Source organism: Streptomyces spinosisporus, assembly GCF_022698145.1.
Taxonomy (GTDB): Bacteria; Actinomycetota; Actinomycetes; order Streptomycetales; family Streptomycetaceae; genus Streptomyces; species Streptomyces spinosisporus.
Genome location: NZ_JALDAX010000004.1, coordinates 335,713 through 448,406 on the forward strand (window position 1 = coordinate 335,713; position 112,694 = coordinate 448,406).

General features: G+C 70.8%; 107 protein-coding genes, 3 tRNA genes and 1 pseudogene (2 of these 111 only partly in view). 46 read left to right on the plus strand and 65 right to left on the minus strand.

Going from position 1 to position 112,694, the window contains the following annotated elements; genetic code table 11:
* A protein-coding gene (locus MQN93_RS13115; protein WP_242709621.1) for a DUF2382 domain-containing protein crosses the window boundary here: on the minus strand, positions 1-883 show its 5' portion. The gene continues 185 nt to the left of window position 1, outside the view; the window shows 883 of its 1,068 coding nt (coding positions 1-883); it begins with the start codon at positions 881-883; the stop codon falls past the left edge of the window.
* Positions 884-1,133: 250 nt separating this feature from the next.
* Here MQN93_RS13115 and MQN93_RS13120 point away from each other — a divergent pair, with 250 nt between their 5' ends.
* Positions 1,134-2,018, plus strand: coding sequence for an SCO2400 family protein (locus MQN93_RS13120; RefSeq protein ID WP_242709622.1), 885 nt, complete (start codon positions 1,134-1,136; stop codon positions 2,016-2,018).
* Between the two features lie 28 nt (positions 2,019-2,046).
* Here the strand turns inward: MQN93_RS13120 and MQN93_RS13125 are convergent, their stop codons facing one another.
* Positions 2,047-2,766, minus strand: a complete 720-nt coding sequence (locus MQN93_RS13125) for a DUF4328 domain-containing protein (protein ID WP_242709623.1) — start codon at positions 2,764-2,766, stop codon at positions 2,047-2,049.
* 84 nt (positions 2,767-2,850) lie between these two features.
* Entirely contained in the window at positions 2,851-3,537 is a 687-nt protein-coding gene (locus MQN93_RS13130) for a TetR/AcrR family transcriptional regulator (RefSeq protein ID WP_242709624.1), read from the minus strand.
* A gap of 104 nt (positions 3,538-3,641) precedes the next feature.
* Here MQN93_RS13130 and MQN93_RS13135 point away from each other — a divergent pair, with 104 nt between their 5' ends.
* Positions 3,642-4,496, plus strand: coding sequence for a patatin-like phospholipase family protein (locus MQN93_RS13135; protein ID WP_242709625.1), 855 nt, complete (start codon positions 3,642-3,644; stop codon positions 4,494-4,496).
* A 174-nt stretch (positions 4,497-4,670) separates the two neighbouring features.
* Here the strand turns inward: MQN93_RS13135 and MQN93_RS13140 are convergent, their stop codons facing one another.
* Positions 4,671-5,060 (minus strand): luciferase domain-containing protein, encoded by a 390-nt coding sequence (locus MQN93_RS13140; protein WP_242709626.1) that lies wholly within the window; start codon positions 5,058-5,060, stop codon positions 4,671-4,673.
* A gap of 156 nt (positions 5,061-5,216) precedes the next feature.
* Here MQN93_RS13140 and MQN93_RS13145 point away from each other — a divergent pair, with 156 nt between their 5' ends.
* The 3 genes from MQN93_RS13145 to MQN93_RS13155 all read left to right on the plus strand — a co-directional run bounded on the left by MQN93_RS13145 (position 5,217) and on the right by MQN93_RS13155 (position 7,694).
* Positions 5,217-5,582, plus strand: a complete 366-nt coding sequence (locus MQN93_RS13145; RefSeq protein ID WP_016437165.1) for a DUF6479 family protein — start codon at positions 5,217-5,219, stop codon at positions 5,580-5,582.
* A 192-nt stretch (positions 5,583-5,774) separates the two neighbouring features.
* Positions 5,775-6,518 carry a DUF4142 domain-containing protein gene (locus MQN93_RS13150; protein WP_242709627.1) on the plus strand — a complete coding sequence of 248 codons (744 nt, stop codon included), beginning with the start codon at positions 5,775-5,777 and terminating at the stop codon, positions 6,516-6,518.
* A gap of 252 nt (positions 6,519-6,770) precedes the next feature.
* The gene (locus MQN93_RS13155; protein ID WP_242709628.1) at positions 6,771-7,694 is read left to right on the plus strand and encodes an LAETG motif-containing sortase-dependent surface protein; all 924 of its coding nucleotides are present in this window, start codon (positions 6,771-6,773) and stop codon (positions 7,692-7,694) included.
* 68 nt (positions 7,695-7,762) lie between these two features.
* Here MQN93_RS13155 and MQN93_RS13160 read toward each other — a convergent pair whose 3' ends face one another.
* Both MQN93_RS13160 and thrS read right to left on the minus strand, forming a co-directional pair.
* Positions 7,763-8,728 (minus strand): nucleoside hydrolase, encoded by a 966-nt coding sequence (locus MQN93_RS13160; RefSeq protein ID WP_016437162.1) that lies wholly within the window; start codon positions 8,726-8,728, stop codon positions 7,763-7,765.
* A 75-nt stretch (positions 8,729-8,803) separates the two neighbouring features.
* Positions 8,804-10,024 carry a threonine--tRNA ligase gene (thrS, locus tag MQN93_RS13165; RefSeq protein WP_242709629.1) on the minus strand — a complete coding sequence of 407 codons (1,221 nt, stop codon included), beginning with the start codon at positions 10,022-10,024 and terminating at the stop codon, positions 8,804-8,806.
* Between the two features lie 283 nt (positions 10,025-10,307).
* On the opposite strand from thrS, the gene MQN93_RS13170 reads away from it, so the two are divergent.
* Positions 10,308-11,114: a hypothetical protein gene (locus MQN93_RS13170; protein WP_242709630.1), complete on the plus strand. Its 807-nt coding sequence runs from the start codon at positions 10,308-10,310 to the stop codon at positions 11,112-11,114.
* 43 nt (positions 11,115-11,157) lie between these two features.
* Here the strand turns inward: MQN93_RS13170 and MQN93_RS13180 are convergent, their stop codons facing one another.
* The 3 genes from MQN93_RS13180 to MQN93_RS13190 form a co-directional block, all read right to left on the minus strand.
* Entirely contained in the window at positions 11,158-11,436 is a 279-nt protein-coding gene (locus MQN93_RS13180; protein ID WP_016437159.1) for a ribosomal protein L7/L12, read from the minus strand.
* 19 nt (positions 11,437-11,455) lie between these two features.
* On the minus strand, positions 11,456-12,196 hold the full coding sequence (locus tag MQN93_RS13185; protein WP_242709803.1) for a GAF and ANTAR domain-containing protein: 741 nt from the start codon (positions 12,194-12,196) through the stop codon (positions 11,456-11,458).
* A 116-nt stretch (positions 12,197-12,312) separates the two neighbouring features.
* Positions 12,313-13,656, minus strand: a complete 1,344-nt coding sequence (locus MQN93_RS13190) for a helix-turn-helix domain-containing protein (protein ID WP_242709631.1) — start codon at positions 13,654-13,656, stop codon at positions 12,313-12,315.
* A gap of 97 nt (positions 13,657-13,753) precedes the next feature.
* Between MQN93_RS13190 and MQN93_RS13195 the strand changes: the two genes are divergently transcribed.
* The gene (locus tag MQN93_RS13195) at positions 13,754-13,906 is read left to right on the plus strand and encodes a hypothetical protein (RefSeq protein ID WP_016437156.1); all 153 of its coding nucleotides are present in this window, start codon (positions 13,754-13,756) and stop codon (positions 13,904-13,906) included.
* A 3-nt stretch (positions 13,907-13,909) separates the two neighbouring features.
* Here MQN93_RS13195 and MQN93_RS13200 read toward each other — a convergent pair whose 3' ends face one another.
* Complete coding sequence (locus tag MQN93_RS13200; protein ID WP_242709632.1) at positions 13,910-14,104, minus strand: DUF397 domain-containing protein; 195 nt, start codon at positions 14,102-14,104, stop codon at positions 13,910-13,912.
* Complete coding sequence (locus tag MQN93_RS13205; RefSeq protein ID WP_242709633.1) at positions 14,064-14,912, minus strand: helix-turn-helix domain-containing protein; 849 nt, start codon at positions 14,910-14,912, stop codon at positions 14,064-14,066. Before MQN93_RS13205 ends, MQN93_RS13200 begins: the two co-directional genes overlap by 41 nt.
* A gap of 61 nt (positions 14,913-14,973) precedes the next feature.
* On the opposite strand from MQN93_RS13205, the gene MQN93_RS13210 reads away from it, so the two are divergent.
* Positions 14,974-16,215: an amidohydrolase gene (locus MQN93_RS13210; RefSeq protein WP_242709634.1), complete on the plus strand. Its 1,242-nt coding sequence runs from the start codon at positions 14,974-14,976 to the stop codon at positions 16,213-16,215.
* On the opposite strand, the gene MQN93_RS13215 is transcribed toward MQN93_RS13210, so the two are convergent.
* Positions 16,216-17,388, minus strand: a complete 1,173-nt coding sequence (locus MQN93_RS13215; protein ID WP_242709635.1) for a hypothetical protein — start codon at positions 17,386-17,388, stop codon at positions 16,216-16,218.
* A gap of 68 nt (positions 17,389-17,456) precedes the next feature.
* Positions 17,457-18,644: a PP2C family protein-serine/threonine phosphatase gene (locus MQN93_RS13220; protein WP_242709636.1), complete on the minus strand. Its 1,188-nt coding sequence runs from the start codon at positions 18,642-18,644 to the stop codon at positions 17,457-17,459.
* Positions 18,645-18,824: 180 nt separating this feature from the next.
* On the opposite strand from MQN93_RS13220, the gene MQN93_RS13225 reads away from it, so the two are divergent.
* Positions 18,825-19,295 carry a hypothetical protein gene (locus MQN93_RS13225; RefSeq protein WP_242709637.1) on the plus strand — a complete coding sequence of 157 codons (471 nt, stop codon included), beginning with the start codon at positions 18,825-18,827 and terminating at the stop codon, positions 19,293-19,295.
* Positions 19,296-19,373: 78 nt separating this feature from the next.
* Positions 19,374-20,294 (plus strand): hypothetical protein, encoded by a 921-nt coding sequence (locus tag MQN93_RS13230; RefSeq protein WP_242709638.1) that lies wholly within the window; start codon positions 19,374-19,376, stop codon positions 20,292-20,294.
* A gap of 13 nt (positions 20,295-20,307) precedes the next feature.
* Here MQN93_RS13230 and MQN93_RS13235 read toward each other — a convergent pair whose 3' ends face one another.
* Positions 20,308-21,630 (minus strand): aminotransferase-like domain-containing protein, encoded by a 1,323-nt coding sequence (locus tag MQN93_RS13235; RefSeq protein ID WP_242709639.1) that lies wholly within the window; start codon positions 21,628-21,630, stop codon positions 20,308-20,310.
* Positions 21,631-21,718: 88 nt separating this feature from the next.
* On the opposite strand from MQN93_RS13235, the pseudogene MQN93_RS13245 reads away from it, so the two are divergent.
* Both MQN93_RS13245 and MQN93_RS13250 read left to right on the plus strand, forming a co-directional pair.
* A pseudogene (locus MQN93_RS13245) lies at positions 21,719-22,515 on the plus strand (alpha/beta fold hydrolase).
* A 35-nt stretch (positions 22,516-22,550) separates the two neighbouring features.
* Positions 22,551-23,549, plus strand: a complete 999-nt coding sequence (locus MQN93_RS13250; protein ID WP_242709640.1) for an endonuclease/exonuclease/phosphatase family protein — start codon at positions 22,551-22,553, stop codon at positions 23,547-23,549.
* 136 nt (positions 23,550-23,685) lie between these two features.
* On the opposite strand, the gene snpA is transcribed toward MQN93_RS13250, so the two are convergent.
* A complete protein-coding gene (gene snpA, locus MQN93_RS13255; protein WP_242709641.1) occupies positions 23,686-24,366 on the minus strand; it encodes a snapalysin in 681 nt (226 codons plus the stop codon).
* Between the two features lie 188 nt (positions 24,367-24,554).
* Here snpA and MQN93_RS13260 point away from each other — a divergent pair, with 188 nt between their 5' ends.
* The 4 genes from MQN93_RS13260 to MQN93_RS13275 all read left to right on the plus strand — a co-directional run bounded on the left by MQN93_RS13260 (position 24,555) and on the right by MQN93_RS13275 (position 29,470).
* Positions 24,555-25,499: a LysR family transcriptional regulator gene (locus MQN93_RS13260; RefSeq protein WP_016437144.1), complete on the plus strand. Its 945-nt coding sequence runs from the start codon at positions 24,555-24,557 to the stop codon at positions 25,497-25,499.
* Positions 25,500-25,639: 140 nt separating this feature from the next.
* Complete coding sequence (locus MQN93_RS13265; RefSeq protein WP_242709642.1) at positions 25,640-27,037, plus strand: VWA domain-containing protein; 1,398 nt, start codon at positions 25,640-25,642, stop codon at positions 27,035-27,037.
* Between the two features lie 179 nt (positions 27,038-27,216).
* On the plus strand, positions 27,217-28,932 hold the full coding sequence (metG, locus tag MQN93_RS13270; protein WP_016437142.1) for a methionine--tRNA ligase: 1,716 nt from the start codon (positions 27,217-27,219) through the stop codon (positions 28,930-28,932).
* 61 nt (positions 28,933-28,993) lie between these two features.
* Positions 28,994-29,470: a hypothetical protein gene (locus MQN93_RS13275; protein WP_016437141.1), complete on the plus strand. Its 477-nt coding sequence runs from the start codon at positions 28,994-28,996 to the stop codon at positions 29,468-29,470.
* 66 nt (positions 29,471-29,536) lie between these two features.
* Here MQN93_RS13275 and aspS read toward each other — a convergent pair whose 3' ends face one another.
* Complete coding sequence (gene aspS / locus MQN93_RS13280; protein WP_242709643.1) at positions 29,537-31,300, minus strand: aspartate--tRNA ligase; 1,764 nt, start codon at positions 31,298-31,300, stop codon at positions 29,537-29,539.
* A 177-nt stretch (positions 31,301-31,477) separates the two neighbouring features.
* Between aspS and MQN93_RS13285 the strand changes: the two genes are divergently transcribed.
* A complete protein-coding gene (locus MQN93_RS13285) occupies positions 31,478-33,652 on the plus strand; it encodes an ATP-binding SpoIIE family protein phosphatase (protein ID WP_242709644.1) in 2,175 nt (724 codons plus the stop codon).
* Here the strand turns inward: MQN93_RS13285 and MQN93_RS13290 are convergent.
* The 3 genes from MQN93_RS13290 to MQN93_RS13300 all read right to left on the minus strand — a co-directional run bounded on the left by MQN93_RS13290 (position 33,598) and on the right by MQN93_RS13300 (position 36,336).
* Positions 33,598-34,680 (minus strand): AI-2E family transporter, encoded by a 1,083-nt coding sequence (locus tag MQN93_RS13290; protein ID WP_242709645.1) that lies wholly within the window; start codon positions 34,678-34,680, stop codon positions 33,598-33,600. The genes MQN93_RS13285 and MQN93_RS13290 overlap by 55 nt on opposite strands.
* 108 nt (positions 34,681-34,788) lie before the next feature.
* Positions 34,789-35,760, minus strand: a complete 972-nt coding sequence (locus tag MQN93_RS13295) for a pirin family protein (protein ID WP_242709646.1) — start codon at positions 35,758-35,760, stop codon at positions 34,789-34,791.
* Between the two features lie 108 nt (positions 35,761-35,868).
* Complete coding sequence (locus tag MQN93_RS13300; RefSeq protein WP_016437136.1) at positions 35,869-36,336, minus strand: SseB family protein; 468 nt, start codon at positions 36,334-36,336, stop codon at positions 35,869-35,871.
* 149 nt (positions 36,337-36,485) lie between these two features.
* On the opposite strand from MQN93_RS13300, the gene MQN93_RS13305 reads away from it, so the two are divergent.
* The 3 genes from MQN93_RS13305 to MQN93_RS13315 all read left to right on the plus strand — a co-directional run bounded on the left by MQN93_RS13305 (position 36,486) and on the right by MQN93_RS13315 (position 40,141).
* Positions 36,486-38,312, plus strand: a complete 1,827-nt coding sequence (locus tag MQN93_RS13305; protein WP_242709647.1) for an acyl-CoA dehydrogenase — start codon at positions 36,486-36,488, stop codon at positions 38,310-38,312.
* A 131-nt stretch (positions 38,313-38,443) separates the two neighbouring features.
* Entirely contained in the window at positions 38,444-39,784 is a 1,341-nt protein-coding gene (locus MQN93_RS13310) for a M18 family aminopeptidase (RefSeq protein ID WP_242709648.1), read from the plus strand.
* A 105-nt stretch (positions 39,785-39,889) separates the two neighbouring features.
* Positions 39,890-40,141 (plus strand): DUF6458 family protein, encoded by a 252-nt coding sequence (locus MQN93_RS13315; RefSeq protein WP_016437133.1) that lies wholly within the window; start codon positions 39,890-39,892, stop codon positions 40,139-40,141.
* Here the strand turns inward: MQN93_RS13315 and MQN93_RS13320 are convergent.
* The 3 genes from MQN93_RS13320 to MQN93_RS13330 form a co-directional block, all read right to left on the minus strand.
* Entirely contained in the window at positions 40,129-41,955 is a 1,827-nt protein-coding gene (locus tag MQN93_RS13320; RefSeq protein WP_242709649.1) for a thioredoxin-like domain-containing protein, read from the minus strand. The two genes, MQN93_RS13315 and MQN93_RS13320, sit on opposite strands and share 13 nt — an antisense overlap.
* A gap of 110 nt (positions 41,956-42,065) precedes the next feature.
* Positions 42,066-42,926, minus strand: a complete 861-nt coding sequence (locus MQN93_RS13325; RefSeq protein WP_016437131.1) for a calcium-binding protein — start codon at positions 42,924-42,926, stop codon at positions 42,066-42,068.
* Positions 42,927-43,071: 145 nt separating this feature from the next.
* On the minus strand, positions 43,072-43,464 hold the full coding sequence (locus MQN93_RS13330; protein ID WP_037783371.1) for a cupin domain-containing protein: 393 nt from the start codon (positions 43,462-43,464) through the stop codon (positions 43,072-43,074).
* A 53-nt stretch (positions 43,465-43,517) separates the two neighbouring features.
* On the opposite strand from MQN93_RS13330, the gene MQN93_RS13335 reads away from it, so the two are divergent.
* Positions 43,518-44,540: a GlxA family transcriptional regulator gene (locus MQN93_RS13335; protein WP_242709650.1), complete on the plus strand. Its 1,023-nt coding sequence runs from the start codon at positions 43,518-43,520 to the stop codon at positions 44,538-44,540.
* Positions 44,537-45,031 carry an LURP-one-related/scramblase family protein gene (locus MQN93_RS13340; protein ID WP_016437128.1) on the plus strand — a complete coding sequence of 165 codons (495 nt, stop codon included), beginning with the start codon at positions 44,537-44,539 and terminating at the stop codon, positions 45,029-45,031. Before MQN93_RS13335 ends, MQN93_RS13340 begins: the two co-directional genes overlap by 4 nt.
* Before the next feature lie 31 nt (positions 45,032-45,062).
* Here the strand turns inward: MQN93_RS13340 and MQN93_RS13345 are convergent, their stop codons facing one another.
* Positions 45,063-45,863 (minus strand): carbon-nitrogen family hydrolase, encoded by an 801-nt coding sequence (locus tag MQN93_RS13345; RefSeq protein ID WP_242709651.1) that lies wholly within the window; start codon positions 45,861-45,863, stop codon positions 45,063-45,065.
* A gap of 218 nt (positions 45,864-46,081) precedes the next feature.
* On the opposite strand from MQN93_RS13345, the gene MQN93_RS13350 reads away from it, so the two are divergent.
* Positions 46,082-46,906, plus strand: coding sequence for a maleylpyruvate isomerase family mycothiol-dependent enzyme (locus MQN93_RS13350; RefSeq protein ID WP_242709652.1), 825 nt, complete (start codon positions 46,082-46,084; stop codon positions 46,904-46,906).
* Positions 46,907-46,922: 16 nt separating this feature from the next.
* On the opposite strand, the gene MQN93_RS13355 is transcribed toward MQN93_RS13350, so the two are convergent.
* From MQN93_RS13355 to MQN93_RS13365, 3 genes are all read right to left on the minus strand, one after another.
* A complete protein-coding gene (locus MQN93_RS13355; protein WP_242709653.1) occupies positions 46,923-47,720 on the minus strand; it encodes a hypothetical protein in 798 nt (265 codons plus the stop codon).
* 169 nt (positions 47,721-47,889) lie between these two features.
* Complete coding sequence (locus MQN93_RS13360) at positions 47,890-49,203, minus strand: MFS transporter (RefSeq protein WP_016437124.1); 1,314 nt, start codon at positions 49,201-49,203, stop codon at positions 47,890-47,892.
* Complete coding sequence (locus tag MQN93_RS13365) at positions 49,200-49,862, minus strand: GntR family transcriptional regulator (RefSeq protein ID WP_242709654.1); 663 nt, start codon at positions 49,860-49,862, stop codon at positions 49,200-49,202. The genes MQN93_RS13360 and MQN93_RS13365 overlap by 4 nt, the downstream gene beginning before the upstream one ends.
* A 230-nt stretch (positions 49,863-50,092) precedes the next feature.
* On the opposite strand from MQN93_RS13365, the gene MQN93_RS13370 reads away from it, so the two are divergent.
* A complete protein-coding gene (locus tag MQN93_RS13370; protein ID WP_016437122.1) occupies positions 50,093-51,001 on the plus strand; it encodes a D-alanyl-D-alanine carboxypeptidase family protein in 909 nt (302 codons plus the stop codon).
* A 99-nt stretch (positions 51,002-51,100) separates the two neighbouring features.
* On the opposite strand, the gene MQN93_RS13375 is transcribed toward MQN93_RS13370, so the two are convergent.
* The 3 genes from MQN93_RS13375 to pdhA (MQN93_RS13385) are packed head-to-tail and all read right to left on the minus strand — an operon-like array spanning position 51,101 to position 54,702.
* Positions 51,101-52,519, minus strand: a complete 1,419-nt coding sequence (locus MQN93_RS13375) for a dihydrolipoamide acetyltransferase family protein (RefSeq protein WP_242709655.1) — start codon at positions 52,517-52,519, stop codon at positions 51,101-51,103.
* 10 nt (positions 52,520-52,529) lie between these two features.
* Positions 52,530-53,495: an alpha-ketoacid dehydrogenase subunit beta gene (locus tag MQN93_RS13380; protein ID WP_372504348.1), complete on the minus strand. Its 966-nt coding sequence runs from the start codon at positions 53,493-53,495 to the stop codon at positions 52,530-52,532.
* 28 nt (positions 53,496-53,523) lie between these two features.
* Positions 53,524-54,702, minus strand: a complete 1,179-nt coding sequence (gene pdhA, locus MQN93_RS13385; protein WP_016437119.1) for a pyruvate dehydrogenase (acetyl-transferring) E1 component subunit alpha — start codon at positions 54,700-54,702, stop codon at positions 53,524-53,526.
* A gap of 344 nt (positions 54,703-55,046) precedes the next feature.
* On the opposite strand from pdhA (MQN93_RS13385), the gene MQN93_RS13390 reads away from it, so the two are divergent.
* From MQN93_RS13390 to MQN93_RS13400, 3 genes are all read left to right on the plus strand, one after another.
* Positions 55,047-55,712, plus strand: a complete 666-nt coding sequence (locus tag MQN93_RS13390; protein WP_016437118.1) for a response regulator — start codon at positions 55,047-55,049, stop codon at positions 55,710-55,712.
* Positions 55,713-55,761: 49 nt separating this feature from the next.
* The gene (locus MQN93_RS13395) at positions 55,762-56,214 is read left to right on the plus strand and encodes a pyridoxamine 5'-phosphate oxidase family protein (RefSeq protein WP_242709656.1); all 453 of its coding nucleotides are present in this window, start codon (positions 55,762-55,764) and stop codon (positions 56,212-56,214) included.
* Positions 56,215-56,306: 92 nt separating this feature from the next.
* Positions 56,307-57,308 carry a phosphotransferase gene (locus tag MQN93_RS13400; protein ID WP_242709804.1) on the plus strand — a complete coding sequence of 334 codons (1,002 nt, stop codon included), beginning with the start codon at positions 56,307-56,309 and terminating at the stop codon, positions 57,306-57,308.
* Positions 57,309-57,312: 4 nt separating this feature from the next.
* On the opposite strand, the gene MQN93_RS13405 is transcribed toward MQN93_RS13400, so the two are convergent.
* Positions 57,313-58,860: a protein kinase domain-containing protein gene (locus MQN93_RS13405; RefSeq protein ID WP_242709657.1), complete on the minus strand. Its 1,548-nt coding sequence runs from the start codon at positions 58,858-58,860 to the stop codon at positions 57,313-57,315.
* Between the two features lie 334 nt (positions 58,861-59,194).
* Here MQN93_RS13405 and MQN93_RS13410 point away from each other — a divergent pair, with 334 nt between their 5' ends.
* Positions 59,195-60,823, plus strand: coding sequence for a protein kinase domain-containing protein (locus MQN93_RS13410; RefSeq protein ID WP_016437114.1), 1,629 nt, complete (start codon positions 59,195-59,197; stop codon positions 60,821-60,823).
* Between the two features lie 81 nt (positions 60,824-60,904).
* Here the strand turns inward: MQN93_RS13410 and MQN93_RS13415 are convergent, their stop codons facing one another.
* Positions 60,905-61,444 carry a bacterial proteasome activator family protein gene (locus MQN93_RS13415; RefSeq protein WP_016437113.1) on the minus strand — a complete coding sequence of 180 codons (540 nt, stop codon included), beginning with the start codon at positions 61,442-61,444 and terminating at the stop codon, positions 60,905-60,907.
* Positions 61,445-61,550: 106 nt separating this feature from the next.
* A complete protein-coding gene (locus MQN93_RS13420; protein WP_242709658.1) occupies positions 61,551-62,099 on the minus strand; it encodes a PadR family transcriptional regulator in 549 nt (182 codons plus the stop codon).
* 78 nt (positions 62,100-62,177) lie between these two features.
* Here MQN93_RS13420 and MQN93_RS13425 point away from each other — a divergent pair, with 78 nt between their 5' ends.
* Positions 62,178-62,960 carry a hypothetical protein gene (locus tag MQN93_RS13425; RefSeq protein WP_242709659.1) on the plus strand — a complete coding sequence of 261 codons (783 nt, stop codon included), beginning with the start codon at positions 62,178-62,180 and terminating at the stop codon, positions 62,958-62,960.
* A gap of 19 nt (positions 62,961-62,979) precedes the next feature.
* Here the strand turns inward: MQN93_RS13425 and MQN93_RS13430 are convergent, their stop codons facing one another.
* A complete protein-coding gene (locus MQN93_RS13430) occupies positions 62,980-63,960 on the minus strand; it encodes an NAD(P)H-quinone oxidoreductase (protein WP_016437110.1) in 981 nt (326 codons plus the stop codon).
* A gap of 167 nt (positions 63,961-64,127) precedes the next feature.
* On the opposite strand from MQN93_RS13430, the gene MQN93_RS13435 reads away from it, so the two are divergent.
* A complete protein-coding gene (locus MQN93_RS13435) occupies positions 64,128-65,123 on the plus strand; it encodes a daunorubicin resistance protein DrrA family ABC transporter ATP-binding protein (RefSeq protein ID WP_016437109.1) in 996 nt (331 codons plus the stop codon).
* Positions 65,120-65,968 (plus strand): ABC transporter permease, encoded by an 849-nt coding sequence (locus MQN93_RS13440; RefSeq protein ID WP_016437108.1) that lies wholly within the window; start codon positions 65,120-65,122, stop codon positions 65,966-65,968. Before MQN93_RS13435 ends, MQN93_RS13440 begins: the two co-directional genes overlap by 4 nt.
* Here MQN93_RS13440 and MQN93_RS13445 read toward each other — a convergent pair whose 3' ends face one another.
* The 6 genes from MQN93_RS13445 to pdhA (MQN93_RS13470) are packed head-to-tail and all read right to left on the minus strand — an operon-like array spanning position 65,969 to position 72,921.
* A complete protein-coding gene (locus tag MQN93_RS13445) occupies positions 65,969-67,066 on the minus strand; it encodes a potassium channel family protein (protein WP_242709660.1) in 1,098 nt (365 codons plus the stop codon).
* Positions 67,063-68,445, minus strand: coding sequence for a molybdopterin molybdotransferase MoeA (locus tag MQN93_RS13450; protein ID WP_242709661.1), 1,383 nt, complete (start codon positions 68,443-68,445; stop codon positions 67,063-67,065). Before MQN93_RS13450 ends, MQN93_RS13445 begins: the two co-directional genes overlap by 4 nt.
* Positions 68,442-69,368: an NTP transferase domain-containing protein gene (locus tag MQN93_RS13455; protein ID WP_016437105.1), complete on the minus strand. Its 927-nt coding sequence runs from the start codon at positions 69,366-69,368 to the stop codon at positions 68,442-68,444. Before MQN93_RS13455 ends, MQN93_RS13450 begins: the two co-directional genes overlap by 4 nt.
* A gap of 54 nt (positions 69,369-69,422) precedes the next feature.
* On the minus strand, positions 69,423-70,784 hold the full coding sequence (locus MQN93_RS13460) for a dihydrolipoamide acetyltransferase family protein (protein ID WP_242709662.1): 1,362 nt from the start codon (positions 70,782-70,784) through the stop codon (positions 69,423-69,425).
* Positions 70,784-71,788, minus strand: a complete 1,005-nt coding sequence (locus MQN93_RS13465) for an alpha-ketoacid dehydrogenase subunit beta (RefSeq protein WP_016437103.1) — start codon at positions 71,786-71,788, stop codon at positions 70,784-70,786. The genes MQN93_RS13460 and MQN93_RS13465 overlap by 1 nt, the downstream gene beginning before the upstream one ends.
* On the minus strand, positions 71,788-72,921 hold the full coding sequence (gene pdhA / locus MQN93_RS13470) for a pyruvate dehydrogenase (acetyl-transferring) E1 component subunit alpha (protein ID WP_242709663.1): 1,134 nt from the start codon (positions 72,919-72,921) through the stop codon (positions 71,788-71,790). Before pdhA (MQN93_RS13470) ends, MQN93_RS13465 begins: the two co-directional genes overlap by 1 nt.
* 191 nt (positions 72,922-73,112) lie before the next feature.
* Here pdhA (MQN93_RS13470) and MQN93_RS13475 point away from each other — a divergent pair, with 191 nt between their 5' ends.
* Complete coding sequence (locus MQN93_RS13475; RefSeq protein WP_037783365.1) at positions 73,113-73,598, plus strand: Lrp/AsnC family transcriptional regulator; 486 nt, start codon at positions 73,113-73,115, stop codon at positions 73,596-73,598.
* Between the two features lie 12 nt (positions 73,599-73,610).
* Here the strand turns inward: MQN93_RS13475 and MQN93_RS13480 are convergent, their stop codons facing one another.
* Both MQN93_RS13480 and MQN93_RS13485 read right to left on the minus strand, forming a co-directional pair.
* Positions 73,611-74,201, minus strand: a complete 591-nt coding sequence (locus tag MQN93_RS13480; protein WP_016437100.1) for a TetR/AcrR family transcriptional regulator — start codon at positions 74,199-74,201, stop codon at positions 73,611-73,613.
* Complete coding sequence (locus MQN93_RS13485; RefSeq protein ID WP_242709664.1) at positions 74,198-75,715, minus strand: 3-hydroxyacyl-CoA dehydrogenase; 1,518 nt, start codon at positions 75,713-75,715, stop codon at positions 74,198-74,200. Before MQN93_RS13485 ends, MQN93_RS13480 begins: the two co-directional genes overlap by 4 nt.
* A 160-nt stretch (positions 75,716-75,875) precedes the next feature.
* Here MQN93_RS13485 and paaN point away from each other — a divergent pair, with 160 nt between their 5' ends.
* Complete coding sequence (gene paaN, locus MQN93_RS13490) at positions 75,876-77,579, plus strand: phenylacetic acid degradation protein PaaN (protein WP_242709665.1); 1,704 nt, start codon at positions 75,876-75,878, stop codon at positions 77,577-77,579.
* Here paaN and MQN93_RS13495 read toward each other — a convergent pair.
* From MQN93_RS13495 to MQN93_RS13505, 3 genes are all read right to left on the minus strand, one after another.
* The gene (locus MQN93_RS13495; RefSeq protein ID WP_242709666.1) at positions 77,576-78,394 is read right to left on the minus strand and encodes a TrmH family RNA methyltransferase; all 819 of its coding nucleotides are present in this window, start codon (positions 78,392-78,394) and stop codon (positions 77,576-77,578) included. The two genes, paaN and MQN93_RS13495, sit on opposite strands and share 4 nt — an antisense overlap.
* 98 nt (positions 78,395-78,492) lie before the next feature.
* Positions 78,493-79,716 carry an HTTM domain-containing protein gene (locus MQN93_RS13500; RefSeq protein WP_242709667.1) on the minus strand — a complete coding sequence of 408 codons (1,224 nt, stop codon included), beginning with the start codon at positions 79,714-79,716 and terminating at the stop codon, positions 78,493-78,495.
* Positions 79,713-80,648: a DUF5819 family protein gene (locus MQN93_RS13505; protein WP_372504357.1), complete on the minus strand. Its 936-nt coding sequence runs from the start codon at positions 80,646-80,648 to the stop codon at positions 79,713-79,715. The genes MQN93_RS13500 and MQN93_RS13505 overlap by 4 nt, the downstream gene beginning before the upstream one ends.
* 645 nt (positions 80,649-81,293) lie before the next feature.
* On the opposite strand from MQN93_RS13505, the gene MQN93_RS13510 reads away from it, so the two are divergent.
* On the plus strand, positions 81,294-82,427 hold the full coding sequence (locus MQN93_RS13510) for an acyl-CoA dehydrogenase family protein (RefSeq protein ID WP_242709668.1): 1,134 nt from the start codon (positions 81,294-81,296) through the stop codon (positions 82,425-82,427).
* Between the two features lie 77 nt (positions 82,428-82,504).
* Here MQN93_RS13510 and MQN93_RS13515 read toward each other — a convergent pair whose 3' ends face one another.
* From MQN93_RS13515 to MQN93_RS13535, 5 genes are all read right to left on the minus strand, one after another.
* Entirely contained in the window at positions 82,505-82,834 is a 330-nt protein-coding gene (locus MQN93_RS13515) for a rhodanese-like domain-containing protein (protein WP_016437093.1), read from the minus strand.
* Between the two features lie 77 nt (positions 82,835-82,911).
* Positions 82,912-83,766 carry a J domain-containing protein gene (locus MQN93_RS13520; protein WP_242709669.1) on the minus strand — a complete coding sequence of 285 codons (855 nt, stop codon included), beginning with the start codon at positions 83,764-83,766 and terminating at the stop codon, positions 82,912-82,914.
* A gap of 310 nt (positions 83,767-84,076) precedes the next feature.
* Positions 84,077-84,544 (minus strand): hypothetical protein, encoded by a 468-nt coding sequence (locus tag MQN93_RS13525; RefSeq protein ID WP_016437091.1) that lies wholly within the window; start codon positions 84,542-84,544, stop codon positions 84,077-84,079.
* Positions 84,545-84,622: 78 nt separating this feature from the next.
* Positions 84,623-86,047, minus strand: a complete 1,425-nt coding sequence (locus MQN93_RS13530; protein WP_242709670.1) for a DUF2252 domain-containing protein — start codon at positions 86,045-86,047, stop codon at positions 84,623-84,625.
* A 229-nt stretch (positions 86,048-86,276) separates the two neighbouring features.
* Positions 86,277-86,363: transfer RNA gene (locus tag MQN93_RS13535), tRNA-Leu, on the minus strand.
* A 501-nt stretch (positions 86,364-86,864) separates the two neighbouring features.
* Here MQN93_RS13535 and MQN93_RS13540 point away from each other — a divergent pair.
* From MQN93_RS13540 to pknB, 6 genes are all read left to right on the plus strand, one after another.
* Positions 86,865-87,728, plus strand: coding sequence for an FHA domain-containing protein (locus tag MQN93_RS13540; protein ID WP_016437089.1), 864 nt, complete (start codon positions 86,865-86,867; stop codon positions 87,726-87,728).
* A 10-nt stretch (positions 87,729-87,738) separates the two neighbouring features.
* Entirely contained in the window at positions 87,739-88,257 is a 519-nt protein-coding gene (locus MQN93_RS13545) for an FHA domain-containing protein FhaB/FipA (RefSeq protein ID WP_016437088.1), read from the plus strand.
* A gap of 98 nt (positions 88,258-88,355) precedes the next feature.
* Positions 88,356-89,927 (plus strand): Stp1/IreP family PP2C-type Ser/Thr phosphatase, encoded by a 1,572-nt coding sequence (locus tag MQN93_RS13550; RefSeq protein WP_199786610.1) that lies wholly within the window; start codon positions 88,356-88,358, stop codon positions 89,925-89,927.
* A 27-nt stretch (positions 89,928-89,954) separates the two neighbouring features.
* Entirely contained in the window at positions 89,955-91,397 is a 1,443-nt protein-coding gene (locus MQN93_RS13555; protein ID WP_242709671.1) for an FtsW/RodA/SpoVE family cell cycle protein, read from the plus strand.
* Positions 91,394-92,881 carry a peptidoglycan D,D-transpeptidase FtsI family protein gene (locus MQN93_RS13560; protein ID WP_242709672.1) on the plus strand — a complete coding sequence of 496 codons (1,488 nt, stop codon included), beginning with the start codon at positions 91,394-91,396 and terminating at the stop codon, positions 92,879-92,881. Before MQN93_RS13555 ends, MQN93_RS13560 begins: the two co-directional genes overlap by 4 nt.
* A gap of 169 nt (positions 92,882-93,050) precedes the next feature.
* Positions 93,051-95,045, plus strand: coding sequence for a Stk1 family PASTA domain-containing Ser/Thr kinase (gene pknB, locus MQN93_RS13565; RefSeq protein ID WP_242709673.1), 1,995 nt, complete (start codon positions 93,051-93,053; stop codon positions 95,043-95,045).
* A 483-nt stretch (positions 95,046-95,528) separates the two neighbouring features.
* Here pknB and MQN93_RS13570 read toward each other — a convergent pair whose 3' ends face one another.
* The 6 genes from MQN93_RS13570 to MQN93_RS13595 are packed head-to-tail and all read right to left on the minus strand — an operon-like array spanning position 95,529 to position 99,770.
* Positions 95,529-96,281, minus strand: a complete 753-nt coding sequence (locus MQN93_RS13570; RefSeq protein ID WP_242709674.1) for a class E sortase — start codon at positions 96,279-96,281, stop codon at positions 95,529-95,531.
* A 6-nt stretch (positions 96,282-96,287) separates the two neighbouring features.
* Entirely contained in the window at positions 96,288-97,433 is a 1,146-nt protein-coding gene (locus MQN93_RS13575) for a class E sortase (protein ID WP_016437082.1), read from the minus strand.
* Entirely contained in the window at positions 97,430-98,068 is a 639-nt protein-coding gene (locus MQN93_RS13580; protein ID WP_016437081.1) for an aminodeoxychorismate/anthranilate synthase component II, read from the minus strand. Before MQN93_RS13580 ends, MQN93_RS13575 begins: the two co-directional genes overlap by 4 nt.
* Entirely contained in the window at positions 98,065-98,226 is a 162-nt protein-coding gene (locus MQN93_RS13585; protein WP_016437080.1) for a hypothetical protein, read from the minus strand. The genes MQN93_RS13580 and MQN93_RS13585 overlap by 4 nt, the downstream gene beginning before the upstream one ends.
* 53 nt (positions 98,227-98,279) lie before the next feature.
* Positions 98,280-98,966 carry a class E sortase gene (locus MQN93_RS13590; RefSeq protein WP_016437079.1) on the minus strand — a complete coding sequence of 229 codons (687 nt, stop codon included), beginning with the start codon at positions 98,964-98,966 and terminating at the stop codon, positions 98,280-98,282.
* A gap of 24 nt (positions 98,967-98,990) precedes the next feature.
* Positions 98,991-99,770 carry a DUF881 domain-containing protein gene (locus MQN93_RS13595; protein WP_016437078.1) on the minus strand — a complete coding sequence of 260 codons (780 nt, stop codon included), beginning with the start codon at positions 99,768-99,770 and terminating at the stop codon, positions 98,991-98,993.
* Positions 99,771-99,911: 141 nt separating this feature from the next.
* On the opposite strand from MQN93_RS13595, the gene crgA reads away from it, so the two are divergent.
* The gene (gene crgA / locus MQN93_RS13600) at positions 99,912-100,166 is read left to right on the plus strand and encodes a cell division protein CrgA (RefSeq protein ID WP_016437077.1); all 255 of its coding nucleotides are present in this window, start codon (positions 99,912-99,914) and stop codon (positions 100,164-100,166) included.
* Between the two features lie 282 nt (positions 100,167-100,448).
* On the opposite strand, the gene MQN93_RS13605 is transcribed toward crgA, so the two are convergent.
* A complete protein-coding gene (locus tag MQN93_RS13605; protein ID WP_242709675.1) occupies positions 100,449-101,360 on the minus strand; it encodes a rhomboid family intramembrane serine protease in 912 nt (303 codons plus the stop codon).
* 100 nt (positions 101,361-101,460) lie between these two features.
* On the minus strand, positions 101,461-101,994 hold the full coding sequence (locus MQN93_RS13610; RefSeq protein WP_242709676.1) for a peptidylprolyl isomerase: 534 nt from the start codon (positions 101,992-101,994) through the stop codon (positions 101,461-101,463).
* Between the two features lie 375 nt (positions 101,995-102,369).
* Between MQN93_RS13610 and MQN93_RS13615 the strand changes: the two genes are divergently transcribed.
* Positions 102,370-103,071, plus strand: a complete 702-nt coding sequence (locus MQN93_RS13615; RefSeq protein WP_016437074.1) for a DUF5324 family protein — start codon at positions 102,370-102,372, stop codon at positions 103,069-103,071.
* Positions 103,072-103,183: 112 nt separating this feature from the next.
* On the opposite strand, the gene MQN93_RS13620 is transcribed toward MQN93_RS13615, so the two are convergent.
* Positions 103,184-104,272, minus strand: coding sequence for an NAD-dependent epimerase/dehydratase family protein (locus tag MQN93_RS13620; protein WP_308404305.1), 1,089 nt, complete (start codon positions 104,270-104,272; stop codon positions 103,184-103,186).
* A gap of 148 nt (positions 104,273-104,420) precedes the next feature.
* On the opposite strand from MQN93_RS13620, the gene MQN93_RS13625 reads away from it, so the two are divergent.
* Positions 104,421-105,128: a ScbR family autoregulator-binding transcription factor gene (locus tag MQN93_RS13625; RefSeq protein ID WP_242709678.1), complete on the plus strand. Its 708-nt coding sequence runs from the start codon at positions 104,421-104,423 to the stop codon at positions 105,126-105,128.
* Between the two features lie 102 nt (positions 105,129-105,230).
* Here the strand turns inward: MQN93_RS13625 and MQN93_RS13630 are convergent.
* Positions 105,231-105,303 (minus strand) — tRNA-Ala (locus tag MQN93_RS13630).
* A gap of 181 nt (positions 105,304-105,484) precedes the next feature.
* On the opposite strand from MQN93_RS13630, the gene MQN93_RS13635 reads away from it, so the two are divergent.
* Both MQN93_RS13635 and MQN93_RS13640 read left to right on the plus strand, forming a co-directional pair.
* Positions 105,485-106,033: a helix-turn-helix domain-containing protein gene (locus MQN93_RS13635; protein ID WP_016437071.1), complete on the plus strand. Its 549-nt coding sequence runs from the start codon at positions 105,485-105,487 to the stop codon at positions 106,031-106,033.
* Positions 106,034-106,215: 182 nt separating this feature from the next.
* Positions 106,216-107,787 carry a serine/threonine-protein kinase gene (locus MQN93_RS13640; protein ID WP_242709679.1) on the plus strand — a complete coding sequence of 524 codons (1,572 nt, stop codon included), beginning with the start codon at positions 106,216-106,218 and terminating at the stop codon, positions 107,785-107,787.
* Between the two features lie 9 nt (positions 107,788-107,796).
* Here MQN93_RS13640 and MQN93_RS13645 read toward each other — a convergent pair whose 3' ends face one another.
* Together MQN93_RS13645 and MQN93_RS13650 are read right to left on the minus strand one after the other, a co-directional pair.
* Positions 107,797-109,179, minus strand: a complete 1,383-nt coding sequence (locus MQN93_RS13645) for a hypothetical protein (RefSeq protein WP_242709680.1) — start codon at positions 109,177-109,179, stop codon at positions 107,797-107,799.
* A gap of 160 nt (positions 109,180-109,339) precedes the next feature.
* Positions 109,340-109,468, minus strand: a complete 129-nt coding sequence (locus MQN93_RS13650) for a DLW-39 family protein (RefSeq protein WP_003999697.1) — start codon at positions 109,466-109,468, stop codon at positions 109,340-109,342.
* A gap of 326 nt (positions 109,469-109,794) precedes the next feature.
* Here MQN93_RS13650 and MQN93_RS13655 point away from each other — a divergent pair, with 326 nt between their 5' ends.
* Positions 109,795-110,157 carry a DUF6344 domain-containing protein gene (locus tag MQN93_RS13655; RefSeq protein WP_016437068.1) on the plus strand — a complete coding sequence of 121 codons (363 nt, stop codon included), beginning with the start codon at positions 109,795-109,797 and terminating at the stop codon, positions 110,155-110,157.
* Between the two features lie 137 nt (positions 110,158-110,294).
* On the opposite strand, the gene MQN93_RS13660 is transcribed toward MQN93_RS13655, so the two are convergent.
* From MQN93_RS13660 to gyrA, 4 genes are all read right to left on the minus strand, one after another.
* Positions 110,295-111,014 (minus strand): hypothetical protein, encoded by a 720-nt coding sequence (locus tag MQN93_RS13660; protein ID WP_242709681.1) that lies wholly within the window; start codon positions 111,012-111,014, stop codon positions 110,295-110,297.
* Positions 111,015-111,087: 73 nt separating this feature from the next.
* Positions 111,088-111,161, minus strand: a tRNA-Ile gene (locus MQN93_RS13665).
* Between the two features lie 88 nt (positions 111,162-111,249).
* Positions 111,250-112,023 carry a DUF3566 domain-containing protein gene (locus tag MQN93_RS13670; RefSeq protein WP_242709682.1) on the minus strand — a complete coding sequence of 258 codons (774 nt, stop codon included), beginning with the start codon at positions 112,021-112,023 and terminating at the stop codon, positions 111,250-111,252.
* Between the two features lie 18 nt (positions 112,024-112,041).
* Positions 112,042-112,694 carry the end of a DNA gyrase subunit A gene (gyrA, locus tag MQN93_RS13675; protein WP_242709683.1) on the minus strand. Its footprint extends 1,942 nt past the window's final position, so the window shows 653 of its 2,595 coding nt (coding positions 1,943-2,595); the start codon falls outside the window, past its right edge — the gene reads right to left on this strand; its stop codon occupies positions 112,042-112,044.

The window sequence follows — 112,694 nt, forward strand, 5'->3', positions numbered from 1 at the left end:
CCTCGCCGATGCCTTCGCCGGTCAGGTCGCCGACCCGGGCGGTGTCGGTGATCGGCTCGCGCTCCACGCGCAGCTCCTCGTGGCGTACGGGGACGGTGTGCTGCTCCTCCTCCGTGACCACGTACTTGCGCAGCCGTGCGTGCCCGCTCTCGTGGCGCTCGGTGCCGACGTGCATCTCCTCCTCGTAGCGCATCATCGACAGCTCACCGGGGACGTCTCCGGGCCGGCCCTTCCCGGCGTACTGCCCCGCGCCGGCGCTCTTGCCGGTGCCGGCGGCCGTCCCGGTGCCCGCGGCCGTCCCGGTCCCGGCGCCCTTGCCGGTTCCCGCGGCCATCCCGGTCCCGGCGGCCCCACCGGCCCCGGCGCCCTTGCCGGTCCCCGCGCCCATACCGGTTCCGGTTCCCGTGCCCTTGCCGGTCCCGGCGGCCATCCCGGTCCCGGCGGCCATCCCGGTCCCTGCGGCCATGCCGGTCCCCGCGGCCATGCCGGTACCAGCGGCCGTGCCCGTCCCGGTGCTCGTCTCGCCCTGCGGCTTCTGCCCGGCCTGGCGACCGGTCCCGCCACCCGAGTCGATGCCGTAGTAGTCGTACAGGCGGTGCTCCTCCTGCACGGAGAGGTGCCCACCGGCGTCGACGTCCACGTTGGGCGCGCCCTTGACCTCGTCCTTGGCGTACGGGACTTCCAGGTGGTCCTGGACGAACGTGGCGTCGTGGATGGGGATGAAGGACTCGTTGCTGCCGAACAGGCCGGTCTTCACGCTGACCCATTCCGGCTTCCCGGTGACGTCGTCGAAGTAGACGTGCCGGGCGTCGCCGATCTTGTTGCCCCGGGTGTCGTGGACCGGGTGGTTCAGTACGGCGGGTATCTGCTCTCGAGTGATCATTTAAGGTCTCCTTTCCTCCCCTGTTGACCTTCTCCCCTCCAAGCCGACTAACCACGTAAATCACTGCAAAACACCACAAGCATCACAATGTTGTTTAATGCACAACAATGACCTTCGGCATCACGTGTGCAGAGAATCCCCGCAGGAGTGCCACACAGGGCCCACACACTCTTTCGGAACCGTCGTTACCGTTGCTGGCTGTTCGAAATCTGCCCGCCTCTGCCCGTGCGAACGTCAGGAAAACGACGGAATGGACTACTGCTCCTCGTGCCGCCGGCACCTCAACGGCGCCCTGGTGTGCCCAGGTTGCGGTGCCTACGCCCCCGACATCGCACCGGTGACCCAGGACGGCCACGACTTCGCGCCGTTCGCCGCCAAGACGCCGCCCCGGCACGAACCGCGCCCCTTCGACCACGCCCCGTACGAAGAGGTCCCGGCCCCCGAGGTCGTGCTCCCCGCGGGCGAGGGACGGGCCGCGCGGCGCCGGCAGCGGGCGCGGTGGAAGAAGAGCCAGCGTCGTGCGGTCGTCGCGACCGCCGTCGCGCTCGTCGGCGGCGGGCTGACCGTCTCCACGATGGGCGGCGGATCCGACCACCGGGACCAGGCGTCCGCGGCCCCCGACTTCACCAGCACGGGCGCCGAGGACCTGCCCTCGCAGCAGTACGCCGTGCCGACGACCCCGCCGGGCACCGGCAAGCACCGCAAGCCGGACTCCTCGGACGGCCGCACCACCGCGTCCGGCGACACCCAGGGGGGTTCGGCCACCACTCCCGACGCGCCCCGCACCGCGTCGGCGAGCACCCGCGCCTACCGCGCGCCGCACACGACGCCGTCCACGGCGCAGCCGCAGACCGCGACCACGCCCTCGACCGGCACGGCGTCCGGCGGCAGCGGCTCCTCGACGCCGAGCCAGTCGCCCTCCGCGACTCCCGGCGACACGTCGACGTCGGGCTCGTCGGCTTCGGGCTCGTCGAACACGGGCTCGTCCCAGTCGGGTTCGGACCAGTCGGGTTCGTCGCAGTCGGGGTCCTCCGGCTCCAACTCCTCCTCCGGTACGAGCACTTCCCCGTCGGGCGACACCGCGACGACCTCCCCCTCGGGGATCTGCGTGCTCGGCCTGCTCTGCCTGGACTGACCGGCAGGGCGGGGCCGGGCGTCTCCGCCTACGCGCCTGCGGGCCCCGACGCCTCGCCGTGGCGCACATCCCCGTCGATATGACGCTGCTGTACGGCGGTGACGGCGCGGACGACGAAGGTGCCGGCCACGGCGGCGGCGATCACGGCCGCGTCGGAGGCGAGCAGCATCCACGGTTCCGAATAGGCGCGGGCGATGATGTCGTCCGCGTCGTCGGCGTACATCAGACCCACCCCGCTGATCAGACCGATCAGCCACAGGCCCCACCACACGTTCACCGAGCGCGGCAGCCGCTCGCCCGGAGCGCTGTCCTGGTGGGCGTCCGCGACGATGCCGCGCGGTATCCACAGGTTGGCGACGGGGATCACCCAGCCCGCGTAGAGCCAGAAGCCGAGGTAGCGCGGCGGCCTGCCGGACAGGGTGCGGGCGTTGTCCCGCACGGTGTCCAGCCACAGCAGGAAGGCGATCGCGCAGATCAGTGCCGTGGCCGCGCCCACGTCGCCGACCAGGTGGTACGAGTTCTCCAGCGAGGTCAGCGGCCGGTGCACGCCCTCCCCCTGGTCCGGCGGTCCTGAGGCGGGCTCGCCCGTCACGGCCAGCCGGATCTCCCAGACGGCCCGCGCGGCCCAGGCGACCCCGGCCAGGGCGAGGAGAGCGACGGTGATCCGGCCGATGCCGTGGACGCGGCGCAGTGCGGGGGTGGGACCGGGGACGGCATCGGGCGTGGGGGGTGTCGTGTGATCGTTCACCGGGGCATCCTCGCCGACGAGGAACGGCCACCGCCAGGAGGACCTGCCCGGGCGACGGACCTCTTCACTCGTCCCCGGAGCCCTTCACTGGTCCCTCACGTCGCGCGCGGGGGCGCGGTGCGGGCCCAGTTCCCGTAGGGCGTCGCCCAGTTGGGCGGTGGTGAGGGGCGGGGCCGGGAGGGGGGCCGGGGCCGGGCGCAGGCTGTCGAGGAGCAGGGCGAGGGGCCGGTGCCAGGCGTCGGCGGAGGCCGCCGTCGTCAGGGCCGGAACCGCGCGTCCCAGGGCGGCCAGCGCGAACAGCACGTCCTCCGTCGTCACGTCGGAGCGGACCGTGCCCTCCTCGCGGCCGCGGCTCAGCAGCAGCTCCAGCGTCTGCCGGTTGTGCGCGTGCACGGCGTCCAGGGCCTCGACGCCCTGGACGCGGGTGGTCATCAGGTCGTTGGTGCCGCGGTCGGCGGCCAGGGTGCCGAAGACGTCCCTGAGGTAGGTGTGCAGGCCGGTCCAGGCGTCGGGGGCGGTGCGGGCCCGCTCGCCCGCGGCGGTCGTCCCGCCGAGCTGGTCGCGGAAGACGGCGTCGACGAGGGCGGCGCGGGTCGGGAAGTGCCGGTAGAGGGTCGCGTTGCCGACGCCCGCACGCCGCGCGATCACGTCCAGCGGCGCCTCCAGGCCCTGCTCGGCGAAGACCTCGTGGGCCGCTTCCACCAGGAGTTCCCGGTTGCGGCGCGCGTCCCGCCGTCGTGGAGCAGGTTCTCGGTCTGCGCCGACGGTCATCAGTCATCCTCCGCAGTGAATCGGGGAGCACTCCCCGGTACTGATGCTATCGTCGGGACAGGAAACGGGGAGTACTCCCCACTTCTACTGGCGGGGGGCCGGACATGAGCGGAGACACCAGCGGCACGGCACTGGTGCTGGGCGGCGGAGGCCCGGTCGGCGGCGCCTGGCTGACCGGCGTGCTGGCCGGGCTCACCGACGCGGGGATCGACCTCGGGCAGGCCGACGTGATCATCGGCACCTCGGCGGGCGCGGTCTTCGGCAGCCGGCTGGCCTGCGGTCAGCCCCCGCGCGAGCTCTACGAGCGCCAGCTCTCCGGCGCCGACCGCATCGAGCTGCGCGTCACCGCCGCCCAGACGCTGCGCTTCCTGTGGGCCGCCCTGGGCTCCCGGGACCCCGAGCGCTCGGTCCGGCGGCTCGGCCGGGCCGCGCTGTCCGCCGCTCGTACGGCACCCGCCGCCGAACTGCACGACGCCGTACGGGAGTTGCTGCGCGGGGCCACGGACTGGCCGGCGCGGGCGCTGCGGATCGCCGCGGTCGACGCCGTGAGCGGGGAGGTGGCGGCCTTCGACGCGGACTCGAAGACGGACCTCGTCGACGCGGTGGCCGCGAGCTGTGCCGTCCCGCTGCTCTGGCCGCCCGTCGAACTGGACGGCCGGCGCTTCATCGACGGCGGCAGCCGCGCCACCGCCAACCTCCAACTGGCCGCCGGGCACCGGCGGGTGCTGGCGGTCGTACCGATCCCGAACGCGGTCGGCCCCCACCCGAGCGCCCACCAACAGTCCACCGACCTCACCACCCGCGGAACCACGGTGACCCTCCTGTGCCCCGACCGCCCGACCCGCCGCGCAATGGGCCGCAACATGACCACGAACACCCGGATACCGGCCGCCGCCAGAGCGGGCCACGCCCAGGGAACGGCACTGGCGAACACGGTGCCCGAAACATGGCACACCTGACACCCCGAAGACGGATGCCACTCACGCACCCCGGAGACGGACGCCGCACCCGGCCAGCAGCCCACGCCCCCCGAAAACCGACCCGGCCCTGCTGAACTGGCGCAGCGGCACGCTGGTGCGGGGACTCGTGGCACTTCCCGTCGGCATGGGCTGAGCGGCCGGCGGGCGGGGCCGTCAGTTCTCGTCGGTCTCGTCGCGGATCAGTACGGTCACGCGGTGGAAGTTGCAGACGGTCGCCGTCGGGGGCTCCTGGGGGCCGGCGTGGGCCTTGAGGGCGACGCTGACCAGGCTCAGCAGGAGGTCGACGTCGGCGTCGCAGTCGAGGTGGACGGTGACCCAACGCGAGCCCGGCACCAGGCGGATGGCGGTCGACTCCGCGAAGTCGTAGTGCAGGCGCTGGATCGCGCGGGTGGTGAGGTGCAGGTCCACGTCCCGGTCGGAGTGGAAGTGCACGATCTCGTCACGTGCGGAGCGCAGCGCCCGGCCCGTACCGCAACCGGCCTCGCACGGGCTGAGGTCGGGCCACGTCGCCAGCTGGTTCATGGCTTTCTGCGCCGGTGTCATGGACCCATGGTGCGGTGCTCACCACGCGGACACCAGACATTGCGGCGTCCGTAACCCGTAGGAGACCGGATGCGTTCCGTCGCCCTCCGGCACCCCTCGTGACCTGCGACGACACCGAGGGCTCCCCAAACGGTCCCTTTCGGCGATAATTGGGGCATGAGTACGGCGACGTTTGTACTAGCGGCCACGTCGAGTGAAGTACTCAACGTGATCGCCGCCTTTGTCGGTGGCCTGATCATCGCCGGTGCGCTGGTCTGGGCCGTGCAGTTCGGCATGACCGTCCGGGACCGCGAGCTGCCGCGGCCCAACCCGGACGAGCAACCCCACCTTCCGGACGGCGGCGCCGTCCGCGAGTCACGCGAGATGCGGGAACCGGACGAGGTACCGCACGCGGAGGGCGGGAAGCGGCTCATGCCCTACGAGCTCCACAGTTCCAGCAGCAGGACACGAAAGGACCAGCACCGCCGGCGCTGGATGCCGGGCACGAGCGGCTCCTTCGGCAGCGGAGGCCTCGGTCGCTGAGCCCTCGGTCGCTGAACCCCCGGTCGCTGAACCCCCGGTTCGGTACCGAGACATGCCTCACACCTTGAGTTTTTTACCAAATCAAAAGGTTCCGTACCGCGTCCGATCCGTACTCCCCTCCGTCCGAGCCCGTCGATCGCTGACGGGATCCCCGACCGGGCAGGAGGCACGGTGCGCTTTTCGCGGAATGCGATGGGAACTCTCTTCGTGGGCGGTGCCCTGAGCGTGACACTCGTGGCGCTCGCGTATCCCGCGATGCTCGGCGTCAACACGACGTCGAGCGACGGGTCGCGCATCATCGCGCAGACCCAGTGGGGGCCGCTGACGGAGGCGGACCGTGACTTCGTGGTCAAGGTGCGTGCGGCAGGGCTGTGGGAGTACCCGGTCGGCCAGATGGGCCTGAAGAAGGGGCAGAGCAAGGGGGTCATCACCGCGAGCAAGCACCTGGTCGACGGGCACGCGGCGCTGGACGCCACCTGCCGCAAGATCAGCACGATGCTGAACATCACGATCCCCAACGTGGCCAGCCCGCAGCAGGTCGGCTTCGTGAACACGCTCGCCGCGGACCGGGGCAAGCAGTTCGACACGGACTTCGCCAACATCCTGCGGGTGACGCACGGTTCGATCTTCAACACCATCGCGAAGATCCGCTCGACCACGAAGAACACCATGGTGCGGGCGCTGGCCGATCAGGCCAACGACACGGTGCTGGACCACATCACGGTCATGGAGCAGACCGGTCTGGTCAACTTCGACCAGGTCCTGTTCCAGCAGACGACCCCGCCGAAGCTGCCCGCCAAGGACCTGACCCCGCCGCCCCCGGCAGCGGGCCAGCCGGAGGTCGTGCTGACCCCGCCGGCCGACAGCACCACCCAGCCGCCGGTGCTGCCCGGCGAGTCGAGCGCGAGCGCCAGCCCGAGCCCGACGGTGCGGTGAGACCGGGCCGGTTCCGCAGGAGCGGAGCCGGCCTCTCCGTATGTCGCGAAATTGTGATGCATCGTTGAACTACCCATGCGTCACCGCAGGTTGACAGCGTTCGGCCGGGAGATCCACGATGTGATCGCACTGGGGCTCATGTGACCAATGAGCCCGGTGTTCCTCGGACCATCCACCCCGGTACGGCCGGCTGCCGCGTGCTGCCCTGCGCCGCCGTGCCCGGGTCCGTACATGCCGAAGTGGGGATCACGCATGTCCATCGCGAGTCGTGTCACCGTGCGCCGCCTGCTGGGGACGGGCGCCGCGTCGCTCGCCCTGTGCGCGGCCTCCGTCGCCGCCGCGTCCGGCGCCTGGGCCCACGACGGCGGTGACGGCTGGAAGCACGGCGGCCAGTACCAGCCCGGTACGGGCGCGGGCACCAAGACGGAGACGGACCGCTGCCAGTTCTCGCTGGACGGCAAGGACTTCTACGACTCGGTCAAGGTCGACGACCAGAACCTGAAGCCCACCGACGACGGCAAGATCCACATCAAGGTCCGTACGGCCGGCGACGCCACGACCTGTACGGCCTCCCTGGCCTCCTACCTCGCCCACGGCTCCTCCTTCGCCACCTCCGGCGAGCAGGTCTTCGTCGACTTCGACTCGGTGACGGTCAAGGAGGGGCAGACCGACTCCCTCGACATCGCGGTGCCGGACGCGGGCTGCTTCGCGCAGATCGACCTCTACCGCGGTGCGGTCAAGTTCGACGGCAGGCTCGACGCGAAGGACGGCTTCGTCCACGGCGACCTGCCCAAGGGCCCCGACCACCCGGTCATCAAGGACAAGCTGATCGCGTCCTGGAACGGCGGCACGAAGGACTGCACGACCACCGAGGAGTCCCAGCCGCCGGCCACCCCGACCCCGTCGGCCTCCACGCCGGAGTCCGGCACGCCGTCGACGCCCGCCGAGGAGACGACTCCGCCGGCGAGCGAGACCCCGTCGACCGGGACCCCGGCCCCGTCCGCCTCGGAGTCGACCGCGGCGCCCGCGGCCACCCCGAACGGCGGTGGCGGTGACCTCGCGGAGACCGGCGGCGGCAGCAACTCCGGCCTGATGGCGGGCGGCGCCGCGGCGCTCCTCGCGGCCGGTGCGGCGATCGTCGTCGTGACCAGGCGCCGCCGTACGGCCCGTTCCTGATCCATCCGATCCACCCCCGAATACGAACGCCCCGGAGACCCCCGCTCCGGGGCGTTCGTCCTGCACGGCTACCGCTCGACCGTGTCCAGGTACAGCTTCACGAAGCGGTCCACGTCCACGTCCAACGCCACGTCCACCAGCGGCTGTTGACGTACGCCCTCGTGGATCTCGGCCTCTCCCGGGCGCGGGCGGCGGTCGACGACCGTCTGGCCGCGGGTGGGGCCGGGGGCGAGGGAGACCTCGACCGGGAGGAGGCGGGTGGTGACGCCCGCCGGGTCGACGACCGTGCACACCGCGCCCGCGTCACCGAGGCCGCCCGCCTCCTCGGCCTCGGGTGCCTCGCCGGGGTGGGCGGGACGGTGGGCGAGGAGTTCGCCGGCCAGCCGGCTGCCGGGCTCGGAGCTCGCGCGCAGCCGGTGCACGTCGGCGCCGGGGACCACGACGCGGGTGAAGACGTCCAGGCCGTACATGGTGATCGGCACGTCCGCGGTGAGCAGGACGGCGGCCGCCTCCGGGTCGTGCCAGACGTTGAACTCCGCGACCGCCGTGGCGTTTCCGGTGGCCACCGCGCCGCCCATGAACACGATCCGCTCGATGTTGCGGGTCACTTCCGGGTGGGTGCGCAGCAGCAGCGCGATGTTCGTCAGCGGCGCCGTGGGCACGAGGGTGACCGGGCGCGGGGAGGCGAGGATCTCGCGGCGCAGCAGGCTCACCGCGTCCAGGTCGGCGGGGGCGCGGGTCGGGGCGGGCAGCCCGAGGTCGCCCATCCCGTCGGCGCCGTGCACATGCCGGGCCGAGCGCGCCGGTTCGAGCAGCGGGCGCTCGGCTCCCCGGCCGACCGGGATGTCGGGAGCGCCGGCCTGCTCCAGCACGGTCAGGGTGTTGCGGACGACGCCGTCGACGTCCGTGTTCCCGGCGACGCAGGTGACGGCCCGCAGGTCGATCGCGGGGTGCCGCACGGCGAACAGCAGGGCCAGGGCGTCGTCGACGCCGGTGTCGCAGTCGATGATCACCGGGATGGGCTGACCGGTCACGGCCGCGCTCCTCTCGTCCGGGAGCCCCGGGTCCTCCGTGGAGTCCTCCGAAGCCCCGAGGGCTGTGGAACGACCCTACGCATCCGCCCACAGTTCGCCCGCGCGGGCCCGCACGCACGCGTCGACCCGCTCCAGCAGGGCGTCCACCGGTACGGCCCCCGGACGCCGCCCGTCCCGCAGCCGTACGGCCGCCAGGTCGCCGCCCGCCTCCTGCTCGCCGATCACCGCCTGGTACGGCACGAGACGGGCCGCCCGGATGCGGGCGCCGAGGCTGCCCCGCTCGGGTCCGGCGAGCTCCGCCCGCAGCCCTCGGGCCAGGGCCCGCCGTACGACGTCGTGGGCCTGCTCCTCCTGGGCGTCGGAGACCGGCAGCACGACGAGCTGGACGGGGGCGAGCCAGGCCGGGAAGGCGCCGCCGTGCACCTCGATCAGCTGGGCCACCGCGCGCTCCACGCTGCCGATGATGCTGCGGTGCACCATGACCGGGCGGTGCTTGGAGCCGTCGGGTCCGATGTAGTGCAGGTCGAAGCGCTCGGGCTGGTGGAAGTCGATCTGGACGGTGGAGAGGGTGGACTCGCGCCCGGCCGGGTCGGCGATCTGGACGTCGATCTTGGGGCCGTAGAAGGCGGCCTCGCCCTCCACGGCGTCGTAGGAAATCCCGGCACTCGCGAGGACTTCCTTCAGCAGGCCGGTGGCCCGCTCCCACAGCTCCGGGTCGGCGACGTACTTGCCGCCCTCGCCGGGCAGCGAGAGCCGGTGGCGCAGTGGGCTGATGCCGAGGTCGGCGTAGGCGCGAGCGATCAGCTCCAGGGCGGAGCGTGCCTCCTCCACGGCCTGCTCCAGGGTGCAGAAGATATGGGCGTCGTTGAGCTGGATGGACCGTACGCGGGTCAGACCGCCGAGCACGCCGGACAGCTCGGAGCGGTACATGCCGCCCAACTCGGCCATCCGCAGCGGCAGTTCGCGGTAGCTGTGGGAGCGGGAGCGGTAGATGAGGGCGTGGTGCGGGCACAGGCTGGGCCGCAGCACGACCTCCTCGCTGCCCAGCTCCATCGGCGGGAACATGTCGTCGCTGTAGTGGGACCAGTGCCCGGAGATCTCGTACAGCTCCCGTTTGCCGAGCACGGGCGAGTACACGTGGCGGTAGCCGGCCGCGCGCTCCTGCTCGCGGATGTACTCCTCCAGGGTGTGCCGCACGATCGCGCCGTCGGGCAGCCAGTACGGCAGCCCCGCGCCCATCAGCGGATCGGTGTCGAACAGGTCGAGCTCACGGCCGAGCCTGCGGTGGTCGTTCATGGTCTCTCTCCTCGTCATGACGGGTGAGCGACCTACGACGAAGCCCCGGGCCACTCGCCCGGGGCTTGGGGACCTGCCGGTCCAGAACTCAGCGCGCCGGGAGACTCTCCGGCGTCGTCGTGGACAACGAGTGGGCGCGCTTCATGGCGTGAGAGTAGCCCGCGGACCGGTGCGGGGGCCACGGGTTTTCCGTAACCCGGACGGCCCGGCGCGCTGGTGGGGTGCCGGGCGGGGTGATCCCTTAAAGGGACAACCGATCCTGCCCAGGCGCCCGGAGGACCAGATGATCCGCATTCCGTCCCGTGTCGTCGTCGCCTCGGTGCTGTCCCTGGGGGCCCTGGGGAGCGCGAGCGCGTGCGGTGTCGTCTCGCAGGTGAAGGCGCAGGCGCCCCAGCACAGCGCCGGTCCGTCCCCGGCCGCCCCTCCCTCGCCGAAGACCCCGACGTCGTCGAAGTCACCGTCGTCGCCGTCGTCGCCGACGCTCACCGAGGCGCAGGCGCAGGCCGCGCTGGTGACCGAGGGCGACCTCGGCGAGCCGTGGGCGCCGACGCAGGGTGCGGCGACCTGGCGGGACGGGGTGCTCAAGGCGACGGCCGAGGCGCCCGACTGCCGGCGGCTGCTCGACGCGCTGTACACCGACGACCTGTTCGGGGCCACGAGCGGCACCCGGGCCGTGACCGGGCTCGACGACACCGTCGACCAGGCGCAGCTGCGCTACCAGGTGCTGGCCCTGGACCCCGCGGACGTGGACCGGACGCTGGCGTGGCTGGGGGCGCTGCCGCAGACGTGCGGCAGTTTCACGGCGCTGACCGACCACGGTGCCGTCGAGGGCGTGCGGGTCGATGCGGCCGAGCTGCCGGAGGTGGGGGATGCGCGGCAGGGGCTGCGGGTGACGTTCACCGGGCGGACGGCCGAGGGCGAGCAGCCCCTGCTCACCCTGGACGTCGCCGTGGTGCGGGTGGGCGACGACACGATCGCCCTCACGCACGGCGGTCCCGGCTATGTGTCGTCCGACGCGACCAACGCCTTCGTGCAGGTGGGTGTGCAGCGGCTGGCCGACGTCAGGAAGCAGGCGCGGCTGCGGGTGTGACGGGTGGGGGCAGCGGTGAGCGGGCAGCGGGCGGGCGTGGTGGCTAACCGAGCCGGTCCACGGCCTCCTTGGCCTCCTTCAGGCCCGCCCCCGTCGCCTCGCGGTACACCTTGATCGCCTGGATCTTCTTGCCCTCGCGCAGCAGTGCGTCGATCTCGGCGGACCACGGTTCGGGCTCGCTCAGGCCCAAGTGGTCGAGAACCAGGTCGAGTTTGTGCTCGACGCGGGCCATCCGCTTGTCCTGGCGAGAGATCCGGTTCTCGATGCTGCCGATGCCGAACAGCACGAGCAGGATGATCAGGGCCAGCCCCAGTATGTCCATGACACGATCGTAGGGCGTGTCAGCCGCCCTCCAGCCGTTCCCGGTGCGCCACCACGTCCCGGGCCACCTCCAGGGCCGTGCGGCCCTGTGCGAAGGCGCGGCCGCGCAGCCGGGTCAGCGCCTCGTCGGCGCCGATACCGAGCTGGGCCATGATCACGCCGGTGGCCTGGAAGACCTTGTCCTGGTCGCGGGCCAGTCCGCCGAGCCACGGCCCGCCCCTGTCCACCGCCTCCCGCTGCAGCCCCGTCACGGCCACCGTCATGACACCGGCGACGAGCACAGCGTGCCGCAGCTGCGCCACGGTGAGCAGGCCGGGCGCGGACCGGTAGAGGTCGAGGGTGCCCACGGTCGTGCCCTCGTCGCCGAGCGGCATCGAGTACGTCGCCCGTACGCCCGCCGCCGTCGCCGCGAGCGCGAACACCGGCCAGCGGCGCGTGTCCTTGCCGGCCGTCAGATCGGCGGCCAGGACGGCGGTGCCGGTCCGTGCGGCGTCCAGGCACGGCCCGTCCCCGAGGGTGGCCTGCAGCTCCGCGATCCGCGCGGACTGGGCGTTGCTCGCGCTGATCCGGACGGGCATCCCCTCGCCGCACAGCGACACGCTCGCGCCGATGACCGGCAGCAGCCTGACGGCGGCAACGCACAACCGGTCCGGCAGATCACGCGGCCGGGCGTCCCGCATCGCCTCGGCGATCACCTCCGCGGCACTGGGCCGCTCCGGTCCGGACGAGCGGAAGCCGCCGCGGTCGTCGCCGGTCCGCACGGCCACCGCCTCCTTCGCTCTCGGGGGGAGCCGGAATCCTCGGGGGAGCCGGATCGTCCCGCTCGGCTACCCCCTGACCACCGAGGCGAAACCCGGCCTCGGCCGTCGTTTCCCGGTCACAGGGGAGGCTGTGCGGGTGCCGGGCCGAGGGTGGTGGTGCCGGGGGCCGTGCGGTGGCCGAGGCCGGTGCGGTAGGCGTCGAGGGCCGCCTCGACCCGGCCGGTGCGGCGCAGCAGGTCCCCGAGCAGCCGGCACAGGTCGGCCAGGTCGCCCGCGGCCCCCGCCCGCTCCAGCAGGCTCAGGGCGCGGACGTAGTGCTCCTCGGCGGCCTCCGTGTCGCGGGCGTCCTCGGCGATGATGCCGAGCAGGCGGTGCGCGGCGGCGGAGTGCAGGGCTCCGCGCTCGGGGCTGAGGTCGCTGAGCACGTCGTGCAGAAGGGCCGCCGCCTCCTCGGACTTGCCGCGCCGGTGCAGTACGTCGGCCAGCTCGACGGCGACCTGGCTGCTGTAGAGGGCGGCACGCTTGGCCGAGAGCATGTCGAGCGCCTGCCGCAACTCGCCCTCCGCACGCTCCAGTTCACCGTTCTGCGCACACACGTATCCGCGCATCCAGTGGCAGTTGGCCAGCTCGGTGCGGATCTGCAGGGTGCGGTAGAGCTCGGCGGCTTTGGCGAGCGAGGCGTCTGCCTCGGCGATACGGCCCTCGGCGAGCAGGGTGCGGGCGACGGAGCGGTGCATCCGGGCGACGAGCGCGGGATCGCCGGACTGCGGGGCGAGCGCGAGCGCGAACTCGGCGGCCTGGGCGGCGCGGGCGTGGGCGCCCATGTCCATGTACGGGCCGATGACGCTGGCGTAGAGCAGCAGCAGGGCGTCCGGGTCGTGCAGGCCGCCGCGGTTGAGCTCGTCGAGGGTGGACTCCAGCAGATAGACGGCGTAGCGCAGCTCGCCCGCCAGGTAGTGCGAGACGGCCCGGCCGCGCAGGGCGGGCACGCGGGCCGGCAGCGGAGCATCGGCGAGCGCCTGCTCCGATCCCTCGAAGTACCGCCGCGCGGCGGTCAGTTCACCGGTGTCCAGTGCGCATTCGCCGAGCCCCAGCAGCGCGACGGCCTGCACCTCGTTCAGCTCGTGCACCTCGGCCTCGGCGAGCAGCGCGGCGTACTGCTCCGCGGCCTGCTCGGCCTCCCCCGACGCCAGCGTGCGCTGCGCCTCGGTCAGCCGCAGCCGCAGGTCGGTCGCGAGGTGCGCGGGGCGCCCGGTGACCAGTTCCTCGTACGCGACCCCGAGGCGCCCGGCGACATGCCTGAGCGCTTCGTCGGAGGGCCGCACCCGGCCGGCCTCCAGGGTGGAGATGTAGGCGGGTGTGTAGGCGGGCTCCGCCAGTTGTCGCTGTGTCAGTCCACGTTCGGCCCGCAGCTGCTGGACTCTGCGGCCGATGGTCACCGGATCGTCACGCTCCGACACGCCAACTCCCCCTGTGCCTCTTGCTGTTGCCCCACGACTGCCTCTAGGTTAAACGGCGTCTTAAGCGCGTTTAATACAACGCTGTTGAGAGGTTGCCGTGCTCCGACACATCTCCGAGCGTTACGCCCGAGGGATCGGTGCAGCCCTGGTCGCCGTGGCCGCCCTCGTCCTCGCCGCCAACGCGGGCCCGGCGCGAGCCACGGACGCGGGCCAGGTCCAGCAAGTGCAGCAGGCGCCGCACTCCCGTTAGGGCTTACCGACGGACGTACGCGACAAGGGCCGCCCATGCTTCCGGCGCGAGCGTGAGTATGCCGTGCGCGGGGTTCTTGGAATCGCGGATTGCGATTCCCGACTCGAGGTCGGCGATCTCGACGCATTCGCCACCGGTGTTGCCGCTGTACGAGGACCTACGCCACCGCACGCTCGTCAGGTCCAGTTTCGTGCCCATAGCGCTCCTCCATCACCCGGGTGATCAGTGCCGCCGAATCCTCCACGGAAAGGGCGGACGCCTGCAAGTGAGCGTAACGAAGGGCGGCTTCCCTGACGGTCTCCGGATTGGCCGTCATGTGCCCCGAGATCATGTCCTCGGTGTACACCAGCTCCGGGTGATCGTCGAAGCGAAGTGCGGTGAACGACCCGATGAGACTGGCGTGTTCACCCGCCTCGAACGGCAGCACCTGGATACGCACCCACTTGTGGCCGGAGGCACTCAACAGGTGGGCTAGTTGCTCGCGCATGACCTCACGGCCGCCGATGGGCCGGTGCAGGGCCGCCTCGTCCAGCACGATCCAGGCCAGCGGCGGGTGCTCGCGCGTCAGAATGCGCTGGCGCTCCATGCGCGCGGCGACCAGCTCATCGAGCCTGTCCCGCACACCCGTTGCCAGCACGGCACGTGCATACGCCTCCGTCTGCAGAAGGCCGTAGATCATCTGAGCCTGGTACGTCGAGACATACGCCGCCTTGGACTCCATGTCCGCGAACGCCTGGAACCACGTCGGCAACTGGCACCGAAGAACCAACCCCACGAGCCGTGAGAACGACCCGTCCGTGCCCAGCGCAGCGTCCACGCGCTCCGCGAACTCGCGTGTCGGCACCTTCTGGGTCGTCTCGATCTGGCCGACGAGGGACCCGGTGCAGAAAACCACGGCGCCCAACTCCCGTTGGGTCAGACCCGCTTCCTCTCGTTTCCGGCGCAGCTCGTAGCCGAAGTAGTCCAAGGGGGAAGCGGCGGGATCGAGTTCACGAAGGTGAGCCATATACCGAGAGTAAGCAAACCGACACGCTCAGGTGGGTGAAATCCCGTAATACCCTGCACCCGTGACCTCCCCCGCTGCTCGTACCGCGCTGGATCTGACCGCCGAGCTCCCCGTCGCCGGTCTCACGGACTTCTACCGGGATCTGCACCGGCACCCCGAGCTGTCGCTCCAGGAGCACCGCACGGCCGCGCGGTTGGCCGAGCGGCTGGCCAAGGCGGGGTACGAGACCGCCGAGGGCATCGGCGGTACGGGAGTGGCCGGGCTGCTGCGCAACGGGGAGGGCCCGACGGTGCTGCTGCGGGCCGACATGGACGCGCTGCCGGTGCAGGAGGAGACCGGGCTGCCGTACGCCTCCGAGGTGCCCGGTGTGATGCACGCCTGCGGGCACGATCTGCATGTGACCTGGCTGGCGGGCGCCGCCGAGGCGCTGGCGGCCGGCCGGGACGCCTGGTCGGGCACCCTGCTCGTGGTGGGCCAGCCCGCCGAGGAGACCGGCCTGGGCGCGCTGAGGATGGTCACGGACGGGCTGTACGAGCGGTTCGCCCGCCCCGACGTCCTGCTCGGCCAGCACGCGGCGCCCGGCCCGGTCGGCTTCTACGCCCACTCGCCGGGACTGCTGATGTCGGCCTCGACGGACGTCGACATCGTCGTGCACGGGCGCGGCGGGCACGGCTCCCGCCCGGAGACGACCGTCGACCCCGTCGTCACGGCCGCCTACCTGGTCACCCGGCTGCAGACGGTCGTCTCCCGGGAGATCGCCGCCCGTGAGTCCGCCGTACTGACCGTGGGGAAGATCGAGGCGGGCACCCGGCACAACATCATCCCGGCCGAGGCGCACATCTCCCTGAATCTGCGCACCCAGTCCGACGAGGTGCGCGAGCGGATGATCGCGGCGATCCGGCGCATCGCGGCGGGGGAGGCGCTCGCCGCCGGCTGCCCGCGGGAGCCCGAGGTGAGCGTGGGCGCGACCTTCCCGGTGACCATGAACGACGCCGACACCGACCGCCGGATCGGGGCCGTGCACGAGGAGGTGCTCGGGGCCGGGACGGTGCTGGACTTCGGGCCCGTGATGGGCAGCGAGGACTTCCCGCATCTGGCCCAGGGCGAGATCCCGTACTCCTACTGGTTCGTGACGACGACCCCGGCCGAGGTGTGGGACGCGGCGCCCGGCACGGACCTCATGGAGAAGTTCCTGGCCGTCCCCAGCAACCACAGCCCCCACTTCGCCCCCGACCTCGCGACGATCGCGCCGGGCGTGCGGACGCTGGTCTCGGCGGCGCTCGCGTACCTCGTCCGACCCTGACTACCCCTGGGTCTGCAACTGCCGCAACTGGCGCTGGACATGGTCCAGCGCCCCCTGTCGGCGCCCCGGAACCCGCGAGCGCAGCTCGGCGAGCGACGCCCCGAGCTCCCGCGCCACCGCGGCGTCCTGGACCTGCCCCCACTGGTGGTGCGCCCGGTCCACGGCCGACTCGACCGCCGGTCCGTCCGGTGCCTGCCCCGCCGCCAGCCGCGCGGCCGCCACCCCCAGCCACGTCCGGCAACTGCGCACCGGATCCCCCGCGAACATCGCCAGATCCGCCCGCACTTCGGCCCAGTGCAGCGCCTCCTCCGACCCGGGCCCGTGCGCCTGTACGGCGGCCTGCTCGTGCCGTGCGGCCAGCGCATCGGCCTCGGAGTGCCGACCGGCCTGCACGGCGGCGGAGATGACGGAATGCGGATCGCCCTCGCCTGTCGAGCCTGTCGAGCCCGGGTCCGCACCCTTCAGCCCGTCCGGCGTGTGAGGACGAGGCCCTTCGGGCCGATACGGGGGTCTGGGGGCGAAGCCCTCAGGGACCCCAGCCACAACCCCACCCGAGGCCAGCACCAAGTCCCCGTACCCCCCGACCCCCACACGAGCCAACGCCTGCTCATGCAACTGCGAAACCTCCGGCCGCCACCCACTGCGCAGAATCGTCGCCACCGCCTTCATATAGGCGGGCACCCCCACTGAGCGCCGCGAGGGCGGCGGTGCGATGCGGCCGTAGACGGCGACGGTGCGGCCCGCGTCGAGCGGGTTCGAGCGCAGCCACTCCCACATCTCGGGATCGGCGTGCAGATCCACGATCAGCGTCGCGGAACCCGGGGCGCGCAACCGCAGTTCCTCCCGGATCCAGTGCCAGGGCAGGCCGGTGTAGCGGACGGTCGAGGGCGTCGTACGGGCCAGGGCCAGATGCGGCAGCCGCTGGCGCCGGTCGAGTTGGAGCTGGCCGGTGACGAAGACGGTGAGCGGTCCCGGGGCGGCCGCGGCGGCCCGCAGCCGGGTCAGGACGGCCTGCGGCTCCAGCGGGTCGGCGAGTTCGACGACGTTCGCCGTGTCCGTGCCGGACAGGACGCCGGGCGGGACGGCCGCGAGGACGGGGAGCACGGACGCCGCGTCCACCAGAGCCCCCTTGCCGGCCGGGGATGCGGCGAGCAACAGCACGGTCCCGGGCATCGTTCCCTCCCCATCCCCCGTCGATCACTTCACGCAAACCGTAACCGCTGCTGCTGCAAAGGTGGGTCTCAGGACTGCAAACGTCCGCGCACCGGCGCCGGGGCGGGTCGTCGTCGTACGGCGAAGACCGTCGTGTCGTCGACCAGTCGGTTGCCGCAGTGGCGCACCGTGCCGTCCCGCACGAAGGCGACCAGGCGGTGGGGTCGGGCGAGGTCCGGGTCGGCGGCGACGGCGCGGGCGACGTCGTCGGCGAGCGGGTAGAACACCCCCTCGCCGTCGCGCGACTCGGTCACGCCGTCCGTGGTCAGCAGCAGGGTCTCGCCCGGCAGCAGGGGCACCCGGCGCACGGGCGGCAGGCCGTCGGCGGCCAGGTCGCCCAGGCCGAGCGGGAGACCGCCGTCGGGCAGCAGGAACCGTACGCCCCCGGACCCCACGAACAACGGGGGCTCGTGGCCGAAGAGCACCACGTCCAGGGTGTCCGGGTCGTCGTCGCGGAAGCCGAGGAGCGCGGCCGTGGCGAACCGGTCGCCGTCGCGGCGGCCGAGCGCGTCGGTGTGCTCGCGGTGCCGCACCATCCGCACCTCCAGGCGCTCGGCGACGGTCCCGAGCAGGGGCTCGTGGTAGCCGGCCTCGCGGAACGTGCCGAGCAGGGCGGCCGCCGCCTCGACCGCGCCGAGCCCCTTGCCCTGGACGTCGCCGATCAGGACCCGGGTGCCGTACGGGCCGGGCTGGATGTCGTAGAAGTCGCCGCCGACGCGGGCCTCGCTGTCGGCGGCGAGATAGACGGCGGCGTGCTCCAGGCCGCCCCAGTCGGACGGGAGGGGGCGCAGCACGGTGCGGCGGGTGGTCTCGGCGATGTCGCGCATGTGCAGCATGCGCCGCTCGCCGCGCACTCTTACCGCGCAGGCGAGACAGGCCAGGATGCTGCCGACGGCGACCAGGATGAAGTCCGGCAGGCCGGTCTGGTACTCGTGCGGCCAGGCGTTGTCCGCGCCGACGTACGTGACCAGCGCCAGCACGGCGAAGACGGCCGTGGCCCACACTCCGCAGATCGCGGCGGCTATGGCCGGGACGAGCACGATCCAGGAGATGATGCGGAACTCGCCGGTGGTGTTGAAGTCGGCGACGGTGATGCCCACGAGCAGCACCAGGGGCGGCACCCAGGCGACACTGCGGCCACGCACCCGCAGCAGCTGGTGCCGCTCCACCGCGTCCGGGTGCCCGGCCCGCGGCAGCCGGCCCGGCACCTTCGTCATGGGGCCCAGCGAAGCATGCCTCCCCCGTGGCGCGCATCCGGGCCGCTGCCCTCGTATCGGGGCCGTTTCCCGCGGGATCGGGGCCGCTTCCCGCGGGATCGGGGCCGCCGACCGACTTGCCATGACCTCGTCGCAGGTGTGCTCTGGTAGTCGGGGGCGAGGAGAGAGAGGAGTGCTCTCATGGCTCAAGCGGCACCGACGCCCGGCGGCGGCATGATGGGGCGGATCAGGGCGAACCGAGCGGCCCGTCCCACCCGCACACCCGACCTGTTCGACGAACGGATCCACACGGTGGGCCGGTACGGGATTCCCGTCGTCCTCGGGCTCGTCTACGGACTGTGGGCGGCGGCCAACCGGCGCGACGGCGGCGAGATCACCGGCTGGAACATCCTGTTCGGCTTCGTCACCGCGATCGTGTTCATCGTGCTGTGCATCGCCGTCGCGACCTTCGCGCCGCTGCTGAAGCGCGAGTTGCACTCACTGGTGAAGTCCGCGTTCGCGGGAGCGGCGATCGGGTTCCTCTACAGCCAGACCGGCGAGTCCATCTACCGGTCGGTGGCGCTGGGGGTGGTCGTCACGGCGGGCATCTTCCTGGTGTTCTTCTACCGCTACTACACGCGTGAGGACGGGGCGGGCAACCGTATCCGCTGATCGTCGGCGACGGCGGGGGGTCACCCGTTCGGAGCCGCAGGGCTCGCGGGTGAGGGATGCGGGCCGTTGCCTGGAGAGGTGTCCCCACGTCCTGCGCGCCTGCGGAACGCCGTCTCCGCGGCGCTCATCGCCCTCGCCTGCCTGCTCGCGCCGTGCGGTGCGCTCGCGGCCTGGGCGGCGTACGGGCTCGCCGACACCGGGCGCTACGTCACGACGATGGCGCCGCTGGCCGGGGACCCGGATGTGCGCGACGCGGTCGCGGACACCGTGGGCGCCGGAATCATGGACGAGGTCGACGCCCGGGTGGACGTGAGCCCGATGCGCGGTTCCGTGCGCCCCTACGTGCACGACGCGGTCCACTCCTTCACCCGCACCGAGGCCTTCCGGCTCGCCTGGGACGCCGCGAACCGTGCCGTCCACGACGCGGTGCTGCGCGCCCTGCACGACGAGAGCGAGCGGGACGTCACCGTCGACCTGGCCCCGGTCACCGCGCAGGTCAAGCGTCAACTGACCGTCGACCACGTGCCGTTCGCGAACCGCATCCCGGTCGAGCACACCGAGGTCCCGGTCCTCCCGGCCCAGGAACTGGACCGGCTGCGGAAAGGATTCCATGTGCTGGAGGTCGCCGGATTCTGGCTGCCCGTCGCCGCCGTCGTCTTCGCCCTCACGGGAATCACCGTCGCCACCTGCCGCCGCCGCGCGATCACGGCAACCGGCCTCGGCACGGCCCTGGGCGGCGCCCTGCTCGCCCTGGCCGTACTGATCGGCCGCACCCTCACCCTCGCCGACCTCCCGGAAAAGGCCCACCAACAGGCCGCAGCCGCAATCTACGACGCCCTCACCCTCACCCTCCGCCAAACCTCCTGGCTCCTGATCGCCCTGGGCCTGACAGTCGCCCTGACAGCCCACATCACCACCCACCGAACCCTCCGCCCAAACCGCCGCCCCACATCCCCCGACCAGAACCCGACCGACCGCCCAACCCGGGTACGGGCTTGACGCGGGGCGGGACTCACCCCTCCCGCGCGATTGCAGCCAGCGTGTCCAGTGCGTGCTCCAGGTCCGGGACGGGTGTCGATGCCAGGCCGATGCGGATGGTGTTGGGGGTGTGGGTGGGGGAGACCGCGAAGGCTGGGCCCGGGGTGAGGGAGATGCCGTGGGATGCGGCTGCTGCGGTGAAGGTGTCGGCGCGCCAGGGGGTGGGGAGGGACCACCAGGCGTAGAGGGCCCGGGGGTCGGAACGGATGCGGAAGCCGTCGAGATGGTCGGCGAGCAGGCGTTGTCGGTGAGCCGCGTCCTTGCGTTTCGCGGCGACCAGGCGGGCCACCGTTCCGTCCTGGATCCACCGCACGCCCGCCTCCAGCGCGAACCGCCCCGCGCTCCACCCGCCGGAGCGCACCGCGTCCGCCACGGCCCCGGCCCGGTGCGGCGGTACGACGAGGAAGCCGGCCGTGAGCCCGGGCGCGACGCGTTTGGAGAGGCCGTCGACGACATGGGTGAGGTCGGGTGCGTAGGCGGCGAGGGGGTCGTCGGCGTCCGCCAGGAAGGACCAGATGCGGTCCTCCACGACGGGGATGTGCAAGGAGGTCACGGTATCGGCGAGTTGGCGCCGGCGCGCTCCGTCCGACGTCACCGACGTGGGGTTGTGCAGCGTGGGCTGGACGTAGAGCGCGGACAGGGGAGCGGTGCGGTGCGCGGCCGTGACCGACTCCGGGCGTAGGCCTCGCTCGTCGGTGGCCAGGGGGACCAGGCGGATGGCCAGCCGGGTCGCGATCTCCTTGACCAGCGGATACGTCAGCTCCTCGACCCCGACCCGGCCGCCCGGCCGGACCAGGGAGGCGAGCGCGGCGGCGATGGCCTGGCGGGCGTTGCCGGTGAAGAGCACCTGGTCGGGGTCCGGGCGCCAGCCGGGGGTGGCCAGCAGCCCGGAAACTGCCTCGCGGGCCGGTGCGGTCCCCGCGGCGGGCGCCGGGAGCAGCGCCTCCGCGAGGACGTCCGGGCGCAGCAGCGGGGCGAGGGCGGGTGCCAGCAGCTCCGGCTGACCGGGCGCGGAGGGGTAGTTGAGCTCCAGGTTCACCGGGGCCGCGGTCGCCGCTTCGGTGAGGGCGAGCCCGGCCGGCCCCGCCGGAGCGGCCCGTACGAAGGTGCCGCGGCCGACCTCGCCGACGACCAGCCCGCGGCGCACCAGCTCGCCGTAGGCCCGCTCCGCGGTGGAGACCGCGATGCCGTGCCGCCGCGCGAACCGCCGTTGCGGCGGCAGCCGGTCACCCGGCCGCAGCCGTCCGGCGGCGATGTCGGCGGCGATCCGGTCGGCGATACGCCGGTACGCGTCCATGGGCCCACCCCACCCCCTGCATCCCACATTGCACCGAGGGCAAAGATTTTATTGCACCGAGGAGTTGAGCCGCCCTAGGGTCGAACACATGGCACCCTTCCTGGCATACGTGGACAGAGGCGACACAGGCGTAGATTCCGCTCGCCCACCCCTCGTCCTCGTCCACGGCCACCCCTTCGACCGCACCATGTGGGCCCCCCAGCTCACCGCCTTCTCCCCCGACCGCCGCGTCATCGCCCCCGACCTGCGCGGCTACGGCGCCTCCCCCGCATCCCCGAGGTCACCCGCTTCGAGCAGTTCGCCCAGGACATCGCCGCACTCCTGGACGACCTGCACGTGGACGGATGCGTCCTGGCGGGCCTGTCCATGGGCGGCCAGATCGTCATGGACTTCCACCGGCAGTTCCCGCACCGCGTCCGCGGCCTGGTCCTCGCCGACACCTTCCCGGCCGCCGAGACGCCGGAAGGCGTCCGCACCCGGCACACCGCGGCGGACCGGCTGCTGCGCGAGGGCATGGGCCCGTACGCCGACGAGGTACTGGAGAAGATGGTCGCCCCGTACGCCGACCCGCAGGTCAAGGCGCACGTCCACCGCATGATGACGGCCACCCGCCCCGAGTCCGCCGCAGCCGCCCTGCGCGCCCGGGCCGCCCGCCCCGACTACCGCGCCCTGCTGACACAGGTCACGGTCCCGGCCCTGGTCGTGGTCGGCGCCGACGACACCTACACCCCGGTCGCCGACGCGGAGGCGATGCACGCGGCCCTGCCCGACTCGGTCCTGCACGTCATCGAGGGCACGGCCCACATGCCCAACCTGGAGCGACCCGATGAGTTCAACGGGGCGTTGGAGAAGTTCCTGGCGCGAGTCGGCCCGGCTGGGGGATGATTCGGGCATCTCACTCGCGAGCGGGAGGCCGGGACGTGGACACTGCCACTGCCGAGTGGACCGCCGCGCACGAGAACGACCCCGTACGACACCCCGGACGACGCCTCGCCGCCTGGTGCGCGGGGCTGCTGCTGCTCGGTGTCAGCGTCGTGGTCGGCTGCCGGGTCGCCGACAGCGACGGGTTCACCCCCGTCCCCCAGGTCCTCGCCTTCCTCCCCTGGCTGCTCGCCCCCGCCGGATGCGCCCTGCTGCTCGCGCTGCTCGCCCGCTGGCGGCTCGGCATGGTGTGGGCGCTCGCCGTGCTCGGACTGCTGGCCTGGTACATCGAGCCGTACGGCAAGACCGACGAGCCCGGCGGGACCCCGCTCGCCGAGTTCCAGGTGCTGACCTCGAACGTGCAGTTCGGGCGCGGCACCGACGCCCTCGTCCCCGAGATCCGGCGCCACCGCCCCGGCATCGTGTTCGTCGAGGAGTGCGAGTACTCCTGCCAGAGCACCCTGCGCCGGGAGTTCGGCGACGACTACCCCTACCGGCAGGCGGTCGCGGCCGAGGGCTCCAAGGGGTCGGTGATCCTCAGCCGGTTTCCCCTCAGGGGCACGGCCGGGGTGAGCGGCACGATGGGCATGCCCGGCGCCGTCGCCGACGTGGACGGACACGACGTACGGCTGCAACTCGCGCACCCCATGCCGCCGTTGCCGGGCCAGGTGGACGTATGGCACCGCGAACTCGCGCGGCTGCGCGAGGCGGCCGCCGCCACCCGCACCCCGATGATCCTGGCCGGCGACTTCAACGCCTCCCAGGACCACGCGGCCTTCCGCCGCATCCTCGACACCGGCCTCCGCGACGCCGCCCGGCTCGCCGGACACGACCGCACACCCAGCTGGCCCGCCCGCCTCGCCCCGGCCTTCGGCGCGCAGATCGACCACGTCCTCGTCAGCCGCGACTTCTCCGCCAACACCGCCCGCTTCCTGCGGCTCGCCGACACCGACCACCGCGCCCTCCTCGTGGACATCACCCTGCACCGGCGCGGATGAGCCGCCCGGGCCCGCACACAGGTGGGTGCGGGCCGCCTCGTACAGTGAGGCGGCCCGCACCGGGGTGGGGGGTGGAGGGTTCGAGCGTGCTGCGGTGGGACGGTGTCCCGGGGACCGGGCCCTGTCAGGTCCTGCCTTAACGCGCGCTCTTGTGCAGGGACTTCTCGCTCATGGCCTTGTCGAGCGCGGCGGCGAAGCCGTTGGCCCACAGCTGGTCGACCCTGGCCCGCTCATTGGCGTCCGGGTTGGAGTTGGTGCAGGACGGGCCGGGGCCGCCGCCCGACATCAGCTCGCTGCACGGGCCCTCGTAGTGGTCGGGCAGTCCGAGGACGTGGCCGGTCTCGTGGGCGGTCACGCGCGTGGAGTCGTACTCCTGGTTCTGCGCGTAGTCGAGGAAGACGTAGCCGCTGCCGTGACCGTCGGTGGAGGCGTACGAGCCGCGCGGGTCGTTGCCCTCGCGGTAGCTGAAGTCGGCGTTGGAGCCCGCCTGGAGCTGCACGTTGGAGACCGCGCCGTTCCATATCTGGGCGGCGCGGGATATCTGGGCGCTGAACGTGGGGGCGCCGGAGGGGTCGTAGACGACCGTGACGGCGGCCGCGCTGTCGGGGTGCGCGGCGCGCTTCTCGGCGACGGACCTGAGCACCGCCTCGAAGAAGGCCTTGTTGGCCTTGGCCTCGGCGGCCGAGCCGTTGTAGCCGGAGTAGGGTGTCGGGGCCGGGGCCGCGGCGGCCGGGACCGCCGAACCCAGGCCGAAGGCCGCGAGGCTGAGGCCGGCGGCCGTGGCGGTGACTGCGGACATGCGCAGGGAAAGGCGCATCGATGACTCCTAGGTGGGGGTGAGTCAGACGTCACCGGTGAGTCTCGGCCTCTGTGAGTGCGCTGTGATGATGGCAACCGGCGATAGCGCGGCCCTATCGCCGATCTGTGAGATCGCCCAATTCACGTGTGCTCGCTGGGGTTTGTGCGTCTGGTGAAAGGTTTGATTCCGCTTTACCCTCCGAGGGCATGGACCTCGAGGTGCGACACCTCCGCGCACTGTGCGCCATAGCCGACACCGGCAGCCTGCACCGGGCCGCCCGCCAACTGGGCGTCGCCCAGCCGTCGTTGAGCACACAGCTGCGCCGCATCGAACAGGAGCTGGGCGGGGCGCTGTTCGTCCGGGCCCGCACCGGCTGCCGGCCCACTCCGCTGGGCAGCCTCGTGCTGAGCCGCGCCCGCCCCCTGGTGGCCGAGATGCGCTCCCTGGTGAGCGAGGCGCGGGCGGCGGCGACCGGCGGCCCCGAACTGCGCATCGGCTCCACCGCGAGCAAGGCGCTGGCGGGGTGGCTGCGCCGGCTGCGCGCCCGCGGCCAGGACCCCACCCTGCACATGAACGTCTCCCCGAACGCCCTGCTGCGCATGGTCGCCGACGGGCAATTGGACGTCGCCTTCGTGCACGAGGTCGAGGGCAGCCGGCTGCGCGTCCCCGAAGGCCTGCGGATACGCGTCCTGGTGGAGCGCGAGCCGCAGTTCGTGTACCTGGCGTCCGACCATCCGGCGACCGTGCACCCCGTCGTCGACGTCCGTGAACTGGCCGGCGACCGCTGGATGATCGATCCGACGGTGGACGGGGAGTGGGACGCGGTGCAGCAAATGTTCCGCGGGGCGGGCATCAACCCGCACGTCCTGCACGGCGACTACCACTCGGCCGCCGCTCTGGTCGCGACCGGCGAGGTGGTCACCGTCTGCCAGCCGACCGCGATCTCCCACTCCGACATGGTGGTACGCCGGCTGCTGGGCGACCCGCTCGGTGTACGTCTGCTGCTGGCGGCCCGCACGGAGACCGACCTGGACGGCGCGCTGCCCTCACTGGAGGAGGCGTACTGGGAATCGGCACGGCAGGCACCGGCGTACCGTGAGTGGCTGGAACGCACGGGTGCGTCTGCGGAGGCGGCCCCGGCCCTCCACTAAAACGCTGTCCGGGGCCGGTTGACAGAACTGACCGTACTGTCCCTTGCCCCTCCCCAAGATCGCCATCCCGGGCCGCTAACCTTACGTGTCCGTCCTGGCCAGGGATTGACGGGCATCAACTCACGCGAAGGGTTGCGCACATGGGCATTCTCACTCTCCTGCGGAACGCATTCGGCAGGTCACGCAAAGGGCGTGCCGCCGAGGCAGAGGGTGCGGACCTAACCCCTTCGCACTCCACGGACCGCCCCACCACCCAGGTCCCGGAGCCCCGCTCCACCCCCGACGAACACGACCTGGTCTCAGCCGCCTTCGACAACGTCACGGTCCCGAGACCGTCGGAGCCGGTGGACGCCCCTGCCGGGGCGGCTGAAGCGCCGGCTCCGTCTGAGGAGACGTCGGCAGCCGCAGCCGAGGAGCCGAAGCCAACGGAACAACAGGAACCGGCCACGGAGACGCCGGAGGCGGAGCCGGCTGCCGAGAACGAGCCCGAGCCCGTCGCCGAGAGCAAGCCGGCCGCCGAGCCCGAGCCGGAGGCTGCACCCGTCGCGGAAGCCGAGCCGGTCGCCGAGACAGAGCCGGAGGCGAGGGTCGAGGTCGAGCCGGTCGCGGAGCCCGAACCCGCCCCTGAGGTCGAGGTTCAAGAGGCGCCGCAGGCGCCGGTTGTCGAAGAAGCGGACGAAGCTCCCGCAGCCGCCGACGGCGAGGACACCCCACAGGGGCCACCCGCACCCGACAACGAGACCGAAACGGGTGGTGCGGGTGGGAGCGAACCGGCCGAAGGCGAAGCCGAGGCCGCTGCTCAAGAGCCGCAGGCATCCCCCGCAGCCGCCGACGGCGAGGACACCCCACAGGGGCCACCCGCACCCGACGACGAAAGTGGCACGGGTGGTGCGGGTGGGAGCAAAACGGCCGAAGGCGAAGCCGAGGCCGCCAACGCCCTCGCCAAAGCCAACCTCACCGGCACCAAGGCAAAGACCTACCTCGTCCTCGACCGCTCCGCGAGCATGCGCCCCTACTACAAGGACGGATCGGCCCAGGCCCTGGCCGACCAGACCTTCGCCCTCGCCGAACACCTCGACCCCGACGCCCCCACCGACACCAAGGTCCACGTCGTCTTCTTCTCCACAGAAGTCGACGGCACCACAGACCTCACCCCCACCTCCCCCGAAAACGCGGTAGACGCGGCACACGCATCCCTCGGCCGCATGGGCCGCACCAGCTACCACGCAGCCGTAGAGGCAGTCCTCGCCCACTACGACAAGCACGTCACCCCCGGCACCCCCGCCCTCGTGGTCTTCCAGACGGACGGCGCCCCGGACGCGAAAACCCCCGCAACCCAGGCCCTCACCAACGCCGCCAAGACCCACCCGAACGTCTTCTTCTCCTTCGTCGCGTTCGGCGACCACGACAACAAGGCCTTCGACTACCTCCGCAAACTGAAGACCGACAACACGGCCTTCTTCCACGCGGGCCCCACCCCCCTGGAGCTCACGGACGCCGAGCTCTACGACGGCGTACTGATCGACTGGCGCCCGTAACCGACACAGCCGCACACGGACAACCGGCCGCCCCTTCCCACCCAGCAAAACGGGAAGCGGGCGGCCCACCCATGTCGGCTACGATTTCAAGGTTCGCAAGAAAAACGACAACCCCCGCGAACACGACCCGAGCACCACACCGAACACCACCCCGCACACCGACCTGGGAGCAGCCCGAGATGGCTCGACACCTCATCACCAGCGCCCTTCCGTACATCAACGGAATCAAGCACCTGGGCAACATGGTGGGGTCCATGCTCCCGGCCGACGTGTACTCCCGCTATCTGCGCCAGCGCGGCCACGACGTCCTGTACATCTGCGCGACGGACGAGCACGGCACCCCCGCCGAACTGGCCGCGAAGGAGCAGGGCCTCCCGGTCGACGAGTTCTGCGCCCAGGCCCACGACGCCCAGAAGGCGGTCTACGACGGCTTCGCGCTGGCCTTCGACTACTTCGGCCGCAGCTCCAGCGCGCAGAACGTCGAGATCACCCAGCACTTCGCCCGCCGCCTGAACGAGAACGGCTTCATCGAGGAGCGGGCGATCCGCCAGGTGTACAGCCCCACCGACGGCCGCTTCCTCCCGGACCGCTATGTCGAGGGCACCTGCCCCCACTGCGGCTACGACCGCGCCCGCGGCGACCAGTGCGAGAACTGCACCCGCGTCCTGGACCCCACCGACCTGATCAACCCCCGCTCGGCGATCTCCGGCTCCACGGACCTGGAGGTCCGCGAGACCAAGCACCTCTTCCTCCTGCAGTCGAAGCTGCAGCACGAGGTCGAGGAGTGGGTCTCCCGGCACGAGGACGACTGGCCGCAGCTGGCCTCCTCGATCGCCCGCAAGTGGCTGAACGAGGGCCTGCACGACCGCGCGATCACCCGTGACCTGGACTGGGGCGTCCCGGTCCCGGCCGACACCTGGCCGGAGCTGGCCGCCGAGGGCAAGGTCTTCTACGTCTGGTTCGACGCCCCGATCGAGTACATCGGCGCGACGAAGGAGTGGTCGGACCAGGAGCCGGAGACCCGCGACTGGAAGTCGTGGTGGTACGACGTCGACTCGGACGTCCGCTACACCGAGTTCATGGCGAAGGACAACGTCCCCTTCCACACGGTCATGTTCCCGGCCACCGAGCTCGGTGTGCGCGAGCCGTGGAAGAAGGTCGACTACGTCAAGGCCTTCAACTGGCTGACGTACTACGGCGGAAAGTTCTCCACCTCCCAGAAGCGGGGCGTCTTCACCGACCAGGCCCTGGAGATCCTGCCCGCCGACTACTGGCGGTACTTCCTGATCGCCAACGCCCCCGAGTCGGACGACGCGTCGTTCACCTGGGAGCACTTCACGGCCACGGTGAACAAGGACCTGGCCGACACCCTCGGCAATTTCGTCAACCGCGTCCTGTCCTTCTCGAAGAAGCGCTTCGGCGAGGAGGTCCCCGCGGGCGGCGAGCCCGGCGAGGCGGAGCGCAAGCTGGGCGAGCAGATCGCCGAGCTGCTCGCCGAGTACGAGACCCAGATGGAGTCCCTCCAGTTCCGCAAGGCGGCCTCGGCCCTGCGCGCCCTGTGGTCGGCCGGCAACTCCTACCTGGAGGAGAAGGCCCCCTGGCTGGAGATCAAGACGGACAAGGACGGCGCGGCCCTCACCCTGCGCACGGCGATGAACCTGATCCACCTCTACGCGGTGATCTCCGAGCCCTTCATCCCGACCACCTCGACCGCCATGCGCCAGGCCTTCTCCCTGCCCGACGACACCGCGACCTGGGTCTCCCCGGCCGAGGCGAAGTCCCTGACCACCCTCCCCGCGGGCACCCCCTTCACGGTCCCCCCGGTCCTCTTCGCCAAGCTCACGGACGACGACCTGGAGGAGTACAAGGAGCGCTTCGGGGGCGAGCCCGCGTAGGAACAGTGGAAAACGGGGCTCGGGAGGCGGATGCGCTTCCCGGGCCCCGTATTGTTCCGCCATGGCAGTACCCGAAGTCATCCCGATCGCCTACATGCCGAGGCACCGTACCGAGTCCATCGGACGGTACGCGGACGGCCAGTTCCTGGCGTCGGTCACCTATGCGTTCCCCGAGGGGTTCCAGCCCGACGACGGCTGGGAAGAGCACAAGCGGCTCTACACCGTCCTCCATCTCTTCGACGCCGAGGGCCACTACCGCGACTCGGAGATCTGGTGTGCCGGCACCTGGGCCGAGCAGCAGCGCAACCCCGACGGCGACGAGTCGGTGCTGGCCCGCGCGCGGGTCCATCTGGCCAAGCTCCTGCGCAGCCTTCCCCGCCGCTCGTACACCGACATCGCTGTCCGGCCCTTCCGCGTCACCGTGGACGGCGTGCTGTTCGGCCTGGTGACGGGCGAGGACGAGGGCGAGGCCTGGGCCGAGCTGTACCCGGACCACCTCGGCTTCGGCGAGCCGTGGGACGGCACGTACGACACCTGAGGCACGGCGAAGGGCCCGGGCCGGCGTCACCGCCGTCCGGGCCCTTCGCCGACCGCTCGTTGCTTCTTACTTCGGCTGCGGCTTGCGCACCGACAGGTGCAGCTCCCTCAGCCGCGCCTCCTCCAGCTCCGTCGGCGCGCCCATCATCAGGTCCTGGGCGTTGCCGTTGAGCGGGAAGGCGATGGTCTCGCGGATGTTCGGCTCGTCGGCCAGCAGCATGACGATGCGGTCGACGCCCGGTGCGATGCCGCCGTGCGGCGGGGCGCCGAAGCGGAAGGCGCGCAGCATGCCGGCGAACTTCTCCTCGACCGTCTCGCGGTCGTAGCCCGCGATCTCGAAGGCCTTGAGCATGATGTCCGGCTCGTGGTTCCGGATCGCGCCGGAGGACAGCTCCACGCCGTTGCAGACGATGTCGTACTGCCAGCCGAGGATGTCCAGCGGGTCCTGGGTCTGCAGGGCCTCAAGTCCGCCCTGCGGCATCGAGAAGGGGTTGTGCGAGAAGTCGATCGCGCCGGTCTCCTCGTCCTTCTCGTACATCGGGAAGTCGACGATCCAGCAGAAGCGGAAGACGTTCTCCTCGAAGTGCCCGGCGCGCTTGGCGGCCTCGACCCGCACCGCGCCCATGATCTTCGAGACCTCGTCGAACTCGCCCGCGCCGAAGAAGACGGCGTGACCGGCGGCCAGCGACAGACGCTTGGTCAGCTCGGCGACGTTCTCCTCGGTGAGGAACTTGGCGATCGGGCCGGTCAGCGAACCGTCCTCGGCGACCCGCACCCAGGCCAGGCCCTTGGCGCCCAGCGAGACGGCGTAGTCACCCAGCTGGTCGAAGAACTTGCGCGGCTGGTCCTGGACCGCCGGGACGGGCAGCGCCCGGACGTGCTTGCCGGCGAACGCCTTGAACTCCGAGCCCTCGAAGACGTCGGTGATGTCGACGAGCTCCAGCTGGGCGCGCAGGTCCGGCTTGTCGGAGCCGTACTTGAGCATCGCCTCGCGGAACGGGATCCGCGGGAACGGCGAGGTCACATGGCGGCCGCCGCCGAACTCCTCGAACAGCTCGGTCATCAGCTTCTCGACGGGCTGGAAGACGTCCTCCTGCTCGACGAAGCTCATCTCGATGTCGAGCTGGTAGAACTCGCCCGGCGAGCGGTCCGCGCGCGCGTCCTCGTCACGGAAGCAGGGCGCGATCTGGAAGTAGCGGTCGAAGCCGGAGATCATCAGCAGCTGCTTGAACTGCTGCGGGGCCTGCGGCAGCGCGTAGAACTTGCCGGGGTTCAGCCGCGAGGGCACGACGAAGTCGCGGGCGCCCTCGGGGGAGGTGGCGGACAGGATCGGCGTCGCCATCTCGTTGAAGCCCAGCGCCGTCATCTTGTGGCGGATCGCCGAGATCACCGACGTACGCAGCAGGATGTTCCTGTGCATGCGCTCGCGGCGCAGGTCCAGGAAGCGGTACTCCAGGCGCCGTTCCTCGTTGACCCCGTCCTCGGTGTTGATCGTGAAGGGGAGCGGGGCGGCGGCGCCGAGCAGCTCGACCTCGCTCACCTCGACCTCGATCTCACCGGTCGGCAGCTCGGGGTTGATGTTCTCGGCGCCGCGGGAGACCACCGTGCCGTCGACGCGGACCGTCGACTCCTTGGTGACCTTGTCGAGGGCCTCGTAGGCAGCGGTGCCGGGGCGGGCGACGAGCTGCGTGATGCCGTAGTGATCGCGCAGATCGATGAAGAGGATGCCGCCCAGGTCGCGCCGATTGTGCAGCCAGCCACTCAGCCGGACGTCGGTGCCGACGTCAGAGGAGCGGAGCTGGCCGCAGGTGTGGGACCTGTACCGATGCATCGTCGTTCATCCAGTCTTCGCGGATCGGGGTCTGTGAGCCGGGTCTGTGTTCCGGGTCTGTGCTTCGCGTTTCACGTGAAACAACCCCAGGGTACCGGGCACCCCAAGATCGCCTCCCCACCATTACGGGGAGGCAATCGGTGGCACTCCCGGATCACCTCTTCATAAAGTGGGGCAATGCGCACTGGTGAGCCTCTGCCCGCCGTGGGGGAGGTTCTCGCCGCCCTCGCGACCGGCCTGTGGCACTGGGACACCGCCACCGAGAAGGTCACGGTCGACGCCGAGGCAGCCCGGCTGCTCGGGCTGCCGGCCGTACAGACCACGCTCAGCGAGGCGCAGACACGGGCCCGTCTGCATCCGGTCGACTGGAACGAGATCACCGCCGTGGTCGGTCTCGCCGTCGCCGAGCGCACCCTGGCCGAGGTCCGCATCCGGATCATGGACGAGCAGGGCCGGGTGATCCGTGTCGTCCGCTCCCGCTCCAAGCCGTCGTACGACCGCGAGAAGCGGTCCTTCCGGCTGATCGGCACTCTCCAGGAGGTCACCGAACCCGCCCCGGGCACCCCGGCCGGACGCAGCGCCGTCACCGGTGACTGGCGGCGCTCCCGGGAGGCGTTCCTGCTGGACGCGGGCCGCGCGCTGGCGGAGGCGCGGTCCACGGAGGAGGTGCTGCGGGTCGCGGCCGGTCTGTCGATGCCGGGGTTCAGCCCGGACGGGCTCGCCGTCTTCGGCGTCGAGGGCGACCGGCTGACGATCATCGGCCACCACGGGCACACGGCCGGTGACGACAGCCCCTTCTCCAACATGGCCCTGGACACGAACTACCCGGCCGCCGAGGTGGTCCGCACCGGCCGCGCCGTGTACATCTCGACGCCCGCGCAGTACAAGGCCCGCTATCCGGCCACCTGGCCGCTCGCCGCGCCCTTCGGCCGGCACTCCTGGGCCTTCCTGCCGCTGACCGTGGCCGGCCGCACGATGGGCGCCTGGATGGCGGCCTTCGCCTACCCCGTCACCTTCAACCCCGACGAGCGATCGGTACTGACGACGGTGGCCCGCATGCTCGCCCAGGCCCTGTCGCGCGCCGGTGCCGCCGAGACCGAGCGCGCGCTGACCGACGGCCTGCAGCGCTCGATGCTGCCGACGCTCGGCCCGCAGATACCGGGGATGAACGTCGCCGCCCGCTATGTGCCCACCGGCGGCGGGCTCCAGGTCGGCGGCGACTGGTACGACATGATCCCGCTGCCCGGGGGCCCGCCCTCCGGCGGCGGCCGGATCGCCCTGGTCATCGGTGACGTCCAAGGCCATGACGTCCGCGCGGCCGGTCTGATGGGCCAGCTGCGGATCGCCCTGCGCGCCTACGCCTCCGAGGGCCATCGCCCCGACGCGGTGCTCTCCCGCGCCTCCCGCTTCCTGCACGGGATGACGGCCGGAGCCTTCGAGGACGACGAGGGCGCGGATCTGCGCTTCGCGACCTGCCTGTACGTGGAGGCCGACCCGGCGACGGGCCTTTTGCAGATCGCGCGCGCCGGGCATCCCGACCCGGCGATCCGCATGGCGGACGGCACGGTGCTGACCCGTCCGACGGCGGGCGGCCTGCCACTGGGCATCGACCCGGACGCCGACTACCCGACCACACGGATCACCCTCGAACCCGGCGAGACCATGCTGATCTGCACCGACGGTCTGATCGAGACCGGTGGGCACGACCTGGAGAGCGGCTGGCAGCGGATCCGCACGATCCTGGAGGAGCACAAGGGCGACGATCTGGAGGAGCTGGCGGACGCCCTGGTGCAGGGCGTGCACGGGCCCTCCTCGCACCACACCACCGGCCCGCTCGCCGACCGGCGCGAGGACGACATAGCGGTGCTGCTGCTGTCCCGGCCGGGGGAGGGCCTCGGCGAGAGCCTGTTCGTGCCGCCGCCGGTGCGCCGCACCATGCTGTCCATCGCCCAGGCGGAACCGGAGCGGGTGGCGGCGGCCCGCCAGCAGCTGCGCGAGCTGCTGCACGACTGGCCCTCGCCGGACCAGGTCGACTCGGCGGTGCTGCTGGTGTCCGAGATGCTCACCAACGTCCTGGTGCACACCGACGCCGACGCGCTGCTGCTGGCCGAGGTGCGGGGCGAGCCCGGCGACCGCCGGATGCGCATCCAGGTCACCGACACCAGCGACGCCCTCCCGCACAAGCGCCGCCCCGGCGAGCTGGCCTCCTCCGGACGCGGCCTGGTCCTCATCGAACTCCTCGCCGACGCCTGGGGCGTGGACCCCCAGGGCGAGGGCAAGAGCATCTGGTTCGAGATCTACGAATCCACCGGCCCGGCCGCGGAGGACCCGGACGGCCCGCTGCCGACGTAGCGCTCGCGCAGTTCGTGCACGATCGCGAAGGCCGCCGCCGTGAGGGGCACGGCGAGCAGCATGCCGAGAATGCCGGCCACGGACGCCCCGGCCGTGATCGCGAGCAGCACCACCGCCGGGTGCATCTGCACGGTCCGGCTCTGGATCACCGGCTGGAGCACATGCCCCTCCAGGACCTGCACGGCGAGGACGACGCCGAGGGCCCACAGCGCGATCACGAAGCCCCGGTCGGCGAGCGCGACCAGCACGGCCACGGCACCGGAGATGAAGGCGCCCAGGTAGGGGACGTAGGCGCCGACGAAGACGAGCGCGCCGAGTCCGACGGCGCCGGGCACGTCCAGGACCAGCAGGCCCACGGTGATGCAGACGGCGTCGATGAGCGCGATGAGGGTGGTGCCCCGCATGAAGCCCTCGACGGCCTCGAAGGCGCGCCGGGCCATGGCTTCCAGCATGTCGCCGTTACCGCCCGGGGCGAGGCCCCGGATCAGGCCGACGGCCCTGGGCCCGTCCCGCAGGAAGAAGAAGACGAGGAACAGGGCGAGCACGGCCATGGCGATGCTCTCGCCGACGACGCTGACCCCGCTGATGACGTTGGACGCGGCCGTCCCGCCGAATCTGCCCAGCAGATCCTTGGCGTTGGTGGCCAGGTCGTCCAGCGAGGTCCCGGCCGCGCCGAAACGGTCGGAGATCCCCTGCGCCGCGTCCTTGAGCGAGGCGACGATCTGGTCGCCGGTGTCGATGAGCGCGGCGACGACGATGTACACGGCCCCGCCGACCACGGCCAGGACGGCCACACAGGTCAGGGCGGCGGCGACCGACCGGTTGGCCTTCGCGTTCACCAGACGCCGGTGCAGCGGCCGCAGGAGCGCCGTGCCCAGCAGCGCGAGCAGCACCGGTGTGACGGCGGTCCGCAGCTCCTCGCACAGCCGGATCCCGACCCAGCCGACCCCGGCCACCAGCAGGACGACGGCACACCACGCCGCGAGCCGCCGTACGGGCTCGGGAAGCAGCGGTTGCTGGGCCGGCACCCTCCCATCTGGCCATGGGCGGGGTGCCGTGTCGCGCTGGGACCGCCGAACGGGAGGTCCGGCGGTCCCGGTGAGCAGGCCTGCGCGAAGGGGCCCGGCGCGACGGCCTTACAGGCCGCCCTCCGACATTCCGTGCACCGCGGGGATCGTCCCGAGGCGGCCCTTCTGGAAGTCCTCGAAGGCCTGCTGCAGCTCCTCGCGGGTGTTCATCACGAACGGGCCGTAGTGGGCCATCGGCTCACGGATCGGCTGCCCGCCCAGGAGGACGACCTCCAGGTCCGGGGTGTTGGAGTCCTGCTTCTCGTCGGCGCGCACGGTCAGCGAGCCGCCGCTGCCGAAGACCGCCGTCTGTCCCGTGGCGACCGGGCGCCGCTCGGCACCGACGGTGCCCCGGCCGGCGAGGACGTAGGCGAGGCCGTTGAAGTCCTCGCGCCAGGGCAGGGTGACCTCCGCGCCCGGCGCCACCGTCGCGTGGATCATCGTGATCGGCGTGTGCGTGATGCCGGGGCCCTGGTGGCCGTCCAGCTCGCCGGCGATCACCCGGAGCAGCGCGCCGCCGTCCGGGGTCGACAGCAGCTGCACGCTGCCACCGCGGATGTCCTGGTAGCGCGGGGGCATCATCTTGTCCTTGGCCGGGAGGTTCACCCACAGCTGCAGCCCGTGGAAGAGCCCGCCGGACATGACGAGGGACTCCGGCGGGGCCTCGATGTGCAGCAGGCCCGAGCCCGCCGTCATCCACTGGGTGTCGCCGTTGGTGATGGTGCCGCCACCGCCGTTGGAGTCCTGGTGGTCGAAGATCCCGTCGATGATGTAGGTGACGGTCTCGAAGCCGCGGTGCGGATGCCAGGGTGTCCCCTTCGGCTCACCCGGCGCGTACTCCACCTCGCCCATCTGATCCATCATGATGAACGGGTCGAGGTACTTGTAGTTGATCCCGGCGAACGCGCGGCGCACCGGGAAGCCCTCGCCCTCGAAGCCGCTCGGCGCGGTCGTGACGGCGAGCACGGGGCGTGCCACTGCGTCGGCCGGCGCGGTCACGCGCGGCAGCGTCAGCGGGTTCTCGACAGTCACTGCAGGCATGTCGGTACCTCCTTGGTGTGCCACCAGTTTAGTTGAGCATTGAACTTTCTGCCACCCAAAACAGAGAAAGCCCGGAGGGCATTCCCTCCGGGCCGCCGGTGGCCGTCGTCAGCCGTACATCCTGCGCATCGCGAACTCGACCATCTGCTCCACGGCCTTCGCGTCGAAGACCATGCGGTGCTCGCCCTCCATGTCCAGGACGAAGCCGTAGCCGGTGGGCAGCAGGTCGATCACCTCGGCGCCGGTGATCACGAAGTACTTGGACTCCTTGCCCGCGTACCGACGCAGCTCCTTGAGCGAGGTGAACATCGGGATCACCGGCTGCTGGGTGTTGTGCAGGGCGAGGAAACCGGGGTTGTCGCCGCGCGGGCAGTAGACCTTCGACGTGGCGAAGACCTGCTGGAAGTCCTCCGCGGAGAGCTGGCCGGTGGTGAAGGCCCGCACCGCGTCCGCGAGCGACGGCGGGGACGGCTCGGGGTACAGCGGTGGCTGCTGCCCGTAACCGCCCGGGCCCGGCGGCGGCTGGGCGTACTGCTGCTGCGCACCCGCACCCACGTTCTGGTCGTAGCCGTACATGAGCGCAAGAGTACTGAGTCACAGATGACCCATTCGGGGTTGCTTCTTATTACCGGCGGGTAGCATCATCGTAGCTACTTGTTGGTACGTGAACTAGCGCGAGGAGCTACACCCGGTGCCTCGCCGATCTCTCTAACGGAGCCGTCGCCATGGGGCACTACAAGTCGAATCTGCGCGACATCGAGTTCAACCTCTTCGAAGTCCTCGGGCGGGACAAGCTGTACGGCACCGGCCCGTTCGAGGAGATGGACACCGAGACCGCGAAGAGCATCCTCGAGGAGCTGACCCGGCTCGCGGAGAACGAGCTGGCGGACTCCTTCGCCGACGCCGACCGCAACCCCCCGGTCTACGACCCGGAGACCCACACCGCGCCGGTCCCGGCGTCCTTCAAGAAGAGCTACCAGGCCTTCATGGGCTCGGAGTACTGGCGCCTGGGCCTGCCCGAGGAGATCGGCGGCACCACCGCCCCCCGCTCCCTGATCTGGGCCTACGCGGAGCTGGTGCTCGGCTCCAACCCGGCCGTGTGGATGTACTCCTCCGGCCCCGCGTTCGCCGGCATCCTCTTCGAAGAGGGCAACGAGGTCCAGAAGCACATCGCCAAGATCGCCGTGGACAAGCAGTGGGGCTCCACGATGGTGCTGACCGAGCCCGACGCGGGCTCCGACGTCGGCGCCGGCCGCACCAAGGCGGTCCAGCAGGAGGACGGCTCCTGGCACATCGAGGGCGTGAAGCGCTTCATCACCTCCGGTGAGCACGACATGTCGGAGAACATCCTCCACTACGTGCTCGCGCGTCCCGAGGGCGCCGGCCCCGGCACCAAGGGCCTGTCCCTCTTCCTCGTCCCGAAGTACGAGTTCGACTTCGAGACCGGCGAGCTGGGCGAGCGCAACGGCGTCTACGCCACCAACGTCGAGCACAAGATGGGCCTGAAGGCCTCCAACACCTGCGAGATGACCTTCGGCGACCGGCACCCCGCCAAGGGCTGGCTGATCGGCGACAAGCACGACGGCATCCGCCAGATGTTCCGCATCATCGAGTTCGCCCGCATGATGGTCGGCACGAAGGCGATCTCCACGCTGTCGACGGGCTACCTGAACGCTCTGGAGTACGCCAAGGAGCGCGTCCAGGGCCCGGACCTCGCGAACTTCATGGACAAGACCGCGCCCAAGGTCACCATCACCCACCACCCCGACGTACGCCGCTCGCTGATGACGCAGAAGGCGTACGCCGAGGGCATGCGCGCCCTGGTGATGTACACCGCCTCCATCCAGGACGAGATCCAGGTCAAGGAGGCGGCCGGCGAGGACGCCAAGGCCGAGCACGCGCTCAACGACCTGCTCCTGCCGATCGTCAAGGGTTACGGCTCCGAGAAGGGCTACGAGCAGCTCGCCCAGTCCCTGCAGACCTTCGGCGGCTCCGGGTTCCTCCAGGAGTACCCGATCGAGCAGTACATCCGCGACGCCAAGATCGACACCCTGTACGAGGGCACCACCGCGATCCAGGGCCAGGACTTCTTCTTCCGGAAGATCGTCCGCAACCAGGGCGCCGCGCTGAACTCGCTGGCCGAGGACATCAAGAAGTTCCTCGCGCTCGGCACCGGCGGCGAGGAGCTGGCCGGCGCCCGCGAGCACCTGGCGAAGGCCGCCGTCGAGCTGGAGGCCATCGTCGGCCTGATGCTCACCGACCTCGCCGCCACCGAGCAGGACGTCAAGAACATCTACAAGGTGGGCCTGAACACCACCCGCCTGCTCATGGCCTCCGGTGACGTCGTCGTCGGCTACCTGCTGCTCAAGGGTGCCGCGGTCGCCGCCGACAAGCTGGAGACCGCCTCCAGCAAGGACAAGGCGTTCTACCAGGGCAAGATCGCGGCGGCGAAGTTCTTCGCGGCCAACGTCCTGCCGGGCGTCACCGGCGCGCGCAAGCTCGCCGAGGGCGTCGAGCTGGACCTGATGGAGCTGGACGAGGACGCCTTCTAGCGTTCCCCGTCGCGTTCTCCGTCACGGGTTCCGGCGCCCCGGTTCTGGGTAGCCAAAATTCCACATCGCCCTCACGAGGGCCCGCTCCCGGTACGAGGAGTGGGCCCTCGTACGTCGTTAAGGTGAACCCCATGAGCGAACCCCACCGCTTCGACCGCGGCCACACCGACGACCTGATGTCCTTCCTCGCGGCGAGCCCGTCGCCGTACCACGCGGTGGCCAGTGCCGCCGAGCGGCTGGAGAAGGCCGGGTTCCGGCAGGTCTCGGAGACGGACGCCTGGGACATGGAGCCGGCAGCGGACGCCGCCGACGCAGGCGTCACGGTCTCGGCCGCGGGCAGCGGCGGCAGATATGTGCTGCGCGGCGGCGCGATCGTGGCCTGGTATGTCCCCGAGGGAGCGGCGCCCCACACGCCGTTCAGAATCGTCGGCGCCCACACCGACTCCCCGAACCTGCGGGTCAAGCCGCAGCCCGACACCGGGGCGCACGGCTGGCGCCAGGTCGCCGTGGAGATCTACGGCGGACCGCTGCTCAACTCCTGGCTCGACCGCGACCTGGGCCTGTCCGGCCGCCTCACCCTGCGCGACGGCTCCACCCGGCTCGTCAACGTCGACCGGCCGCTGATGCGGGTCCCCCAGCTCGCCATCCACCTCGACCGCTCCGTGTCGGCGGAAGGCCTCAAGCTCGACAAGCAGCGCCACATCCTGCCGATCTGGGGACTGGGCAACGACGTACGCGAGGGCGACCTGATCGCCTTCCTGGAGGAGGAGGCGGGGCTCGGCGCGGGCCAGGTCACCGGCTGGGACCTCATGACGCACTCCGTGGAGGCGCCCGCCCACCTGGGCCGGGACAAGGAGCTCGTCGCCGGGCCGCGCATGGACAACCTGCTGTCGGTGCACGCCGGTGTGGCCGCGCTGACGGCCGTGGCCGGCAGCGACCTGGACTGCATCCCCGTCCTCGCCGCCTTCGACCACGAGGAGAACGGCTCGCAGTCGGACACCGGCGCGGACGGACCGCTGCTCGGAAGCGTGCTGGAGCGTTCGGTGTTCGCGCGCGGCGGGTCCTTCGAGGACCGCGCCAGGGCCTTCGCGGGCACGGTCTGCCTGTCGTCCGACACCGGCCACGCCGTCCACCCCAACTACGCGGAGCGGCACGACCCGACGCACCTGCCGCGGGTCAACGGCGGCCCCATCCTCAAGGTCAACGTCAACAACCGCTACGCCACCGACGGTTCGGGCCGCGCGGTCTTCGCCGCCGCCTGCGAGAAGGCGAACGTCCCCTTCCAGTCCTTCGTCTCCAACAACTCCATGCCCTGCGGCACCACGATCGGCCCGATCACCGCCGCCCGGCACGGCATCAAGACCGTCGACATCGGAGTGGCGATCCTCTCCATGCACAGCGCCCGCGAACTGTGCGGCGCCGACGACCCGCATCTGCTGGCGAACGCGCTGGTGGCGTTCCTCCAGGGCTGACACCGCCGACCTGAGTGGTCGCCTCCGCATGAGCAGCACGCCTGCGGGTACCCGGAGTTGACCGGGAGTCCGGAAGCCACCGGACCGGAGAGGGAGGCGACACTCATGGGCCTCGGCGGATGCATCATCCTCATCGCCGCGGGAGCAATTCTCACCTTCGCGACCGACTGGCACATGGAGGGGGTCAACCTCGATCTGGTCGGCATCATCCTCATGATCGTCGGACTGATCGGCGTCAGCACCTTCAGCGGCATCGCGCGCCGGCGGCGTGTGGTCGTACCGCCCACGACGCCGGTCGTCGAAGAGGAACGGCACCACCACCACCGCGACGGCTACAGCGACGGCTACGGCGTCTGAGCGTCCAGACCGGCGAGCACCAGCGGCAGCCGGTCCGCACCGCCCTCGGCGAGGCGGACCGGCACACCCCAGTCCTGCTGGTGGACATGGCAGGCCGGGAACTCGTTCTCCCCGTCGTCGTCGCACGACGCGGCCATCGCGGAGACATGCAGCACCCCCTCCGCGATCCCGGGATTCAGCTCCAGGAGGCGCGTCAGATCCGTGTCCGCGCCCTCTCCCGACAGCAGCAGCTCCGGCGGCGTGGCCGACACCAGCAGCCGGGTCGAGGGGCCGTACCTCTCGTCGAGCTTCTGGCCCGCCGGAGCCTGGAAGATGACGTCCAACTCCAGCCTGCCGGGGGCGACTTCGGTCGCGGCGCGCTGCGTGCGGTGCGCCACCGACGCGACCTTGACGGCCTCCTCCGGCAGCCGCAGCCTGGTCAGCCGGTGCCCGGCCGACTCGACCACCACGATGTCGTCGCCGACGAGCACCGCGTCGCTCGGCTCCCGCAAGTCCGTGGCGAGGGTGGTCACTTCGCCGGTCGCCGGGTCGAACCGGCGCAGGGCGTGGTTGTACGTGTCGCTGATGGCGACCGAGCCGTCGGGCAGCGCGGTGACGCCCAACGGGTGCTGGAACAGGGCCTGTTCGGCGGCGCCGTCACGGTGCCCGAAGTCGAACAGGCCGGTGCCCACCGCCGTGTGCACGCTGCCGTCGGCCTCCACCCAGCGCAGGGCGGACGTCTCGGAGTCGGCGACCCACAGGCGGTCGGCGGTGGCGGCGAGCCCGGAGGGCTGCGCGAACCAGGCCTCGGGTCCGGGCCCGTCCACCAGGCCCTCGTTGGTCGTGCCCGCCGTGACGGCGACCGTCCGCTGCACCGGGTCGTACGCCCACAACTGGTGCACGCCCGCCATGGCGATCCAGACCCTGCCGCTGAAGAGCGCCACGTCCCACGGTGAGGACAGGTCGATCTCACGGGCCGGACCCGAGGTGGGCGAGCCCTGCCACCACTGGCGGCCCGTGCCCGCGAGGGTGGTGACCTCGCCGGTCGCGAGGTCGAAGCGGCGCAGGGCGTGGTTCACCGTGTCGGCGACCACCACCGCGCCCTCGTCGAGCAGCGCGAGCCCCTGCGGCTCGCTGAAGGCGGCCGTCTCCGCCGGGCCGTCCCTGAACCCGCGCGCCCCGGACCCGATGCGCCGTACGACGCTCTCCCCGTCCGGCTCCAGCTCCACCAGCTGATGCCGGGTCGTGTCGCTCACCAAAAAGTTCCCCGACGGCAGCACCAGCGCCTTGCCGGGGAAGCGCAGCGCCGTCGGCTGCGGCTCCGGCGCCACATAGGGCCCGTCCCCGCGCCGCAGCGTCCCCTTCGCTTCGTGCTCGGCCTCCAGCTCCGTCACCAGCCGCTCGATGGCGTGCACATGGCCCTCACCGGCGTGCTGCGCGACGACGTACCCCTCCGGGTCGATCACCACGAGCGTCGGCCACGCGCGCACCGCGTACTGCTTCCACGTCGCGAGCTCGGGGTCGTCCAGCACCGGATGCGCCACCCCGTACCGCTCCACGGCATCCACCACCGCCGCATGCTCCGCCTCGTGCACGAACTTCGGCGAGTGCACACCGATCACCACGACGGTGTCCGCATGCTTCTCCTCCAGCTCACGGAGCTCGTCGAGGACATGCAGGCAGTTAATGCAGCAAAACGTCCAAAAATCGAGCAGAACAACGCGTCCGCGCAGGTCGGCGAGCGTGTACTGCTTGTCTCCCGTGTTCAGCCAGCCGCCCTTGCCGACCAGCTCGGGGGCGCGGACTCGGACGCGGCGGGGGGTGGGGTCGGTCATGGTGCAAGGGTGCCACTCGGCACCGACAACCGGCCCGGGGGCCGTCTGCGGGCCGGTTGTCGTCTCCGGGGCCGGTGGTCGGTGGTCGGTGGTCGGGTGTTTCGGTGTCCTCAGTCCTGGTGGATCACATTGGTGCCGGGGCCGCCCGAGAGGGTGTCGGTGCCGGGGCCGCCGTAAAGGGTGTCGTTGCCGCTGTTGCCGTACAGGGTGTCGTTTCCGCTGTTGCCGTAGATGACATCGTTGCCCTTGCCGCCGTAGAGCGAGTCGTCGCCGGTGCCGCCGTAGAGCGTGTCGTTGCCGTCGTCGCCCGACAGGTCCTGGGCGCCGTCGCCGCCGTGCAGTTCGTCGTCGCCGGCGCCACCCTTGACGATGTTGTCGCCGCCGTTCGCGAAGATCGTGTCGTTGTCGTCGCCGCCCCAGGCGAAGCCGTCGGCGCCGACGGTGATCGTGTCGTCGCCCGCGTCGCCCGAGACGTAGGCGCCGTCAAGGCGGCCGGTGTCGATCGCGTGGTCGTCGCCGGCACCCAGCGAGATCTCGGCGTAGGAGTAGACCTGGCCGGTGGCGTTGTTGTACGCCGCCTTGTCGTCGCCGTCGCCGAGGTCCATGACCAGGGCGGGGTAGGGGTCCTGGCTCTCCACGTCGGCGACCGTGCAGGAGACCTTGGTCCTGTCCGAGGTGTCGAGGTAGGTGCAGCCGTGGCCCGCGTCGATCGGGACGACGTCGTCGATCACGTAGGTGAAGCCGGTGCGGTCCGCGGTGTACGACGCCGTGACCATGGCCGTGTTGGCCTGGCCGGGGGCGGCCCGGTAGGTGAGCTGCCAGTCGTACTCGTTGACCGAGGCGGTGGCGGGCGTCGTCGCGGCGGCGGCGCTGCCGGCCGTCGTGAGCGGTACGGCGAGGGCCGCGCCGAGGGCCAGCGTCACCGCCGGGACGGCGCCGATCAGCCGGTGGCGGGCGGGACGAGAGCGCATGGAAGACCTCCGTGTGGAACGTGAGCACTGTGCGGCTTGCGTAACGTCCGACACGGCCTGCGCCCGTTTGGTTGGCCAACTCCCGCATGCGCACGGGAAGTTCAACTCCGGGACACCTGGAGTCCCGGAGGATTCCGCGGCCCGGTCAGCCGAGGGCGTGTCCGGTGGTGGCGTCGACGTGGGCGGGGATCTCGTCGTGGCGGTCGCCGACGGTGGAGGTGCCGGACGGTTCCAGCATGAGGATCGCGGTGGGCACGCGCGCGTACGGCTTGTGTTCGGTGCCGCGCGGGACGGTGAAGACGGAGCCGCGCTCGAGGACGACCGTGCGCTCGCCGGCCGGCTCGCGCAGGGAGATGTGCAGTTCTCCGTCCAGGACCAGGAAGAACTCGTCGGTGTGGTCGTGGACGTGCCAGAGGTGCTCGCCCTCGACCTTGGCGATGCGGACGTCGTAGTCGTTGACGGAGGTGACGATGCGGGGGCTCCACTGCTCGGTGAAGGAGGCGAGGGCCTGGTCCAGGGAGACGGGTTCGTTGGTCATGCGATCCATCGTCGGCGGTGGCCCGGCACGCGCGCGAGTGCTAGAAATCGCATATGCCGCAAGGATCCTCGCAAGGCCGCTCGCGGACGCGGACGCGTCCGCCGCACCGGGTCGCCGTGATCGTCGACGAGGGCACCAACCCCTTCGAGGTCGGTGTCGCGACCGAGCTGTTCGGGCTGCCGCGGCCCGAACTCGGGCTGCCCGCACCGCTGTACGAGGTGACGCTGTGCGCGCCCGCGCCCGAGGTGCGGATGAACCACGGCTTCTTCACGCTGACCGGGGTGGCGGGTCTCGACGCCGTGGACGGCGCGGACACCGTCGTCGTGCCCGGCCGGCCCGACAACGTCGTCCCGCGCGTCGAGGCCGTCCTGGAGGCCGTCCGGCGCGCGTACGCGCGTGGGGCGCGCGTGATGAGCCTGTGCACCGGGAGCTTCGCGCTCGCCGAGGCCGGGCTGCTCGACGGGCGCCGGGCCACCACCCACTGGATGTGGGCCGACGCCTTCCGTGAGCTGCATCCGAAGGTCCTCCTGGAGCCCGACGTGCTCTTCGTCGACGAGGGCCGCATCCTGACCGCGGCGGGCAGCGCGGCCGCGCTCGACCTTGGGCTGCATGTCGTACGCAAGGACCACGGCGCGGAGATCGCCAACGCGGTGTCCCGGCGTCTGGTGTTCGCTGCCCACCGTGACGGCGGGCAGCGGCAGTTCGTGGAGCGGCCGGTGCCGAGTGTGCCCGAGGAGTCGCTCGCTCCCCTGCTGGCGTGGGCGCAGGAGCGCCTCGGCGAGCCGCTGACGGTGGCGGATATGGCGGCCCGCGCGGCCGTCTCCCCGGCCACCCTGCACCGGCGCTTCCGGGCCGAGCTGGGCACGACTCCGCTGGCGTGGCTGACGGGGGAGCGGGTCGCGCTCGCCTGCCGGCTGATCGAGCGCGGTGAGGAGCGGCTGGACGTGGTGGCGGCGCGCAGCGGCCTGGGGAGCGCGGCGAACCTCCGCGCGCGCGTGCGGCGCGAGACCGGACTCAGCCCGTCGGCCTACCGGCGGCGTTTCGGGCCGGCCGCCGGGGAAGCGGTGAGGGTATGAGATTCCTCGTACGCGACCGCCTCCTCGGCTTCGGTGACGACTACTGGATCGAGGACGAGCACGGCAACAAGGTGTTCCTCGTCGACGGCAAGGCCATGCGCATCCGGGACACCTTCGAGATCAAGGACACCCAAGGGCGCGTCCTGATCGACATCCACCAGAAGATGTTCGCCCTGCGCGACACGATGGTGATCGAACGCGAGGGCGAGGCCCTGGCCACCATCAGGCGCAAGCGGCTGTCCCTGCTGCGCAACCACTACCGGGTCACGCTCGTCGACGGCACCGAACTGGACGTCAGCGGCAAGATCCTCGACCGGGAGTTCGCCGTCGAGTACGACGGTGAGCTGCTGGCGGTGGTCTCGCGGCGCTGGCTGCACGTCCGGGAGACGTACGGCGTGGACGTGGTGCGCGACGACGCCGATCCGGCGCTGCTGATCGCGGTGGCGGTGTGCGTGATCCATCTCGCGGAGAAGGAGCGCGAGGAGGACTGAGCGCCGGGCCCGGCCGGGACTTCTGCTGGGCCTACTCAGGGCGGCGCGGTGGGTCCAGGCCCAGCACGCGGTCCTTGAGGGCCGGGAACTGCTCGCGGGTCGTGGCGGCCTTCGCGGGGTCGAACTCCACCGTGAGGACCTCCTCGCCGGCGCCCGCCTGTGCGAGCACCTCGCCCCAGGGATCCACCACGATCGAGTGACCGGCCTGCGGAACCCCCGCATGTGTCCCGGCCGTTCCACAGGCGAGCACGAACGCCTGGTTCTCGACCGCCCGCGCCTGGGCCAGCAGCGTCCAGTGCGACCGGCGGCGCTCCGGCCAGCCCGCCGGGACGAGCAGGGTCTCGGCGCCGGAGTCGACGAGGCCGCGGAAGAGTTCGGGGAAGCGGAGGTCGTAGCAGGTCGCGAGGCCGAGGGTGGTCTCGGGCAGACGGACCGTCACCAGGTCCTGTCCTGCGCCCATCAGCACGGCTTCGCCCTTGTCGAAGCCGAAGCGGTGGATCTTGCGGTAGGCGGCGGTCAGGTCGCCGGAGGGGGAGAAGAGGAGGGAGGTGTTGTAGAGGGAGCCGTCGGTGCCGCGCTCGGGGATGGAGCCGGCGTGCAGCCATACGCCCGCGTCGCTCGCCGCCTTGGCCATGGTGTCGTGGGTCGGTCCTTCGAGCGGTTCCGCCTCGTCGGCGAAGGACTGGTAGGCGAAGGCGCCCGTGGTCCACAACTCCGGCAGGACGACCAGATCGGCCCCGGCCTGATCCCGTACCAGCGACGTCACCCGGTGTCGGCGCGATTCGACCGATTCGCCCTCGTTCACGTCGATCTGGAGCAGAGAGGCGCGCACACTACCACCGTCCTGGCATTCGAGCCGTCCACACGGGCCTACGATCGTCACACGAAAGCACTGCCGGGGTGCCTCACAGCAGCGTAGCTTGGGGGTCCGTCCGGTTCGAGCGCAGTCGAGAACCGGCACAGTCCCAAGACGTCGCCGAGTGCAGCCACCTCCCGCTGGCAACGCTGCCGCCAACCGCCCGTGTACCGACCGCCGAGGGGTCCCGTTCCGTGAGTCTGCATCCCACCCTCCAGCCCTACGCCGACGCCTGGACCCACTCCATCGAGTCGATATCCGAACTGGTGGGGCCGCTTGCGGAGGGAGAGTGGAACCGGCGGACGCCGTGCCCGGGCTGGTCGGTCCGTGACGTGGTCTCCCATGTCATCGGCCTCGACTGCGAGATGCTGGGTGACCCCCGCCCCATCCACACGCTGCCGCGCGACCTGTTCCACGTCACCAACGACCACCAGCGCTACATGGAGATGCAGGTCGACGTCCGCCGCCACCACACGGCGCCGGAGATGACCTCCGAGCTGGAGTACGTGATCATCCGCCGCAACCGCCAGCAACGGAACGAGACGCGCGATCCGGGCACCAAGGTGCGCGGCCCGCTCGGTGCGGAGATCACGCTCGAAGAGGCCATGCGCACCCACGCGTTCAACGTCTGGGTGCACGAACAGGACCTGCGCGCCGCCCTCGGGCGCCCCGGCAACCTCGACTCCCCCGGTGCGCAGGTCGCCCGCGATGTGCTCCTGGGCATGCTGCCGCAGGTCATCGCCGATGTCGCGGCGGCGCCGCGCAGTTCGGCGATCGTCTTCGACGTGCACGGTCCGATCGAGTTCCTGCGCACCATCCGCGTCGACATCCAGGGCCGCGGCACCCTGGAGACCGCCCCCGCCCTCGGCCCGGCCGCCACGCTCACCCTCGACTGGGAGACCTTCGTGCGCCTGGCCTGCGGCCGGGTCGCGCCGGAGGCCGTGGTGGACCGGCTGAAGACGGAGGGGGACCCGGAGCTGACGGCGGCGATCCTGCGCAACTTCACGCTGACGCAGTGACAACGCGCCGACGGGTTCAGCGGTCCTCCGTGACCGACGTGGCGACACCGTCGGCGATCACGACCTTGGCGGAGACGCCCTTCTTGGCGGCGGCCTCCAGCTGGTCGAGCGTGCAGGTGTACATCGACTCGGACATCGGGCTGCCACAGATGGTGCCGGCGCCGCGGACGGCGGTGTCGTCGGAGACGTAGAACGCCTGCTCGACACCCTTCATGTCGGAGACGGTGTACTTGCCCGGGGCGAGGTAGCTGACGTTGCCGAGCCAGGTGCCGTTCACGCCCTGGGTGCCGGAACCGGTGCCGCCGTCCACGTCGTGGCGCTCGCGTACGACGGTGGCGACGCCGTCCTTCAGGGTCACGTCGGCGGTGACGGCGGCCTTCTTCAGGGCCGTCTCCAGCTGGTCGAGGGTGCAGCGCGGGCGGGCCTCGGAGCGCGGGCTGCCGCACACCTTTCCGGCGCCGTAGACCTCGGTGTCGTCGGCGACGAAGAAGGCCTGGTCGCCCGTCCGGGAGGTGTGGACGACGTACTTGCCGGGGGCGAGGTAGCTGACGGTGCCGCCGGTGAAGGTGCCGTCGACGCCCTTCCTGGTGCTGGACGCGTTCTGCGCGGACGTGCCCTTCGAGCCGGTGTTCCCGGACGTCCCGGAGGTCTTGGACGCCGACTCGTGCCGGGAGCTGCCGGCGCCCTTGGAGCCGTCGCTCGACGAGCTGCCGTGCGAGGAGCTGTTCGAGGAGCCGTTCTGACAAGCCGTCATCAGCAGGCCGGCCGTGATCGCGGCGGTGACGAGGGTGGCCTTGCGGACGTGGCGGTTCATGACGGGTTCCTTTCGGAGACGAGCACTGCGGTCACCGACTATGAGGCCCCGCCGGCCCCTCGGGTCACGCCCGTCCCCGCATCACGACAACGCTGTCACACGCCCATGACAGAGCAACATCCTGAGCAACACCTCGGATGTGAACGCCGGATGGGGTGAACCTCTCGTCTCACACCGGCACGTGCACCGTCTTCACCCGGCTCGCCACCAGGCGCTCACGCTCGCGCCGGGCGACCCGTCGGCGCAGCCGCAGGATCTGGCTGAGGCCGAGCGCCTGGAGCACGAAGACCGCGGAGAAGGCGATCGTGTAGTTGTCGCCGGTGGCGTCGAGCAGCACGCCGATCGCGAACAGGGTGGTCATCGAGGCGACGAAGCCGCCCATGTTGGTGATGCCGGAGGCCGTCCCCTGCCGCTCCGCCGGGTTGGCCGGGCGGGCGAAGTCGAAGCCGATCATCGACGCCGGACCGCAGGCGCCGAGCACCGTGCACAGCACGATCAGCAGCCACATCGGTGCCGTGTCGGCCGGGTAGGCGATCGTCGCCGCCCACACCGTCGCCGTCGCGGCCACGGTGCCGAGCGCCAGCGGCAGCCGCGCCGCGTGATGCCGGGCGACGACCTGGCCGTAGACCAGGCCCACGACCATGTTCGACAGGACGACCAGGGTCAGCAGTTCGCCGGCCGTGGCCCGGGACAGGCCCTGGGCCTGGACCAGGAACGGCATGCCCCACAGCAGCAGGAACACCATCGCCGGGAACTGGGTCGTGAAGTGCACCCACAGCCCGAGCCGGGTCCCGGGCTCGCGCCAGGAGGCCGCTATCTGCCGGCGCACGTAGGCGGCGCCCTGGTGCGCGAGGGGTTCCGGCTCGTGTCCCTCGGGGTGGTCCTTGAGGAAGAGCAGCAGCAGGACGAGGACGACGACTCCGGCCAGCGCGCTGCCCGCGAAGGCCGCGGTCCACCCGACGCCGTGCAGCAGCCGGGACAGGACGAGCGTGGAGACGAGGTTGCCCGCCATGCCGACGAGGCCCGCGAGCTGCGCGACCATCGGCCCGCGCCGGGCCGGGAACCAGCGGGTGCCGAGCCGCAGCACGCTGATGAAGGTCAGTGCGTCACCGCAGCCGAGCAGGGCGCGCGAGGCGAGGGCCATGCCGTAGGAGGGGGAGAAGGCGAAGCCCAGCTGGCCCGCCGTGAACAGCACCACCCCGATGGTCAGCACCTTCTTGGTGCCGAGCCGGTCCACCAGCAGGCCGACGGGTATCTGCATGCCGGCGTAGACCAGCAGCTGCAGGATCGAGAAGGTCGACAGCGCCGAGGCGTTCACATGGAAGCGGTCGGCGGCGTCGAGGCCCGCGACCCCGAGGGACGTACGGAAGATGACGGCGACGAAGTAGACGGAGACGCCGATGCTCCACACGGCGATCGCGCGCCGGCCGCCCGGCGGATCACCCGGAAGGGTGAGCGAGGACGACGAGGAGGGGGAGCTCATCGGACCTCACCCCGGGCCAGGTGCGAGAACCAGCTCACGTGCCGGTGGACGACGTCGACCGCCGCCTCCATGTCCCCGGAGCGCAGCGCGTCGAGGAGCTCCGCGTGCTCGGCGAGGGTCTTGGCGACCCGGTCGGGGTGGGAGTGCAGCACGGCGACGCCCATCCGCAGCTGACGGTCGCGCAGCTGGTCGTAGAGCCGGGAGAGGATCTCGTTGCCGCCGCTGCGGACGATCTCGGCGTGGAAGCAGCGGTCGGTCACGGCGGCCGCGGCGAGGTCACCCGCGGCGACCTGCTCGCGCTGCTTCGTCAGCAGCGCCTCCAGCCGCTCCACGAGCCCCGCGGGTGCGGGCACGGCCTTGCGCGCCGCGTGCTCCTCGACCAGCAGCCGGGTCTCCACCACGTCCGCGATCTCCTGCGCGGACACGGGCAGGACCAGGGCTCCCTTCTTCGGGTAGAGCTTGATCAGCCCTTCCACCTCCAGGCGCAGCAGCGCCTCGCGCACCGGGGTGCGGGAGACCCCCACGGCCTCGGCGAGCTCGCCCTCGGTCAGCAGGGTCCCGCCCTCGTAGCGGCGCTCGAGGACTCCCTGCTTGACGTGGGTGTAGACCCGGTCGGCGGCTGGTGGTTGCTTGCTGGTCAGGGTCCCCGGACTGGTCATGGGGACAGCATAGATACAACACGTACGCATCAGGGATCACGTCCATCATCCGGACGGGAGCCGCACGGGATCCGGATGTCGTCCAGCCGGTTCACCACCAGGAGGGACATGTCCCAGCGGCGGCACAACCTTCTGTGCTACTTACGTGTCACACACCCGCGGCCCTCCTTCCTCTCCCCTCCAACTCGGCCGCACATATGGGGCATTCTACGTAATCGGGGTATCTCAAGTTGATTACTGCCATTGGCGGCAAGAAGGGCAGGCGGCTCCGCAGAGCCGCCGCCGTCAGCATCACCGCAGGCGCCGTGCTCACGACCGGAGCCCTGGCCGCCGCACCCGCTCAGGCGGCCTCCGCGCCCTCCATCGTGGCCAAGGGCGGCTACGTGATGAACAACTCCAACGCCAAGACGCTCTACACCAAGGCCGCGGACACCAAGCGCTCCACCGGTTCCACCACCAAGATCATGACCGCGAAGGTCGTGCTCGCCCAGCCGCATCTGAACCTCGACTCCAAGGTGACGATCCAGAAGGCGTACAGCGACTACGTCGTCTCCCACAACGCCTCGCAGGCGCATCTGATCGTCGGTGACAAGGTGACGGTCCGCCAGCTGCTGTACGGCCTGATGCTGCCGTCCGGCTGCGACGCCGCCTACGCGCTCGCCGACAAGTTCGGTTCCGGCTCGACGCGGGCCAAGCGGGTGTCGAACTTCATCGGCAAGATGAACACCGCCGCCAAGAACCTGGGTCTGACGCACACCCACTTCGACTCGTTCGACGGCATAGGGAATGGTGCGAACTACTCGACGCCCCGTGACCTGACGAAAATCGCCAGCAGTGCGATGAAGAACTCCACGTTCCGCACGCTCGTGAAGACGAAGAAGTACACCGCGAAGACCATCACCAAGACGGGCAGCACCCGCACGATGGCCGCGTGGACCAACACCAACGGCCTGCTCAGCAGCTACAGCGGCACGATCGGTGTGAAGACGGGCTCCGGCCCCGAGGCCAAGTACTGCCTGGTCTTCGCCGCCACCCGCGGCGGCAAGACGGTCATCGGCACCGTGCTCGCCTCCTCCTCCATCGCCCAGCGCGAGTCGGACGCCAAGAAGCTCATGAGCTACGGGTTCACCAGGATCTGACCCGGGCGCGCACACGCAGCAGCACGCAGAGGGGCCCGTCGCCGGAAGCGACGGGCCCTTCGCCCTGCACGGCCGGCCCGGCACGACCGGGCCGGACTCTCACGCCCAGGTGATCAGCCGCTTCGGCTGCTCCAGGATCGCCGCCACGTCCGCGAGGACCTTGGAGCCCAGCTCGCCGTCGACCAGTCGGTGGTCGAAGGACAGCGCCAGGGTCGTGACCTGACGCGGCTTCACCTTGCCCTTGTGCACCCACGGCTGGAGCTTGATCGCGCCGACCGCGAGGATCGCGGACTCGCCGGGGTTGAGGATGGGCGTGCCCGTGTCGACGCCGAAGACGCCGACGTTGGTGATGGTCACCGTGCCGCCCTGCATCGCGCCCGGGGACGTCTTGCCCTCGCGGGCCGTGGACACCAGCTCGCCCAGGGACTCGGCCAGTTGCGGCAGGGTCTTGGCGTGCGCGTCCTTGATGTTCGGGACGATCAGGCCGCGCGGGGTGGCCGCCGCGATGCCGAGGTTGACGTAGTGCTTGACCACGATCTCCTGGGCGGCCTCGTCCCACGAGGCGTTGATCTCCGGGTTGCGCTTGAGGGCGACCAGCAGGGCCTTGGCGATCAGCAGCAGCGGGTTCACCCGCAGGCCCGCGAACTCCTTGTCCTGCTTGAGCTCCTCGACCAGCTTCATCGTGCGCGTCACGTCCACCGTCACGAACTCCGTGACGTGCGGGGCGGTGAACGCCGAGCCGACCATCGCCTGCGCGGTCGCCCTGCGGACCCCCTTGATGGGGATACGGGTCTCCCGTGCCGAGTCGTACGAGGCCACGGCGGCCGGTGCGGGCGCGGGCGCGGCGGGCGCCGCCACGGACGGCTCCGGTGCCGGGGCCGCCGGTGCGAGGGCGGCATGGACGTCCTCGCGCGTGATGATGCCGTCCGGGCCCGACGGGACGACCGTCGCCAGGTCGACGCCGAGGTCCTTCGCCAGCTTGCGCACCGGCGGCTTGGCGAGCGGGCGCTGCCCGGTCGTCGCCACCGGTTCCGCCACCGGTGCCGGTGCATGGCCGTTCAGCTCCGCCTGGATCGCCGTCGAGGCCTGCGCGGCCTCCGCGTCGGCGCCCTTGCGGGGGCGGCGCTTGGTGGAGGACTCCGCCACGCCGTAACCCACCAGGACCGGCTGGCGGCCCGAGCCCTCCGGCTTGCTCTCCTCGGCCGGTGCGGGGACCGCGGCGGCCGGCTCGGCCGGTGCCTCGGGGGCCGCGGAGCCCCCCGACACGTCCACCGCGATGATCGGCGTGCCCACGTCGACCGTGGCGCCCTCGGGGAAGTGCAGGTCGCGGACCACGCCGTCGTACGGGATGGGCAGTTCCACCGCTGCCTTGGCCGTCTCGACCTCGCACACCACCTGGCCGTCGGTGACCGTGTCGCCCGGCTGGACGTACCACTTGAGGATCTCGGCCTCGGTGAGGCCCTCGCCCACGTCCGGCATCTTGAACTCGCGTACGGACGCTTCCGTCATCGTCGTCACGACCCTCTCCTCAGTACGCCAGGGCACGGTCGACGGCGTCGAGTACCCGGTCCAGGCCCGGCAGATACTCCTCCTCCAGGCGGGCCGGCGGGTACGGGGCGTGGTAGCCGCCGACCCTGAGGACCGGGGCCTCCAGGTGGTAGAAGCAGCGCTCCGTGATCCGGGCGGCGATCTCCGCGCCCGAGCCGAAGAACACCGGCGCCTCGTGGACGACGACCAGGCGGCCCGTCCGCTCCACCGAGGCCTGGATCGAGTCGAAGTCCAGCGGGGACACCGAGCGCAGGTCCAGCACCTCCAGGGACTTGCCCTCCTCGGCGGCCGCGTCGGCCACCTCCCGGCAGAGCTTCACCATCGGGCCGTAGGCGGCGAGGGTGAGGTCGGTGCCGGGGCGCACGACCTGCGCCTTGTGCAGCGGACCGGGGATGGCCTCGGTGTTGACCTCGGCCTTGTCCCAGTAGCGCCGCTTCGGCTCGAAGAAGATCACCGGGTCGTCGCTCTGGATGGCCTGCTGCATCATCCAGTACGCGTCAGAGGCGTTCGAGGGCGAGACGATCTTCAGGCCCGCGACATGCGCGAACAGGGCCTCCGGCGACTCGGAGTGGTGCTCGACGGCGCCGATGCCGCCGCCGTAGGGGATGCGCACGACGACCGGGAGCTTGACCTTGCCCAGGGAGCGCGCGTGCATCTTGGCGAGCTGAGTGACGATCTGGTCGTACGCCGGGAAGACGAAGCCGTCGAACTGGATCTCCACGACCGGGCGGTAGCCCCGAAGAGCCAGGCCGATCGCGGTGCCCACGATGCCGGACTCGGCCAGCGGGGTGTCGATGACCCTGCTCTCGCCGAAGTCCTTCTGCAGGCCGTCCGTCACCCGGAAGACACCGCCAAGCTTGCCGACGTCCTCACCCATGACCAGGACCTTGGGGTCGGTCTCCAGGGCGCGGCGCAGCGATTCGTTGACCGCCTTGGCCAGAGCCATGGTCCTGACTGTCACAGCCTCCGCCATCTCAGTGACCCCCCTCGTCTGCGAACGACGCCTGGTAGGCGGCGAACTGGGCTCGCTCCTCGTCGACGAGCGCATGCCCGTCCGCGTACGCGTTCTCGAAGATGGCGAAGCGGTCCGGGTCCGGCATGGCGCGGACCGCCTCACGCACTCGCCTGCCCAACGCTTCGCTCTCGGCCTCGAGTTCCGCGAAGAATCCCTCGTCCGCGTGGTTTGCGGCCTCCAGGTACCGGCGAAGGCGCAGGATCGGGTCCTTCGCCTCCCAGGCCTCACGCTCCTCGTCGGCGCGGTACTTCGTCGGGTCGTCGGAGGTGGTGTGCGCGCCCATGCGGTAGGTGTACGCCTCGACGAGGGTCGGGCCCTCGCCGCTGCGCGCCCGCTCCAGCGCCCACCGGGTGACCGCGAGACAGGCCAGCACGTCGTTGCCGTCCACCCGCACGCCCGGGAAGCCGTAGCCCTGTGCGCGCTGGTAGAGCGGCACGCGGGTCTGCTTCTCGGTCGGCTCGGAGATCGCCCACTGGTTGTTCTGGCAGAAGAACACGACCGGGGCGTTGTAGACCGCGGAGAAGGTGAAGGACTCCGCGACGTCGCCCTGGCTGGAGGCGCCGTCGCCGAAGTAGGCGATCACCGCGCTGTCCGCGCCGTCCTTGGCCACGCCCATCGCATAGCCCGTGGCGTGCAGCGTCTGGGAGCCGATGACGATCGTGTACAGGTGGAAGTTGTTGCTGCCCGGGTCCCAGCCGCCGTTGTTCACGCCGCGGAACATGCCCAGCAGATTGGTCGGGTCGACCCCGCGGCACCAGGCGACGCCGTGCTCGCGGTAGGTCGGGAAGACGTAGTCGTCCTCGCGGGTGGCCCGCCCGGAGCCGATCTGGGCGGCCTCCTGGCCGAGCAGCGAGGCCCACAGGCCCAGCTCGCCCTGGCGCTGCAGGGAGGTGGCCTCGGCGTCGAAGCGGCGGGTGAGCACCATGTCGCGGTACAGACCGCGGAGCTCATCGGGGGTGATGCCGGCGACGTACTTGTCGTACTCGGCGTTCTTGAGCCGCTCGCCCTCGGGCGTCAGCAGCTGTACGAGCTCGGGGTCGGTGCCAGGCGCATTCTTTGCGGTCGTGCGCTTGCCGGCCGTGCTCTTGGTTCCGGCGCTGCGTCGCGGCTTGCGCGCGGCAGTGCTCTCCACGGTCACGTGTGCTCCTCCGTCGGTCCGGCTACCCGGGTTCGCCGGGTGCCAGTGCGGCTCATCTGCAGCCCTACGGACGCACAGGGTGGGTGCGCCCGGTCGGGAACAGGTGTGACAGGTGCCCCGGCGAGCGCCCTGCAAAAGGCACGTTACCCAGTGCTCCACATTTCTGTGAAACCCCTCCTGACCTGCGATTTTGCTTGGATTTCCAAGTAAATCGCGAAAGCCCGGAAGGTTTCCTGGTCACAGCCTTGCAGGGGGCCGGAACAACGGCACGTTATCCCGGTGACCCAGTTCACGGGAAGACTTCACCTCGGGCGGGACTGCGGCCCCTGTGTGAGACTGCGAACGTGAACGAAGAGGGAAAAATCCGGGTATTTCTGCTCGACGATCACGAAGTGGTCCGGCGCGGTGTCCATGAGCTGCTGTGGGCCGAGGGCGACATCGAGGTGGTCGGCGAGGCGGGCACGGCGGCCGAGGCACTGGCACGCATTCCGGCCACCCGGCCCGACGTCGCGGTGCTCGACGTACGGCTCCCGGACGGCAGTGGGGTCGAGGTGTGCCGCGACATCCGCTCCCGGGACGAGCGGGTGACGTGCCTGATGCTGACCTCCTACGCCGACGACGAGGCCCTGTTCGACGCGATCATGGCGGGCGCCTCCGGCTATGTCCTCAAGGCCATCCGCGGCGCGGAACTGCTGGCGGCCGTGCGGGACGTCGCGGCCGGGAAGTCGCTGCTCGACCCGGTGGCCACCGCGCGCGTGCTGCAGCGGCTGCGCGACGGCGGCCGCGACAGGGGCGACGACCGGCTGGAAGGGCTCACCGAGCAGGAGCGCAGGATCCTCGACCTGATCGGCGAGGGCCTCACCAACCGCGCGATCGGCGAGAGGCTGCACCTCGCCGAGAAGACGATCAAGAACTATGTGTCCGCGCTGCTGTCGAAACTGGGAATGGAGCGAAGGTCCCAGGCGGCGGCCTATGTGGCGCGCATGCAGGCCGAACAGCAGCGCCGTTAGGGACCAAAGCCTCTGCCCCGGGGAGCGCGCCCCTGCGGACAGTGGTCGCATGCCCAGTGACGACCAGCGCGCCGTCGACCAGCGCGCCGTCGACCGACTCGCCGTCGACCTGCTCGCCCGCACCGACTACGGCCGTATCGCCACCAGCATGCGCGCGCTGCCCTTCCTCGCCTTCGCCCGGCACATCGTGTCCGACGGCCGGGTGCTGCTGCGTCTGCCGCGCAGCTGCGGCTACCACCGTGCGTGCGGCGGCAGCGTCGTCGCCTACGGCTCGGACAACTTGAGCTCCGCCCGTCCCGGCGAGGCCCTGTGGTCCGTCCAGGTCGTCGGGGCGTGCAGCCCCTACGAGCCGACGGCCGCCGAGACGGAGCGGTTCGGGGCGGCGCCCCGGCGCGTGGACGGCGAACCGTACGAGCCCGTCTATCTGAGCGTCGAGCCGCAGTTCGGCACGGTCCACTCGACCGACGGCGGCCTGGAACGCCACTTCGAGCACATGCCGTGACCGAATGCGACTGCCTGTGACAACGCCCAGCTCACGGCCTTGAATCGTGCCCTACCATCTGGCGCGTGTTGCGCTCCCCTGTACCACCGCATGTGCCTCACGCGCCCCCGCTGGGCGAACTGCTGCGCCAGTACGGCGCCGGTTCCGCCGTCGCCTGCGAGCCCGTCGACCAGGGCCTGCTCAACCGGGGCTATCGCCTGTGCACCACCCACGGCCGCTACTTCCTCAAGCACCACTTCGACCCGGAGACCGCCGACCCGGCCGCGATCGCCCGTCAGCACCGGGCCACCCAGCGCCTGGCCGATCTGGGCGTACCGGTGGCGCCCCCGCTGCCCGGGCGGGACGGGCGCACGGTCGCGGTGATCGGCGGACACGCCTACGCGCTGCACCCCTGGATCGAGGGACGGCACCGGCACGGCGGACAGCTCACGACCGTCCAGTGCGGCCGGCTGGGGGCGCTGCTGGGAGTGGTGCACGCGAGCCTGGAGCGGGTGATGCCGGCACACGCGCGTGCCCGTACCGAACCCGTCGCCGCCGACCCCGCCGACACCTTCACCCTCATCGACGACCTGCTCGGCCGCGTACGCCGCCACCGCCCCGCCGACTCGTTCGACGAACTGGCCCGCCACCGCCTGCTGGAACGCCGCACGCTGCTGGAGCAGCACGCCGACAGGCGCCCTGCGCGCGGGAGTTCGGTGGGCTGGGTGCACGGCGACTTCCACCCGTTCAACCTGCTCTACAGGGGGGACGCGCCCGCCGCCATCGTCGACTGGGACCGCCTTGGCCTGCGCCCGCGCGCGGAGGAGGCGGTACGCGCCGCCGCGATCTTCTTCGTACGGCCCGCCGGAACCCTCGACCTGCCCAAGGTGCGCGCCTACGCGCGCGCGTACCGGCGCACGGCCGGTGCCACGCCCTCCGAACTCGCGGCAGCCGTGCACCGCGTGTGGTGGGAACGCCTCAACGACTTCTGGATGCTGCGCTGGCACTACGAACGCGGCGACACCCGCGCCGACCCCCAGCTCCCGGCGACCTCCGCCCTGGCGGTGTGGTGGACGCGGGAGTACGACGCGGTGTGTGGGGCGTTCGTGGAGTGACGCGTCACTCGTCTTCGTCGCCGCCGGGGCTGCCCGTCGGCGACGGGTTGCCCGTCGGCGACTGCGTCTGGGACGGCTGGCCCGTCGGCTCCTCGGTCGTCGGCTCGTCCGTCGGCTCGTCCGTCGGCTCGTTCGTCGCGCTCTGGGACGGCGTGTACGACGGCGTGTACGAGGGGGTGTAGTCCCCCGAGCCGCCGCTCGTGGAGTTGTCGTCCGTGGAGGTGTCCGTCGAGTCGTCGGTCGGCTCGGAGCTGGGCGTCTCGCTGGCCGAGTCGTCCGTGGTGGACTGCGTGGCGCTCGGGGACTTGGTGGGGTCCGTGCCGCCGCCTCCGCCGCCTCCGTTGTTCAGTGCGAGCGCGACACCCGCCGCGATGGCGATCACCGCGAGGACGGCGAGGATCCACAGCTTGCCGCGGCCGCTGCCCCTGTTCCCGTGGCCCTCGAAGCCGCCGTCGTCCCCGCCGCCGTAGCCGGCGGGCAGCACCTGCTGCGGGATCTGCGTCGTGCCGGAGGCATGGCCGGGGTGCGGCAGCACCTGGGTGCCGGCGAAGCCCGCGGCCGGGGTGTGCCGGCCCTCGTGCACATCGACCGGGCCGGTGTTCCAGGTGCCGGTGTGGCCGCCCTGGTCGTAGAGCATCTGCAGCCCGTACTGGACGAGCCCGCGCATCTCCTCGGCCGTCTGGAAGCGGTCGTCCGGCTCCTTGGCGAGCGAGCGCATGACCAGGCCGTCGAGCTCCGGCGGGGTGGCGTCCGAGACCTCCGACGGCGGCACCGGGATGTCCTGGACGTGCTGGTAGACCACCGACAGCGGGGTCTCGCCGACGAACGGGGGCCTGAGCGCGAGGAGTTCGTAGAGCAGACAGCCCACCGCGTACAGGTCGGAGCGGTGGTCGACGGCCTTGCCGAGCGCCTGCTCCGGGGAGAGGTACTGCGGGGTGCCCATGACCATGCCGGTCTGCGTCATCGTCGTGGACGCGCCGTGCAGGGCGCGGGCGATGCCGAAGTCCATCACCTTGACGGCGCCGTTGTGCGTGATGATGACGTTGGCCGGCTTGATGTCGCGGTGCACGATGCCGTGCTGGTGCGAGTAGGCGAGCGCCTCCAGCACACCGGAGACGATGATCAGGGCCTGCTCGGGTCCCGGCGCCTCGGCGTTGATCAGCAGGTCGCGGATGGTGCGGCCCTCGACGATCTCCATGACGATGTAGGGGACCGACTGGCCGCCCACGAAGTCCTCGCCGGAGTCGTACACCGCGACGATGGCATGGTGGTTGAGGCCGGCCACCGACTGGGCCTCGCGGGTGAAACGGGCCTTGGAGACCGGGTCCTCGGCGAGGTCGGCGCGCAGCAGCTTGACCGCGACGGTGCGCCCGAGGCGCACGTCCTCGGCGGCGAACACCTCTGCCATGCCGCCCCGGCCGAGTCTGCGGGTCAGCCGGTACCGGCCGTCCCCGACAAGCCCGCCGTTACCCCACATCTCCGGCGCATCTGACATACCGCCGCCAGTCGCCTCGGGGTCGGACGGGCCCTGAGCGCGCTGCTGCTGTGCCATCAGTCCTCGCCGTCGTTTCTGCCCGCGGTGCGCGCGGTGTTGTTACGGTCTCCGTCGGCCACGCTACAGCCTCAACGCAAGCCGCCGTTCCGAGAAGGGGACCGGAACCGGCTGAGGACGGACCGGCCATCAAACCCTCCCCCAAGGGTCCCGTGCAAATTCTGTGTACCGCACGTACAACGTCTGTAACGCTCGCGCGACGCTTCTTTCGCGTACGGTCACGGATCGGGCACTGAACTTGACGTGTCAGTGCCCTGGGGCAGACTTGGCCGGGAATAGCACTTTGGATCAATGACAGTCAACGGCGCCTGAAGGCCCACGGGGGAAGCGGAACATGAGCCAGGACGGCGCACAGGGCCGGTACACGGGGCGGGCGTTGGCCGGCGGCCGCTATCAGCTGCGCGACCTGCTCGGCGAGGGCGGCATGGCCTCGGTGCATCTCGCCTACGACAGCGTGCTCGACCGCCAGGTCGCGATCAAGACGCTCCACACCGACCTGGGGCGGGAGCAGGCCTTCCGCGAGCGCTTCCGCCGCGAGGCCCAGGCCGTGGCCAAGCTCACGCACACCAACATCGTCTCGGTCTTCGACACCGGCGAGGACACCCTCGACGGCATGACGACTCCGTACATCGTCATGGAGTACATCGAGGGCCGCCCGCTGGGTTCGGTGCTCGACGAGGACGTACGGCAGTTCGGCGCGATGCCCGCGGACAAGGCGCTGAAGATCACCGCGGATGTGCTCGCGGCGCTGGAGATCAGCCACGAGATGGGCCTGGTCCACCGCGACATCAAGCCGGGCAACGTCATGATGACCAAGCGCGGCGTGGTCAAGGTGATGGACTTCGGCATCGCGCGTGCCATGCAGTCCGGCGTGACGTCGATGACGCAGACCGGCATGGTCGTGGGCACCCCGCAGTACCTCTCGCCGGAGCAGGCGCTGGGCCGTGGTGTGGACGCACGCTCCGACCTCTACTCGGTCGGCATCATGCTGTTCCAACTGGTCACCGGGCGGCTGCCGTTCGACGCGGACTCCCCGCTCGCGATCGCCTACGCGCATGTGCAGGAGGAGCCGGTCGCTCCGTCGTCGATCAACCGGGCGCTGCCGCCCGCGGTGGACGCGCTGGTCGCCCGCGCGCTGAAGAAGAACCCCAACGAGCGGTTCCCGAGCTCCGAGTCCATGCGCGACGAGTGCCTGCGCGTGGCCGCCTCCTTCCACGCCACCCCGCCGAGCATCGTGCCGGGCGCGCCCGCCCAGGCCGGCTCGGGTGTCGGCTCCGCCGTCTTCCCGCCGGTCGACCAGTCGACCCCGGCGCCGACGGGCCCCGTCCAGACGCCGTACCAGCCGACCCCGAATCCGTACGGCACCCCGGCGCCGCCGTCGCAGCCGTCCTCCCCGGCGTACGGCTACCCGCAGCAGAGCGGCTACCAGCAGGCGCCGTACGGCCAGCCCTCCACGCCGCCGCCGTACAACATCACGCCCCAGCCCTCCGGGCCCGCCGCGGGCGGTGGCAGCGGGAAGAACAACAAGCCGGTGATCATCGGTTCGATCGTCGTCTCGATCGTCGCGGTCGGCGGCCTGCTCGCGGCACTGCTGCTGAACGGCGGCGGCGGTGACGACGAGGGCAAGGGCGGTGGCAGCGCGAGCCCCTCGGCGACCAAGGCGGCGGGCTACCGCGGGCCGGACACCACGAAGAAGATCGAGTCGACCGAGTGCACGGAGCCGCAGGAGTCGTACAACGACCCCGACAAGATCAAGCTCCCCGACTTCCGCTTCAAGTACATCGGTTCGGTCAAGGAGTGCCTGCAGGCCGCGGGCTGGGAGCTGAAGATCAAGAAGGTCGACGAGAACACCTACGGCGAGGGCGCGGTCATCGACCAGTTCCCGTCCGCCGACACGGACGTCGACCCCAAGGACATGCCGCAGATCGAGCTCAGCGTCTCCTCGGGCAACCCGACGTCCTGACCCGCACGGCAGACAGGTGAAGGGCCCGGCGGCTTCTCGGCCGCCGGGCCCTTTCGTACGGATTCGTACGGGCTCGGCTCGTTACAGGTACGGTCCGCCCGAGCGGCCGCCGGCCTGGCGGTCCTCGGTGCCGTCGGGGCCCACGCCCGGCGGCAGCGCGCGCCGCATCTGCTCCAACTGGGCCCGCGCGGCCATCTGCTGGGCGAACAGCGTGGTCTGGATGCCGTGGAAGAGGCCCTCCAGCCAGCCCACCAACTGCGCCTGCGCGATGCGCAGTTCGGCATCGCTGGGGGTGCCGTCGTCCGTGAAGGGCAGGGAGAGCCGCTCCAGCTCCTCCACCAGCTCCGGCGCCAGCCCGTCCTCCAGCTCCTTCACCGAACTGCGGTGGATCTCCTTGAGGCGGGCCCGGCTCGCCTCATCCAGGGGAGCCACCCGCACCTCCTCCAGGAGCTGTTTGATCATGCTGCCGATCCGCATCACCTTGGCCGGCTGCTCGACCTGTTCCGTCACCGGAATCTCGCGGGAGTCCTCGTCTGTACCGCCGCCAATCGCCATGCCGTCCTGGCCCACGACCAGGATCTGGGGGTTCTCCGGCGACCTGTCGTTCCTCGGCATCTCCATGCCGCCATTCTCTCGCACCCGTGCATCTCATCACCGTGGTGCCCCCCGTGCAGGGTGATCCACCGTTTACGGTGCGGGGTTTTCCGTCACGGTGCGGTGCCGTCCGTCACGGTGCGGTGTTCTCCGCCCGCAGCCGCAGCAGCCGGGCCTCGCAGTGGTCCAGCCAGCGGATCTCCGCCTCCGCGTGGCAGATGAGCTGCTCCAGGACCAGCAGCCGCGCCACCTCGTCCGGATGCCCGGGCGTACCCGCGAGCGCCCGCGCCCGCTGCCGTACGTAGGCGTGCAGCGCGTCCGCCACATGCCGGCGCTGTGCCTCCACGACCCGGCGTACGTCGACGGCGGGTGCGCCCACCGCCAGCGCCAGCTTGATCGCCAGCTCGTCGCGCGGGGGACTGGTGCGCTCGACGGGACGGGTGAACCAGTCCTGCAGCTCGGTCCGGCCCGTGCGGGTCAGGGCGTACAGCGCCCGCCCGGCCTCGTCCTCGCCGTTGTGCACGACCATCCCGTCCCGCTCCAGGCGGCCGAGGGTCGTGTAGACCTGCCCGATGTTCAGCGGCCAGCTGCCACCGGTGCGCTCCTCGAACTCGGTGCGCAGTCGTGAGCCGTAGCGAGGGCCCTGTTCGAGGAGCGCCAGAAGCCCGTGACGTATCGACATACCCGGATTGTGCAGCGGCTTCGGAATTTTGGCGGAGCCCGGAATGCCGGAAGTGCGGGCCGGTGTGAGCCTTGAGACGTGACTCCATGGCTGCGTGCTTTGCAGGGGGCCGGACTGGTGATGGGGGTGGGGGCGAGCGTGCTCGTGCTGCCGTGCGGGGGTGCGGTGGCGCACGCGTCGTCCGCGCCCTTGGTGGTGGTGGTTGCGCCGGGGCCGACGCACGGGACCGGATCGGGGGGCCATGCCGGGCACTCCGGATCCAGGGACGAGCCTGGTGCGGGCGACGAGAACGGTTCCCGGGACGAGCCCGGCCCGGGGGACGGGCACGGTTCCGGGCATGAGGAGGGTTCGGGGGACGAGGCCTGGCCGGGGGACGAGGACGGTCCGGCGGACGAGGCGGGCCCCGGGGAGGAAGCAGAGGTCAAACCCCACTCCGGGCATACGCCTGGTGCCCGCACCCCGGGGGCCGGGCACCGTTCCGCCTCCCCCACCGCCTCTCCGAAGCCGTCGCGGGCCGGGAGCGTGGCGGGTGAGGGGCGCGAGCGTCCCGGGCGGCGGGAGACACCGTCGGCGGACGCATCGGCCGACGACTCCTCCGACCAGGGAGAGGGCGAGGAACCGGCCTACCCGGAAGGGGAGGACACCGGCGACGAGACGGCCGGGGACGCCACGGCGTCACCGGCCGACGAGGCCAGCCTGCTGCCCTCCGGGCCCGCACAGCCCCCGGCACAGCAGGCCGCCTCGGACTCCGCAGGCCCCGCCGAGCCCGTCCTGCAGATCCTGCCGCTCGGCAGCGGACTGGTCCTGATCGGACTCGGCCTGGGCCTCGCCTTCATCGGCCTGCGGATGCGCAGGGCTTGAGGGCCGGCCTGCGCCTTTCTCAGGGCACCACCAGCAGGACCTTCCCCACGTGCCCGCTCTCCTCCACGACCCGGTGCGCCGCGGCCGCGTCGCTCATCGGGACCTCGCGGTCGACGACCGGGCGGACATGGCCGCCGTCGATCAGGGGCCACACATGCTCGCGTACGGCCGCGACGATCGCCGCCTTCTCGCCGAGCGGGCGCGCCCTGAGCGAGGTCGCGCTGATCGCGGCCCGCTTGTTCAGCAGCGTGGCGATGTTCAGCTCGCCCTTGATGCCGCCCTGCATGCCGATGATGGCGAGGCGGCCGCTGGTGGCGAGGGCCTGCAGATTGCGGTCCAGGTACTTGGCGCCCATGTTGTCGAGGATGACGTCGGCGCCCGCCCCGTCGGTGGCCTTCCTGACCTCCTCGACGAAGTCCTGCTCCTTGTAGTTGATCAGGATGTCCGCACCCAGCGCGGCGCACCGCTCCAGCTTCTGCGCGGTGCCCGCCGTGACCGCGACCTTGGCGCCGACGGCCTTGGCCAGCTGGATCGCCATGGTGCCGATGCCGCTGGAGCCGCCGTGCACGAGCAGCGTCTCGCCGGGGCGCAGCTGGGCGATCATGAAGACGTTCGACCAGACCGTGCAGACCACCTCGGGCAGCGCCGCGGCCTGCTTGAGGTCGAGGCCCTTCGGCACAGGCAGCAGCTGACCGGCCGGGACCGCGACCTTCTCGGCGTAGCCGCCGCCCGCGAGCAGCGCGCACACCTCGTCGCCGACCGCCCAGCCGGAGACGCCGGGGCCGAGTGCGGCGATCCTGCCGGAGCACTCCAGGCCGGGGTAGCGGGACGACCCCGGCGGCGGGTCGTAGAAACCCTGCCGCTGCAGGATGTCGGCGCGGTTGACGGCCCCGGCCACCACCTCGACCAGCACCTCGCCCTCACCGGCCACCGGATCCGGGACCTCGTCCCACACCAGCGCCTCGGGCCCACCAGGTTCGGGAATCGTGATCGCATGCATGAGGGGGACGCTACCCCCCGTCCACCGGCCGACTCCGGCCGCGTGCCCCGGCGAGGCATCGCGCGGCGGGCGGGTCCCGGCGAAAAAAGTGTGCGATCACCGATGAGTTCCGGCGAAGGTAAAGGTCTCACCATGCGTCACCCAAGTGCGTGGAAGGACACCCCACCATGAGCCAGCACACGACCGGCCTGGCGATCGAGACCGCGGGGCTGGTGAAGACGTTCGGTGAGACCCGCGCCGTCGACGGCGTGGACCTCTCCGTCCCGGCCGGCACGGTCTACGGCGTCCTCGGCCCGAACGGCGCCGGGAAGACGACCACCGTGAAGATGCTCGCCACCCTGCTGCGGCCCGACGCCGGCGAGGCGCACATCTTCGGTCACGACGTCGTGCGCGAGGCCGACGAGGTCCGTGGCCGCGTCAGCCTCACCGGTCAGTACGCCTCGGTGGACGAGGACCTCACCGGCACCGAGAACCTGGTTCTGCTGGGCCGCCTCCTCGGCCACGGCAAGAAGGCGGCGCGCGTACGGTCCGCGCAGCTGCTGGAGGCCTTCGGGCTGACGGAGGCCGCGGGCAAGCAGATCAAGCACTACTCGGGCGGCATGCGGCGCCGTATCGACATCGCCGCGTCCATCCTCAACACCCCCGATCTACTCTTCCTCGACGAGCCGACCACCGGGCTCGACCCGCGCAGCCGCAACCAGGTCTGGGACATCGTGCGCGCGGTCGTCGCTCAGGGCACGACGGTGCTGCTCACCACGCAGTATCTGGACGAGGCCGACCAGCTGGCGTCCCGGATCGCCGTGATCGACCGCGGCAGGGTCATCGCCGAGGGCACCAAGGGCGAGCTGAAGGCCTCGGTCGGCGCCGGTTCCGTGCATGTACGGCTGCGGGACGCGGAGCAGCGGTCCGAGGCGGCCGAGGTGCTGCGCCGGGTGCTGGACGCGCAGGTGCAGCTGGAGCCGGACCCGGTCGCCCTGACCGCCCGTGTCTCCACGGCGGCCAGCGGCATCGCCGCCGAGCAGGCAGCCCGGGCGCTCGGCGAACTGGCCCGCGGCGGTGTCGTCGTGGACAACTTCTCGCTGGGGCAGCCCAGCCTGGACGAGGTGTTCCTCGCCCTCACCGGACACGACACCCACAGCCCGAAGGACGAGGTGGCGGCATGAGCACCGCGACGAGCACCGAGACCCAGGATCTGGCCCCCGTCAGCGCCGAGTCGCTGGCCGCCCTGCTCGTCGGCGGCAGGCGCCCGCCGCGTCCGAGCGCCTGGTCGGCCTCGCTGACCTTCGGCTGGCGGGCGATCCTCAAGATCAAGCACGTACCGGAGCAGCTCTTCGACGTCACCGCGTTCCCGATCATGATGGTGCTGATGTACACGTATCTGTTCGGGGGCGCCCTGGCCGGGTCCCCGAAGGAGTACATCCAGTTCCTGCTGCCGGGAATCCTGGTGATGTCGGTCGTGATGATCACCATGTACACCGGCGTCTCGGTCAACACCGACATCGAGAAGGGTGTCTTCGACCGCTTCCGCTCGCTGCCGATCTGGCGGCCGTCGACGATGGTCGGCTATCTGCTCGGCGACGCCCTGCGCTACACCATCGCCTCGGTCGTGATGCTCGCCGTCGGCATGATCATCGGTTACCGCCCGGACGGCGGGGCGGGCGGTGTCCTCGCCGGGATCGCGCTGCTGGTGGGCTTCTCGTTCGCGTTCTCGTGGATCTGGACGATGTTCGGGCTGATGCTGCGCACCGAGAAGTCGGTGATGGGCGTCAGCATGATGGTGATCTTCCCGCTGACCTTCCTGTCCAACGTCTTCGTCGACCCGAGGACCATGCCGGGCTGGCTGCAGGCCTTTGTCAACAACAGCCCGATCACTCATCTGTCCTCGGCCGTGCGCGGCCTGATGGCCGGTGACTGGCCGGCGGACGAGGTCGCCTGGTCGCTCGGCTGGGCCGGTCTGTTCGTGCTGGTCTTCGGGCCGGTCACGATGCGGCTCTACAACCGCAAGTGATCAGTCCTGCGGCAGCGGCCGGGCGTCGGGGGTGACCCCGGCGCCCGGTGTCGCCCGTACGATCGTGATCAGCCGGTCCGTCAACTGCAGTGTCCCGACGGCCGGATCGTCGTATCCGAGTACCCGGTGCCCGCGTATCACGGTCACCACCAGGTCCTCCGTCTCGCGCGGCCCCTTGCCCACCTCGGCCTTGACGACCGGTCGTTCGACCATGTCGAGCCCGCTGCCCTGCTGGATGAGGTCCTCCATCACCATGCCGGCCACGGGGCTGAGCACGGACAGGCCGAGCAGCCGGCCGGCCGCGCTGGCGCTGGTGATGACCGCGTCGGCGCCGGACTGCTTGAGCAGCGGCGCGTTCTCCTCCTCGCGCACCGCGGCCACGATCTTCGCCCCGCGGTTGAGCTGGCGGGCCGTCAGCGCGACCAGCACGGCCGTGTCGTCGCGCTGGGTGGCGATGATGATCTGCCGGGCCCGGTGCACCTCGGCCCGCTTGAGCACATCGCTGCGCGTCGCGTCCCCGATCACGCCCGCGTAACCGTCGGCCGTCGCGGCCTCGATCACCTTGGAGCTGGGGTCGACCACGACGACCTGCTCCTTCTTCAGCCCCGTCGCACACACGGTCTGGATCGCCGAGCGCCCCTTCGTCCCGAAGCCGACGACGACGGTGTGCTCCCGCAAGGTGGACCTCCAGCGGTTGAGTCGCCATTCCTCACGGGTGCGTTCGGTGAGGACCTCGAGCGTGGTGCCGACCAGGATGATCAGGAAGAGCACGCGCAGCGGGGTGATGACGAAGATGTTGGTGAACCGGGCGGCGTCGCTGACGGGTGTGATGTCGCCGTATCCGGTGGTGGAGAGGGTGACGGTCGCGTAGTAGAAGGAGTCGAGCAGGTCGACCGAGTGATCCGAGTTGTCGTTGTATCCGTCGTGGTCGGCATAGACGATCAGAGCGGTCCCGACCAGCACCAGCAGCGCCATCAGCAGTCGTCTGGCCACCTGCCGGAGCGGACGCTGCACCACCTTCCTCGGCAGTTCCACCCGGTGGGTCACGAGATGTTCGTGCGCCTGACGGGCGATCACGTCATGGCCCGGAAGTCTCACGTGAAACACACCCCGATTCCGGCGGACGCCCAGGGCAGGTCGAGGAGTTCGAGCTCCTGACCGGGGCGGGCACCGCCGGGTGGGACGACGGCGAGGGCGTCGGCCGCGGCGATGCCGCGCAGCATGGCCGGGCCGTTGTAGTGCACCGGCACGGCACGGTCCCCGCGCAGCACGACGGGGATGAGCCGGGTGTCGTACGGATGCCCGTGCGCCGCGTCCTGGACCGGCAGGGTGTACGGCTCCGGGGCGGGGCGGGCGGCGAGCGTGCGCAGCAGCGGTTCGGCGAGCGTGAGCAGGCCGGAGACGGCGGCCAGGGGGTTGCCGGGCAGGCCGACCAGATGCTGGCCGGCCCTGATGCGGGCCAGCAGCATGGGGTGGCCGGGGCGCACCTTGACGCCGTCCACGAGGAGTTCGGCGCCGATCCGGTGCAGGGTGGGATGGACGTGGTCGACGGGGCCGGAGGCGGTGCCGCCGGTGGTGACGATCAGGTCGGCGTCGGAGCCGGTGATGGCCTTGCGCAGGGCCTTGGCGTCGTCCCCGATCCGCCGTACGGCGGTGACCTCGCCGCCCAGCGCCCGCAGCCAGGGCGGCAGCATCGGGCCGAGCGCGTCCCGGATCAGGCCGTCGTGCGGCGTGCCCTCGGTCAGCAACTCGTCGCCCAGGACGAACACATGGACGCGGGGACGCGGAACGGCGGTGACGGTGTCGTAGCCGGCGGCCGCGGCGAGGCCGAGCACGGCGGGCGTCACGAGGACACCGACGGGCAGCAGCTGGTCGCCGGAGCGGCACTCCTGGCCGCGGGGGCGGATGTCCTGGCCGTGGTGGATCTCGCGGGTGGCGTGCAGTCGGCCCTTGTCGTCGGTGCGGCCGTGCTCGGTGCGGATCACGGCGGTGGTGTCGAGCGGGATGCGGGCACCGGTGGCGATGCGGACGGCCTCGCCGTCGGTGAGCGCCTCCGGCTCGTCGTTCCCGGCGAGGACGCCCTCCTCCCGTACGTCCCAGGGGCCGGGTCCCGCGACCGCCCAGCCGTCCATCGCGGAGGTGTCGAAGGAGGGCAGGTCGGTGAGGGCGGTGAGGGGGGCTGCGAGGGTGAGGCCCAGGGAGGCGTCGAGGGGGACGGTGACGAGGTCGCGGCGGGCGCCGGACCGGGCGGCGCGTGCGGCGATCTCCCGGGCCTCGGGCCAGGACGTGGCCCGGTGGTGGGCGTCGGGCCGGTGCGGTGCGCCGTGGTGGGCATGGGCGTGAGTGCCGGGCGCGGCGGGCGCGGGGACGCCGTCGCCGGGGGCTGCGCGGCCGTCGGGGTCGTTCACCAGGGCCAGCACCTCCTCGACGTCGAGGTCCTCGGCGTCCTCGCCGGTGCGGGCGGAGCGGGCGGTCATCCGGCGTCCGGGCGGGTGCCGGAGGCGTCGTCGGGCTTGTCGCCGGCGTCCTCCTCGGCCCAGCGCAGAGCGAGCGCCGAGACCTTGCGGGCGGCTTCGGCGACGGCTTCGGGGCTCCCTCCTGCCTGTGCGGCGGCGTAGCCGACGAGGAAGGTGGTCAGCGGTGCCGCGGGCCTGGCGACGGAGTGTGCGGCGTCGCGGGCGACGTCGAGCAGGGCATGGATGTCGACGTCGAGGTCGATGCCCAGCTCGTCCTTGGCTGCGGAAATCCATTCATCCAACACGTGCCCATGCTCCCTGATACGTGCCCTGGCGGAGGCGATGTCGTCCCAGGTGTCGCAGTCGAAGGCTGCGACGGGGTCCTGGACGCGGGTGAGGTCGAGGGCCGCGGTCAGCCGGCGCAGCGGCAGCCCGGTGAGACCGCCGTGCCCGGTGGACAGGGCGGCCAGTTCGCGGCGCAGCGCGGGGGTGCGGTAGGCGGCCACCAGGGGCTGGTCGCGGCCGTCGGCGTCGGTGAGCAGGGCGCCGTCCGTGCCGCTCGCGCGCAGCGCGGCCAGCAGCTGCCGCACCGTCGCCGCCCCGAGGAACGGCAGATCGGCCGAGAGTACGACGAGCTCCTCGGCCGTGGTGTGGTGCAGCCCGGCGCCGAGCGCGGCGAGCGGTCCGCCGCCGGGCGGGTCCTCGCGGGCCCAGCGCACGGGCCGGGCGGTGGGCCGGGCGTCGGCGACGACGACGGTCGTACGGGCGTCGGCGCAGGCGGCCAGCACCCGGTCGAGCAGCGCCCGGCCGCCCACCCGCACACCGGGCTTGTCGGCGCCGCCGAGCCGGCGCGCGGCGCCCCCGGCGAGCACGACCGCGTCGTACTCCGGGGCCGCGCCGCGATCGCCGCAGGACTCGTGCCCGAGTGGCTCGTGCGAGGTCATCCCACGAGTATGCGTGTCCCGGCGATCACAGGGAACGTGTGGGTGCTCCCGCTGTCACAGAGTGCGCAGCAGGACCGCCGGCTGTTCCACGCAGTCCGCCACATAGCGCAGGAAGCCGCCCGCCGTGCCGCCGTCGCACACCCGGTGGTCGAAGGTGAGGGAGAGCTGGACGACCTGGCGGACGGCCAGTTCGCCCTCGTGCACCCAGGGCTTGGGGACGATGCGGCCGACGCCGAGCATGGCCGCCTCGGGGTGGTTGATGATCGGCGTGGAGCCGTCGACGCCGAACACGCCGTAGTTGTTCAGCGTGAACGTGCCGCCGGTGAGGTCCGCCGGGGTGAGGCGGCCCGCGCGGGCCGCCTCGGTCAGCCGGGCGAACTCCGCGGTCAGCGCCTCGGCGTCACGCGTGTGCGCGTCCCGTACGACCGGGACGACGAGGCCCCGCTCGGTCTGCGCGGCGAAGCCGAGGTGCACCTGGTCGAGCTGGACGACCTCCCTGGCCTCCATGTCGACCGTGGAGTTGAGCTCGGGGAAGCGGGCGAGCGCGGCGGTGCAGATGCGGGCCAGCAGCGCGAGCAGGGAGATCTTCGCCCCGCCCGCCGCGTTCATCGCGGTGCGCGCACGCATGAGTTCGGTCGCGTCGGCGTCCACCCAGCAGGTCGCGTCCGGTATCTCACGGCGGCTGCGGGAGAGCTTGTCGGCGACGGCACCGCGGACGCCCTTGAGGGGGACGCGCAGGCCGGCGCCGCCGGCTGCCGCGACGGGAGCGGGCGCGGGCGCGGACGTCACGCGGGTGGGGGCCTCGGCGGGCGGCTCGGCCATCCCTGTCTGCGGCTGGGCCGTGCGTCCCCGTGCCTCGGCGGCACGCAGCGCGTACTCCACGTCCGCCCGCAGGATCAGTCCGTCCGGGCCGCTGCCCGTCATGTCCCTGAGGTTCAGGCCGTTCTGCCGGGCGAGCCGGCGCACCAGGGGGGAGATCACGGGGACCGGGCCGTCCGCCGCCCGCGGGGCGTCCGCCCGGCCGTTCGTCTCCCCGGGTGCGGTGGGCGCCGGCTGTCCCGGCCTGACCCTGCGGCGGCGCCCCGCGGGCGCTTCCGACGTGCCGTAGCCCACCAGGACGTTGCCCGAGCCCTCGGACCCGGCGTCGGCGGCCGGTGTGCCCACGGCCACGGTGATCAGCGGTGCCCCGACGGGCAGTTCGGTGCCCTCCTCGCCGAAGCGGGCGGTGACGACGCCGCCGTAGGGGCAGGGCACCTCGACCATCGCCTTGGCCGTCTCGACCTCGACGACCGGCTGGTCGACGGAGACGAGGTCGCCGACCTCGACCAGCCAGCGCACGATCTCCGCCTCGGTGAGTCCCTCCCCGAGGTCGGGCAGCCTGAACTCCAGGCTGTGCATGTCAGACGCGCGTGCCATCAGCTCTCGGCCTCCCACTGCAGACGCGCCACGGCGTCCAGGATCCGGTCCACGCCGGGCAGGTGGTGGCGCTCCAGCATCGGCGGCGGGTAGGGGATGTCGAATCCGGCCACCCGCAGCACCGGCGCCTCCAGGTGGTGGAAGCAGCGCTCCGTGATCCTGGCCGCGATCTCCCCGCCCGGGCCGCCGAACCCGCCCGACTCGTGCACGACGACCGCGCGCCCGGTCCGCCGCACCGAGGCGCAGACCGTCTCGTCGTCGAACGGCACCAGGGAGCGCAGGTCGACGACTTCGAGGTCCCAGCCCTCGGCGGCCGCGGCCTCGGCGGCTTCGAGGCACACGGGCACCGACGGTCCGTACGTGATGAGCGTGGCGCTCCGGCCGGAGCGCCGCACCACCGCGCGGCCTATCGGTTCAACGTCCGTCGGGTGCTCCGGGTTCCAGGAGTCCTTGGACCAGTACAGCCGCTTGGGTTCCAGGAAGACGACCGGGTCGTCGGAGGCGATCGCGGCGCGCAGCAGGCCGTAGGCGTCGGCGACCGTGGCGGGCGTGACGACGTGGAGCCCCGGCGTCGCCATGTAGTACGCCTCGGAGGAGTCGCTGTGGTGCTCGACGCCGCCGATGCCGCCGCCGTAGGGGACGCGGATGGTGAGGGGCAGGGGCATGGCGCCGCGGCTGCGGTTGCGCATGCGGGAGACATGGCTGACCAGCTGCTCGAACGCGGGGTAGGCGAACGCGTCGAACTGCATCTCCACGACCGGCCGAAGCCCGTACATCGCCATGCCCACGGCCGTGCCGAGGATGCCCGCCTCGGCCAGCGGGGTGTCCGTGCAGCGGTCCTCGCCGAACTCCTTGGCGAGTCCGTCGGTGACCCGGAAGACACCGCCGAGGGTGCCGACGTCCTCGCCCATGACATGGACGGCGGGGTCCGCGGCCATGGCGTCGCGCAGCGCGCGCGTGAGGGCCTGCGCCATGGTGGCCGGCTTGACGGCGACGGTGGTCATCAGTGCCCGCCTTCCTGCTCGGCGTGCAGCTCGGCCTGCAACTGGGCCTGCTGTTCGCGCAGTTGCGGGGTGGGCTCGGCGTAGACGTGGGCGAAGAGGTCCATGGGGTCGAGCACCGGGTCCTGGTTCATGCGCTCGCGCAGGTCGGCGGCCATCGCCTCGGCGGCGTCGCGGGCCGCCTTGATGCCGTCCTCGTCGATGAGGCCGCGCTCGGTCAGCTCGTGCTCCATGAGGGCGATCGGGTCGTGCGCCCGCCAGGCCTCGACCTCACTGTCGCCGCGGTAGCGGGTCGCGTCGTCAGCGTTGGTGTGGGCGTCGATGCGGTACGTGATCGCCTCGATCAGCGTGGGGCCGCCGCCCTCACGCGCGCGGCTCACGGCGGCGCCGATCACCTCGTGCACGGCGGCCGCGTCGTTGCCGTCGACCAGGCGTCCCGGCATGCCGTAACCGACGGCCTTGTGGGCCAGCGACGGCGCCGCGGTCTGCTTGGCGAGCGGGACGGAGATCGCGAAGCCGTTGTTCTGCACGAAGAAGACGACCGGGGCCTGCCAGACGGCGGCGAAGTTCAGCGCCTCGTGGAAGTCGCCCTCACTGGTGCCGCCGTCGCCGACCATGGCGAGCGCGACCACGTCGTCGCCCTTGAGGCGGGCGGCGTGCGCGAGGCCCACCGCGTGCGGGAGCTGGGTGGCGAGCGGCGTGCTCAGCGGGGCCACCCGGTGCTCGCGCGGGTCGTAGCCCGTGTGCCAGTCGCCGCGCAGCAGGGTCAGTGCCTGGACGGGGTCCAGGCCGCGGGCCACGGCGGCCAGCGTGTCCCGGTAGCTGGGGAAGAGCCAGTCCTGCTCCTGAAGGGCCAGCGCGGCGGCGATCTCGCCGGCCTCCTGGCCGGTGCTGGAGGGGTAGACGGCGAGGCGGCCCTGCTTGGTGAGGGCGGTCGCCTGCGTGTTGTACCTGCGGCCGCGGACCAGTTCCGCGTACAGGCGGCGCAGCAGGGCCGGGTCGGCCTTCGCGGCCGCCTCGGTGCCGAGGACGCGGTGGGGCTCCGCGTCGGGCAGCAGCGGCGCGGGGTCCGTGCGGGGCTGCCAGGCGGGCGGCGGGGATGGCCGGTAGGCACCCCGCTGCTCCATGACCGTCATGACGGCACCTCCTCGTGGGAGCGGCTTCGGGCGCGCCACGGCATTGTGGTGCGCCTCACCTACCGATTGTTCGGTCGCCGACACATTTTGGCTACGGGTGGCTCCACGCTGTGGACAAACGGTTCTCCACAGCCTGAAATGAAAGCAGTACGTCCATGGCAGGGAGGCGGGGGGACATGGCACCTGAACAAATGGCCGAGGGGCCGGAGGGGACCACCGCCCTGCCGCCCGCCCGCCCCCTCGACGCGATCGACCTGGACATCCTGCAGATGCTCCAGGCGGACGGCCGGGCCTCGATACGGTCGGTCGCGGAACGGGTGCACGTCTCACGGGCCAACGCCTACGCACGCATCAACCGCCTCATCGAGGACGGCGTCATCCGCGGCTTCGGTGCCCGCGTGAACCATGAACGCGCGGGTCAGGGCACCTCGGCCTACATCACCCTGAAGATCGTCCAGAACTCCTGGCGCACGGTGCGCGAGCAGCTCACACAGCTGCCCGGGGCCTCGCACATCGCCCTGGTGGGCGGCGACTTCGATGTGCTGCTGCTGGTGCACACCTCGGACAACCGGGCCCTGCGCGAGCTGGTGCTCACCCGGCTGCAGGCGATGCCCGAGGTGCTCAGCACGCGCACGCTGCTGGTGTTCGAGGAGGAGGACCTGGAGCCGCAGGGCTGAGGGCAGGGCCGTTCAGCCCTCCTTGCGCAGCCCCTGGAAGACCAACTGCACGACCGCGTCGGCCACTTCGCGTTCGTCCATGCCGCGTCCGTCCGGCCGGTACCACTCGACGATCGAGTTGATCATCCCGAAGACCAGCCGCGTCGCGAGCCGCACCTCCACGTCGGCGCGCACGTCCCCGTCGGCGGCCGCCGCCTTCAGCAGCTCGGCCACCCGGTGGTCGAAGTCGCGCCGCCGCTCCAGGGCCCAGCGCTCGGTGTCGGTGTTGCCGCGCACCCGCAGCAGCAGCGTCACGTACGGCAGCTCGCCGATCAGCACCTCGACCATGCGCCGCACGACGTACTCGAGCCGCTCGTCGGCCCGCCCCACGCGCGCGTGCTCCTCGTCGAGGATCCCGAACAGGCCGTCGAGCGCCCGGCTCACGGCCCGCCGCAGCAGCTCCTCCTTGCCGGTCACATGGTGGTATATCGACGACTTGGAGATGCCGGCCGCCCTGGAGAGGTGCTCCATGGAGGTGCCGTCGTAGCCGCGCTCGTTGAAGACCTGTACGGCGACGGAGAGCAGCGTCTCCGGCGTGTACGTGTCGCGCTTGGCGGTGGTCATGAGGTGCTGCCCTCCCGCTTGTCGGAGGCGTACGCGTGGCGGTACAGCGCGAGAGACGGCGCGTAGCGCCCGGACGGGTCGCGCAGGTGCAGGTCGTCGAGGAGGGCGTACGCCCAGTTGCGGCCGAGCCTGCGGCTCCACTCGAACGGTCCGAGCGGGTAGTTGACGCCCAGGCGCATCGCCGTGTCGACGTCCTCCTCGGTGGCCACGCCCTTGGCGACGGCGTCGTGCGCGAGGTCCACGATCCGGGCGACCGTGCGGGCGACGATCATGCCGGGAACGTCCCCGATGACGCTGACCTTCTTGCCGAGCGCCTGGAAGAGACCGACAGCCTCGGAGAGGGTCTGCGGCGAGGTGTCCTGGGAGGCGGACAGGGCGATACGGGTGGCCCTGCGGTAGTCGACGGCGAGGTCGAAGTAGACGACGTCGCGGAACTCCACCGAGGTCTGGCCGTCGGCGAGCGCCAGCTGGCCGCCGCTCGGCAGCACCAGGCGGGTGCCGTGGTCCTCGTCCTCCTCGCGCACGGGGATGCCCGCCTCACGGATCAGCGCGAGCACCTCGGCGGCGGGGCCCAGGTCGCCCTCGGCGACGACGTACGCGGGCTGCTGCGCGGCGTCCGCGGTGTGCGGCTCGGCGGGCTCTGCGTCGTCGCCGTAGTCGTACCAGCCGTGCCCGCTCTTGCGGCCGAGCCGACCCGACTCCACCAGCCGCCGCTGCGCGAGCGACGGGGTGAAGCGCACGTCCTGGAAGAAGCTCTGCCACACCGAGTGCGTGACCGCCTCGTTGACGTCCTGCCCGATCAGGTCGGTCAGCTCGAAGGCACCCATGCGGAAGCCGCCCGACTCGCGCAGGACCGCGTCGATGGTGGCCGGGTCGGCGCCCTGCGCCTCGTACACCGCGAAGGCCTCGGCGTAGAACGGGCGGGCGATGCGGTTGACGATGAAGCCGGGGGTGTCGGCGCAGGCGACCGGGGTCTTGCCCCAGGCGCGCGCCATCTCGTACGCGCGCGTGGCGGACGAGACGTCGGTGGCGAAGCCGGAGACCACCTCGACGAGGGGCAGCAGCGGCGCGGGGTTGAAGAAGTGCAGGCCGACGAAGCGGCCGGGGCTGCGCAGCGCGCCGCCGATCGCGGTGACGGACAGGGACGAGGTGTTGGTGGCGAGCAGACAGTCCTCGTCGACCACCTGCTCCAGTTCCCGGAACAGCTCCTGTTTGACGTCCAGCCGCTCCAGGACGGCCTCGACGACCAGGGAGCAGTCCGCCAGGTCGGTCAGGTCCGCGGCGGGCAGCAGCCGGGCGCGCGCGGCGTCCCGCTCGGCCGCGGTGAGCCGGTCCTTCGCCACGAGCCGGTCGAGTCGGGCGCCGATCGCTTCGGCCGCTTCCCGGGCGCGCCCCTGGACGGCGTCGTAGAGCCGTACCCGATGGCCCGCGACCAGCGCGACCTGGGCGATGCCCTGGCCCATGGTGCCGGTGCCGACGAAGGCCACGGGGCTGCTGAGGTCGAGTGCTGTCATGTGCGCGATCCTCCCGCACGGGGTTTTCCACAGATGCGGCGGACCCCCTTGTCCCGACCGATCGTTCGGTTACTCTAACTCTGACCGGCTGTTCCTGCCCATATTTCTGCCCAGGTCATGAGCTCGACGAAGAGTTCACAAGACGAGGAGTTGGTCCCGCATGGCCGCCGAACTGACCGCGCACGAGCTGATCGCCAAGCACCGGCCCACCCTCGATCAGGCGCTGGAAGCGATCCGCACGCGTGCGTACTGGTCCCCGCACCCCGAGCACCCCAAGGCCTACGGCGAGAACGGCAGCCTGGACATGGCGGCGGGCAAGGCCGCCTTCGACGCCCTCCTCGGCAGCCGCCTCGACCTCGGCCAGCCCGGCACGGACGACTGGGTGGGCGGCGAGACCTCGCCGTACGGCATCGAGCTGGGCGTGAACTATCCGCACGCGGATCTCGACGAGCTGCTGCCCGCGATGAAGGCCGGACAGCGCGCGTGGCGCGACGCGGGCGCGGAGATGCGCGCGGTGGTGTGCCTGGAGATCCTCAAGCGGATCAGCGACCGGACGCACGAGTTCGCGCACGCGGTCATGCACACCTCCGGCCAGGCGTTCATGATGGCGTTCCAGGCCGGCGGCCCGCACGCGCAGGACCGCGGCCTGGAGGCGGTGGCTTACGCGTACGTGGAGCAGGTCCGCACACCCGACACGGCGGAGTGGACCAAGCCCCAGGGCAAGCGCGACCCGCTCGCGCTCACCAAGCAGTTCACCCCGGTCCCGCGCGGCGTCGCGCTGGTGATCGGCTGCAACACCTTCCCGACGTGGAACGGCTATCCGGGCCTGTTCGCCTCCCTGGCCACGGGCAACGCGGTGCTGGTCAAGCCCCACCCGCGCGCGGTGCTGCCGCTCGCGCTCACCGTGCAGGTCGCGCGCGAGGTGCTCGTTGAGGCGGGCTTCGACGCGAACCTGGTGGCGCTGGCGGCCGAGCGTCCCGGCGAGGGCATCGCGAAGACCCTGGCCACGCGCCCGGAGATCCGCATCATCGACTACACCGGCTCGACGTCCTTCGGCGACTGGCTGGAGGCCAACGCCCGCCAGGCGCAGGTCTACACGGAGAAGGCCGGCGTCAACACCGTGCTGGTGGACTCGGCGGCGAACTACAAGGGCATGCTCTCCAACCTGGCCTTCTCGCTGTCCCTGTACAGCGGCCAGATGTGCACCACCCCGCAGAACCTGCTGATCCCCCGCGACGGCATCCGCACGGACGAGGGCCCGAAGACCTTCGACGAGGTGGTCGCGGACCTCGCCCGCGCGGTCGACGGCCTGCTCGGCGACGACGCGCGCGCGAACGCGCTGCTCGGCGCGATCGTCAACCCGGACGTGAAGGCCCGTCTGGAGGCCGCGGCCGGGCTCGGCGAAGTCGCCCTCGCCTCACGAGAGATCGCCAACCCCGAGTTCCCGGACGCGGTGGTGCGCACCCCGGTGATCGTGAAGCTGGACGGCGCCAAGCCGGACGACGAGGCCGCGTACATGAGCGAGTGCTTCGGCCCGGTCTCCTTCGCCGTCGCCGTCGACTCGTCCGCCGAGGCCGTGGAGCTGCTGCGGCGCACGATCCGCGAGAAGGGCGCGATGACGGTCGGCGCGTACACGACCGACGCCGAGGTCGAGGACGCGATCCAGGAGGTCTGCCTGGAGGAGTCGGCGCAACTGTCGCTGAACCTCACCGGCGGGGTGTACGTCAACCAGACGGCCGCCTTCTCCGACTTCCACGGGTCGGGCGGCAACCCGGCGGCGAACGCGGCGCTGTGCGACGGGGCGTTCGTGGCCAACCGTTTCCGGGTGGTCGAGGTGCGCCGGGAGGCACAGGGCCAGGCCTAGGGCCTGGAGCCGTACCCGGTGGCGCTCCAGTGGTACAGCGTCATGGCCACGCTGGTCGCGAGGTTGTAGCTGGAGACCTGGGGGCGCATCGGCAGGGACAGCAAGTGGTCGGTGCGGGCGCGCAGTTCGGCGGACAGGCCGCTGCGCTCGGAGCCGAAGGCGAGGACGGCGTCGTCCGGGAGCTTGACGCCCCGGATGTCGTCGCCCTCGGGGTCGAGGGCGAACAGCGGGCCCGCCGGCAGCTCGTCGGCGGTCAGGCGTTCCACCGCGGTCGCGAAGTGCAGTCCTGCGCCGCCGCGCACGACGGTGGGGTGCCAGGGGTCGAGCGGGCCGATGGTGACCACGCCGGTCGCGCCGAAGCCCGCGGCCAGCCGGATCACCGCTCCCGCGTTGCCGAGGTTGCGCGGATGGTCGAGGACCACGACGGGCGCGGTGCGCGGGACGTGCGCCAGCGTGGCGAGGCCCGCCACGCGGGAGGGGCGTACGGCCAGTGCCGCGACGGCGGTGGGGTGGGGGCGCGGGACCACGCTGCGGTACGCCTGCTCCGGCACCTCTGTGAGGAGTCCGGCCAGCGTCTTGCGTACGTCGGGCGCCAGTTCGCCGGCGAGGGCGAGGGCGGCCCGCCGGTCGGTGGTGACCGCCACCGGGACCTCCGCCCCGAAGCGCACGGCGTGCTTGAGCGCGTGGAAGCCGTCGAGCAGTACACAGGTGCCGGCCAGCCGTCGCCAGGCGGCCACGGTGTCGGCCGTGTCGGCGTTGTCTGCAGTGTCGGCGCTGTCCGCGTTGTCCGCGGTGTCGGCGGTGGGGTCGGTCATGGTGGGCAGCCTACGTGCGCGTGCGGTGCCCGCTCATCCGCGCATACGGCGCGGATGTCTGCACGTACGGCGCGGGTGTCTGCACACAGGGTGCGGGCTCACGCCGGGGAGTTCGCGTGCGTGGGCTCGGGGTTCTCCGGGGCGCGCGGGCCGGGCAGGGGGGTGCGACCGCGGCGGGCGACGACGCGGGCACGCGCGCGTGCCACCCAGTCGCCGAGGCGGCGCAGGAACGACGTCGGCAGGAAGACCGAGTCCGCCGCGATCATCGCGAGCGAGAAGAACGGCAGGCCGAGGACCACGGCGATCACCGCGTGCTCGGTCATCATGGCCGCGAGCAGGACGTTCTTGACGCGCCGGTTGAACAGCGTGAACGGGAAGGCGACCTGCACGACGACGGTCCCGTACGTCACGAGCATCACCAGCGTGCCGCTGGACGAGAGCAGATCGGCGAGGCCGGGCCAGGGCGAGAAGTAGTCGAGGTGCAGGGGGTAGTAGACCGCGGTGCCGTCCTGCCAGCGGCTGCCCTGGATCTTGTACCAGCCCGCCGTCGCATAGATCAGACAGGCCTCGGCCATGATCACGAAGAGGGCGCCGTTGTGCACGATGTTGCCGACGACGTCCAGCAGTATCCGGGGCTCCGCGCTCTTCGCGCGGCGCCCGACGACCCACCACACGGCGAGCGCGAGCCACACCAGCCACACGATCACCGGCACGGTCGGGTCGACACCGTCGAACCTGCCGCCGGCGGTCACCGCGACCAGCGCGAAGCCGAGCACGGCCCACAGGACGACACCCACCCGGTCCGCGATCCGCTCTCCACGCGCGCGTGCCGCGCCCTCACTCCGTACCCACCGTGCCCGCCGCGCGTCCAGCGACCAGACCTGGCCGCATCGCGTGAACACGAGGTAGACGGACATCAGGTGCAGGACGTTGTCGCCGCCGTCCCCCACGAAGACGCTGCGGTTCTGCAGCGAGAGGACGCCGAGCATGAACAGCACGGACATGGTGCGGGTCCGCCAGCCGAGCAGCAGCAGGAAGCTCGCGAGGACGGCGAGGACGTAGACGAACTCGAACCAGCCGCCGCTGTCCGACCACATCAGGGCCGTGAAGGCGTGGTTGACGGCGATCAGCTGCTGGGCGAGGTCCCAGTTCCACGGGCCGTCGGGGCCGTAGAGCTCCTCGCGGTGGGGGAACTCGCGCAGCAGGAACAGCAGCCAGGTCGCGCTGAAGCCGATGCGGATCACCGCGGTCTGGTACGGGCCGAGCGCCGACTCGGTGACGCGGGCGATGGCGGAGGAGACCGACAGGGCGAGGCGGTTCACTCGGCGCCTCCATCGGTGTCGGTGTCGGTGTCATCGGTCGCGACCGACCACCAGGGCAGCACGCGGTAGATGGGTTTGTCGGAGATCTTCTCCGTGCTCCACTTCGGTGGGGGCACGTTGGTGGTACGGGTCCGGACCTGGACCTGTTCGACGACGCCGCCCTTGCCGGCCGCGTCCTCCCGGTCCAGGCGCAGCACGACGATGCGCCGCAGATAGTTCTCGGACAGGGAGCCGCGCAGGCCCGAGGGGCGGTTGTCGCTGTCGTGCGTGGCGAGGAAGAAGTCCAGGGCGCGGCGCAGCTCGTTCTGCTGGGTGTGGCTGGGCAGCAGGTTTCCGTCTATGGCGCGGCCGTCCTCGGCGGACAGGTCGTACCAGCCGGTGGTGCGGATCTCCCCGCTCTTGGCCTGCACCTCGGCGCGCGCCTGGACCGCGATGTTCTGCTGCAGAGGGTTGGGCGCGAACAGCTTCCAGTTCTGCTCGAACTCCGGGTAGACCCAGTCGTCGATCGCCTTGCCGTGCGCCTTGGTCACCGTGTTCGACGGCGCGACATGCAGAAACACCATCCCGAGATGCACGCACACGGCAACAGCAACCACCGCCAGCGCCAACGCGGCCCCCACCTGATACCGCACCGAAAGCGCCGCCACACCCGTACGAGGCTCGGCATACGCCCCAACCTCGGGAACCCCTCCGCCCCCGTACACACCACCCACCCGAGCCTGCGGGGGGACACCGGGCGACACCGGTATCGGGCCGGCCCCGGGCCCGCCGCGAGACTCCGACCGTGTACCCGCCTCGGACACACCACCGTCCTTCGGCGGAACCCCTGCCCCGGACACGCCACCGGACTCCGGCTCCGGCAGGTCTTCCGTCCCCGGAGGACTACCGGGCTCCGGCCGGCCATCAGGCCCGGAGGGACTACCGGGCTCCAGCCCGTCATCCGGCCCAGAGAGACCACCGGGCTTCGACCCGGCATCCACCTCGGACAACCCATCCGACGTCGACGCGGCACCTCGCCCCGAATAACCGTCGGCCGCCGCTTCGGTACCCGCCCCCGGAGAGCCGCCCACCCCCGGCTCAACGCCCCGCCCCGGCGAACTGTCCCGCTCAGGCGAACTGTCCCGTTCAGGCGTGTTCTCGGGGTCGGCCGGATCGCGCCCGGGGCCCGGGTCTGTGCCGTACGCGTCCATTTCGCCCGTCTCCCGATCCCGGTCCGTCTTTCCGGCCGCACGGCCACGTGGCCACTCGGCAGCGGGACGCCGTACCGCCTTTGCGTATCGCAATCACCGCACTCGCACGGCACGGTACTCAGACCGGCCCGTTCGGCACAGCCCGTCGGGCCGACCGCACCGCGGCGCACGCGACGACGCCCCGTTGTCCACAGGGCATGCCCGCAGGTTATCCACAGCGATGGACACCTTACGGCCCGAGGGTGACCATGGATGCAGCACACCGAACGATCGGTCGGCAGCAAAGCGCATCCGCCCCCGAGACCCCGGCGACCCGTTCCCTTCTTCTAGAACCTGTTCTATCTTGACGACCCGTCAGATCAACGGACCCTCCGGAGGGACAGGACCGTGGACTTCACCTTCACCGAGGAGCAGCAGGCTGCGGCCGAGGCGGCGCGCGGAGTGTTCGCCGGGGTCGCGCCGGACGCGGTGCCCAGTCCCTCACTCGTCGCGGGCGCCGTCGCCGACGACTTCGACCGCACGCTGTGGACCAGGCTCGCCGAGGCGGACCTGTTGAGCCTGCTGCTGGACCCGGAGTACGGCGGGGCGGGCCTGGACCCCATCGCGCTCTGCCTGGTCCTGCGGGAGTCGGCCAAGGTGCTGGCCCGCGTCCCACTGCTGGAGACCGCGGCGGCCACAGCGGCCGTACAGGCCTACGGCAGCCCGGAGTTGAAGTCCGCCCTGCTCGCCCGGGCGGGCCGCGGCGAGGCGGTGCTGACCGTCGCCGCGAACGGCCGCAGCGGCCACGACCCGGCCGAACGCGCCGTGACCGCACGGCAGGACGGCGACGACTGGATCCTGGACGGGGTGCAGACGGCGGTCCCGTGGGCGCACACCGCCGACCTCGTCGTCGTACCGGCCCACACGGCCACCGACCGCGTCCTCCTCGCCGTGATCCCCCGGACCCACCCGGGCGTAGCCCTCGCCGAGCAGATCTCCACCTCCGGCGAACGGCTCGGCGAACTGCGCCTTCAGTCGGCCCGGATCACGTCCCGTGACGTCATCGACGCCGAGGGCGCCTGGGAGCGGCTGCGCGACCTGCTGACCTGCGGCACCTGCGCGCTGGCGCTCGGCCTCGGCGAGCGTGTCCTCGCGATGACCAGTGAATACACCGGCAAACGGGAGCAGTTCGGCTTCCCCGTCGCCACCTTCCAGGCTGTCGCCGTCCAGGCCGCCGACCGCTACATCGACCTGCGCGCGATGGAGGCCACCCTGTGGCAGGCCGCGTGGCGGATCGGCTCGGGAGCCTCCGGCGTGCTGCCCGCCTCCGGTGACGTCGCCGTCGCCAAGATCTGGGCCTCGGAGGGCGTACGACGGGTCGTTCAGACGGCACAGCATCTGCACGGCGGGTTCGGCGCGGACGTCGAATACCCCCTGCACCGGTACCACGCGTGGGCCAAGCACCTGGAGCTGCAGCTCGGCCCCGCAGCGGCGCACGAGGAGGCCCTGGGCGACCTGCTGGCGGCCCACCCACTCGGCTGACCGCCCGCCCGGGCCGCTCAGAGCCTGCCCACTGGTCCCACTGGTCCCACCGGTCCTACGTCCCTACAGGCCGACCCCTAAAGAACGAACCCGGCCGTGCCCTCGTCCGTCACGACCGGCCGGCCCGAGGCGGCCCACACCTGCATACCGCCGTCGACGTTCACGGCGTCGACGCCCTGCTGGACGAGGTACATCGCGACCTGCGCCGAGCGGCCGCCGGAGCGGCAGATGACGTTGACGCGGCCGTCCTGCGGGGCGGCCTCGGTCAGCTCGCCGTAGCGGGCCACGAACTCACTGATGGGGATGTGCAGCGCCCCCTCGGCGTGGCCCGCCTGCCACTCGTCGTCCTCGCGGACGTCCAGCAGGAAGTCGCCGTCCTTGAGATCCCCGACCTCGACCGTGGGCACACCAGCTCCGAAATGCATGCTTGAGACGCTACCCGACGCGCGCCTCACCAAGCCGTCCGCACCGGGAACACCAGCCCCTACTGACCGGACTGAGCCAGCAGCTCCGCCAGCTCCGCCTCCCGCTCGGAGACATCGGCCAGCAGCTTCTCGGCGATCTCCTCCAGAAGCCGGTCGGGATCGTCCGGCGCCAGCCGGAGCATCGCCCCGATCGCGCTCTCCTCCAGCTCCTTGGCCACCAGCGTCAGCATCTCCTTGCGCTGGGCGAGCCATTCGAGCCGGGCGTAGAGCTCCTCGCTGGGACTGGGGCGGCGCTCCGCGGGCTCCGGCCCCTTCGCCCACTCCTCGGCCAGCTCCCGCAGCAAGGCCTCGTCGCCGCGCGCGTAGGCGGCGTTGACCCGGGTGATGAACTCCTCACGGCGGGACCGCTCGGTGTCCTCCTGCGCCAGGTCGGGGTGGGCCTTGCGGGCCAGCTCGCGGTAGAGCTTGCGGGCCTCGTCGCTGGGGCGGACCCGCTGCGGGGGCCGCACGGGCTGTTCCGTGAGCATCGCGGCGGCTTCCGGGAAGAGGCCGTCGCCGTCCATCCAGCCGTGGAACAGCTCCTCGACGCCGGGCATGGGCATCACCCTGGCCCGCGCCTCCTCCGCCTTGCGCCGGTCCTCGGGGTCGCCGGTGCGGGCGGCCCGCGCCTCGGCGATGTCCGCGTCCAGCTCGTCGAGGCGGGTGTACATCGGGCCGAGCCGCTGGTGGTGCAGCCGGGAGAAGTTCTCGACCTCCACCCGGAAGGTCTCCACGGCGATCTCGTACTCGATCAATGCCTGCTCGGCGGCCCGCACGGCCCGCTCCAGGCGCTCCTCGGGGCGCGGCGCACCGTCCTCGGGCGTCGCCTGTGCCTCACCGGCGACACCACCCTGCTCAGCTTCCGGGCTCGTCACGCAACCAGCCTAGGCCACGGCCCCACGCCCCCTCCGCCACACCACCGCCAACGCCCCCGACCAGCAACGACACCCGCCACAGCCCCGGCCACCCAGGACAAACGGCGCCCACCAACGTCCCGACAACCCGAGTAACCCGGCGCCGGCCAAGGCCCGGCCACCCAAGGGACCCGGCGCCGACCAAATCCCCGGCGCCCAAAAACAACCCTGCCCCGACACAGGCGCCACCCGCCCTACGCCACCGTCACACCCCTCCGGCGCCGCCGCCCCGCCTGGCGCCACCGTCACCGCCCCGCCCGACAGCGCACCATCACCGCCCCTCCGGGCACTCCGCGTCCACCCACCGCGCCGCCAGGTCCCGGCACGCCACCATCAGCGTCCCCGGACGGCAGGCGATCTCGTGCGTGCAGCCGTCGGCGTGCGGGAGGAGTTCGTCGAGGATCACCTCGCCCAGGCCGCTCACGTCGCAGACGTCCAGGACGCCGACCTGGAAGCGGGAGACACCGGCGTACCGGACGAGCAGGTCCTCGTCGTGCTTGAAGCAGTTGTGGCCGAAGCGGATCTCGATCTCGTCGGCACCGGTCCTGCGCACCCCCTGTGGCATGAGGTCCTTCACGCACCGCTTCCCGGAGAGGTCGTAGTGCCCCGGTTCCGTGGCGAACGCCCGTGCCCCCGGCGGCAGTTGCCCCGCCAGCACCGGCAGCCTGGCCAGATAGGGACGGGGGTCGACGATCCCCGTGAGATCACCGTCCCGCCCGTCGAGGTCGACGTACTTCACCCAGCCCCCTTCCCCGGCCCGATCCCCACGCTCTTCCCGAGCCCGACACCCTCCCAGGCCCGGCAGACCCCTCCCCGCTCACACCCCGAGCTCCGCCGCAACCCTCCCCGACCGGACCGCCGCCACAAGGTCGGCGTGATCCGCCTCGGTTCGGTCCGCGTAGGCGACGGCGAACTGCGCCATCGCCTCGTCCAGTTCCTCGTTCTTGCCGCAGTACCCGGCGACCAGGCGCGGGTCCGCGCTGTGGGAGTGGGCGCGGGCCAGCAGGGCGCCGGTCATCCGGCCGTAGTCGTCTATCTGGTCGGCGGCCAGGGCGGCCGGGTCGACGCTGCCCTTGCGGTTGCGGAACTGCCGGACCTGGAAGGGCCGCCCCTCCACCGACGTCCAGCCGAGCAGGATGTCGCTGACGACCTGCATGCGCTTCTGTCCCAGGACCACCCGGCGGCCCTCGTGCTCGACCACGGGCGCCTCGAAGCCCGCGGTCACCAGGTGCGGGACCAGCGCCGAAGGCCGGGCCTCCTTGACCTGGAGGACCAGGGGCTGTGCCCGGTGGTCCAGCAGCAGCACGACGTAGGAGCGCGTGCCCACGCTGCCCGTGCCGACGACCCGGAATGCGACGTCGTGCACCGTGTGGCGGGCCAGCAGCGGGAGCCGGTCCTCGGAGAGCGTGGTCACATACTCCTCGAGCCCCGCGGCGACCGCCGCCGCCTCCCCGTCCGGCACCGCCCGCAGCACCGGCAGCGACTCGACGAAGCGACGCCCCCCGCCCTCCAGCTGCTCCGTCGACTTCGCCGCGAAGCGTCCGCTGGTGTTGGCCCGCGCCTTCTCCGCGACCCGCTCCAGCGTGCCGAGCAGGTCATGGGCGTCGGTGTGGGAGACGAGCTCCTCGTCCGCGATGGCGTTCCACGCGTCCAGCACCGGCAGCTTGGCGAGCAGGCGCATGGTGCGGCGGTAGGCGCCCGCCGCGTCGTACGCCGCCTTGCGGCAGTGGTCCTCGTCGGCGCCCGCCTCCCGGCCGGCCAGCACCAGGGAGGCGGCGAGCCGCTTGAGGTCCCACTCCCAGGGGCCGTCGACGGTCTCGTCGAAGTCGTTCAGATCGATGACCAGGTCGCCGCGTGCGTCGCCGTAGAGGCCGAAGTTGGCCGCGTGGGCGTCGCCGCAGATCTGCGCACGGATGCGCGTCATGGGCGTACGCGCGAGGTCGTACGCCATGAGGCCGGCCGAGCCGCGCAGGAAGGCGAAGGGCGTCGCGGCCATCCGGCCCGCCCTGATCGGGGTGAGCTCGGCGATCCGGCCGCGGTGGGACTCCTCGACCGCGGTGACCGCGTGCGGCCGGGAGCCGTCGAGATCGAGCGCGGCGTGCGCACGGCGCGGCACCCGCTTGCGCAGCGCCTTGCCCTCCTCCTTGGGCGAGCCCTCGACGGGCCACGCGGCGAAGCCACGCACCTGCGGCAGACGCCGTATCCGCGGCTCCGTCGTTTGTGCCTCTCCGATTCCGGTCACACCGACCGCCTCCCCCGCACACGCACGAACATCAACTCGTGGAGACCGTACAGCCGGTGGACGAGGCGCGTCAGACCCTGTGGACAACTCAGCGTCCCGGGTAAAAGGGCCGCTCACGATCGCGGGGTCGGGACGGGAGGGGACGTGTGATTGTCCTCACGAGGTAATGAGACTCACACCGACCCGACAAAGCGGAAGCCCCCAGGTCTGGGACCTGGGGGCTTCCGGCTGGTGCGCGAGGGGGGAGTTGAACCCCCACGCCCTTGCGGGCACTGGAACCTGAATCCAGCGCGTCTGCCTATTCCGCCACCCGCGCATTGGGTGTGTCCTCCGGCCCCTCGCCCCTTGGGCTCTGGCGCCTTCCGACACGCAGAACATTAGCACGGTGGCGGGGGTGGGTTCACATCTCTTATGGCCGGGCAGCCGCCGACCAGCAAGGTTCCCCGATCCGGGGCCGGAGGAATCGATCATCAGGCGTCTTCGCTTCGTATCAACGGATGCCGGTTCACGTATCAACCTCGTACCGGTCCTGCCCGTCTCCCCAGGAGCCGGGCAGGGTCCACAGTCAGGTGCGGGACACTGGTCTGCGGCCGCCTCTACGATCCTGGGCAGAAGGAGTGGGTGGGAGGAGTTCGAAGGACGGCTCCGAAGGGAACTTCCGAAGCGAACTCCGACCGGCGTCGACACTCGTCGACGAGGCCGACAGGGGGAACCAGCCGATTCACCCGCGCGTGGATACGATCAGTAAGCAGTACCAGGTAAGGCAGCGCCCACAAGGCGCGAAGCAGGACGGCAGCGACATCGGAGGAGGTGCCTCATGGGAGTCCTGAAGAAGTTCGAGCAGCGTCTCGAAGGTCTGGTCAACGGCACCTTTGCCAAGGTGTTCAAGTCCGAGGTCCAGCCCGTGGAGATCGCCGGAGCACTCCAGCGCGAGTGCGACAACAACGCGACCATCTGGAACCGCGACCGCACCGTCGTCCCCAACGACTTCATCGTGGAGCTGAGCACGCCGGACTACGAGCGGCTCAGCCCCTACTCCGGCCAGCTCGGCGACGAGCTCGCCGGGATGGTGCGCGACTACGCCAAGCAGCAGCGGTACACCTTCATGGGCCCGATCAAGGTGCACCTGGAGAAGGCGGACGACCTCGACACCGGCCTGTACCGGGTGCGCAGCCGTACGCTCGCCTCCAGCAGCAACCAGCAGGCTCCCGGGCCCGCCGCTCCGCCGGCCCCGGCCGCGGGCCGCCCCGGCGGGGGGTACGGCTATCCGCCGGCGGCCGCTCCCGCGGGCGCCCCGCCCATGCCGGCCGCGCCGCCGCCCGGCGCGCGCCCCGGTGGCTACGGCTACCCGCAGCCCGCCGGCGGCCCGCGACCGCCCGCCGCCCCGGCGGTGGGCGGCCGTACCCGCCACTGGGTCGAGATCAACGGCACCCGCCACCAGATCTCCCGCGCGACTCTGGTGCTGGGCCGCAGCACCGAAGCCGACGTGCGGATCGACGACCCCGGCGTCTCGCGCCGGCACTGTGAGATCCGGACCGGAACGCCCTCGACGATCCAGGATCTCGGGTCCACCAACGGCATCGTGGTGGACGGGCAGCACACCACCCGCGCTACGCTCCGCGACGGCTCGCGGATCGTCGTGGGCAGCACCACCATCATTTACCGGCAAGCCGAAGGGTGAAGCGGGGGCAATGTCAGAGCTGACCCTCACGGTCATGCGGCTGGGTTTCCTGGCCGTACTGTGGCTGTTCGTGATCGTGGCCGTGCAGGTCATCCGCAGCGACCTGTTCGGCACGCGCGTCACTCAGCGCGGGTCCAGGCGCGAGAGCGGACGGCCGCAGCAACAGGCCGCCCGGCAGCAGGCCGCACCTCCTCAGCAGCGTCAGCAGGCCGGCGGCGGACGCCAGCGCCGCAACGCACCCACCAAGCTGGTCGTGTCCGAGGGCACCCTCACCGGCACGACCGTCGCGCTGCAGGGCCAGACCATCACTCTGGGCCGGGCGCACGACAGCACGATCGTGCTGGACGACGACTACGCCTCCAGCCGCCATGCCAGGATCTACCCGGACCGCGACGGCAACTGGATCGTCGAGGACCTGGGCTCGACCAACGGGACGTACCTCGACCGGAGCCGGCTGACGACCGCCACGCCGATTCCGCTGGGCGCGCCGATCCGCATCGGCAAGACAGTCATCGAGCTGCGGAAGTAGTACTACATCATGGAAGAGTGCGAGCGGAGCGAGCACGCAGCGGCAGCCCCCACCACGGGCTCCGGCGCGCTCCCGACCGGAGGGTGGGCACCGTGCGGATGTACCCGGAGCCGACGGGCGAGGTGCGCATGAGTCTGTCACTGCGCTTCGCCGCCGGATCGCACAAAGGCATGATCCGGGAGGGCAACGAGGACTCCGGATACGCCGGGCCGCGCCTGCTCGCGATCGCCGACGGCATGGGCGGCGCCGCCGCCGGAGAGGTCGCCTCCTCCGAGGCCATCTCCACCATCGTCGCGCTCGACGACGACGTGCCCGGCTCCGACATCCTCACCTCCCTCGGCACCGCGGTGCAGCGCGCCAACGACCAGCTGCGCTCGATGGTCGAGGAGGACCCGCAGCTGGAGGGCATGGGCACGACGCTCACCGCCCTGCTGTGGACCGGCCAGCGACTCGGCCTCGTGCACGTCGGCGACTCGCGCGCGTACCTGCTGCGCGACGGCGTCCTCACCCAGATCACCCAGGACCACACCTGGGTGCAGCGGCTGGTCGACGAGGGCCGCATCACCGAGGAAGAGGCCACCACCCACCCCCAACGCTCCCTGCTGATGCGGGCGTTGGGCAGCGGCGAGCACGTCGAGCCGGACCTGTCGATCCGTGAGGTCCGGGCCGGCGACCGCTACCTGATCTGCTCCGACGGTCTGTCGGGAGTCGTCTCCCACCAGACCCTGGAGGACACCCTCGCCAGCTACCAGGGCCCGCAGGAGACCGTGCAGGAGCTGATCCAGCTCGCGCTGCGCGGCGGCGGCCCCGACAACATCACGGTCATCGTCGCCGACGTACTGGACCTGGACACCTCGGACACCCTCGCCGGGCAGCTCTCCGACACCCCGGTCGTGGTCGGCGCGGTCGCCGAGAACCAGCACCAGCAGCACGACAACGGCATCATGCAGACGCCCGCCGGCCGCGCCTCCGGCCTCGGCCGCCAGGTACCCGGACAGGGCGGGGGCGAGTTCGGCCCGCCCGGCTCCGGCGACACCACCGGCTACGTCCCCGCGGGCAGCTTCGGGGACTACACCGACGACGACTTCGTCAAGCCCCGCAAGGGCCGCAAGTGGGCGAAGAGATCCCTCTACACCGTGCTCGCGCTGGCCGTCGTCGGCGGCGGTCTGTACGGCGGCTGGCGCTGGACGCAGACGCAGTACTACGTCGGCACCAAGGACGAGCACGTCGCGCTGTACCGCGGCATCAGCCAGGACCTCGCCTGGGTCTCGCTGTCGAAGGTCGAGAAGGACCACCCCGAGATCGAACTCAAGTACCTGCCGCCGTACCAGCAGAAGCAGGTCAAAAACACGATCGCCGAGGGCGGTCTGTCCGACGCCCAGTCGAAGATCGACGAGCTCGGCGTGCAGGCCTCCGCGTGCAAGAAGGAGTCCGAGCGTCAGGCGGCCGAGGCCGAGAACAACTCGAAGACCGGTGCGGGCGAGGCGGGCGGCACCACGGGCACCCCGAAGACCACGGGAACCACCAAGACCTCCCTCACGTCCAAGGCATCACCGAGCCCCTCCACCTCACCGACCCCGTCCAAGTCAGCGACCGCTCCCACCCCCAGCCCCGGCCCCAGCCTCTCGGAGGATGAGCAGAAGGTCGTCTCGCTGTGCGGTAAGCAGTAGGCAAGCCGTGAGAGGCCCTGTCACACGATGAGCAGTACTACCAACACACCGACGCACCATACGTCCACGATCGGCGCGATCGGCGCACCGAGCCGCCGCAACACCGAGCTCGCGCTCCTGGTGTTCGCCGTGGCCATCCCCGTGTTCGCCTACGCCAACGTGGGTCTGGCCATCGACGACAAGGTGCCGGCCGGTCTGCTGAGCTACGGCCTCGGACTCGGCCTGCTCGCCGCCGTCGGCCACCTCGCCGTGAGAAAGTTCGCGCCCTACGCGGACCCGATGCTGCTGCCCCTGGCCACACTGCTCAACGGCCTCGGACTCGTGGTCATCTGGCGTCTGGACCAGTCGAAGCTGCTGCAGTCGCTGCCCAACTACTTCCAGGCCGCGCCCCGCCAGCTGCTCTACACCGCGCTCGGCATCGGTCTGTTCGTCGTCGTGCTGATCTTCCTCAAGGACCACCGCGTCCTGCAGCGCTACACCTACATCTCCATGTTCGGCGCGCTCGTCCTGCTGGTGCTGCCGCTCGTGCCAGGTCTCGGCGCCAACATCTACGGCGCCAAGATCTGGATCAACATCCCGGGCCTCGGCTCCCTGCAGCCCGGTGAGTTCGCGAAGATCGCCCTCGCCGTCTTCTTCGCCGGCTACCTGATGGTCAAGCGCGACGCCCTCGCGCTCGCCAGCCGCCGCTTCATGGGCCTGTACCTGCCGCGCGGCCGCGACCTCGGACCCATCCTGGTCGTCTGGCTGATGTCGATCCTCATCCTGGTCTTCGAGACCGACCTCGGCACCTCGCTGCTGTTCTTCGGAATGTTCGTCATCATGCTGTACGTCGCCACCGAGCGGACCAGCTGGATCGTCTTCGGTCTGCTGATGTCCGCGGCCGGCGCCGTCGGCGTGGCCAGCTTCGAACCGCACGTCCAGCAGCGCGTCCAGGCCTGGCTCGACCCGATGAAGGAGTACACGCTCAGCCAGCAGGGCGTCGTCGGCCACTCCGAGCAGTCGATGCAGGCACTGTGGGCCTTCGGCTCCGGCGGCACCCTCGGCACCGGCCTCGGCCAGGGCCACTCCGACCTCATCCGGTTCGCCGCCAACTCCGACTTCATCCTCGCCACCTTCGGCGAGGAGCTGGGCCTGGCCGGCATCATGGCGATCCTGCTGATCTACGGCCTGATCGTGGAGCGCGGCGTACGCACCGCCCTCGCCGCCCGCGACCCGTTCGGCAAGCTGCTCGCCGTCGGCCTGTCCGGCGCCTTCGCACTGCAGGTCTTCGTGGTGGCCGGCGGTGTGATGGGCCTCATCCCGCTGACCGGTATGACGATGCCGTTCATGGCCTACGGCGGTTCATCGGTCCTCGCCAACTGGGCGCTGATCGGCATCCTGATCCGGATCAGCGACACCGCACGCCGCCCGGCGCCCGCGCCCGCCGGCAACCCCGACGCCGAGATGACCCAGGTGGTCCGCCCGTCATGAACAAGCCCCTGCGCCGGATCGCGATCTTCTGCGGCCTGCTCGTACTGACGCTGCTGCTGCGCGACAACTGGCTCCAGTACGTCAAGGCCGACAGCCTCAAGGACGACCCGAAGAACCGCCGCGTCACCATTGCGCGTTACTCGACGCCGCGCGGCGACATCATCGTCGACGGCGACCCGATCACCGGCTCCACCAAGACCAGCAAGAGCGGTCTGAACGACCTCGAGTACAAGCGCACCTACAAGGACGGCGCGATGTGGGCGCCGGTCACCGGGTACGCCTCACAGGCCTTCGGCGCCAACCAGCTGGAGTCCATCGAGGACGGCATCCTCACCGGCACCGACGACCGGCTCTTCTTCCGCAACACCCTGGACATGATCACGGGCAAGCAGAAGCAGGGCGGCAACGTCGTCACCACGCTCAACGCGGCCGCGCAGAAGGCCGCGTACGACGGACTGAAGAAGCAGGGCGGCAAGGGCGCGGTCGCCGCGATCGACCCGTCCACGGGCAAGATCCTGGCGCTGGCCTCCTACCCGTCGTACGACCCGTCGACCTTCGCCGGCAACTCCACGGACACCGACGCCAAGGCCTGGCAGAAGCTGCAGAAGAAGGTCAACCCCGACGACCCGATGCTCAACCGGGCGCTGCGCGAGGTCTATCCGCCCGGCTCCACCTTCAAGGTGGTCACCGCCGCGGCGGCGCTGGAGAACGGCCTGTACACCTCGGCCGACGAGAACACCGACTCGCCGCTGCCCTACATCATGAAGGGCACCACGACCGAGCTGAAGAACGAGGGGAACATCCCCTGCAAGAACGCGACGCTGCGGGTCGCCCTGAAGGTGTCCTGCAACACCGTGTTCGGCAAGATCGGCTCGGACCTCGGCAACGACAAGATGCTCGCCGAGGCGAAGAAGTTCGGCTTCGACGAGGAGCAGTTCACGCCGACGCGCACCGCGGCCTCGGTGTTCTCCGACGACATGAACTCCTCGCAGACCGCGCTGTCCTCGATCGGCCAGTACAACACCGCGGCGACCCCGCTGCAGATGGCCATGGTCGCCTCCGCGGTCGCCAACGACGGCAAGCTGATGAAGCCGTACATGGTCGACAAGCTCCAGTCGTCGAACCTCGACACCATCGCGCAGACCGACCCGCAGGAGATGAGCCAGCCCCTGTCGTCGAAGAACGCGCAGATCCTGCAGTCGATGATGGAGACGGTCGTCAAGGAGGGCACGGGCACCAACGCCCAGATCCCCGGCGTCACCGTGGGCGGCAAGACCGGTACCGCGCAGCACGGCGTGGCCAACAGCAAGAACCCGTACGCCTGGTTCATCTCCTACGCCAAGATGCCCGACGGCAGCTCGCCGGTGGCCGTCGCGACGGTCATCGAGGACGACAACGCCAACCGTGACGACATCTCCGGCGGCGGTCTGGCGGCGCCCATCGCCAAGAGCGTGATGGAGGCGGTCATCAAGTCCAAGAAGTGACCCCGCTCACGTCCCCTTCACATCGGTGCACGTTGCGATACCGGTCCTGTATCGGGTCACGGGCTTGGCCAGGTCACACAAAGCGATCCGGGTACGGTAGGCCCGGACGGCAGCCTCCGGCCGCACACGAGTGACGGCCGGGACCGACGGAGAGGGCTGGTAGGTAGCTATGGAAGAGCCGCGTCGCCTCGGCGGCCGGTACGAACTGGGCCAGGTGCTCGGTCGTGGTGGCATGGCGGAGGTATACCTCGCGCATGACACCCGCCTCGGGCGCCAGGTGGCGGTGAAGACGCTGCGGGCGGACCTCGCACGCGACCCGTCATTCCAGGCCCGGTTCCGCCGGGAGGCCCAGTCGGCCGCCTCGCTCAACCATCCCGCGATCGTCGCGGTCTACGACACGGGCGAGGACTACATCGACGGGGTCTCGATCCCGTACATCGTGATGGAGTACGTGGACGGCTCCACGCTCCGCGAGCTCCTGCACTCCGGCCGCAAGCTCCTGCCCGAGCGGGCCATGGAGATGACCGTCGGCATCCTCCAGGGCCTGGAGTACGCCCACCGCAGCGGCATCGTCCACCGTGACATCAAGCCGGCCAACGTCATGCTCACGCGCAACGGCCAGGTCAAGGTGATGGACTTCGGCATCGCCCGCGCCATGGGCGACTCCGGCATGACGATGACGCAGACCGCGGCCGTCATCGGCACCGCGCAGTACCTCTCGCCCGAGCAGGCCAAGGGCGAGCAGGTCGACGCCCGCTCCGACCTGTACTCCACGGGCTGCCTGCTCTACGAACTGCTCACCGTGCGGCCCCCGTTCGTCGGGGACTCCCCGGTAGCGGTGGCATATCAACACGTACGTGAAGAAGCACAGCCCCCGTCGGTCTTCGACCCCGAGATCACGCCCGAGATGGACGCGATCGTCCTGAAGGCTCTGGTCAAGGACCCCAACTACCGCTATCAGTCGGCCGACGAGATGCGCGCCGACATCGAGGCCTGTCTCGACGGCCAGCCGGTCGCGGCCACCGCGGCCATGGGCTCGGTGGGCTACGGCGGCTACCCCGACGACCAGCCGACGACGGCCCTGCGCTCCGCGGACGGCGGCGCCACGTCGATGCTGCCCCCGATGAACCCGGACGACGGCGGCTACGGCTACGACGAGCGCCCGGACCGCCGCCGCCAGAAGAAGTCCAACACCTCGACGATCCTCCTGGTCGTCGCGGGCATCCTGGTGCTGGTGGGCGCGATCCTCATCGGCAAGTGGGCGTTCGGCGGGAACGGAGGCGTCGGCAACGACACCGTGGCCGTGCCCAACCTCGTCAGCCAGTCCGAGGCGGACGCCAGGCAGCTGCTGAACAACAGCAGCCTCAAGGTCGGCACGGTCAAGAAGCAGCCCTGCGAGGACCAGACCAAGGGCAACGTCTGCTCGCAGGATCCGGGCAGGGACTCCAAGGTGAAGAAGGGCACCGCGGTCAACTTCGTGGTGTCCACCGGGGCGCCTAAGGTGGCGGTGCCGAGTGTCCTCGGCAAGAAGCTCGACGAGGCCAAGGAGATCCTCGAGGCCGACAAGTACAAGTTCAACGTCGAGACGAAGACGCAGGAGTCCTCCGAGGAGCCGAACACGGTTCTGGAGCAGAAGCCCGGGCTCGGCGATGAAGTCCAGAAGGGCTCCACGATCACCCTCACCATCGCCAAGGCCGCCGAGAAGTCGGTCGTCCCCGACGTCTCCGGCAAGACCTGTGACGAGGCCAGGGCGCAGATGACGGCCAACAACCTGACCGGCAGCTGCACCGACGTCGAGACCCAGGACCCGAACCTCGTCGGCAAGGTCGTCAGCACCGACCCGCAGGCGGGCACCCAGGTCAAGAAGAACTCCTCGGTGAACATCCAGATCGGCAAGGCCCAGCAGAACCAGCAGACGCAGGTTCCCTCGAACCTCCAGGGCCAGAGGCTCAAGGATGTCAAGAACGCGCTCAAGCAGGCGAATCTGCAGGTGGGTAACATCCAGGGTTCCCAGGATGACAACGCCATCGTCATCACCTCTGACCCGGCCCCCGGCAGCACGGTCGACCAGGGCACCCCGGTGAACCTGGTCACCGCCGGGGGCGGCGGCAACAACGGCGGGAACAACGGCGGCACCAACTTCTTCGGCGGCACCGGCGGCTAGTTCCTGAGGCACCTACACCGAGAGCCCCGGCTCCCTGTTCACAGGGGACCGGGGCTCTCGCCATGGGAGCAACCAGGGCGCTTGGCGTCGCACTGTTCTTGGTCGCGCTCTCTACCCGTACGTCTGCTCCTCCATCGATCGTTTCTTCACATCTGATGACTCGCTGCTGGAGTCGAAGAGCCTGCGCGGCAGCGTGCTGGAGCGCACGGACGCGCATCAGGAAGTTCGAGAGTGACAACATGTCACGCTCGCTGGGGAGTTATCCCCAGGCCGGCCGGAGCCTCACCATCTACTCCCGGCGCGCGGTGCTCAACGTCGCCAGGCTCCTCCGCGAACGTGCCCCTTCACCTCGGACGCGTTGCGCCTCGCCGCCGAGACCGGGATCACCGCCGTAGACCGCAGATCCTGGAGTAGGTACGGCGTGACGCAAAAAGGGCCCGAAGTCGCAAGGGATGGTTGCGGCTTCGGGCCCGGCTCATTGGGTCAGCGCAGTTCCTTCGGTGGGGTTCGGTTGCTGTCGACCTTGTCGACGCGGACCAGTTCGCCCCAGACGACGTAGCGGTAGCGGCTTGTGTAGACCGGGGTGCAGGTCGTCAGGGTGATGTAGTGGCCGGCCTTGGTCTTGCCCGACTCCTTCGGGATCTGCGAGAGGACCTTGACGTTGTACTTCGAGGTCTCGTCGAGGATGTCGTAGACCTTGTAGACGTACCACTTGTCCTTCGTCTCGAAGACGATCGGATCGCCCTTGCGGAGCTTGTCGATGTTGTGGAACTTCGCGCCGTGGCCGTCGCGGTGGGCGGCGAGGGTGAAGTTGCCCTTCTTGCCGGTCATCGGGAGGGCGGCCTTCACGGGGTCCGTGTAGTAGCCGGCGACGCCGTTGTTGAGGACGCTCGTCGAGGTTCCCTTCTCGACCAGGATCTCGCCGTTCTTCATGGCGGGGACATGCAGGAAGCCGATGCCGTTCTTGGTGTTGAGCGCGCCCGGGCCGGTGGCCTGGTGGCTCCACCCGTCACGGACCCGGTCGGCCTCCTTGTCCGCCTTGCGGTCGGCGACGACGTTCGTCCACCACAGGGAGTAGACGACGAACAGGCCCAGGATCAGGCCCGCCGTGATGAGGAGTTCACCGAAGAAGCTCACCGCCATCGCGACGGGGCCGGGCCGCCGACGGCGTGCCAATGGCGCCGCCGGCGCGTCGGTTCCCTCTTGAGTGCCGTCGGTGGTCGCTGCCACGTTCATCCGCCCCTACTCGACGAGCGCATCCGGCTTGCCCTTGCTGCGCGGCCGTTCCTCGACCATCTTGCCCCAGACGATCAGCCGGTACTTACTGGTGAACTCGGGAGTACAGGTCGTCAGCGTGATGTAACGCCCCGGCCCGGTGAACCCCGACTGCGGCGGCACGGGCCCGATCACACTCGTGTTGCTCGGCGACGTCACCGGCAGCGTCGACGTCATCTTGTAGACGTAGTACTCGTCCTGCGTCTCGACGACGATGTCGTCGCCCTTCTCCAGCCGGTTGATGTACCGGAACGGCTCGCCGTGTGTGTTGCGGTGGCCCGCGAGCGCGAAGTTGCCGGTCTTGGCGGACGGCATCGCCGTCTTCAGCTTGCCCTCGCTGTAGTGGCCGACCATGCCCTTGTCGAGCACCTTCTTGTTGCTGACGCCCTCGGCGATCGGCACGACCACGTCCAGCCTGGGGATGTGGAGGATCGCGAAGCCCTGCCCCGGCGCGAAATTGCCCGGCGCACGCTTGCCGCTCGCCCAGTCGTTCTGCAGGCTGCTGGCCTCCTTGTCCGCCGCCGCATGGGCCCGGACGTTCGTCCACCACAGCTGGTAGCTGACGAACAGCAGCATCAACACGCCGGTGGTGATGAACAGTTCACCGATCGCGCGGCTCGCGAGGACACCCGGACTGGGCTTGCGGGCCCGGGCCTGCCGTCGCGCCTCGACCCGGGAGAGCGGCGCCTGTCCACTCGCCTCGGTCGTCGACTCCGCCGTGGCAGCGGCGGACCCGCCATGACGTCCATGACGGCGCTTGGCGGCCTTTCTGCGGGCCGCCCGGCCGCCCGTGGTGGTTCCTGTGGCGGATGTGGTCGCCGAGGCGGCAGAGGACGATATGGAACCGCCCGGCGGCTCGGGAATCCGCAGCGCCACGGTCTCGTCGTCGAGGGGCTGCTGATACGCCGTCTCGTCGACGGGCCGCTGGTACGCCGTCTGGTCGGTCGCCCGCTGGTACGCCGTCTGGTCGGCGCCCGGCTGATACGACGCCTCCTCGGCCGGCGGCTGATACGCCTGCCGGCCGACCGACCAGTCCTCGAACGCGCCGGACGCCCCGTACGGCTCCTGCCCGTACGAGGCGCCGGACTCGCGCTCGGGGCGCAGCGCGGTCACGCCGTGGCCCTGCCCACCACGGGGGCGAGCCCCGACGACCTCGCCACCGCACCCTGGTCGCCGCACTCCACCAGCCAGTTCGCCAGCATCAGATGGCCGTGCTCGGTCAGCACCGACTCGGGGTGGAACTGCACGCCCTCGACCGGAAGTTCACGGTGTCTGAGGCCCATGACGATCCCGTCGTGCGTGCGCGCGGTGACCTCCAGCTCGGCGGGAACCGTCTGCGGCTCGGCGGCCAGGGAGTGGTAGCGGGTCGCGGTGAAGGGCGAGGGCAGACCGGCGAAGACGCCCTTGCCCCCGTGCTCGACCAGCGAGGTCTTGCCGTGCAGCAGCTCGGGCGCACGGTCCACCACACCGCCGTACGCCACCTGCATCGACTGCATGCCCAGGCACACACCGAAGACCGGCACACCGGTCGCCGCGCAGTGCCGCACCATCTCGATGCACACGCCGGCCTCCTCGGGCTTGCCCGGTCCCGGCGACAGCAGCACGCCGTCGAAGCCGTCCTGGGCGTGCGCCGTGGACACCTCGTCGTTGCGCAGTACCTCGCACTCGGCGCCCAGCTGGTAGAGGTACTGGACGAGGTTGAAGACGAAGCTGTCGTAGTTGTCGACGACGAGAATCCGTGCACTCACTGGTTGTCCACCGTCACATCGTTGAAGGGCAGCAGCGGTTCGGCCCACGGGAAGACGTACTGGAAGAGGACGTAGACCACCAGCAGCACCAGCGCGAGTGAGATCAGCGCCTTCACCCACGCATTGCCCGGCAGATGCCGCCAGATCCAGCCGTACATGCCGTCCCTTCCGTTCCGTCACGGCACCTGATTCTCGCCGTACCCGCACCAGACTAACGGCGCAGCGCCGCTGGTTTCCCTGCCTCCACAGGCTGTGTGGAATCCAGGTGCGCCCACACGATCAGCCGATGACTGTGGCCCCACTCCGGATCACACGTGGTCAGCGTGAGATAGCGGCCCTCCCGCGTATACCCCGACTTACGTGGCACAGGGTCGATCACCTCAATGTCCGTGGGCACGGTTTTGTAGGGCCCTTTGTCGATCCGATACGTGAACCAGGTCGTCCCGTCGGTCAGCACCACCGCGTCGCCTGGCCTCAGCTTGGGGAAGTTCACGAACGGATCGCCGTAGGTACGGCGGTGTCCCGCGACCGCGAAGTTGCCCTCCTGACCGAGCCGGGCAGTGTCCGCGTAGTGCCCGAGCCCCTTCTTCAGGGTGCTCACCTCGGTGTTCTCCAGCACGGGCTTGTTCCACGTGAAACCAAGCCGCGGGATGTACATGATCGCGAAGGGCTTGCCCGCCGCGTACGGCGCCGGTGCGGCGGGGCTCGCGGACGCTCCCGCGCTCGCCGCCGGCCGCGCCGGTCGCTCGGCCCACTGGTCCTGGAGGACGTCGATCTGGTGATCCATCGCGCCGTCCGCACGCACACCGGTCCAGAACAGCACATAGACGACGAAGAGGACGATCAGCGTGCCGACGGTGATGCAGAGTTCGCTGACGGTCCTGACCACGACACGCACCGGCAGCTCCCGAAACGGATCGGCTCACTCCACGGGCTGGGCGTAATGCAGATCCACTGTGCCCGAGTAGCCGGGCAGAGTCACCGTCCCGTCCTCGGTGACTTTCCAGCCCAGGCCGTAGACATTCACGTACACCATGTAGTTCTGGATCGCCGGGGACGCCGAGAGCGCCTTGGTCAGCTTGTCGGGGTCACCGACCGCCGTGATCTTGTACGGCGGTGAGTAGACGCGGCCCTGGAGGATCAGGGTGTTGCCCACACAGCGCACGGCACTGGTGGAGATCAGCCGCTGGTCCATGACCTTGATCCCCTTCGCCCCGCCCTGCCACAGGGCGTTCACCACGGCCTGCAGGTCCTGCTGGTGGATGACCAGGTAGTCGGGCTGCGGCTCGGGATAGCCGGGCAGCTTGGCGGTGGCGTCCGGCGGGGCGTCATTGAGCGTGACGGTGATCGCCTCGCCCTTCACCTTCTGCGTGCCCGCGCTCTTCTCCAGACCCGCGAGCTTCTCGTCCTCCGCCTTGCTGCTGCCGTCGTCGCGCTCGGCGAAGGACTCGACGTCGTGCCGCAGGGAGCCGTTGGACTCGTCCAGTTCGCCGTTCTTGCGGCTGCGCTCCTGGATGAGGTCGGAAAGCTTCAGCAAGGACGTGTCCGTGCGGATATTGGTGCCCTTGGCCGTATTGAAACTGGTGAAGAAAATGAGCCCCGCGAGGGCGAAGACGGCCACCGTGAGCACGCGCACGGGCCGGAAACCCCGCTTGCGGTCAGGGCTGGATCCGGCCTGGGGGGAGTCGGCAGAATTGCTCAACGTACCCTTATCTCCTTCGGCGCCGCGGAAGCACTACGCTAACGGACGCCCGGGGGAGCCAAAGAGTCCCCTTGTACGCTGCCCCGGAGCCAGCCACAGTTCCCTGCGCGGCCACGCAGGGCATCGACAGGAGAGACCCTCGTGCCGAAGTCACGTATCCGCAAGAAGGCCGATTACACGCCGCCGCCGGCGAAGCAGGCGGCCAGCATCAAGCTGACCAGCCGCTCCTGGGTCGCGCCTGTGATGCTGGCCATGTTTCTCATCGGGCTCGCCTGGATCGTCGTCTTCTACGTCAGCGACGGTTCGCTGCCCATCGACGCACTGGGCAACTGGAACATCGTGGTGGGCTTCGGCTTCATCGCCGCCGGATTCGGCGTCTCCACGCAGTGGAAGTAGCACCCGAAGTACCGGCCACGACTCGGTGAACATAGCTCTGCCCAGGGCTATCCGCTGAGTTATCCACAGCCCGCAGAAACATCCACAGAGTCCCTGGGGATAAAGAACGACGATCTGTGGATAACTCACCGGGCGTTGACGCCGGTACGACCATCCCAATGGTCTTCGCAAGTCTGTTCGCCCCCTGCCTGACCTGCACAAACACCGGTCGGGGACAGGGGGCACAGCTGTTCCCGCACCCTATGCACAAGATCCGCCACCCGCTGTGGACAACCGCGCACGTCAGGTGAGCTGAGCCGTCCTGAGCAGGGTCATGACCACGACGGCCACCAGGACGACCGCACAGGTGCCGTACTGCACCAGGGCCCGGTGCTCTCGTGGGGCGTGCACCATCGCGTACCCGGTGATCACGCCGGCGACGAGACCGCCGATGTGGGCCTGCCAGGCGATGTTGCTCCAGCCGAAGGTGAAGATCAGGTTGATCACCAGCAGCGCGATGACCGGTCGCATGTCGTACCTGAGCCGGCGCATCAGGATCGCGGTCGCGCCGAAGAGACCGAAGATCGCGCCGGAGGCGCCGAGGGAGGGCTGGTTGGGAGCGGCGATCAGATACGTGAGGGCGCTGCCGGCCAGTCCGGAGACGAAGTAGAGGGCCAGATAGCGGGCGCGGCCGAGGGCCGCTTCCAGGGGACCGCCGATCCACCACAGGCTCAGCATGTTGAACAGGATGTGGATATAGCTGCCGTGCAGGAACATCGCGGTCAGCAGCCGGTAGTAGTCGCCCTGCGCGATGCCCTCGACGCCGCCGAGGAGGGGGACGTAGGCCTGGCCGAGCAGTTCGAAGCGGTTGGTGAAGCGGTCCCCGACCGACAGCTGGACCAGGAACGCGGCCAGGTTGATGCCGATCAGCACCTTGGTCATCAGACGCGGATCTGCGGTGACGGTGCCGCCGGCGAGCGTGCGGGGACGGGAGTCGGCCGGCGCGCGGCCGGTTCCGGACTGGCTGCGGACGCACTCGGGGCAGTGGAAGCCGACGGAAGCGTTGACCATGCACTCGGGGCAGATCGGGCGATCGCAGCGGGTGCAGAGGACGCCGGTCTTACGGTCGGGGTGGCGGTAGCAGCCGGGCAGGCTTCGGGCGGGCTGGGGCTCCTTGTCCTCCGGGCCCTGTGGGCTGCCGGGAGCCTGGTCCATGAGTACCCCTAGGTCGTCGTATGTGCGCCGTGCACAAAATGCACCGCCCCGCCCATCTTTACGGATGAGCGGGGCGTTTGGTTCCTGCCCTGCGTGGAGTTCAGCTCTCGCGGGTCTCGACGACGACGGACTCGATGACGACGTCGTTGAGCGGGCGGTCGGTGCGCGGGTTGGTCCGGGTGGCGGCGATCGCGTCGACGACCTTCTGGCTGGCGGTGTCGGTGACCTCACCGAAGATCGTGTGCTTGCGGTTCAGCCATGTCGTGGGGGCGAGGGTGATGAAGAACTGCGAGCCGTTGGTGCCCGGGCCCGCGTTGGCCATGGCGAGCAGGTAGGGCCGGTTGAAGGACAGGTCGGGGTGGAACTCGTCCTCGAACTGGTACCCGGGGCCGCCGGTGCCGTTGCCCAGCGGGTCGCCGCCCTGGATCATGAACCCGCTGATCACCCGGTGGAAGACCGTGCCGTCGTAGAGCCTGTCCGTGGACTTCTCACCTGTGGTGGGGTTGATCCACTCCCGCTCGCCCTTGGCGAGTTCGACGAAGTTGCGGACCGTTTTGGGCGCGTGGTTCGGCAGCAGCCGGACTTCGATGTCGCCGTTGTTGGTCTTCAAGGTGGCGTACAGCTGCTCGGCCACGATCTGCCTTCCGTTGTCCTGCCGTGACCCCCCGATCCTCCCACGGCCCGCATGACGCGTCCTCTTCCGGCCTGTCTGGGAACGCGAATCCTGGGAAACCGCCTGCAGAAAAACAGTCGAGTCCGTCCGGGTCGGGGGCGCTCGCCGTCGATCCGTGGCATTGTCGACGACAAGCGCCTGTTGCCCCGTATTCATCCTCTATAGGACTCGCTCGGCTCTCGGTCAGCTCTGGATGAGCTGTTGATCGGAGATGGTCCGGAGTCGCTGTGCATGACCCGGATGCCCGCCCTCACATGCCCCGGGGTCAGTTGGAAGGCATGATCCGTAAAAGGGTGGAAAGTCGAAATACCGTACGCCACCGAGGAGGAGGAACCCGTGACCCGCATCGACAGCGTGCGCGCCGCGACCGGTTCGGCGAAGGACAGCGTGCTGCACGCCGCGGAAGTGGTGGCGCCCTACGCCGACACGGCCAAGGACAGGGCCGCGCACTACGCACACGAGGCACGCGTACGGCTCGCGCCGAAGGTGTCGCAGGCCGCCGATCAGGCCCGCGTCCAGTACGGCGCCCATGTCGCGCCGCGCCTGGAGCAGGCCCGGACGCATGTGCCGCCGAAGGTCGACCAGGCCGCCCACGAGGCCGCCGCCCGTACCGCGCTGGCCGCCCGACAGGCCGCCGACTACTCCCGCCCCCGGCTGGAGCAGGCCATGGCCGCCGCCGGTCCCGTCAGGGACGAGGCCACCGCGCGCGGTGTCGCGGCGCTGGCCGCGCTGCGCGGGCAGGTCTCGCCCAAGGAGATCCAGAAGCTGGTCCGCAAGCACGAGCGCAGGGCCAGGGCCGGCCGTGCCATGAAGATGCTGCTGGTGGTCGGCGCTCTCGCTGGCGGTGCCTTCGCCGCCTGGAAGTGGTGGGACAAGCAGGCCAACCCGGACTGGCTGGTGGAGCCGCCCGAGGCGACCGAGGTCCCGGAGTCGGGCCGGCTGTCGTCGGTGGACGGCAGCGGTCAGTCGGTGCTGGACCCTGAGGTCCAGGCCAAGCAGGCCGAGGAGGAGGCCGCGCAGCGTGACGACGGCCGGTGACACCTTGCGCGCCTAACTGCCCGGTGGGGCGGGAGACTTGAGGGTCGCCCGCCCCACTGCTCTGTTTCACGTGAAACACCGCCGCGGGCGTGAGCGGGACTGCCGTACCGGATCACGCGGGTCCGTCGGCGGAGGGTGTCCGGGTCGGCGCGAGGAGCTGTCGGTACCAGGCGGCGGCCTCGCTCAGCCGGGCGTGATGGCCCGGTCCCGGTGGGCAGTCGATGCGGGACCAGAGGGTCGAGCGGTACCAGCGGTCCTCGGCCAGCAGCCCGGCCTGATGTGCGCTGACCTTTCCGGGTGCCTTGCCCAGACGGGCCAGGTAGTCGTCGAGGGCGAGCCCCTGTGTGGGCACCGGCAGGCCGAGGGTCTCGCCGAGCAGGGAGACGAACTCCCGCAGGGTGGGTGTGTGCGGGTGGGCGGCGTGGTGGGTGGTGCCGGGCGGGACGAGGTCCGGCGTCCGGGCGAGGGTGGCGAGCAGCCGGGCCAGGTCGGCGACCGCCACCAGGGACAGCCGGGCCCGGCCGTCCTCCGGCAACGCCCCGACGCGGTGCAGGAGTTCGGCGATGGAGGGGACCACCCAGACGTCCCCTGTGCCGTACACGAGCGGTGGCCTGAGCACCGTGCCACCGGCCGCGAGCACGGCCTCTTCGGCCTGCAGCCGGGTGCGGCTGGTGGGCGAGGTGGGCTCGGGCACCCGTTCGTTCTCGGTGAGATCGCAATGCGGTCCGGCGCCGTAGACCGCGGTCGTACTGACCAGGACGGTCCGCCGGACCCCGGCACGCTCCGCCTCGGCCAGCAGCGCCCGGGTGCCGTCGGCGTTGACCGACCGGTTCCGCTCCTCGTCGGAGCCGATGTACGAGGCGCAGTGGAGCACGGTGCCGACGTCGTGGCACACCCCGCGCAGGGACGCCGGGTCGGTGAGATCGCCCGTGAGGTACTCGACTCCGGGCAACGCGTCGGGCGCGTCCGGTATCCGTCTCACCAGTGCCTTCACCGCTCCGGCCGGCGATGGACCGCCGTCGGTCAACGCACGCAGCGCGGCCGAGCCGATGAAGCCCGTGCCTCCGACGACAAGAACGGCAGTCTGTTGGTCTCCACGCGTGAGGTGCACCCCCAGATGGAACGCCGACAGCCACTTACCTCGCAAGCCAAGCCGAAACAGACCAAGCGGTCTCTTCTCCCTCCGAAAACTGTGGCCCACACCATGTGGCCCACCTCACCTGCAGAGAGGACAGGCCGACAGGAGAGGCGTCCGCTCCTACGTGATCCCGCTCGCGGCCCCACGGAAACAGACCGGGTGGTCGGGTAGAGTTTCCGACAGAACGTATGCGTCGGAGGGAAAGAGAGAAATGGCCAAGCAGGCTCGCGCGCTGCAGACGCGGCGCACGATCGTGGAGGCCGCGGCGAGTGTGTTCGCCGAGTACGGCTATGAACGCGCGGCCACGTCGGAGATCCTGCGCCGGGCGAACGTCACCAAGGGCGCGATGTACTTCCACTTCCCCTCCAAGGAGTCGCTCGCCCAGGCGATCATGGACGAGCAGACCGGCCTGGTGAACGTGGAGCCCCGGCTCTCCCCCCTGCAGTCGATCATCGACATCACGCACCAGTTCGCGCACGGGCTGCGGCACGACCCCATCGCCAGGGCGGGCACGCGGCTGTCCATAGAGGGCGTCTTCTTCAACGGCACACACCCGTGGGGCGACTGGTTCGACCTCACCACCCGGCTGCTGGCCGAGGGCCAGGAACAGGGCGAGGTGCTGCCCCAGGTTGTCCCGAGGGAGACCGCGGAGTTCATCGTCGGCACCTTCACCGGCGTCCAGCTGGTCTCCGAGGCCATCAACCGCCGGGCCGACCTGCGCGGGCGCGTCGTCGTGATGTGGCGTCACATCCTGCCGTCCGTCGCCCATCCCGCCACCATCGCCCGACTGCATCCGGAGGGCGTCACCGACCCGGCAGCCGCGACGGCACGGAACGATGCCCTCGACGAGGCACAGGACGGAGACCGGGACGAGACCCGGGACGGCGCGCGGAAGGAGGTCGGCGCCGGCACCGCCTGAAACGCCCCGTCCAGGACCCCGCAGGCGCCGCCGTACGGTGCCGTTGGACGCGAAAAAGCCCCTCCGTCCTGTGTTTCCGCAGGTCGGAGGGGCTTTCCGGTGTGGAGCCTAGGGGAGTCGAACCCCTGACATCTGCCATGCAAAGACAGCGCTCTACCAACTGAGCTAAGGCCCCGGAATGGGAGCATCCCCCGGAAAAACCGCTGACCGGTGGGCGCCGCAGACCAGACTACCGGGTCACCCCGGGGATCTCGCAAAAAGATTGGGGCTCCCCGTGTACGACCACGCTTCGTAAGATGCTCGGCGTGGTTCGCTACAGCGAACCACAGTACTTGGGGAAGCGATGGGGAGACGCAATGGACGCCGCACAGCAGGAAGCCACCGCAAGAGCGCGGGAACTGCAGCGGAACTGGTACGGGGAGCCACTGGGGGCGCTCTTCCGTAAGCTCATAGAAGACCTGGGCCTCAACCAGGCCCGTCTCGCGGGGGTACTGGGCCTGTCCGCACCGATGCTGTCGCAGCTGATGAGCGGCCAGCGGGCGAAGATCGGCAATCCAGCGGTCGTACAGCGGGTGCAGCTGCTGCAGGACCTGGCGGGGCAGGTCGCGGACGGCAGCGTGAGCGCGGCGGAGGCCACCGAGCGCATGGAAGAGATCAAGAAGTCGCAAGGGGGCTCGGTGCTCAGCAACACCACGACCACGACCAGCAGTTCGGGTGCGCCCACGGTCAAGCGGGTGGTCCGTGAGATCCAGTCACTGCTGCGGTCGGTCGCCGCCGCGGGAGACATCATCGACGCCGCGGACACTCTCGCCCCGAGCCACCCGGAACTGGCAGAGTTCCTCCGGGTGTACGGCGCCGGCCGCACCTCCGACGCGGTCACGCACTACCAGGCGCACCAGAACTGAACCCGGGGGCCCGGTCGCCGAAGGGGGTTCGGCAGCCGGGCCCACGGCAGAGGAGAGGCGCCGAGGCCCGTATCACTCATCACACTCGTCGACGTACGACGCGAGGGGGCCCAGGGGGAGTCGTACCGCTCGTCGAGGGGCAGGCAAGGGGGTAGCCGCAGGGGGAGGAGCGACGCGCAGCCATGGGTGAGGTCTTCGCCGGCCGGTACGAACTGGTCGACCCGATCGGACGCGGAGGCGTCGGCGCCGTCTGGCGCGCCTGGGACCACCGTCGCCGCCGCTATGTGGCCGCCAAGGTCCTGCAGCAGAGCGATGCGCACTCCCTGCTGCGCTTCGTCCGCGAGCAGGCGCTGCGGATCGATCACCCCCATGTGCTCGCGCCCGCCAGCTGGGCCGCCGACGACGACAAGGTCCTGTTCACCATGGACCTCGTCGCCGGCGGCTCGCTGGTGCATCTGATCGGCGACTACGGTCCCCTGCCCCCGGCGTATGTCTGCACCCTTCTCGACCAGCTCCTGTCGGGACTGGCAGCGGTGCACGGGGAGGGCGTCGTGCACCGCGACATCAAGCCCGCCAATGTGCTGCTGGAGGCCACCGGCACAGGGCGGCCACGGCTGCGGCTGTCCGACTTCGGCATCGCCATGCGGCTCGGTGAGCCCCGGCTCACCGAGACCAACCTCGTGGTGGGCACGCCGGGTTATCTCGCGCCCGAGCAGCTGATGGGCTCCGAACCCGACTTCCCGGCGGACCTCTTCGCCGTCGGGCTGGTCGCGCTGTATCTGCTGGAGGGGGCCAAGCCGGACGCCAAGGCCCTGGTGCAGTACTTCGCGGCGCACGGGACGCCGAGCGCGCCCAAGAGCATCCCGGAGCCGCTGTGGGACGTCGTGGCCACGCTTCTGCAGCCCGACCCGCATACGCGGTTCCGCACGGCCACGGGGGCGCGCAAAGCCCTTGCAGCCGCCGTGGAACTGCTCCCTGAGCCCGGCCCGGACGACGAGTTGATCGAGGTCTTCGACCAACTCGGGCCGCTGCCCCCGGGGTTCGGCCCCGCCGGGCCCCTCAAATCCGCACCGGGAGTGGCCGTCGGACGGCAGGGGGACACCTCCGGGACCGGTACAAGTGCGGCTTCCTCGTGGCCCGTTGAGACCGAGGAGCCGTCCGAGCCGCGCGCGTCGGACACCGGCGCCCGCTCGGCGGCGGCCACGGGCAGCACGCCACCGCGCGATCCCCGTATGAGCACGGGCACCGCTCCGGAGCCGTCCACGCCCACGCCACAGCCCTCCATGTCGGACACCGGAAGCTTCCACCTGCCGCCCCCGCAGGCGACCGTCTCCTCCGTCCGAACTCCCGCTCCGCAGAAGCCGACTCCGCCCCACGCACCGGCACAGCCCCACGCTCAGCCCCATGCACAACCCCACCAGGACCATCAGCAGGACCATCAGCAGCAGGGCTACGTCTCCCCCCACGACCCCACGCATGTGTTGCCCTCCCCCCGCTCGCACGCACCGCAGTACTCCGCCGAGGCCCTGAACCCGGCGCCCCACCAGCGCGCCGATGCCTCTACTGCTTCGTACACCGCCCAGGTCCCGCAGGTTCCACTCTCCGCGCAGGAAATGTCGCAGGAGACCACGCGCCGCAATCACCGGGCCCGCCCCGCACGCCGTCCCGGCCCGCCCGCCAAGGTCGCGATCCCGCTCCTGCTGCTGGCGCTCGCCTGCTACGCCGTGGGGTTCTGGGCACTGACGCAGATCTGAACGAACCGCTCAACGCGCCGCTCCACGAGCCACGGGCCGTCCCCCTGCCCTCCGCCGGGCCGTGACCGTCCACACGCCGAGCACGGCGAGCACCACCGTGCCCGCGCCGATGCCGCCCACGGCCACCGCCGTCATCGTGGCGTCACCGCTGCCGGCCCCGCCCTCCGCCGCCGCTTCACGGTCGTCCGCCGTGACCTCGAAGAGGTTGTGCGGCACCGACTGTCCCAAGTAGCCGGGGCCCGCCTGTGCCGCACCGTCGAGCCGTACCCGGAGCTTCAGCCCGAAAGGGCCGTTGCCGAACGTGTCGGCCACCCCTTCGGCGAGGTGCACCACGAGGTAGTAGGAGCCGGCGAAGCGCATCGCGTTCACCTGGTCGGTGACGGCGTAGCGATTGGCGTACTGGACGGGCGGCACCGGGGCGAGCGAGACCGACTTCTGCAGGCCGTCGTAGCCGACGCTCGCGTCCTCGACGCCGACGCGCACGGGATTGTAGAGCGCCAGGTCCAGCGCGCCCACCGCATAGCCGTGCCCGCCGCCGCTCGCGCTGCCCAGTTCGGCGGTGGCGGACGGCTGCCGCCCCCAGTCGACGGGGACCTTGTAGAAGAGCGTCTGGCCGGGCGAGATGTCGGTGCGCCAGACGCCCTGTCCCACGGCGGTGGCCCGAGAGAAGCCCGCGCCGCCCGCACGGCGCCTGTCCTGCCCGGAGACAGGGGTGGGCGAGGCGGAGTTCCATGACGTGGGCGGGCTGGTCGAACCGGCCTTCTTCAGCGGCGGTTCGGACACGGCGGCGAGCTCCAGCTCCCAGGCGCCGGGCGAGGACTTCGCCGTACCGACGCGCTCGACGACGACGTAGTACGTGCCGGCGTCCTTGCACACCGGGTTGGCCGGGGAGGTGGTCCGCGCGCCCCAGGCCGTGACGGGGTGCGGGCTGTTGGCGGCGCCGAAGCTCGCGCTCTCGTAGGAGCAGGAGTTGCTGTCGCCGTTCTGCAGCGACACCCTGATGCCGTCCTGGACGGAGAGCGTGGCTCCCGCGCGCGGGACGGCCGTGACGGAGACGTACGTGTTGGACTCGGAGTCGAGGTCGAGGCTGTAGTAGAGCTTGTCGCCCTTGGCGAGGGAACTCCGGTACGTGCCACCGATCTTCAGGCCGGGGGCGTCCGTGGTGCCCTTTGCCCCGTCGACCTTCTGTGCGCCCTCCGCGAAGGCGTAGGCGGTGCCGCCCGAGGAGTCATCGGCGTGCGGGGCTCCGGCGGCCGCGGTGGCGTCGGCAGACCAGGAGGCCGGCAGGGTCACCGCGCACAGCACCGCTGTCGCGGCCGCCACGCGCGCGCGTGCGGCAGAGGAACGACCGCGCCATGCCCCCGCACGCCACCACGCCGTACGCCGCCCCATCACGCGCCACCCCTCCCGTCGCCCGGACTCTCCGTCCGCACGCTCTTCCGGACCGTCGAACCGTGGCCCATCCTGCCCCGCGCGGGAGCCCCTCATCCGGGCAACACAAAACCCCGACCGCTAGGACGGCCGGGGTCTGCTCAGATTCCGTTGTCGATACTCACGAACCCGTGGGCACGGAGTCAGTCGCCTCCGTCCACAGATCCTGCTCGGCGCGATCCGCCTGGATCTGGCGGTACACGAGGAGTCCGCCGATGGCGGCCAGTGCGACCAGGAGAAGCTTCTTCACCGCGCGACCTCGTCTTTCTTGACGTAGGGGACCTCTGGCGCCCGACTATACACACCGACCGATACCGATCAGTGACCTGCATGGGCGCCCAACTCCCCTCCGGCGTACCCCAGTAGAAGCGGAGGACACCGCTCGGATCTGACGGTGATCACATCCTCACGGACGGTTATTTTCAACCTGCTTCTTATCTTTTCTTGCTGTTTGCGCCCATCCGAGTGGTGTTCATCCGAACTTCTACGCGCCACGGCGCCAGGTCCAACACTTCGCGACCCCTATACACATCATGAGGAAAGTACGCAAATCGCCCGACCCGAAAGTGAGGGGCCATGGCCCGCAACCAGGTCACGAAGCTGTGGACCACCATCGTCACCGCCTTCCTCGCGCTGTGCACGGCGCTCGGACTCATCACGACGACCGCCGCCGCGGCCGTACCGCAGCCCGAGCCGGCCGGCAACAGCACGACCCCCGTGACGACGCCGACGCTGCCACAGTGGTCCTGGACCTTCGCCGCGGCCCTGCCCCCCACGATGAAACAGCGCATCAGCGCCGAGGCCCACGGGAAGTCCCCCAGCTGCCGGCTGCGGCCCTCGGCGGACACGGACGAGTGCGCACCCACGATCGTGGAACCGGACGTACCGACGGACGCCTTCGTCTCCGTCCCCAAGCAGGCCACTCCCCTCCAGCTCTGAGGGCCCCGCCCGCACCCCGACCCAACGGCGAACTTGCGTATTGCGTACCAGACCCGCCACACGAAGACCCCCGACCGGATCCGGTCGGGGGTCTTCGTACGTGATCGACGCTGATCGACGCGGATCGACAGTCGGGCTCAGGACAAAGGCGGCAGGATCTTCGACTTCGCAGGCTCGGCGATCCCCGGACCGGCGCCGTACTCCTCCCACGTCGTGACGAAGGAGTGCTTCCCGTCATGGCCTACGCTCCGCAGCGGCACCGGCTCACGGGTGGTGGCGACATAGATGGTGCTCTCCAGACCACCCTGCTCGGCCTTCACCGCCAGCACCGGCCGCCCCTTCACTCGGGTCTCGGCTCCCTTTGTGACCTTGAAGTGCTGCTGCTTCAGGACGGAGAAGCGCAGATGGCAGGCTGCGCCGGTGTGCTGCGCCAACGTTCCGGCGAATCCCGGCGAGTCGGCCTCGACCGGCAGATACCACCCCGGTTCCACAGGGGCGCCTGTGCGGTCGGTCAACTTCGGACTGCGCTGCTGAGGGGTGATCCAGGTCCGTCCGCCGAGGGTGGTGAAGCGCCAGGCGAAACCCTGGTCACCGGTGAGCAGACCCTTGCAGTCGTCGCCGCCATGCTGCGCACGGACGTCGCTGACCCGGTGGCCGTCCGCCACCTGCACCGTATGCACCGACGCCGCGTCCAGCGCCTTGTCCACGCGGGCGAGGATACGGTCCACCGACTGCCCCTCGATCCCGTTGGGCCTGTCTGCCGAGCCGTCGCCGTTCGATGAGCAGCCGGCCGTCATCGCGACGGCGGCCAGGCCGAATCCGAACGCGTGGAACGCCTGTCTGCCGCGCCGCAACATCGCCAAAACCCCCACCATCCCCCCTGGATGTCAAAGACCCCCAACCATGACTGGCTGAGGGTCTTCGTGTATGTGGGGCTAACAGGATTTGAACCTGTGGCCTCATCCTTATCAGGGATGCGCTCTAACCAACTGAGCTATAGCCCCGCCGCGCTCTGCGGTGTGTGTCCCGCGCGCTGACCCCTGAAGATTAGCGCACGACAAGGGCAGTCCCAAAATCGATAGTCGTGGCGGCTCACTCGTCCTCGGCGAGCGTGAGCTCGACACCGCCGACGAAGCCCGCGGACAGGTTGTAGATGAAGGCGCCGAGGGTCGCGAGAGCCGTGGCGAGGACGACGTCGATGACCGCGATGATCGACGCGAACATCAGGACGTGCGGGAGCGAGAGGAAGGACTGCAGGTCGAAGCCGTTCGACTCGTTGGAGCCGGTGGCCTCGGAGATCGTGCCGCCGACCGTCGAGAAGACGCCCATCGCGTCCATCACCATCCACAGCACGGCGGACGCGACGATCGTGCAGATGCCCAGCGCGATGGAGAGCAGGAAGCTCACCTTCATGACCGACCAGGGATCGGCCTTGGCCACGCGCAGCCGTGCCTTGCGGATGCGGGGCGTGGTGCGCGCGCCCGTGCGGGGCCGCCGTACGCCACCGGTCGGCGCCTGGGCCTGGTTCTGGTAGGCCTGCGGCGGGTGGTAGGGCCCGGCGGGCTGTTGCTGCTGGCGCTCCCCGGGGAGCGGTGAGACCGGCTGCGGCGGCGCGGGATGGGGCTGAGCGCCCGGCGCGGCCGGGCCCGCGCCAGCCTGCTGCTGGGTCTGCGGGCCTCGGGTGTCCGTCACAGTTCCCCCCTGGGATCCATGAGTGTCGTGCGAGGGCGTCTCTCCCGCGCCGGCGTCGATCTTGCGCAGTTGGGTCGTGTGCGGCTCCGCCGCACGCGCGGCGGAGCCACGGCCACCGCCGTCCGTCTCCGTACTGGAGGTACCGGCCGATCCGGCGCCCGTGGCTCCGCTCACGATGACTCACTCCTCGTGCTACTCGGCCGAGGGCGCCTCACCCTCGTCCGTGCCGGTCGTCGCGGCACCCTCGGCGGTCTCGTCCACGGCATCGACGCCGTCGACCTCCTCCGCCTCGCGTCCCGCCTCGGCGTTACGTGCGATACCGACCACGGCATCGCGCTTGCCCAGGTTGATCAGTTGGACGCCCATGGTGTCACGGCCCGTCTCCCTGACCTCGCTGACTCGCGTACGAATCACACCGCCCGACAGCGTGATGGCGAGGATCTCGTCGGCCTCCTCGACCACCAGCGCGCCGACGAGCGACCCGCGGTCCTCCACGATCTTGGCGGCCTTGATGCCGAGGCCGCCGCGACCCTGGACGCGGTACTCGTCGACGGCGGTCCGCTTCGCGTACCCGCCGTCTGTGGCAGTGAACACGAACGTACCGGGTCGAACAACATTCATCGACAGGAGTTCGTCGCCCTCGCGGAAACTCATGCCCTTGACACCCGAGGTGGCCCTGCCCATGGGGCGCAGGCTCTCGTCGGTGGCGGTGAACCTGATCGACTGAGCCTTCTTGCTGATCAGAAGCAGATCGTCATCGGCCGAAACCAGCTCGGCTCCGATCAGTTCGTCATCAGAACCGTCCGCCGTCTCCCGCAGGTTGATCGCGATGACACCACCGGAGC

Coding starts and splice junctions, on each gene's coding strand:
- MQN93_RS13120 (WP_242709622.1), top strand. CDS start 1,134: ATGGACTACTGCTCCTCGTGCCGCCGGCACCTCAACGGCGCCCTGGTG.
- MQN93_RS13130 (WP_242709624.1), bottom strand. CDS start 3,537: ATGACCGTCGGCGCAGACCGAGAACCTGCTCCACGACGGCGGGACGCG.
- MQN93_RS13135 (WP_242709625.1), top strand. CDS start 3,642: ATGAGCGGAGACACCAGCGGCACGGCACTGGTGCTGGGCGGCGGAGGC.
- MQN93_RS13140 (WP_242709626.1), bottom strand. CDS start 5,060: ATGACACCGGCGCAGAAAGCCATGAACCAGCTGGCGACGTGGCCCGAC.
- MQN93_RS13145 (WP_016437165.1), top strand. CDS start 5,217: ATGAGTACGGCGACGTTTGTACTAGCGGCCACGTCGAGTGAAGTACTC.
- MQN93_RS13150 (WP_242709627.1), top strand. CDS start 5,775: ATGGGAACTCTCTTCGTGGGCGGTGCCCTGAGCGTGACACTCGTGGCG.
- MQN93_RS13155 (WP_242709628.1), top strand. CDS start 6,771: ATGTCCATCGCGAGTCGTGTCACCGTGCGCCGCCTGCTGGGGACGGGC.
- thrS (WP_242709629.1), bottom strand. CDS start 10,024: ATGAACGACCACCGCAGGCTCGGCCGTGAGCTCGACCTGTTCGACACC.
- MQN93_RS13170 (WP_242709630.1), top strand. CDS start 10,308: ATGATCCGCATTCCGTCCCGTGTCGTCGTCGCCTCGGTGCTGTCCCTG.
- MQN93_RS13180 (WP_016437159.1), bottom strand. CDS start 11,436: ATGGACATACTGGGGCTGGCCCTGATCATCCTGCTCGTGCTGTTCGGC.
- MQN93_RS13200 (WP_242709632.1), bottom strand. CDS start 14,104: ATGGGCACGAAACTGGACCTGACGAGCGTGCGGTGGCGTAGGTCCTCG.
- MQN93_RS13205 (WP_242709633.1), bottom strand. CDS start 14,912: ATGGCTCACCTTCGTGAACTCGATCCCGCCGCTTCCCCCTTGGACTAC.
- MQN93_RS13215 (WP_242709635.1), bottom strand. CDS start 17,388: ATGCCCGGGACCGTGCTGTTGCTCGCCGCATCCCCGGCCGGCAAGGGG.
- MQN93_RS13220 (WP_242709636.1), bottom strand. CDS start 18,644: ATGACGAAGGTGCCGGGCCGGCTGCCGCGGGCCGGGCACCCGGACGCG.
- MQN93_RS13225 (WP_242709637.1), top strand. CDS start 18,825: ATGGCTCAAGCGGCACCGACGCCCGGCGGCGGCATGATGGGGCGGATC.
- MQN93_RS13235 (WP_242709639.1), bottom strand. CDS start 21,630: ATGGACGCGTACCGGCGTATCGCCGACCGGATCGCCGCCGACATCGCC.
- snpA (WP_242709641.1), bottom strand. CDS start 24,366: ATGCGCCTTTCCCTGCGCATGTCCGCAGTCACCGCCACGGCCGCCGGC.
- MQN93_RS13260 (WP_016437144.1), top strand. CDS start 24,555: ATGGACCTCGAGGTGCGACACCTCCGCGCACTGTGCGCCATAGCCGAC.
- MQN93_RS13265 (WP_242709642.1), top strand. CDS start 25,640: ATGGGCATTCTCACTCTCCTGCGGAACGCATTCGGCAGGTCACGCAAA.
- metG (WP_016437142.1), top strand. CDS start 27,217: ATGGCTCGACACCTCATCACCAGCGCCCTTCCGTACATCAACGGAATC.
- MQN93_RS13275 (WP_016437141.1), top strand. CDS start 28,994: ATGGCAGTACCCGAAGTCATCCCGATCGCCTACATGCCGAGGCACCGT.
- aspS (WP_242709643.1), bottom strand. CDS start 31,300: ATGCATCGGTACAGGTCCCACACCTGCGGCCAGCTCCGCTCCTCTGAC.
- MQN93_RS13285 (WP_242709644.1), top strand. CDS start 31,478: ATGCGCACTGGTGAGCCTCTGCCCGCCGTGGGGGAGGTTCTCGCCGCC.
- MQN93_RS13295 (WP_242709646.1), bottom strand. CDS start 35,760: ATGCCTGCAGTGACTGTCGAGAACCCGCTGACGCTGCCGCGCGTGACC.
- MQN93_RS13300 (WP_016437136.1), bottom strand. CDS start 36,336: ATGTACGGCTACGACCAGAACGTGGGTGCGGGTGCGCAGCAGCAGTAC.
- MQN93_RS13305 (WP_242709647.1), top strand. CDS start 36,486: ATGGGGCACTACAAGTCGAATCTGCGCGACATCGAGTTCAACCTCTTC.
- MQN93_RS13310 (WP_242709648.1), top strand. CDS start 38,444: ATGAGCGAACCCCACCGCTTCGACCGCGGCCACACCGACGACCTGATG.
- MQN93_RS13315 (WP_016437133.1), top strand. CDS start 39,890: ATGGGCCTCGGCGGATGCATCATCCTCATCGCCGCGGGAGCAATTCTC.
- MQN93_RS13320 (WP_242709649.1), bottom strand. CDS start 41,955: ATGACCGACCCCACCCCCCGCCGCGTCCGAGTCCGCGCCCCCGAGCTG.
- MQN93_RS13325 (WP_016437131.1), bottom strand. CDS start 42,926: ATGCGCTCTCGTCCCGCCCGCCACCGGCTGATCGGCGCCGTCCCGGCG.
- MQN93_RS13330 (WP_037783371.1), bottom strand. CDS start 43,464: ATGACCAACGAACCCGTCTCCCTGGACCAGGCCCTCGCCTCCTTCACC.
- MQN93_RS13335 (WP_242709650.1), top strand. CDS start 43,518: ATGCCGCAAGGATCCTCGCAAGGCCGCTCGCGGACGCGGACGCGTCCG.
- MQN93_RS13340 (WP_016437128.1), top strand. CDS start 44,537: ATGAGATTCCTCGTACGCGACCGCCTCCTCGGCTTCGGTGACGACTAC.
- MQN93_RS13355 (WP_242709653.1), bottom strand. CDS start 47,720: ATGAACCGCCACGTCCGCAAGGCCACCCTCGTCACCGCCGCGATCACG.
- MQN93_RS13360 (WP_016437124.1), bottom strand. CDS start 49,203: ATGAGCTCCCCCTCCTCGTCGTCCTCGCTCACCCTTCCGGGTGATCCG.
- MQN93_RS13365 (WP_242709654.1), bottom strand. CDS start 49,862: ATGACCAGTCCGGGGACCCTGACCAGCAAGCAACCACCAGCCGCCGAC.
- MQN93_RS13380 (WP_372504348.1), bottom strand. CDS start 53,495: ATGGCTCTGGCCAAGGCGGTCAACGAATCGCTGCGCCGCGCCCTGGAG.
- MQN93_RS13395 (WP_242709656.1), top strand. CDS start 55,762: ATGCCCAGTGACGACCAGCGCGCCGTCGACCAGCGCGCCGTCGACCGA.
- MQN93_RS13405 (WP_242709657.1), bottom strand. CDS start 58,860: ATGGCACAGCAGCAGCGCGCTCAGGGCCCGTCCGACCCCGAGGCGACT.
- MQN93_RS13410 (WP_016437114.1), top strand. CDS start 59,195: ATGAGCCAGGACGGCGCACAGGGCCGGTACACGGGGCGGGCGTTGGCC.
- MQN93_RS13415 (WP_016437113.1), bottom strand. CDS start 61,444: ATGGAGATGCCGAGGAACGACAGGTCGCCGGAGAACCCCCAGATCCTG.
- MQN93_RS13420 (WP_242709658.1), bottom strand. CDS start 62,099: ATGTCGATACGTCACGGGCTTCTGGCGCTCCTCGAACAGGGCCCTCGC.
- MQN93_RS13430 (WP_016437110.1), bottom strand. CDS start 63,960: ATGCATGCGATCACGATTCCCGAACCTGGTGGGCCCGAGGCGCTGGTG.
- MQN93_RS13435 (WP_016437109.1), top strand. CDS start 64,128: ATGAGCCAGCACACGACCGGCCTGGCGATCGAGACCGCGGGGCTGGTG.
- MQN93_RS13440 (WP_016437108.1), top strand. CDS start 65,120: ATGAGCACCGCGACGAGCACCGAGACCCAGGATCTGGCCCCCGTCAGC.
- MQN93_RS13450 (WP_242709661.1), bottom strand. CDS start 68,445: ATGACCGCCCGCTCCGCCCGCACCGGCGAGGACGCCGAGGACCTCGAC.
- MQN93_RS13455 (WP_016437105.1), bottom strand. CDS start 69,368: ATGACCTCGCACGAGCCACTCGGGCACGAGTCCTGCGGCGATCGCGGC.
- MQN93_RS13460 (WP_242709662.1), bottom strand. CDS start 70,784: ATGGCACGCGCGTCTGACATGCACAGCCTGGAGTTCAGGCTGCCCGAC.
- MQN93_RS13465 (WP_016437103.1), bottom strand. CDS start 71,788: ATGACCACCGTCGCCGTCAAGCCGGCCACCATGGCGCAGGCCCTCACG.
- pdhA (WP_242709663.1), bottom strand. CDS start 72,921: ATGACGGTCATGGAGCAGCGGGGTGCCTACCGGCCATCCCCGCCGCCC.
- MQN93_RS13475 (WP_037783365.1), top strand. CDS start 73,113: ATGGCCGAGGGGCCGGAGGGGACCACCGCCCTGCCGCCCGCCCGCCCC.
- MQN93_RS13480 (WP_016437100.1), bottom strand. CDS start 74,201: ATGACCACCGCCAAGCGCGACACGTACACGCCGGAGACGCTGCTCTCC.
- MQN93_RS13485 (WP_242709664.1), bottom strand. CDS start 75,715: ATGACAGCACTCGACCTCAGCAGCCCCGTGGCCTTCGTCGGCACCGGC.
- paaN (WP_242709665.1), top strand. CDS start 75,876: ATGGCCGCCGAACTGACCGCGCACGAGCTGATCGCCAAGCACCGGCCC.
- MQN93_RS13495 (WP_242709666.1), bottom strand. CDS start 78,394: ATGACCGACCCCACCGCCGACACCGCGGACAACGCGGACAGCGCCGAC.
- MQN93_RS13540 (WP_016437089.1), top strand. CDS start 86,865: ATGGGAGTCCTGAAGAAGTTCGAGCAGCGTCTCGAAGGTCTGGTCAAC.
- MQN93_RS13545 (WP_016437088.1), top strand. CDS start 87,739: ATGTCAGAGCTGACCCTCACGGTCATGCGGCTGGGTTTCCTGGCCGTA.
- MQN93_RS13550 (WP_199786610.1), top strand. CDS start 88,356: ATGTACCCGGAGCCGACGGGCGAGGTGCGCATGAGTCTGTCACTGCGC.
- MQN93_RS13555 (WP_242709671.1), top strand. CDS start 89,955: ATGAGCAGTACTACCAACACACCGACGCACCATACGTCCACGATCGGC.
- MQN93_RS13560 (WP_242709672.1), top strand. CDS start 91,394: ATGAACAAGCCCCTGCGCCGGATCGCGATCTTCTGCGGCCTGCTCGTA.
- pknB (WP_242709673.1), top strand. CDS start 93,051: ATGGAAGAGCCGCGTCGCCTCGGCGGCCGGTACGAACTGGGCCAGGTG.
- MQN93_RS13570 (WP_242709674.1), bottom strand. CDS start 96,281: ATGAACGTGGCAGCGACCACCGACGGCACTCAAGAGGGAACCGACGCG.
- MQN93_RS13585 (WP_016437080.1), bottom strand. CDS start 98,226: ATGTACGGCTGGATCTGGCGGCATCTGCCGGGCAATGCGTGGGTGAAG.
- MQN93_RS13605 (WP_242709675.1), bottom strand. CDS start 101,360: ATGGACCAGGCTCCCGGCAGCCCACAGGGCCCGGAGGACAAGGAGCCC.
- MQN93_RS13625 (WP_242709678.1), top strand. CDS start 104,421: ATGGCCAAGCAGGCTCGCGCGCTGCAGACGCGGCGCACGATCGTGGAG.
- MQN93_RS13635 (WP_016437071.1), top strand. CDS start 105,485: ATGGACGCCGCACAGCAGGAAGCCACCGCAAGAGCGCGGGAACTGCAG.
- MQN93_RS13640 (WP_242709679.1), top strand. CDS start 106,216: ATGGGTGAGGTCTTCGCCGGCCGGTACGAACTGGTCGACCCGATCGGA.
- MQN93_RS13645 (WP_242709680.1), bottom strand. CDS start 109,179: ATGGGGCGGCGTACGGCGTGGTGGCGTGCGGGGGCATGGCGCGGTCGT.
- MQN93_RS13655 (WP_016437068.1), top strand. CDS start 109,795: ATGGCCCGCAACCAGGTCACGAAGCTGTGGACCACCATCGTCACCGCC.
- MQN93_RS13660 (WP_242709681.1), bottom strand. CDS start 111,014: ATGTTGCGGCGCGGCAGACAGGCGTTCCACGCGTTCGGATTCGGCCTG.